General features: G+C 65.7%; 108 protein-coding genes (1 of these 108 cut by a window edge). 45 read left to right on the top strand and 63 right to left on the bottom strand.

What is annotated here, in order from left to right:
- Together AC13EK_RS19890 and AC13EK_RS19885 are read left to right on the top strand one after the other, a co-directional pair.
- A protein-coding gene (locus AC13EK_RS19890; protein ID WP_038293072.1) for a hypothetical protein crosses the window boundary here: on the top strand, positions 1–442 show its 3' portion. The gene continues 209 nt to the left of window position 1, outside the view; the window shows 442 of its 651 coding nt (coding positions 210–651); its start codon lies off the left edge, out of view; it ends in the stop codon at positions 440–442.
- A 75-nt stretch (positions 443–517) separates the two neighbouring features.
- The gene (locus tag AC13EK_RS19885) at positions 518–1,018 is read left to right on the top strand and encodes a GNAT family N-acetyltransferase (RefSeq protein WP_069336280.1); all 501 of its coding nucleotides are present in this window, start codon (positions 518–520) and stop codon (positions 1,016–1,018) included.
- Between the two features lies 1 nt (position 1,019).
- Here AC13EK_RS19885 and AC13EK_RS19880 read toward each other — a convergent pair whose 3' ends face one another.
- From AC13EK_RS19880 to ptsP, 10 genes are all read right to left on the bottom strand, one after another.
- Positions 1,020–1,538, bottom strand: coding sequence for a tetratricopeptide repeat protein (locus AC13EK_RS19880; protein ID WP_069336281.1), 519 nt, complete (start codon positions 1,536–1,538; stop codon positions 1,020–1,022).
- 92 nt (positions 1,539–1,630) lie between these two features.
- Complete coding sequence (locus AC13EK_RS19875; protein WP_069336282.1) at positions 1,631–2,806, bottom strand: RsmB/NOP family class I SAM-dependent RNA methyltransferase; 1,176 nt, start codon at positions 2,804–2,806, stop codon at positions 1,631–1,633.
- 165 nt (positions 2,807–2,971) lie between these two features.
- Positions 2,972–4,429 (bottom strand): IMP dehydrogenase, encoded by a 1,458-nt coding sequence (guaB, locus tag AC13EK_RS19870; protein WP_010336239.1) that lies wholly within the window; start codon positions 4,427–4,429, stop codon positions 2,972–2,974.
- A 159-nt stretch (positions 4,430–4,588) separates the two neighbouring features.
- Entirely contained in the window at positions 4,589–6,211 is a 1,623-nt protein-coding gene (locus AC13EK_RS19865; protein WP_081331636.1) for a family 43 glycosylhydrolase, read from the bottom strand.
- Between the two features lie 175 nt (positions 6,212–6,386).
- Complete coding sequence (gene ftsH / locus AC13EK_RS19860; protein ID WP_004208015.1) at positions 6,387–8,333, bottom strand: ATP-dependent zinc metalloprotease FtsH; 1,947 nt, start codon at positions 8,331–8,333, stop codon at positions 6,387–6,389.
- A gap of 100 nt (positions 8,334–8,433) precedes the next feature.
- Positions 8,434–8,625, bottom strand: a complete 192-nt coding sequence (locus AC13EK_RS19855) for a hypothetical protein (RefSeq protein ID WP_017502470.1) — start codon at positions 8,623–8,625, stop codon at positions 8,434–8,436.
- 130 nt (positions 8,626–8,755) lie between these two features.
- Positions 8,756–9,703, bottom strand: coding sequence for a tRNA lysidine(34) synthetase TilS (gene tilS, locus AC13EK_RS19850; RefSeq protein WP_277788088.1), 948 nt, complete (start codon positions 9,701–9,703; stop codon positions 8,756–8,758).
- A 10-nt stretch (positions 9,704–9,713) separates the two neighbouring features.
- On the bottom strand, positions 9,714–10,655 hold the full coding sequence (locus AC13EK_RS19845) for a tol-pal system YbgF family protein (RefSeq protein ID WP_004208018.1): 942 nt from the start codon (positions 10,653–10,655) through the stop codon (positions 9,714–9,716).
- Between the two features lie 96 nt (positions 10,656–10,751).
- Positions 10,752–11,690 carry a helix-turn-helix domain-containing protein gene (locus tag AC13EK_RS19840; RefSeq protein WP_069336158.1) on the bottom strand — a complete coding sequence of 313 codons (939 nt, stop codon included), beginning with the start codon at positions 11,688–11,690 and terminating at the stop codon, positions 10,752–10,754.
- A 74-nt stretch (positions 11,691–11,764) separates the two neighbouring features.
- Positions 11,765–14,038, bottom strand: coding sequence for a phosphoenolpyruvate--protein phosphotransferase (gene ptsP / locus AC13EK_RS19835; protein ID WP_004208020.1), 2,274 nt, complete (start codon positions 14,036–14,038; stop codon positions 11,765–11,767).
- A gap of 196 nt (positions 14,039–14,234) precedes the next feature.
- Here ptsP and AC13EK_RS19830 point away from each other — a divergent pair, with 196 nt between their 5' ends.
- Both AC13EK_RS19830 and AC13EK_RS19825 read left to right on the top strand, forming a co-directional pair.
- Positions 14,235–15,392: a pyridoxal phosphate-dependent aminotransferase gene (locus AC13EK_RS19830; RefSeq protein ID WP_004208021.1), complete on the top strand. Its 1,158-nt coding sequence runs from the start codon at positions 14,235–14,237 to the stop codon at positions 15,390–15,392.
- 144 nt (positions 15,393–15,536) lie between these two features.
- Entirely contained in the window at positions 15,537–16,703 is a 1,167-nt protein-coding gene (locus AC13EK_RS19825; protein ID WP_483022367.1) for a pyridoxal phosphate-dependent aminotransferase, read from the top strand.
- 68 nt (positions 16,704–16,771) lie between these two features.
- Here AC13EK_RS19825 and AC13EK_RS19820 read toward each other — a convergent pair whose 3' ends face one another.
- The 4 genes from AC13EK_RS19820 to AC13EK_RS19805 all read right to left on the bottom strand — a co-directional run bounded on the left by AC13EK_RS19820 (position 16,772) and on the right by AC13EK_RS19805 (position 21,263).
- The gene (locus AC13EK_RS19820; protein WP_069336159.1) at positions 16,772–17,308 is read right to left on the bottom strand and encodes a hypothetical protein; all 537 of its coding nucleotides are present in this window, start codon (positions 17,306–17,308) and stop codon (positions 16,772–16,774) included.
- Between the two features lie 78 nt (positions 17,309–17,386).
- Entirely contained in the window at positions 17,387–20,110 is a 2,724-nt protein-coding gene (locus AC13EK_RS19815; protein WP_069336178.1) for a TonB-dependent receptor, read from the bottom strand.
- Between the two features lie 14 nt (positions 20,111–20,124).
- Positions 20,125–20,880, bottom strand: a complete 756-nt coding sequence (locus AC13EK_RS19810) for an EF-hand domain-containing protein (protein WP_037517283.1) — start codon at positions 20,878–20,880, stop codon at positions 20,125–20,127.
- A gap of 74 nt (positions 20,881–20,954) precedes the next feature.
- Positions 20,955–21,263: a BA14K family protein gene (locus AC13EK_RS19805; protein ID WP_234792029.1), complete on the bottom strand. Its 309-nt coding sequence runs from the start codon at positions 21,261–21,263 to the stop codon at positions 20,955–20,957.
- A 284-nt stretch (positions 21,264–21,547) separates the two neighbouring features.
- Here AC13EK_RS19805 and AC13EK_RS19800 point away from each other — a divergent pair, with 284 nt between their 5' ends.
- Positions 21,548–22,774, top strand: a complete 1,227-nt coding sequence (locus AC13EK_RS19800; protein ID WP_483022366.1) for an oligogalacturonate lyase family protein — start codon at positions 21,548–21,550, stop codon at positions 22,772–22,774.
- Between the two features lie 282 nt (positions 22,775–23,056).
- On the opposite strand, the gene AC13EK_RS19795 is transcribed toward AC13EK_RS19800, so the two are convergent.
- Positions 23,057–23,818 (bottom strand): hypothetical protein, encoded by a 762-nt coding sequence (locus tag AC13EK_RS19795; RefSeq protein ID WP_483022365.1) that lies wholly within the window; start codon positions 23,816–23,818, stop codon positions 23,057–23,059.
- A gap of 426 nt (positions 23,819–24,244) precedes the next feature.
- Between AC13EK_RS19795 and AC13EK_RS19790 the strand changes: the two genes are divergently transcribed.
- Positions 24,245–25,204: a hypothetical protein gene (locus AC13EK_RS19790; protein ID WP_069336162.1), complete on the top strand. Its 960-nt coding sequence runs from the start codon at positions 24,245–24,247 to the stop codon at positions 25,202–25,204.
- Here AC13EK_RS19790 and AC13EK_RS19785 read toward each other — a convergent pair.
- From AC13EK_RS19785 to AC13EK_RS19765, 5 genes are all read right to left on the bottom strand, one after another.
- Complete coding sequence (locus tag AC13EK_RS19785; protein WP_069336163.1) at positions 25,167–25,634, bottom strand: SRPBCC domain-containing protein; 468 nt, start codon at positions 25,632–25,634, stop codon at positions 25,167–25,169. The two genes, AC13EK_RS19790 and AC13EK_RS19785, sit on opposite strands and share 38 nt — an antisense overlap.
- Positions 25,631–26,122 (bottom strand): VOC family protein, encoded by a 492-nt coding sequence (locus tag AC13EK_RS19780; protein WP_069336164.1) that lies wholly within the window; start codon positions 26,120–26,122, stop codon positions 25,631–25,633. Before AC13EK_RS19780 ends, AC13EK_RS19785 begins: the two co-directional genes overlap by 4 nt.
- Complete coding sequence (locus tag AC13EK_RS19775) at positions 26,122–26,913, bottom strand: VOC family protein (RefSeq protein WP_069336165.1); 792 nt, start codon at positions 26,911–26,913, stop codon at positions 26,122–26,124. Before AC13EK_RS19775 ends, AC13EK_RS19780 begins: the two co-directional genes overlap by 1 nt.
- A gap of 168 nt (positions 26,914–27,081) precedes the next feature.
- Complete coding sequence (locus AC13EK_RS19770) at positions 27,082–27,441, bottom strand: DUF1428 domain-containing protein (RefSeq protein ID WP_048937686.1); 360 nt, start codon at positions 27,439–27,441, stop codon at positions 27,082–27,084.
- A 30-nt stretch (positions 27,442–27,471) separates the two neighbouring features.
- The gene (locus AC13EK_RS19765; protein WP_004208034.1) at positions 27,472–27,918 is read right to left on the bottom strand and encodes a VOC family protein; all 447 of its coding nucleotides are present in this window, start codon (positions 27,916–27,918) and stop codon (positions 27,472–27,474) included.
- A gap of 124 nt (positions 27,919–28,042) precedes the next feature.
- On the opposite strand from AC13EK_RS19765, the gene AC13EK_RS19760 reads away from it, so the two are divergent.
- Positions 28,043–28,738, top strand: a complete 696-nt coding sequence (locus AC13EK_RS19760; RefSeq protein WP_069336166.1) for a winged helix-turn-helix transcriptional regulator — start codon at positions 28,043–28,045, stop codon at positions 28,736–28,738.
- Here the strand turns inward: AC13EK_RS19760 and AC13EK_RS19755 are convergent.
- Positions 28,710–29,030 carry a DMT family transporter gene (locus AC13EK_RS19755; protein WP_010337553.1) on the bottom strand — a complete coding sequence of 107 codons (321 nt, stop codon included), beginning with the start codon at positions 29,028–29,030 and terminating at the stop codon, positions 28,710–28,712. The genes AC13EK_RS19760 and AC13EK_RS19755 overlap by 29 nt on opposite strands.
- 128 nt (positions 29,031–29,158) lie before the next feature.
- A complete protein-coding gene (locus tag AC13EK_RS19750; protein WP_069336167.1) occupies positions 29,159–29,899 on the bottom strand; it encodes an SDR family oxidoreductase in 741 nt (246 codons plus the stop codon).
- Positions 29,900–29,999: 100 nt separating this feature from the next.
- Here AC13EK_RS19750 and AC13EK_RS19745 point away from each other — a divergent pair, with 100 nt between their 5' ends.
- The gene (locus AC13EK_RS19745) at positions 30,000–30,437 is read left to right on the top strand and encodes a winged helix-turn-helix transcriptional regulator (protein WP_010337551.1); all 438 of its coding nucleotides are present in this window, start codon (positions 30,000–30,002) and stop codon (positions 30,435–30,437) included.
- 7 nt (positions 30,438–30,444) lie between these two features.
- On the opposite strand, the gene AC13EK_RS19740 is transcribed toward AC13EK_RS19745, so the two are convergent.
- The 4 genes from AC13EK_RS19740 to AC13EK_RS19725 all read right to left on the bottom strand — a co-directional run bounded on the left by AC13EK_RS19740 (position 30,445) and on the right by AC13EK_RS19725 (position 34,948).
- A complete protein-coding gene (locus AC13EK_RS19740; RefSeq protein WP_069336168.1) occupies positions 30,445–31,365 on the bottom strand; it encodes a hypothetical protein in 921 nt (306 codons plus the stop codon).
- Positions 31,366–31,567: 202 nt separating this feature from the next.
- Complete coding sequence (locus AC13EK_RS19735) at positions 31,568–32,326, bottom strand: hypothetical protein (RefSeq protein ID WP_069336169.1); 759 nt, start codon at positions 32,324–32,326, stop codon at positions 31,568–31,570.
- Positions 32,327–32,411: 85 nt separating this feature from the next.
- Positions 32,412–33,425 (bottom strand): NAD(P)H-dependent flavin oxidoreductase, encoded by a 1,014-nt coding sequence (locus tag AC13EK_RS19730; RefSeq protein WP_017501365.1) that lies wholly within the window; start codon positions 33,423–33,425, stop codon positions 32,412–32,414.
- A 257-nt stretch (positions 33,426–33,682) separates the two neighbouring features.
- On the bottom strand, positions 33,683–34,948 hold the full coding sequence (locus AC13EK_RS19725) for an aspartate kinase (protein WP_004208043.1): 1,266 nt from the start codon (positions 34,946–34,948) through the stop codon (positions 33,683–33,685).
- A gap of 351 nt (positions 34,949–35,299) precedes the next feature.
- Here AC13EK_RS19725 and ubiG point away from each other — a divergent pair, with 351 nt between their 5' ends.
- The 3 genes from ubiG (at position 35,300) to AC13EK_RS19710 (ending at position 37,703) form a co-directional block, all read left to right on the top strand.
- A complete protein-coding gene (ubiG, locus tag AC13EK_RS19720; RefSeq protein ID WP_069336170.1) occupies positions 35,300–36,034 on the top strand; it encodes a bifunctional 2-polyprenyl-6-hydroxyphenol methylase/3-demethylubiquinol 3-O-methyltransferase UbiG in 735 nt (244 codons plus the stop codon).
- A 384-nt stretch (positions 36,035–36,418) separates the two neighbouring features.
- Complete coding sequence (locus AC13EK_RS19715) at positions 36,419–36,952, top strand: energy transducer TonB family protein (RefSeq protein WP_069336171.1); 534 nt, start codon at positions 36,419–36,421, stop codon at positions 36,950–36,952.
- A 157-nt stretch (positions 36,953–37,109) separates the two neighbouring features.
- Positions 37,110–37,703, top strand: a complete 594-nt coding sequence (locus tag AC13EK_RS19710; RefSeq protein ID WP_069336172.1) for a YdeI/OmpD-associated family protein — start codon at positions 37,110–37,112, stop codon at positions 37,701–37,703.
- Between the two features lie 4 nt (positions 37,704–37,707).
- On the opposite strand, the gene AC13EK_RS19705 is transcribed toward AC13EK_RS19710, so the two are convergent.
- Both AC13EK_RS19705 and AC13EK_RS19700 read right to left on the bottom strand, forming a co-directional pair.
- Positions 37,708–37,980, bottom strand: a complete 273-nt coding sequence (locus tag AC13EK_RS19705; protein ID WP_139149945.1) for a hypothetical protein — start codon at positions 37,978–37,980, stop codon at positions 37,708–37,710.
- A 50-nt stretch (positions 37,981–38,030) separates the two neighbouring features.
- Positions 38,031–40,658 (bottom strand): TonB-dependent receptor, encoded by a 2,628-nt coding sequence (locus tag AC13EK_RS19700; RefSeq protein WP_483022370.1) that lies wholly within the window; start codon positions 40,656–40,658, stop codon positions 38,031–38,033.
- A gap of 445 nt (positions 40,659–41,103) precedes the next feature.
- Here AC13EK_RS19700 and AC13EK_RS19695 point away from each other — a divergent pair, with 445 nt between their 5' ends.
- Positions 41,104–43,140: a tetratricopeptide repeat-containing sulfotransferase family protein gene (locus tag AC13EK_RS19695; protein ID WP_069336175.1), complete on the top strand. Its 2,037-nt coding sequence runs from the start codon at positions 41,104–41,106 to the stop codon at positions 43,138–43,140.
- 93 nt (positions 43,141–43,233) lie between these two features.
- Here the strand turns inward: AC13EK_RS19695 and AC13EK_RS19690 are convergent, their stop codons facing one another.
- Both AC13EK_RS19690 and AC13EK_RS19685 read right to left on the bottom strand, forming a co-directional pair.
- Positions 43,234–44,646 (bottom strand): sensor histidine kinase, encoded by a 1,413-nt coding sequence (locus AC13EK_RS19690; protein ID WP_483022364.1) that lies wholly within the window; start codon positions 44,644–44,646, stop codon positions 43,234–43,236.
- On the bottom strand, positions 44,636–45,289 hold the full coding sequence (locus tag AC13EK_RS19685; RefSeq protein ID WP_004208051.1) for a response regulator: 654 nt from the start codon (positions 45,287–45,289) through the stop codon (positions 44,636–44,638). Before AC13EK_RS19685 ends, AC13EK_RS19690 begins: the two co-directional genes overlap by 11 nt.
- A gap of 106 nt (positions 45,290–45,395) precedes the next feature.
- Here AC13EK_RS19685 and AC13EK_RS19680 point away from each other — a divergent pair, with 106 nt between their 5' ends.
- Genes AC13EK_RS19680 through AC13EK_RS19665 form a run of 4 tightly spaced genes read left to right on the top strand, consistent with a single transcriptional unit; the run spans position 45,396 to position 50,346 of the window.
- Positions 45,396–46,469, top strand: a complete 1,074-nt coding sequence (locus AC13EK_RS19680; protein ID WP_069336179.1) for an ABC transporter substrate-binding protein — start codon at positions 45,396–45,398, stop codon at positions 46,467–46,469.
- Between the two features lie 2 nt (positions 46,470–46,471).
- Complete coding sequence (locus AC13EK_RS19675; protein WP_069336180.1) at positions 46,472–47,962, top strand: OprO/OprP family phosphate-selective porin; 1,491 nt, start codon at positions 46,472–46,474, stop codon at positions 47,960–47,962.
- Positions 47,963–47,996: 34 nt separating this feature from the next.
- On the top strand, positions 47,997–49,298 hold the full coding sequence (locus tag AC13EK_RS19670) for a CitMHS family transporter (RefSeq protein ID WP_010335556.1): 1,302 nt from the start codon (positions 47,997–47,999) through the stop codon (positions 49,296–49,298).
- Between the two features lie 4 nt (positions 49,299–49,302).
- Positions 49,303–50,346: an AbrB family transcriptional regulator gene (locus tag AC13EK_RS19665; RefSeq protein WP_069336181.1), complete on the top strand. Its 1,044-nt coding sequence runs from the start codon at positions 49,303–49,305 to the stop codon at positions 50,344–50,346.
- Between the two features lie 21 nt (positions 50,347–50,367).
- Here the strand turns inward: AC13EK_RS19665 and AC13EK_RS19660 are convergent, their stop codons facing one another.
- Positions 50,368–51,021: a TerC family protein gene (locus tag AC13EK_RS19660; protein WP_017501376.1), complete on the bottom strand. Its 654-nt coding sequence runs from the start codon at positions 51,019–51,021 to the stop codon at positions 50,368–50,370.
- A 117-nt stretch (positions 51,022–51,138) separates the two neighbouring features.
- Positions 51,139–51,789 carry a DedA family protein gene (locus tag AC13EK_RS19655; protein WP_069336182.1) on the bottom strand — a complete coding sequence of 217 codons (651 nt, stop codon included), beginning with the start codon at positions 51,787–51,789 and terminating at the stop codon, positions 51,139–51,141.
- A gap of 201 nt (positions 51,790–51,990) precedes the next feature.
- Here AC13EK_RS19655 and AC13EK_RS19650 point away from each other — a divergent pair, with 201 nt between their 5' ends.
- Complete coding sequence (locus AC13EK_RS19650) at positions 51,991–53,037, top strand: NADP(H)-dependent aldo-keto reductase (protein ID WP_069336183.1); 1,047 nt, start codon at positions 51,991–51,993, stop codon at positions 53,035–53,037.
- Positions 53,038–53,055: 18 nt separating this feature from the next.
- Here AC13EK_RS19650 and AC13EK_RS19645 read toward each other — a convergent pair whose 3' ends face one another.
- Both AC13EK_RS19645 and AC13EK_RS19640 read right to left on the bottom strand, forming a co-directional pair.
- Positions 53,056–54,396 (bottom strand): sensor histidine kinase, encoded by a 1,341-nt coding sequence (locus AC13EK_RS19645; RefSeq protein WP_069336184.1) that lies wholly within the window; start codon positions 54,394–54,396, stop codon positions 53,056–53,058.
- Positions 54,386–55,810, bottom strand: coding sequence for a sigma-54-dependent transcriptional regulator (locus tag AC13EK_RS19640; RefSeq protein ID WP_483022363.1), 1,425 nt, complete (start codon positions 55,808–55,810; stop codon positions 54,386–54,388). The genes AC13EK_RS19645 and AC13EK_RS19640 overlap by 11 nt, the downstream gene beginning before the upstream one ends.
- A gap of 168 nt (positions 55,811–55,978) precedes the next feature.
- Here AC13EK_RS19640 and AC13EK_RS19635 point away from each other — a divergent pair, with 168 nt between their 5' ends.
- Genes AC13EK_RS19635 through AC13EK_RS19620 form a run of 4 tightly spaced genes read left to right on the top strand, consistent with a single transcriptional unit; the run spans position 55,979 to position 60,781 of the window.
- A complete protein-coding gene (locus AC13EK_RS19635; RefSeq protein ID WP_004208062.1) occupies positions 55,979–56,179 on the top strand; it encodes a hypothetical protein in 201 nt (66 codons plus the stop codon).
- A 52-nt stretch (positions 56,180–56,231) separates the two neighbouring features.
- A complete protein-coding gene (locus tag AC13EK_RS19630) occupies positions 56,232–57,548 on the top strand; it encodes an efflux RND transporter periplasmic adaptor subunit (RefSeq protein WP_069336186.1) in 1,317 nt (438 codons plus the stop codon).
- Between the two features lie 11 nt (positions 57,549–57,559).
- Positions 57,560–58,252, top strand: coding sequence for an ABC transporter ATP-binding protein (locus AC13EK_RS19625; protein WP_004208064.1), 693 nt, complete (start codon positions 57,560–57,562; stop codon positions 58,250–58,252).
- 24 nt (positions 58,253–58,276) lie between these two features.
- Complete coding sequence (locus tag AC13EK_RS19620) at positions 58,277–60,781, top strand: ABC transporter permease (RefSeq protein ID WP_069336187.1); 2,505 nt, start codon at positions 58,277–58,279, stop codon at positions 60,779–60,781.
- Between the two features lie 63 nt (positions 60,782–60,844).
- Here AC13EK_RS19620 and AC13EK_RS19615 read toward each other — a convergent pair whose 3' ends face one another.
- On the bottom strand, positions 60,845–61,288 hold the full coding sequence (locus AC13EK_RS19615) for a pseudoazurin (protein ID WP_037512780.1): 444 nt from the start codon (positions 61,286–61,288) through the stop codon (positions 60,845–60,847).
- An 88-nt stretch (positions 61,289–61,376) separates the two neighbouring features.
- Complete coding sequence (locus tag AC13EK_RS19610; RefSeq protein WP_268801829.1) at positions 61,377–61,913, bottom strand: rhodanese-like domain-containing protein; 537 nt, start codon at positions 61,911–61,913, stop codon at positions 61,377–61,379.
- A 104-nt stretch (positions 61,914–62,017) separates the two neighbouring features.
- Between AC13EK_RS19610 and AC13EK_RS19605 the strand changes: the two genes are divergently transcribed.
- Together AC13EK_RS19605 and AC13EK_RS19600 are read left to right on the top strand one after the other, a co-directional pair.
- Positions 62,018–62,842, top strand: a complete 825-nt coding sequence (locus AC13EK_RS19605) for a quinoprotein dehydrogenase-associated SoxYZ-like carrier (RefSeq protein ID WP_069336188.1) — start codon at positions 62,018–62,020, stop codon at positions 62,840–62,842.
- Positions 62,839–63,792, top strand: a complete 954-nt coding sequence (locus tag AC13EK_RS19600) for a quinoprotein relay system zinc metallohydrolase 1 (protein WP_069336189.1) — start codon at positions 62,839–62,841, stop codon at positions 63,790–63,792. Before AC13EK_RS19605 ends, AC13EK_RS19600 begins: the two co-directional genes overlap by 4 nt.
- A 13-nt stretch (positions 63,793–63,805) precedes the next feature.
- On the opposite strand, the gene AC13EK_RS19595 is transcribed toward AC13EK_RS19600, so the two are convergent.
- Positions 63,806–64,741, bottom strand: a complete 936-nt coding sequence (locus AC13EK_RS19595) for a lactate/malate family dehydrogenase (protein ID WP_277788090.1) — start codon at positions 64,739–64,741, stop codon at positions 63,806–63,808.
- 15 nt (positions 64,742–64,756) lie between these two features.
- Complete coding sequence (locus AC13EK_RS19590; RefSeq protein ID WP_069336191.1) at positions 64,757–65,572, bottom strand: HpcH/HpaI aldolase/citrate lyase family protein; 816 nt, start codon at positions 65,570–65,572, stop codon at positions 64,757–64,759.
- A 77-nt stretch (positions 65,573–65,649) separates the two neighbouring features.
- Here AC13EK_RS19590 and AC13EK_RS19585 point away from each other — a divergent pair, with 77 nt between their 5' ends.
- Positions 65,650–66,621 carry an SPFH domain-containing protein gene (locus AC13EK_RS19585; protein ID WP_037512791.1) on the top strand — a complete coding sequence of 324 codons (972 nt, stop codon included), beginning with the start codon at positions 65,650–65,652 and terminating at the stop codon, positions 66,619–66,621.
- Positions 66,622–67,049: 428 nt separating this feature from the next.
- Positions 67,050–67,496, top strand: a complete 447-nt coding sequence (locus AC13EK_RS19580) for an NfeD family protein (protein WP_069336406.1) — start codon at positions 67,050–67,052, stop codon at positions 67,494–67,496.
- Positions 67,497–67,680: 184 nt separating this feature from the next.
- Here the strand turns inward: AC13EK_RS19580 and AC13EK_RS19575 are convergent, their stop codons facing one another.
- From AC13EK_RS19575 to AC13EK_RS19565, 3 genes are all read right to left on the bottom strand, one after another.
- Positions 67,681–67,917 (bottom strand): type II toxin-antitoxin system ParD family antitoxin, encoded by a 237-nt coding sequence (locus AC13EK_RS19575; protein ID WP_069336407.1) that lies wholly within the window; start codon positions 67,915–67,917, stop codon positions 67,681–67,683.
- A gap of 70 nt (positions 67,918–67,987) precedes the next feature.
- Positions 67,988–68,203 (bottom strand): hypothetical protein, encoded by a 216-nt coding sequence (locus tag AC13EK_RS19570; protein ID WP_139149964.1) that lies wholly within the window; start codon positions 68,201–68,203, stop codon positions 67,988–67,990.
- 2 nt (positions 68,204–68,205) lie between these two features.
- Entirely contained in the window at positions 68,206–69,102 is an 897-nt protein-coding gene (locus AC13EK_RS19565) for an SDH family Clp fold serine proteinase (protein WP_202968915.1), read from the bottom strand.
- 219 nt (positions 69,103–69,321) lie between these two features.
- On the opposite strand from AC13EK_RS19565, the gene AC13EK_RS19560 reads away from it, so the two are divergent.
- Both AC13EK_RS19560 and AC13EK_RS19555 read left to right on the top strand, forming a co-directional pair.
- Positions 69,322–69,816, top strand: coding sequence for a hypothetical protein (locus AC13EK_RS19560; protein WP_069336409.1), 495 nt, complete (start codon positions 69,322–69,324; stop codon positions 69,814–69,816).
- 139 nt (positions 69,817–69,955) lie between these two features.
- On the top strand, positions 69,956–71,806 hold the full coding sequence (locus AC13EK_RS19555) for a DUF885 domain-containing protein (RefSeq protein WP_069336410.1): 1,851 nt from the start codon (positions 69,956–69,958) through the stop codon (positions 71,804–71,806).
- Between the two features lie 169 nt (positions 71,807–71,975).
- Here the strand turns inward: AC13EK_RS19555 and AC13EK_RS19550 are convergent, their stop codons facing one another.
- The 3 genes from AC13EK_RS19550 to AC13EK_RS19540 form a co-directional block, all read right to left on the bottom strand.
- Entirely contained in the window at positions 71,976–72,824 is an 849-nt protein-coding gene (locus AC13EK_RS19550; protein ID WP_069336411.1) for a ferredoxin--NADP reductase, read from the bottom strand.
- Positions 72,825–72,995: 171 nt separating this feature from the next.
- Positions 72,996–73,313 (bottom strand): hypothetical protein, encoded by a 318-nt coding sequence (locus AC13EK_RS19545; RefSeq protein WP_004208078.1) that lies wholly within the window; start codon positions 73,311–73,313, stop codon positions 72,996–72,998.
- Between the two features lie 113 nt (positions 73,314–73,426).
- Positions 73,427–75,028, bottom strand: a complete 1,602-nt coding sequence (locus AC13EK_RS19540) for a phosphoenolpyruvate carboxykinase (RefSeq protein ID WP_069336412.1) — start codon at positions 75,026–75,028, stop codon at positions 73,427–73,429.
- A 284-nt stretch (positions 75,029–75,312) separates the two neighbouring features.
- On the opposite strand from AC13EK_RS19540, the gene AC13EK_RS19535 reads away from it, so the two are divergent.
- From AC13EK_RS19535 to AC13EK_RS19495, 9 genes are all read left to right on the top strand, one after another.
- Entirely contained in the window at positions 75,313–76,017 is a 705-nt protein-coding gene (locus tag AC13EK_RS19535) for a response regulator transcription factor (RefSeq protein WP_017501611.1), read from the top strand.
- Entirely contained in the window at positions 75,986–77,581 is a 1,596-nt protein-coding gene (locus AC13EK_RS19530) for a sensor histidine kinase (RefSeq protein WP_037517344.1), read from the top strand. The genes AC13EK_RS19535 and AC13EK_RS19530 overlap by 32 nt, the downstream gene beginning before the upstream one ends.
- Before the next feature lie 117 nt (positions 77,582–77,698).
- Positions 77,699–78,133, top strand: coding sequence for an HPr kinase/phosphorylase (locus AC13EK_RS19525; protein WP_004208082.1), 435 nt, complete (start codon positions 77,699–77,701; stop codon positions 78,131–78,133).
- The gene (rapZ, locus tag AC13EK_RS19520; RefSeq protein WP_004208083.1) at positions 78,130–79,068 is read left to right on the top strand and encodes an RNase adapter RapZ; all 939 of its coding nucleotides are present in this window, start codon (positions 78,130–78,132) and stop codon (positions 79,066–79,068) included. Before AC13EK_RS19525 ends, rapZ begins: the two co-directional genes overlap by 4 nt.
- Before the next feature lie 22 nt (positions 79,069–79,090).
- Positions 79,091–79,495, top strand: a complete 405-nt coding sequence (locus AC13EK_RS19515) for a PTS sugar transporter subunit IIA (RefSeq protein WP_004208084.1) — start codon at positions 79,091–79,093, stop codon at positions 79,493–79,495.
- The gene (locus AC13EK_RS19510; protein ID WP_004208085.1) at positions 79,492–79,764 is read left to right on the top strand and encodes an HPr family phosphocarrier protein; all 273 of its coding nucleotides are present in this window, start codon (positions 79,492–79,494) and stop codon (positions 79,762–79,764) included. Before AC13EK_RS19515 ends, AC13EK_RS19510 begins: the two co-directional genes overlap by 4 nt.
- 137 nt (positions 79,765–79,901) lie before the next feature.
- Positions 79,902–80,897, top strand: coding sequence for a sensor domain-containing diguanylate cyclase (locus tag AC13EK_RS19505; RefSeq protein ID WP_069336413.1), 996 nt, complete (start codon positions 79,902–79,904; stop codon positions 80,895–80,897).
- Positions 80,898–80,985: 88 nt separating this feature from the next.
- A complete protein-coding gene (locus AC13EK_RS19500; RefSeq protein WP_069336414.1) occupies positions 80,986–81,786 on the top strand; it encodes a TrmH family RNA methyltransferase in 801 nt (266 codons plus the stop codon).
- Positions 81,787–81,904: 118 nt separating this feature from the next.
- Entirely contained in the window at positions 81,905–83,158 is a 1,254-nt protein-coding gene (locus AC13EK_RS19495) for an MFS transporter (RefSeq protein ID WP_069336415.1), read from the top strand.
- Position 83,159: 1 nt separating this feature from the next.
- Here the strand turns inward: AC13EK_RS19495 and AC13EK_RS19490 are convergent, their stop codons facing one another.
- From AC13EK_RS19490 to AC13EK_RS19435, 12 genes are all read right to left on the bottom strand, one after another.
- A complete protein-coding gene (locus AC13EK_RS19490; RefSeq protein WP_069336416.1) occupies positions 83,160–83,675 on the bottom strand; it encodes a GNAT family N-acetyltransferase in 516 nt (171 codons plus the stop codon).
- Between the two features lie 68 nt (positions 83,676–83,743).
- Positions 83,744–86,440, bottom strand: a complete 2,697-nt coding sequence (locus AC13EK_RS19485) for a TonB-dependent receptor plug domain-containing protein (RefSeq protein ID WP_017501873.1) — start codon at positions 86,438–86,440, stop codon at positions 83,744–83,746.
- A gap of 326 nt (positions 86,441–86,766) precedes the next feature.
- Positions 86,767–87,135, bottom strand: coding sequence for a 50S ribosomal protein L19 (gene rplS / locus AC13EK_RS19480; protein WP_004208091.1), 369 nt, complete (start codon positions 87,133–87,135; stop codon positions 86,767–86,769).
- Positions 87,136–87,140: 5 nt separating this feature from the next.
- Complete coding sequence (gene trmD / locus AC13EK_RS19475; protein WP_069336417.1) at positions 87,141–87,878, bottom strand: tRNA (guanosine(37)-N1)-methyltransferase TrmD; 738 nt, start codon at positions 87,876–87,878, stop codon at positions 87,141–87,143.
- On the bottom strand, positions 87,875–88,147 hold the full coding sequence (locus tag AC13EK_RS19470; protein WP_004208093.1) for a hypothetical protein: 273 nt from the start codon (positions 88,145–88,147) through the stop codon (positions 87,875–87,877). The genes trmD and AC13EK_RS19470 overlap by 4 nt, the downstream gene beginning before the upstream one ends.
- A gap of 54 nt (positions 88,148–88,201) precedes the next feature.
- Positions 88,202–89,713, bottom strand: a complete 1,512-nt coding sequence (locus AC13EK_RS19465) for a serine hydrolase domain-containing protein (protein WP_069336418.1) — start codon at positions 89,711–89,713, stop codon at positions 88,202–88,204.
- A complete protein-coding gene (locus AC13EK_RS19460; RefSeq protein WP_017501876.1) occupies positions 89,710–90,108 on the bottom strand; it encodes a type II toxin-antitoxin system VapC family toxin in 399 nt (132 codons plus the stop codon). Before AC13EK_RS19460 ends, AC13EK_RS19465 begins: the two co-directional genes overlap by 4 nt.
- A complete protein-coding gene (locus AC13EK_RS19455) occupies positions 90,105–90,371 on the bottom strand; it encodes an antitoxin (protein WP_004208096.1) in 267 nt (88 codons plus the stop codon). Before AC13EK_RS19455 ends, AC13EK_RS19460 begins: the two co-directional genes overlap by 4 nt.
- 31 nt (positions 90,372–90,402) lie before the next feature.
- Positions 90,403–90,897 (bottom strand): ribosome maturation factor RimM, encoded by a 495-nt coding sequence (gene rimM / locus AC13EK_RS19450; protein WP_017501877.1) that lies wholly within the window; start codon positions 90,895–90,897, stop codon positions 90,403–90,405.
- Between the two features lie 5 nt (positions 90,898–90,902).
- Entirely contained in the window at positions 90,903–91,343 is a 441-nt protein-coding gene (gene rpsP / locus AC13EK_RS19445; RefSeq protein WP_004208098.1) for a 30S ribosomal protein S16, read from the bottom strand.
- 41 nt (positions 91,344–91,384) lie between these two features.
- On the bottom strand, positions 91,385–92,875 hold the full coding sequence (gene ffh, locus AC13EK_RS19440) for a signal recognition particle protein (RefSeq protein WP_483022362.1): 1,491 nt from the start codon (positions 92,873–92,875) through the stop codon (positions 91,385–91,387).
- Between the two features lie 193 nt (positions 92,876–93,068).
- Positions 93,069–93,791 carry a hypothetical protein gene (locus AC13EK_RS19435; RefSeq protein ID WP_069336419.1) on the bottom strand — a complete coding sequence of 241 codons (723 nt, stop codon included), beginning with the start codon at positions 93,789–93,791 and terminating at the stop codon, positions 93,069–93,071.
- A gap of 149 nt (positions 93,792–93,940) precedes the next feature.
- Here AC13EK_RS19435 and AC13EK_RS19430 point away from each other — a divergent pair, with 149 nt between their 5' ends.
- Positions 93,941–95,338, top strand: coding sequence for an amino acid permease (locus AC13EK_RS19430; protein WP_277788092.1), 1,398 nt, complete (start codon positions 93,941–93,943; stop codon positions 95,336–95,338).
- An 80-nt stretch (positions 95,339–95,418) separates the two neighbouring features.
- Here the strand turns inward: AC13EK_RS19430 and AC13EK_RS19425 are convergent, their stop codons facing one another.
- Genes AC13EK_RS19425 through AC13EK_RS19415 form a run of 3 tightly spaced genes read right to left on the bottom strand, consistent with a single transcriptional unit; the run spans position 95,419 to position 99,601 of the window.
- Positions 95,419–96,945: a DHA2 family efflux MFS transporter permease subunit gene (locus AC13EK_RS19425; protein WP_004208105.1), complete on the bottom strand. Its 1,527-nt coding sequence runs from the start codon at positions 96,943–96,945 to the stop codon at positions 95,419–95,421.
- Between the two features lie 12 nt (positions 96,946–96,957).
- On the bottom strand, positions 96,958–98,094 hold the full coding sequence (locus tag AC13EK_RS19420) for an EmrA/EmrK family multidrug efflux transporter periplasmic adaptor subunit (protein ID WP_069336420.1): 1,137 nt from the start codon (positions 98,092–98,094) through the stop codon (positions 96,958–96,960).
- Positions 98,087–99,601 (bottom strand): efflux transporter outer membrane subunit, encoded by a 1,515-nt coding sequence (locus tag AC13EK_RS19415; protein ID WP_017501881.1) that lies wholly within the window; start codon positions 99,599–99,601, stop codon positions 98,087–98,089. The genes AC13EK_RS19420 and AC13EK_RS19415 overlap by 8 nt, the downstream gene beginning before the upstream one ends.
- A gap of 90 nt (positions 99,602–99,691) precedes the next feature.
- Here AC13EK_RS19415 and AC13EK_RS19410 point away from each other — a divergent pair, with 90 nt between their 5' ends.
- Together AC13EK_RS19410 and AC13EK_RS19405 are read left to right on the top strand one after the other, a co-directional pair.
- Positions 99,692–100,345, top strand: a complete 654-nt coding sequence (locus AC13EK_RS19410; protein WP_170828655.1) for a TetR/AcrR family transcriptional regulator — start codon at positions 99,692–99,694, stop codon at positions 100,343–100,345.
- Positions 100,346–100,397: 52 nt separating this feature from the next.
- The gene (locus tag AC13EK_RS19405; RefSeq protein ID WP_037507792.1) at positions 100,398–101,021 is read left to right on the top strand and encodes a response regulator transcription factor; all 624 of its coding nucleotides are present in this window, start codon (positions 100,398–100,400) and stop codon (positions 101,019–101,021) included.
- Here the strand turns inward: AC13EK_RS19405 and AC13EK_RS19400 are convergent.
- The 4 genes from AC13EK_RS19400 to argH are packed head-to-tail and all read right to left on the bottom strand — an operon-like array spanning position 101,002 to position 104,690.
- Entirely contained in the window at positions 101,002–101,760 is a 759-nt protein-coding gene (locus AC13EK_RS19400; RefSeq protein ID WP_069336421.1) for a siroheme synthase, read from the bottom strand. The two genes, AC13EK_RS19405 and AC13EK_RS19400, sit on opposite strands and share 20 nt — an antisense overlap.
- Positions 101,760–103,025: a diaminopimelate decarboxylase gene (gene lysA / locus AC13EK_RS19395; protein WP_069336422.1), complete on the bottom strand. Its 1,266-nt coding sequence runs from the start codon at positions 103,023–103,025 to the stop codon at positions 101,760–101,762. Before lysA ends, AC13EK_RS19400 begins: the two co-directional genes overlap by 1 nt.
- Before the next feature lie 25 nt (positions 103,026–103,050).
- Positions 103,051–103,317 (bottom strand): hypothetical protein, encoded by a 267-nt coding sequence (locus AC13EK_RS19390; RefSeq protein WP_004208112.1) that lies wholly within the window; start codon positions 103,315–103,317, stop codon positions 103,051–103,053.
- A 5-nt stretch (positions 103,318–103,322) separates the two neighbouring features.
- Positions 103,323–104,690, bottom strand: coding sequence for an argininosuccinate lyase (gene argH, locus AC13EK_RS19385; RefSeq protein ID WP_069336428.1), 1,368 nt, complete (start codon positions 104,688–104,690; stop codon positions 103,323–103,325).
- A 43-nt stretch (positions 104,691–104,733) separates the two neighbouring features.
- Here argH and AC13EK_RS19380 point away from each other — a divergent pair, with 43 nt between their 5' ends.
- The 6 genes from AC13EK_RS19380 to AC13EK_RS19355 all read left to right on the top strand — a co-directional run bounded on the left by AC13EK_RS19380 (position 104,734) and on the right by AC13EK_RS19355 (position 111,523).
- Positions 104,734–105,336 (top strand): TlpA family protein disulfide reductase, encoded by a 603-nt coding sequence (locus tag AC13EK_RS19380; protein ID WP_069336423.1) that lies wholly within the window; start codon positions 104,734–104,736, stop codon positions 105,334–105,336.
- Between the two features lie 252 nt (positions 105,337–105,588).
- Positions 105,589–108,156, top strand: coding sequence for a TonB-dependent receptor plug domain-containing protein (locus AC13EK_RS19375; RefSeq protein WP_029547592.1), 2,568 nt, complete (start codon positions 105,589–105,591; stop codon positions 108,154–108,156).
- A 157-nt stretch (positions 108,157–108,313) separates the two neighbouring features.
- Entirely contained in the window at positions 108,314–109,450 is a 1,137-nt protein-coding gene (locus tag AC13EK_RS19370) for an aminotransferase class I/II-fold pyridoxal phosphate-dependent enzyme (RefSeq protein ID WP_069336424.1), read from the top strand.
- The gene (locus AC13EK_RS19365; protein ID WP_069336425.1) at positions 109,447–110,706 is read left to right on the top strand and encodes an aminotransferase class V-fold PLP-dependent enzyme; all 1,260 of its coding nucleotides are present in this window, start codon (positions 109,447–109,449) and stop codon (positions 110,704–110,706) included. The genes AC13EK_RS19370 and AC13EK_RS19365 overlap by 4 nt, the downstream gene beginning before the upstream one ends.
- A gap of 19 nt (positions 110,707–110,725) precedes the next feature.
- Positions 110,726–111,151, top strand: a complete 426-nt coding sequence (locus tag AC13EK_RS19360; protein WP_004208119.1) for a RidA family protein — start codon at positions 110,726–110,728, stop codon at positions 111,149–111,151.
- 84 nt (positions 111,152–111,235) lie between these two features.
- A complete protein-coding gene (locus AC13EK_RS19355) occupies positions 111,236–111,523 on the top strand; it encodes a LysR family transcriptional regulator (protein ID WP_483022361.1) in 288 nt (95 codons plus the stop codon).
- Positions 111,524–111,700: the final 177 nt, after the last annotated feature.

Below are 111,700 nucleotides of genomic sequence, written 5' to 3'. Positions count from 1 at the left end.
GCCCGAAGGCTGGATGAAGGATGGCGAAGCCAGCAATGCCGATGGCGTCGTCTATCAGGATCCCGGCGCGGGGGCCGACGTCCGCGTCTTCTGGCAGAAGAATGACAATGACCAGACGCTGCAGCAGATCGTCGAGGCGCTGTCCGACGGCGCCGAGGGCGTGGATGGCGATTTCATCGGCGAGAATGAATATCGCGGCACCGCCAATGACGGCGAAGGCAATAATGTCGCGCTGCGCCTGCTGAAACAGCCTGACGGCGCGATCGTCACCGCCACCTTCGTTTATCCCGAGATGCTGAGCGAGCAATATCAGCCGATCGCGCAGGCCCTGCTCGACAGCCTGCGCATCTTCGCGCCCAAGGCCCAGACGCCGGAGGGCCAGACGCCGGAGGGGGCCAGCGCCACGGCCACGCCTGCACCGGCCGCCAACGCCAGCAACTGACCGGCGGCTTTCGGCGCGGTCGTTCGTTTCCGTCCGCGTCGATCATTCCGAACCGCTGCCAGGAAGCCCAGCCCCTTGCCCCTGATCCGCCCTTCCGCCCCCGCCGACCAGCCGGGCATTCTCGACCTGATCCTTGGCATCCAGCGCGACGAATATGGCATCGCCATCACCGCAGCGGACCAGCCGGACCTCACCGACATAGCCGGCTTCTACCTGCCCGGCGCCGGCGGCTTCTGGGTCGCGGAGGAGGACAGCCGGATCATCGGCACGATCGCGCTCAAGGATATCGGCCAAAATCAGGCCGCGCTGCGCAAGATGTTCGTGGCGTCCAGCCATCGCGGCCGCGCCGCCGGCGTCGCGCAGGCCCTACTCGACCATCTGCTCGACGCGGCGGCCGACCGCGGCCTCGCCCAAATCTATCTCGGCACCACTGCCCGTTTCCTGGCGGCGCACCGCTTCTACGAGAAGAATGGCTTCGCGCTGGTCGAAGCCCAGCACCTGCCGCCCGCCTTCCCCAGGATGGCGGTCGACACGCGCTTCTACGAAAAATCGATCGAACCGGCGGAAGCCGGATAGATTACGGATTATCGGTGCTGTTGGCCTTGGTGCCGGGCACCGCTTCCTTGCTGGTCATCGCCACTGCCGGCGGTCCCTTCTGGATCGCGGCGTTGAGCTGCGCGACCTCGGGGCAGCTGCCCTTGCACAGGCTCTGCGCCTGGGCGAGATTTTCCTTGGCCTTGGCGATCGCGCCCTTTGCGACCATCGCCTCGCCCTGCCCGGCGATCGCAGTCACGTCGGTCGGGTCGAGCAGCAACGCTTCCTTGTAAAGGCGGATAGCCTTGCCCTGCAGCCCCTGTGCACGCGCCACTTCGGCCAGTTCGATATAGGCTGCGCGGTTGCGCGGATCGACCGCCAGCGCGCTTTCCAGCGCATCGGTGGCGCCGGTCAGATTGCCCGCCTTGCGCGCCGCCTCGCCCGCCTTCTGCCATTCGATCGATCGCGGTTCGATCTGGGTATCGGGGCGCTGGCTCAGGCCCACGCTGGAAACGGTGGTCAGAAGGACGGCAAGGGCAATCGAGGCCGGGGTGAAACGCATCAAAATCTCCAGCCATGTTTCAGGCATTGACTCAGGCCCGCAGACCGAAGGGCAAGTGTCGCTATTTTGCGCGCGCTTGTCCATGGCCTGTTTCAGGCGGTCCTCCGCAGCCGGGCGAAGTAGAAGCCATCGGTGCCGTCATGGCCGGGCGTCAGCAGCAGCCCATGGCCATGGGCGCGGCCCATATCCGCTTCGATCGGCTCGGCACTCCAGCCGGCCTGACGCGCCAGAAACGCATCCACCTGATCCCGCCCCTCTCTGTCGGTCAATGCGCAGGTAGCATAGACCAGCAGACCGCCGGGCGCCAGCAAGGGCGCGGCGAAATCCAGGATCCGGGCCTGTTCCGACACCAGCCGGTCGAGCCGCGCCTGGGTCAGGCGCCAGCGCGCCTCGGGATTGCGGCGCCAAGTGCCCGTACCTGAACAGGGCGCGTCGACCAGCACAATGTCCGCCTGCCCCGCCAGCGGCGCCAGCGCGCGCGCCTCATGCCCCTGGTCCAGCAGCAGCCTCTCGATACAGGTCACGCCCGCCCGTTCGGCACGCGGCGCCAGCCGGTCGATCCGGTTGCGGATCGTGTCGGCGGCGATCAGCCGGCCCTTGCCGCCCATCGCCGCAGCCAGCGCCAGCGTCTTGCCGCCCGCCCCTGCGCACAGATCGATCACCGTCTGGCCGGCCTGCGCCCCGCATGCCGCGGAAATGAGCTGGCTGCCGGCATCCTGCACCTCGACCGCGCCGCGCTTCCACGCCTCGCTCTGCTCGACCGGATAGCCTTCGGGCAGGCGCAGCGCGTCCGGGATGCCGGCGATCGGCGTCGCGTCCGGCAATTCGGGCGCCACTTGCGCGGGCGTCGCCTTCAGTCGATTGACGCGCAGGTCCACCGGCGCGCGGCCCAGCAACGCATCCTGCTCCACCGGCGCGGCCAGCAAGGGCTGCAACCAGCCCGGCACCGCGCCAGCCGCCGCGCCTGCTTCGCCCGGCTCGATCGGCAGCGGCGCATGGGCCGATCCGTCGAACAGCGCGGCCAGCTCCGGCTGCGCCTCGACCAGGCCGATCATCGCCGCACGGCCGGTTTCGGGCCGATCGGCGACGCGACGGATCGCGTCATAGACATGGTCGCGCACCGCACGGCGATCGCGCGCCCCGGCATAGCGCCGTTCCTTGAAATAACGCGCGATCAGCGTGTCCGCCGCCGGCCCGCCATCACGGGCGGCGGCAATGATCGCGTCCAGCAGGTCGATCGCGGCTTGGATACGGGCGGATGGAGTCATTTATACCTTCCCCCCTCCCTGCCAGGGAGGGTTAACCGGAGACACGTGTCTCCGGTTAAGGGTGGGTGCCTCCGCAGGAGGCTCGCTCCGCTCGCTACCCACCCTCGATCAGAGTCACGTGCCTCTGATCGACCCATCCCTTCAAAGGGAGGGGAATGAAATGGGTTAGCGCGTCGGATAGTTGGGGGCCTCACGCGTGATGGTCACGTCGTGGACATGGCTTTCCGACAGGCCGGCATTGGTGATCTGGACGAAGCGGGCGCGCTCCTGCAGATCCTTGATCGTGCGGCTGCCGGTATAGCCCATCGCTGCCTTCACACCGCCGACCAGTTGGTGGATGACATCCTTGGCCGGCCCCTTGAACGGCACCTGGCCTTCGATGCCCTCGGGCACCAGCTTCATCTGGTCCTTGATGTCGGCCTGGAAATAGCGGTCGGCGCTGCCGCGCGCCATCGCGCCGACGCTGCCCATGCCGCGATAGCTCTTATAGGCGCGGCCCTGATACAGGAAGGTTTCGCCCGGCGCTTCGGCCGTGCCTGCCAGCAGCGACCCGACCATGACGCAGCCGGCGCCCGCCGCCAGGGCCTTGGCGACGTCACCCGACGTGCGCAGGCCGCCGTCGGCGATCACAGGCACGCCATGCTTGTGCGCTTCATTGGCCGAATCCATGACGGCGGTCAGCTGCGGCACGCCCACGCCGGCGACGACGCGGGTGGTGCAGATGGAGCCGGGGCCGATGCCGACCTTCACGCAGTCCGCGCCGGCGTCGATCAGCGCCTTGGTCGCTTCGGCGGTGGCGACATTGCCGGCCACGACCTGGACATGGTTGGACAGCTTCTTGACCGCTTCCACCGCGACCGCGACCTGCTTGCTGTGGCCATGGGCGGTGTCGATGACGATCAGGTCGCATTCCGCGTCGATCAGCGCCTTGCTGCGCTCCAGCCCCTTGTCGCCCACGGTCGATGCCGCGGCGACGCGCAGCCGGCCCGACGCATCCTTGGTCGCCTGCGGATAGGTCACGGCCTTCTCGATATCCTTGACGGTGATCAGGCCCACGCAGTGATAATTATCGTCCACCACCAGCAGCTTCTCGATCCGGCGGGCATGCAGCAGGCGCATCGCCTCATCCTGGCCGACGCCGGCCTTGACCGTCGCCAGATTGTCCTTGGTCATCAGTTCGCTGACCGGCTGGCCGGGGTTCTCGGCAAAGCGGGTATCGCGATGGGTCAGGATGCCGACCAGCTTGCCGTTCGCTTCGACGACCGGAATGCCGCTGATCCTGTGGCGCTGCATCAGCATCTGCGCGTCGGCCAGCGTCGCGGTCGGCAGGATGGTGATGGGATTGACGACCATGCCGCTTTCGAAGCGCTTGACCGCGCGGACCGCATCGGCCTGTTCCTCGACCGTCAGGTTACGGTGCAGCACGCCGATACCGCCCAGCTGCGCCATGACGATCGCCATGTCGGCCTCGGTCACCGTGTCCATCGCCGACGACAGGATCGGGATGTTCAGCTTGATCGCCTTGGTCACATGGGTGGACGTGTCCGCCTGGCTGGGCAGCACATCGGATTCGGCGGGCTGCAACAGCACGTCGTCAAAGGTGAGGCCAAGGCGGATGTCCATGTGAAAGCCACTTTCTGCTGCGCGGGTCGGGCGGAGGGGAACCGGACCGCTGGGGATTCGTGGCGGCCCATGTAACCATTAACCCGCAAAACGGCCAGACCCCTTGGGGATTTTCTTGCCGCCTTTCTTGCGATCCCGATCTTGGCGTTCGGCTGGTCGCTATGCCCCCTGGCTGCCCCGCCCGCGATAGACCAGATTGGAAAAGCGCGCCTGCCCGGCTCCCGATACGAACAGCGCCGGGCGCAGGCTCAGGAAGCCGTCCGCCAGATTATGATGATAGCTCGACACTTCATAGGAAATGATCTTGCGCCATGCCTTGCCTGCACCGCGAATATGGAAGCTCGCGACATTGTCGTCATTCATGACCCGCAGCGAAAAACGGCCGCCTTCCGCCGGTCCGGGCGGCGGATAGCCCTGCTCACGCCCGACCTTGTAATTGTGCAGCGCGCCCACGTCCGACCCCAGGCCGACAAAATATTGGGGATTGTAGAAGAGCAGCAGCCCCGCCTGAGCGCCGCCCTCCAGTTCGACATCGACGCTCACCTCATAGGAACGATCCCCGGCGATGAAGGCCAATGGCGATGACTCCGCCGGCCCCTTGCCCTGCGCCTTCAGCACCAGCGCACCATCCCTGAAAGCGGCACGATCGAGATAATCCTTCTGCGGCGCAAAGAAGGCCAGCCGGCTCCCCATGTCGCTCGACCTGAACGGGCCGGACAGCGCAAGCCCCGATCCGCCCGCACGCCTGGCCGCCGGCATGGGCAGCGCCGCTGACAGATCGCCGCCGGTCATGCGCGGCCAGCCATCCGTGTCCCAGACGAACGGCTCCAGCAGCATCTGCCGTCCCAGCGTGCGATAGCCATTTTCATAGCCATGATAGGCGAGCCACCAGTCGCCCGCCGGCCCTTCCACCGCGGTGCCATGGCCACGCGACCACCAGGGTTCGCCCGCCCGCGCCGTCCGCACGATCGGGTTATGTGGACAATTTTCCCACGGTCCGTTGATCGATCGGGACCGGGCGACGATCACCATATGGCTGGTCGGCGGCCCGGCCGTCCCGCCCTGCCCGGAAAACAGGTAGAACCAGCCATCCCGGCGCAGCACCTTGGGGCCTTCCAGCGCGAGCGCCTCGATGATCCAGTCGTCCGGGATCGGCCATCCCTCATAGACCTGCTCGATCGGCCCGTCCCGGCGCAGCCCGTCATCGCTGATCCGCACCCGCGCACCGCCATTCAGGAACAGATAGCGTTTACCGTCCTCGCCCACCGCATGGCCGGGGTCGATATAGCCCTTGATGTCCATGTCGACGGGGGCGCTCCATGGCCCTTCCATCCGGTCGGCATGGACGACGAAAATCTTGCAAGGAATGGCCGGCCCCGCCGAAAAGCTGGGATCGGTCGGATTGAACACCGGAATATAGATGAAATAGCGGCCTTCATGCTTGGCGATGTCCAGCGCCCAGACCGAACCCAGAGGCGCGGTCAGCGCCGGCCCCACCGGCCGCCAGTTCACCAGATCGCGCGAATGCCAGATCACGACCGCCGGGAAATAGTCGAAGGACGAAAAGGTCGCCCAATAGTCGTCGCCATCCTTCAATATGTTGGGATCGGGCCGATCCCCCGACAGCACCGGGTTCAGAAAGCGGCCATTGCCAAGGTCCGCCAGCCGCTCGCCCTCGGCGCCATGGCGCCAGGCCGGTGCAGAGGCACAGCTATCCGACGCCCTCGCCTCGCCCAGCCCCGGCATCGCCAGCCCCGCCGTCGAAGCCAGTCCCAGAAACATCGCGTCACGGCGGGAATGGGCCAAGATATTTCCCCAAAATTGATGGTGTCTGGCCCCGCTTCTGGTCCGCTCGCGCACGCAACGCAATGGTCCGAAACGCAAAAGTACCGGAAACGAAAAAGGGGCGCGACCATCATGGCCGCGCCCCTTTTTCATTCCACTGCCTGCTCGGCGCTTACGCGCCAGCGGGGGTCGGATCGCCGAACGGCCCCTTGCGCTTGCGCGTCTTGGGGATGGACGACCCCGCCGCCGGGATCACCGACGGCTTGATCGTGGTGCCGTCGTCGCGGGTGATCTCGCCCTTTTCCAGCAGCGCCTTGATCTCCTCGCCGGAGAGCGTCTCATATTCCAGCATGGCGTTGGCCAGCAGGTGCAACTGGTCCTCATGACCTTTCAGCAGTTCCTGCGCACGGGCATAGCCCTGCTCCACCAGCCCCCGGATTTCCTTGTCGATCAGCTTCGCCGTCTCGTCCGACATGTGGACGCGCTGGCTCTGCGAATAGCCGAGGAAGGTCTCGCCCTGCTGCTCTTCATATTGCAGCGGGCCCAGCTTGTCGGACATGCCCCACTGGGTGACCATGTCGCGCGCCAGCTTGGTGGCATATTGGATATCGCCCGACGCACCCGACGACACCTTGTCATAGCCGAAGATGATTTCCTCGGCGACGCGGCCACCCATGGCCACGGCCATGTTCGCGTGCATCTTGTCACGATGATAGCTGTAGCTGTCCCGTTCCGGCAGGCGCATCACCATGCCCAGCGCGCGGCCGCGCGGGATGATCGTCGCCTTGTGGATCGGGTCGGACGCCGGCTCATGGACCGCGACGATGGCATGGCCCGCCTCATGATAGGCGGTCATCTTCTTCTCGTCGTCGGTCATGACCATGGAGCGGCGCTCGCTGCCCATCATGACCTTGTCCTTGGCCGCCTCGAACTCGTCCATGGCGACCAGGCGCTTGCCGCGACGGGCCGCCATCAGGGCGGCTTCGTTGACCAGGTTGGCAAGGTCAGCGCCCGAGAAGCCCGGCGTGCCGCGCGCGATGGTGCGCGGGTTGACGTCCGGCGCCAGCGGCACCTTCTTCATGTGGACGGCCAGAATCTTCTCGCGCCCCTCGATGTCGGGACGGGGCACCACGACCTGGCGGTCGAAACGGCCCGGACGCAGCAGCGCGGGGTCCAGCACGTCGGGACGGTTGGTCGCCGCGACGATGATGATGCCCTCATTGGCCTCGAAGCCGTCCATTTCGACCAGCAGCTGGTTCAGCGTCTGCTCGCGCTCGTCATTGCCATTGCCTAGGCCCGCGCCGCGATGGCGACCGACCGCGTCGATTTCGTCGATGAAGACGATGCAGGGCGCGTTCTTCTTGGCCTGCTCGAACATGTCGCGCACGCGGCTCGCGCCGACGCCGACGAACATCTCGACAAAGTCCGAACCCGAAATGGTGAAGAATGGCACGCCCGCCTCACCCGCGATGGCGCGGGCCAGCAGCGTCTTGCCGGTGCCGGGCGAACCGACAAGCAGCGCGCCCTTGGGAATCTTGCCGCCCAGCCGCGCGAACTTGCTCGGGTCCTTCAGGAACTCGACGATTTCCTGCAGTTCCTCGCGCGCTTCGTCGATGCCGGCAACGTCATCGAAAGTCACCTTGCCATGCTTTTCGGTCAGCAGCTTGGCCTTGGACTTGCCAAAGCCCATCGCGCCACCGGCGCCGCCGCCCTTCTGCATCTGGCGCAGCACGAAGAAGGCGATGCCCAGGATCAGCAGGAACGGCAGCGACTGATAGAGCATGATCTGCCAGAAACTTGGCTGCTGTTCGGCCTGGCCCGAATATTTGACATTATAATCGTCCAGCAGGTCGGTCAGCTTGGGATCATTGACCGGGACCGTGCTGAAACCCTGGCCACTCGACAGGGTGCCGGTGATCCGGTCGGGCGCGATCGCCACATCCTTGACCTGGCCTTCCTGCACCTTGGCGCGGAATTCCGAATAGGCGATGGCGCTGCCGGCCTGGGTGGTCGGGCGCTCGAACAGCGAAACGAACAGGAGCAGGGCGATGATGACCCCTGCCCAAATCATCGCACTCTTGATCCAGGGATTACCCTGTGGGTCTTTTTCGTCGTTCATCATCACTCTCTTTCACCCCGCAAGATAGGGTGTGGCCGGCAAAGCGCAAGCTGGACGCGCTGTCCGCTGCGGATTTCCGGCCCTGTCGATATCCGGGCGATCAGTTACCGGTCAGCTGGAACAGCGCGACATAGGCCAGCACCAGCGCCAGGCCGGCGGACAGGCCGCACAGCAGATAGCCCATATAGAGAAGCAGCGGCGGATGCGCCTTGTTCAGCTTCCGGTTCCGCTTCACGGCCGAGAGGATCACGCTGACCAGCAAGCCATAGGTCAACGCCGCAAATTCCATCATTCCGAACAAATCCCGCTATTGGTCACGCCATGTGGTTAACGGCCCATGGGTTAAGAACCGGTCAGCATGCCGCCCAAAAGCGACCGGCCGTTGGCACCTTGCGTCGGACGGTGGAACTTTTCCGAAAATCTCAGCGCCGCGGCGGTGCCGGCGACAAGGTCCATACCGCCCCGCCCCGCAGCAGCCAGTCCCCCAGACTCGCCTGGCGCCCCGCCCGTGCCGCGGCAATCGCCCGATCCAGCGCCTCGCCGCGCGGCAGCACGATCTCCGGGTCGGCGGAGCAGAGCATCTCGATCAGCAGCCGGCGCAAAAGCTCGCGCGGCAGGTCGGTGCGGTCCAGCACCCAGGCGTCGGTCGATGGATGGATATGCGTGGCCGCCAGCCCCGCCACCGTCCATTGCAACGCCGCTTCCGCCTCCGCCAGCGCCGCCGCGCTGCGCGCCGCCGCCTCGGCATCGATCCAGTCGACGCCATCCAGCCGCTTGCGCAGCGCCGCCCGATCGAAGCGCGGATCGGCATTGGACGGGTCCAGCACATAGGGTAGCCCCGCCTGGTCGGCATGGGCCTGCAACTGCGCCTTGCGCACCGTCAGCAACGGCCGCAGCACCCGGCCGGCCCGCGCCCGCACCCCGGCAAGGCCGCCGACCCCCGATCCCCGGTTGAGCCGCATCAACAGGGTTTCCAGCTGGTCGTCGGCATGATGGGCGGTCAATATCCAGTCCAGCCCGGCGCCGGCCCGCCATGCCTCCAGCTGGGCATAACGCTGTCGCCGCGCCCAATCCTGGATATTGCCGGACACTTCCGTCTCCGGCGCCAGGGTCGCATGGGGGACGCGCCGCGCCGCGCACCAGCGCGCAACCATCGCCGCCTCGGCCGCGGATTCAGCCCGCAATCCATGATCCAGCGTCGCCGCGGCCACCCGGCCGGGCCAGGCCTGCACCGCCAGGTCCAGCAGCGCCATGCTGTCCGGCCCGCCCGACACCGCAATGCCGAACCGGGCCGTCTCCTCCCCGTCCACCAGCGCGCGCACGGCCAGCCGCAGCGCATCGGGGCGATGGGAAGGTGCCAGCTCCAGCACGTCTATCGGCTCACACGCTGCACTTGGCCTTGGTCCGGCCCTTGTCCATCATGCCGCGCAGGCCGCTCGACAGGGTCGAACCATAGACCTGTTCCAGCTCCGCATAGACCTTGCAGGCATCTGCAGGCTTCTTCAGCTGGATCAGCGCCTCGCCCAGATAGGCCAGGCTGTCGGGGGCGCGCTCGCCACGCGGGCGCTTCTGGTAATTTTCGTAAAAGGCGACCGACGCCAGCGCCGGCTTGCCATCGTCCAGATAGGCGCGGCCCAGCAGGTTGGCGGCGCGGCTGCCGACCGACCCGTCGCCATATTTGTCGACCGTCGCCTTGAGCTGCGCCTGCGCCTCGGGATAGAATTTCGCGTCCCACAGGCGGAAGCCATAGCTATAGGCATCGCCCGCCGCATCGCCGGTATCCGGCTTCTCGATCGCCGCCACCGCCGTCTTGCGCGCATCGCTGGCCACCGGCGCGGCGGCCGACTTTGCGGGCGGGGTCGTCGGCTTGGCGGCGGCCGGCTTGGGCGCGGGCGCATCGGTCGCGACCGTCGGACGCATCACCGGCGGGCCGGCTTCGACCGGCGTTGCCGCCCGCGCTTCGGCTTCCGCCTTGTAGCGGTTGAACGCCTCTTCCAGCTGCTTGAGCTTGTAGCTGTTTTCCTCGACCTGGCCGGTGATCGAGGCGAGCTGCGATTCCAGCGCCCCCACTCGCGCGGTCAGGTCGGCCACCGGGCTCGACGTCGGGCTGCCCGGCGCGATGGTCGGCGTCTGGGGACGGGTGATTTCCGCCTCTACCGGCGTGCCGGCCGGGAACACCTTGCGCTGCACGGCCCGCATTTCCTTTTCCAGCCGGTCGACCCGCAGTTCGACCGTGGGATTCTGCTGGGCAGCGGCCGGCACGGCCGACAGCAGCGGGGCCGCCAGCGCGATGGCGGTGGTGGCGAGAAAGGCGTAACGCATGATGATCCCCGACTAAATCTTTCCGCCTTTAACCATAGGCGGACGCGCCACGCAACAAAGCGCGGCCCGCTCGTACCTGTCCGGCTATGGGACGGATTAGTTGCCCGCGCTGGGCTGCGGCGCGGCGGTCGGCGGCGGTGGCGCAGCCGGCGTCGGCACGCTCCCCTGCCCGCCCGCGGGCGTCGTCGGTACGCGCGCCGGCTGGCCTGCCGGTGCCGGAGCACCCGCCGGAGCCCCTGCCGGTGCGGCGGCCCGTGCCAGCAGCGCCTCGGCACTGACCGGAACGTCGGCGATGGTGCGGTCGGCCGCGCCCAGCGGCGGGATCGCCTTGCCACCCACGGTCACGTCCAGCGCCTGCGGGCGACCGGTCAGGATCGTCGGATTGCGCGCGCCAGCCGGCAAAGTGAAGCTCTCACCCTTCTTCAGCAGTCCGTCCTTCAGCCGCTCGCCCGCCTCGTCGACGATGCGCATCCACACATCGTCATTGGCGGTGAACACCACCGGCCCGGTCACGGGCGCCGCAATCGGCGCCTGCACGCCGGCGTTGGGCGCGGCGGCGGGCTTTTCCGCCTGCTGCTCGGCGATTTCCTCGCCGGTCGGCGGGGTCAGCAACTGGGTGCGCCAGATGGTGAAGCCGGCAATCACGATGATGCCGATCACCGCCGCGGTCCAGGCCAGGGTGCGCGACGGCACCCGCGCCGGGTCGGCCGGCTCGAACGCTTCGTAGCGGGTCGCCCCCATGTCGGAATTATGCACGGCATTGCGCACGTCGGCGGCGATCGCCACCTCGTCCAGATCGATCGCGCGGGCATAGGCGCGGGCGAAACCCACCGCATAGGGAATGCCCGGCAAGGCGCCATAATCGTCCCGCTCGATCGCCTCCAGCTGGCGCTGGGCGATGCGGGTCCGGGTGGCGATATCCTGCACCGACAGCCCCTGCGCCTCGCGCGCGGCGCGCAATTTGGCGCCGGGGGTGCTGGGCTGCGCTGCCGTCGCGTCGTCCGCGACGGGTTCGAATTCGGGTTCGTCTGCCATGCTGCTCCGCGACCTTGATTGGCGGCCTTGTCTCATTGCGGGACGGCGCTTGTCAACGCCGGGGCGGTGTCTTTTCAGGCCAGCTCGATGTTCCGCTGCTCGGCCCAGCTGGTCAGTTGCGCGCGCAGATCACTCGCCCCGCTGTCCAGCAGATCGCGCATCAACGCCTGCAATTCGGCCGCGTCGATCGCGCGGATCATCGCCTTGACCGGCCCGACCGACGCCGGCGTGATCGACAGCCGCCGCACGCCCAGGCCAATCAGCGCCATCGCCTCCAGCGTGCGTCCGCCCATTTCGCCACAGACGCCGACCGGCACCTTGTAGATCTCGCAGATCCGCACCACCCGATCCAGGAAGCGCAGGATCGCCAGGCTCAGCCAGTCATAACGCTCCGCCAGCTTGGGATGGGCACGGTCGGCGGCGAACAGGAACTGGGTCAGGTCGTTGGTGCCGATCGACAGGAAATCGAGCTGCGGCAGCAGCAGGTCCAGCACCTCGGCCAGCGCCGGCACCTCCAGCATCGCGCCATAGCGCACCGCCACCGGCAGCTTCTTCTTCTGCCCGATCAGCCATTGTCGCTGATGCTCGACCAGCGTGCGCGCCTCCTCGAACTCCCAGGGTTCCGACACCATCGGGAACATGATGTTCAGTACCTTGCCCGCGCTCGCCTCCAGCAAGGCGCGCGCCTGCGCCTTCATCAGGCCGTCGCGGTCCAGCGCCAGCCGGATCGCGCGCCAGCCCATGGCCGGATTATCCTCATGCTCGTCATCCTCGCGCGTCATATAGGGCAGCGCCTTGTCACCGCCGATGTCGACGGTGCGGAAAATGACGGGCCGGTCGCCGGCCGCGTCCAGCACATCCTTGTAGAGCCGCTGCTGCTTCTCGCGCTGCGGCAGCGTCGCCGACACCAGGAACTGGAATTCGGTGCGGAACAGGCCGATGCCGTCGGCGCCGACCATGTCCAGCGCCTGCGCATCCTCGCGCAGGCCGGCATTGACCATCAACTCGATCCGCGCCCCATCCTGCGTCACCGACGGCAGGTCGCGCAGCGCGGCAAATTCCGCCCGCCGCTTCTGCGTGATGTGCAGCTTGGTCTCGAACGCCTCCTCCATGTCGGGCGTCGGCCGGATCAGCAGCGCATTTTCGGCGACATCCATCAGGATCAGGTCGCCTTCATTGACCCGGTGGCGAATGTCGCGCACCCGGCCCAGCACCGGCACGCCCATGGCGCGGGCGACGATGGTGACATGGGCGGTCAGCGACCCTTCCTCCAGGATCACGCCCTTCAGCCGCCGCCGGTCATATTCCAGCAGCTCCGCCGGCCCCAGGTTGCGCGCGATCAGGATCGCATCCTGCCGCAGCCCCAACTGGGCGGCGGTGCCCAATTGCCCGGACACGATGCGCAGCAACCGGTTGGCCATATCCTCCAGATCGTGCATCCGGTCCTGCAGCAGCGGATCGTCGATCTGGCGCATCCGCATCCGGGTGCGCTGCTGCACCCGCTCGATCGCCGCTTCGGCGGTCAGGCCGCTGTCGATCGCCTCGTTGATGCGGCGGATCCAGCCCTCGTCATAGGCGAACATCTTGTAGGTTTCGAGCACCTCCTGATGCTCGCCCTCGGTCCCGAAATCGGCCGTGCCGGTCATCCGGTCGATCTGTTCGCGCATCTTGGCAAAGGCGGAAATGACCCGCTGCCGCTCCGCTTCCGTATCCTCGGCGACGGTATGCTCGATATGGACGCGCGGCTGGTGGAAGACGACATGGCCCCGCGCCATGCCCATCACCAGCTGCAGGCCGGTCATGATGTTCGATCCGGTTTCCTGCACCCGCGCGTCGGTCGGGCCGTCATCGGCCAGTTCGGCATTGGCGATCAGCTCGGACAGCACCATGGCGACCGTCTGCAGCGCCTCGATCTCGACCTCTTCATATTTGCGCGGCTCGACATGCTGCACGCACAACACGCCCAGCGCGCGCTCGCGCCGCACGATCGGCACGCCGGCAAAGCTGTGGAACAGCTCCTCGCCGGTTTCCGGGCGATAGGAAAAGTCGGGATGGGCGGCGGCCTCGTCCAGGTTCAGCGGCTCGACATTGGTGGCGATCAGCCCGACCAGCCCCTCGCCCTTGGCCATGCGGGTGACATGCACCGCCTCCTGCTTCAGGCCGCGGGTCGCGAACAGTTCCAGCACGCCCTCGCGCACCAGATAGATGGAGCAGACCTCGCTCGACAGCGATTCGCCGATGATCTCCACCACCTTGTTCAGCTTGGCCTGCGCGCTGGTGCGCGCCGCCATCACCTCCTGCAGGCGGACGAGGATTTGGCGGGCGGCGGCGGCGGGCGTACTGGGCATGGCAAATCGCTAACAGATGGATGGCTTTCTTTCCAAGCGCTTTCCTCGCGATATGTTGATGAACCCCGCAGAAAAGCACGATTGTTGCGCATCGCTGATAAGCTAGGTCATCTTCCTCATTTGCGTGGCGGATACATGCTGTACATTCGTCTAACGCCGCAAAGGCAGCATCAAGCATGTCTGGGAGTCAGGGATCATGGAAACGACCACGCCAACGGAGTTTGAACAGGAGCTTCTGGACCGCGGCTATTCGCGCCGCCAGCTGGCCAAGGTGACCGCGCTGCTCGGCGCCGGTGCCGTCGCGATGCGCACCGTCGGTGCCGCCGCCCAGCAGGCCGCCAAGCCGGTCGAAGGCGCGGTCCGCATCGGCGCCAACGAATGCTGGACCGGCCCCTTCCCGGTCGCCGCCGAAGCCGCCTTCAAGCTGGTGACCGAAGGCAATCGCTACGAACCCGACAATGAGCATGAAAAGCTGTTCGCCGCCGTCGCGCAGGTCGAAGGCATTCCGGCCGACCGCATCGTTGCCTGGCCCGGCTCGTCCGATCCGCTGAGCCGCGTCGCCGTCGCCTTCGCCTCGCCGACCAAGGGCATCGTCACCGCCGACCCGACCTATGAAGCGATCTGGCGCACCGGCGCCTGGCTCGGCGCCAAGGTGACGAAGGTGCCGCTGACCAAGGACAATGCCCATGACGTAAAGGCGATGCTGGCGGCCGATCCCAATGCCGGCGTCTATTATATCTGCTCGCCCAACAACCCGACCGGCACGATCACGCCGATCGGCGATATCGAATGGCTGGCCGCCAACAAGCCCAAGGATTCGGTGCTGGTCGTCGACGAAGCCTATATCCACTGGACCGACACGCCGCGCGCCGCCAAGCTCGCCGCCACCCGCGACGACGTGCTGGTCCTGCGCACCTTCTCGAAGCTGTTCGGCATGGCCGGCATGCGCCTCGGCCTCACCTTCGCCGCGCCGTCGCTGATGGAAAAGATGATGCGCTATGACGGTGGCCAGGTCACCGCCATGCTGCCGATGACGGCCGTCGCCTGCGGCACCGTCTCGGTCGCCCAGGCCGATCTCATCAAGGCGCGCCAGGCCGAAATGGCGGCCAACCGTGACAAGGCGATCGCCCATCTGACCAAGAAGGGGATCAAGGTGCTGCCGGGCAGCATGGCGAACATGTTCATGGTCGACTGGGGCAAGCCCGCCAAGGACATGCAGGCCGCCCTGCTGACGCAGAAGGTGCAGATCGGCCGCAACTGGCCGATCTGGCCCAATGTCTCGCGCATCTCGGTCGGCTCGGCCAGCGAAATGGACGCCTTCTGCAAGGCCGTGGATGCGGTCTGGAAAGCCTGATCTGACCTGACCTTACGAAAAAGGGGCTGCGGCGCGCAAAATAAAGCGTGCCGCAGCCCCTTTTGCATTGCGGAAATTGTTTCCGCCTTCGTTTCTCCAGACGAAATCCAAGGCATTTCGCAGGAAAACAAGGGGACAATCGGCATGACCATGATGTTGGACAAGGAAGCGCGGGAAGACCTGATCGAGCGCGGCTATTCGCGCCGCCAGCTTGCCAAGGTTGCCGCCCTGATCGGCGCCGGCGCCGCGATGCACGAAATGCTGGCCGCGCCCGCCTTCGCGCAGCAGCAGGCCGCCCGCGGCATCAAGGGCGCGGTGCGCATCGGCTCGAACGAATGCTGGACCGGCCCCTTCCCCTCGGGCGTCGACGCCATCGCCAAGGCCGGCGCCGTCGGCAACTGGTATGATCCCGACAATTATCGCGGCGACCTGGTCTCGACCATCGCCAAGGTGGAGGGCATTCCCGAAGCCCAGGTGATGCTGTGGCCCGGCTCGGGTGGCCCGCTGGTCTCGACCGTCGCGGCCTATTGCTCGCCGACCAAGGGCCTGGTGACCGCCGATCCGACCTTCGAATCCGCCTGGCGCACCGCCGATTACCTCAAGGCGCCGATCGCCAAGGCACCCCAGGCCGTCGGCAAGGGCCATGACGTCAAGGCCATGCTGGCCGCCAACCCGAACGCCGGCCTCTATTATATCTGCACACCCAACAACCCGACCGGCACGATCACGCCGATCGCCGACATCAAGTGGCTGCTCGACAACAAGCCGGCCGATTCCATGCTGCTGGTAGACGAAGCCTATATCCACTTCTCGGACGCACCCAGCGCCGCTTCGCTGATCGGCAACCGCAAGGACATCATCGTCATGGGGACCTTCTCGAAGCTGTTCGGCATGGCCGGCATCCGCCTCGGCCTCACCTTCGCCGATCCCGAAGTGCAGAAGCGCCTGATGCTGTTCGGCCCGTCGGCCGGCGGCCTGTCGATCACCGCCATGGCCTGCGGCAACGCCGTCTATCCCGAAGCCGCGCTCATCAAGGCGCGCCGCGACGAGATGATCGCCGCCCGCGACCAGACCATCGCCTGGCTCACCAAGAAGGGCATCGAAGTCCAGCCGGGCAGCGAAGCCAACATGTTCATGGTCAACTGGAAGAAGCCGGCCAAGGAAATGCAGGCCGCCCTGCTCGCCTCACCGGAAAAGGTGCAGATCGGCCGCAACTGGCCGATCTGGCCCAATGTCTCGCGCGTCACCGTCGGTTCGGCCGAAGACATGACGAAATTCTGTGCGGCTGTGGACAAGGTCTACAAGGCCTGAGCCACGGCATCCCATAGCAAAGCCGTCACGAAGGAGGGGCGTCCGGACACCGGGCGCCCCTTTTCATATTAGGGCGCATCGCCTTCCTGACTGTCCAGCGCCTTGCGATCCTCATGCGACACGAACTCGCAGGTCAGCAATGTCCGCCCGGCCAGGGCAGGCCCCTGCCGCGCAACGACGGAAATCAGCCCCATCTCGCGCATGTCCTGCGCCCCATCGTCCAGTTGCCGCGCAAAGCCCAGGCTCGACGCGCCGAACAGGCGGCTCTTTTCCCTGGCAAGCCCATAACGGGCGGCCGCGGCCTCCGCGACCTCGCCATCCAGCAGCACACCGATCGACATGCCGGCGAAGACCACCGCCCGCGCCACAAAGCCGTCCCGCTCGATCGGCGCGGGCAGCGTATAGATCGCCGCCCCCAGCATCGATGTATCTGCTTTGGCGACCTTTTCGGCGGCTTCATACAGGGCGGTCGCGCTGTCGGTCGAATAAGGCGGCTGGCACAACGCTGCGCCGAAAAAGTCCGGCGTCTCCTGCGCAGCGGCGGGCGTCCCCAGCAGGACGCCGATCGGCACCCCGATCCGGGCAAGGAAAGAAAATTTGGTCATCCGCGCCAGATGCGCATTTTATGATGGGTTTTCAATCAGGTTGAAGGGGCAGCCGGTCGTCGGCCACCCCTTTCCCGTTCAGAATATCTTGCGCACCGACAGCATCAGCGTCCGCCCCTCGGGATCGAGATAGGCGGGCTGATAGGCGACGGGCGTCGCGCCCGTGCCATCGGTCACGCTCTGCCGCCGGTTCAGCAGATTGCCGACGGAGAAGCTCACCCGCATGCCCCGCGCCCAGTCCTGCCCGCGGAACCGGTTGGCCATGTTGGCGAACAGCCGCAGGTCGAACGTCACCTGCTGGCCAAAGCGCAGGTCGCCGCCCGACGCCGTCTGGTCGCCGGTCACATGCGACGCGCTCTGCCAGTTGCCGTCCAGCCGGATGCCGACGCCATTGTCGATCACGCCACTGCTCAGCTGCACCTTGTGGCGCGGCTGCGGACTGCCGCCCAGCGTGCCACCATTCAGCAAATCGACCCATGGCCCGCCCTCGCTCAGCAGCACCGCGTCGCGCAGCATGATGCTGTGATAGAGCGAGAGTTGCAGCCGCGCGCCATTATCGCTGCCACCGCCGAACGGACCGCCACCGGGCGGGCCGAAGCCGCCCCGTCCACCGGGACCGCCCGGACCACCAGGTCCACCGCCGGGCGGCGGACCATCGGGCGGCCCCATGCCATCGGGCGGAGGGCCAGGCGGCGGACCGAAGCCATCCGGCCCGCCAAAGCCGCCGGGCGGCCCCATCGGCATCGCATCATCGGGCCGGTGGCCGTCGACCAGGATCGCATCCTGCTCGGCATCGGGACCACCGTCGGGCGCGCCCTCTGCGGGCTGCCCATCGCCACCCTCTGCCTTTGGCGCCGCCATCTGCGCCTCATCGCCCTGCGCCGCCGTCCGCCGCCATGGCGGCACGAAGCCGGCCGGCGGCTCGGGCCGCTTGGGCTTGCGCAATAGCTGCGTGAAATTGAGGCCCCAGCGCAGCTGCTTCACCTCCTCGCGCGCGACATTGACGGACCGTGTGTCGATCCGCGTCAGCATCCCTTCCTCGTCGCGGCTGTAGCGATCGGGGAAGGCCGCCTCCAATGCGGAAGACACGCCGGTCAGGCTGATGATCGCGTCGCGCGTCTCGCTGCTCACATAATTGGCCGACAGGGTCAGGTTGACCTTGGTGAGCGGCTTCACCGTCGCGCCCAGCTTGAACTGGTGGCGATTGTCGGCGGTCAGCGCCGGATTGCCGCCGCTCACCTGCGTCACCGTCACGCTCTGCCCGCGCACATAGTCATAGACGCGCACATTGCTGGTGGTGATGGTCGGGCTGTTGCGCTGGTCCAGCGTCGGCGCGGTCCGGTCATTATTGACCGCCGCGATGATGGTGATGCCGGTGCGCGGCGTCCAGCTCAGGCCATAGCCCAGCGTGCCGAGCGTGCCATAGTCGGAAACCTGCGTCACCGACGCGTTCATATTGGCGGTCAGCGTCCCCAGCACCGGCAGGAAGCCATTGCGCCGGCTGGCGATCGGCAGGTCGAAACTGATCTGCGCGCCGCCATTGGTGCGGCTCGCGGTCCGCTGCGACATCACCCCATCCAGCGTGCTGGACGATCGCAGGCTGCTCGTGTCGCCGCTCAGCCGCAGGTTCATGCCGACATTGCCGGCCGGCAGCTTGAACAGCTTGCCATTGACCAGCAGGCTGGCGCTGCCCGTGTCCTGCAACGCGCGCGCCTTCTGCGTGCCCATGGCCCCCAGCAGGCTCGCGGGCAGCACGCCATCGGCCGCCACATCGCCCGCGTCCAGCGCCGCCTGCACATCGTCCAGATCATAGCCGCGATCGCTGTCGGTGCGGGTGTCGCTATGGCTGTAGCTGCCGATCACCGACATGCGCCAGGTCTTCGACAGGTCGATGTTCAGGCTGACACCGCTGCTCAGCGTCAGCGCGCGCGTATCCTGATGCAGCGGATCGAGCGACAGGATGCGGTCGACCGTCTCGTCGCCATCGGTCAGGCTGCCGGTGGGCAGGCCATTCAGCGCCTTGCTGGTCTTGTAGTCCGCCCGCCCATTCCAGGACAGGTTCGCCGTCTCGCTCAACTGATGCGCGACCGTGGCGTTCAGCATATAGCTGCGGGTGGCAGGCGACAGGGTGCGATAGGCGCGGTCGTCACTGACCCGCCCGGTCGGGTCGCCCGCCGCTTCCGGATCGACGATCACGTCGCGCTCGCTTTCCAGCAGCGAGGCGGAGGATTTCGCCCGCGCCGTCACACTCACCCGGTCATTGTCGCGAATGCGGGTATAGCCCACGTCGCCGGCCAGATTTTCGCCCTGCCCCGCCGTCGCGATCCCGCCGCCCGCATTGGCGACCTGCGATCGGAAGCGGCGGTGCAGGATGATGTTCACCACCTTGCGCTGCGCGTCATAGCCATATTTGAGCGCGACCTCCTCGGGCAGGATGTCGAGCCGCAAGATCGCTTCGGTCGGCAGGTCGCTGACCTCGTTGACGCCCGAAATCCGCTTGCCATTGACCAGCACCACCGGGCCGTCATCGCTGCGCCCCTGGTTGCTGCTGGTCTGCGACGCGATCTCGTCCAGCAATTCGCTGACCGTGCCGACGCCATAGGCATCGATGTCGGCACGGCCGAGCTGGTTCTGCGCGGGAATGTCGCCGATCACCGCCCCCGGCGGCGCCTGCCCGGTGACGACGATATCGTCGCTCGCCACGCTCTGCGCCGCAGCGGGCGTCGATAGGGCGAACAGGCTGCATCCGGCGCGCAGCAGGGCGCTGCCCGCCCGACGGCAGGACAAGGATAGGCAAGGCATCGACATCAATCCCGTCAGTTGCGCGGCGGCGGTCCGCCCGCGCCGCCCGGTCCACCGGGGCCACCCGGACCGCCGGGGCCTCCACCGGGACCACGCCGCGGCATCAGGCTGCGCATCTCCTCGGCCGACAGCACCCCGTCATGATCGGCGTCCGCCGCGTCGAAGCGGGCATGTTCGAACGCCAGCACTTCTTCCAGCGAGGCGCCGGCATCATAATTGCTGTTGGCCTGGGCGATCGCGCTCGCATTGAGCGGTTCGATCAGCCGGCCCAGTATCGCATCCTCGGGGTCGTCGCCCAGCTTGGGCATGATCGCCTCGGCCACCGGCCCGCCCTGATCGCCCATCGCGCCCGTTTCCGACAGCGCGACCGATCCCATGCTGCTCTGCCACGCCTGAAACTCGGCCAGGCTCAGCGCGCCATCATGATTGCTGTCGATCGCGTCGAAACGCGTGCGGATGATCGCTTCGCGCCGCGCCTGCACCACCAGCCGCAATTCGTCGATCGTCACCATGCCGTCGCGATTGCTGTCCGCTTCGGCAAACATGGCGGTCACGATCTTGTCGATCTGACTGCGCTTGATCGGCTTCATCTCGCGCGGCTTTTGCGGCCGGCCTTCGCCGCCACCGGGAGGGCCGCCGCCACCGCCGGGCGGGCCACCGCCCATGCCACCACCCATGCCGCCGCCGCCCATGCCGCCACCCATGCCCCCCTGGGCCAGCAACGGCGCCGAACAGAGCAGCAGCGCCGCCCCGATCATCATCTTGCGCATCGCGCCTCGTCCTTCTTCATGAAAACAGGAACGGGGCGGCGCCGTCCCCCGGCACCGCCCCGCGTCGATCGCGATCAGAGCGTGCAGCGCACCCGCTTGCCGCGATAGAGATAGCTGTCCAGCCTGGCGTCATAGCTCTTGTAGCGATTGCGGCAGGCCTTCTGGTGCGCCGCGCCGGTCGAACGGCCCTGGGCCTTGGCGGGTTGGGCCTTGGCCGGCTGGGCTTTGGCCGGTTGGGCCTTTACCGGGGCAGGCTTCTTGGCCGGCGCCTTGCTGCTCACCGGCTGGCTCGCGCCATGATGCGGCGCCTGCGCCATGGCCGGCGCGCCCAGCGTCGCCATCAGCGCGGCGGCGCCCAGGGTCAGGAGCGAGGAATAAGTCATGTCATGGCCTTTCATCTGGGTGGAAAATCTCCGCCCCGTCTTTGGCCACCCGATTTTGCCCCGTCATTTCACGAATATTTCAGAAGCCCGCGCCTTATTGCCCTCCTCTGTCAAAGACTTGGCCCGGCAAGCATACGGCGCGCCCGCATCACAGCCGCCTTGCCAAATTCCCGATATGCGGTATCCAATCCCGCAAATTGAACTTGAACTGGGAGGATGGGATGCGGTTGAGGCAGGCAATGATCGGGCTGGCCCTTCCCCTGCTCGTCGCAGCGCAAGCGCCCATGGCATCGCCCTCGCCCGCCAGTTGGACCGACCCGACCACCGGCCACCGCATCGTCCGCGTCGATGACCGGCCGGGCAATTACGGCCTCTATTTCAACTATAATCCCTTCACCCCCGACGGAAAGCGCATGGTCTATCTGACGCCGGAGGGGATCCGCGTCGCCGACACCAGCAACTGGCGAACCCAGCTGGTGCTGAAGGAAAAGGTCGACCGGCTGCTGTTTGTCGGCCACCGCGCCAATGTCGCTTATTATACCACCAACCCGACCGGCAGCAGCGAGGGCGAGCCGTCCTTCATCGTCTGGTCGGTCGATCTCGACAGCGGCAAGCGCCGCCGTATCGCGGAAATGCCGGGCGGCCGCATCGAATCCATCAATGCGGACGACACGCTGCTTGCCGGCCATCGCGAACTCGCCCCGCCGCCGCCTGCCATCGCCGCCCAGGGCAAGCGCGATCCCAAGACCGGTTCGCCCAGCTATAGCGGCACCGACGATCAGGGCCGCCCCCTCTCCTTCGCCGCCGCCAAGGAAAAATGGATGGAGGCCCGGCTCGCCGCCGGCGTGCCGATGGAAATCTTCGCGATCGACATCGCCACCGGCCAGCAACGCCGCATCACCGCGTCGAAGGACTGGCTCAACCATGTGCAATTCTCGCCGACCGATCCCGATCTGCTCATGTATTGCCATGAAGGCCCCTGGCAGCAGGTCGACCGCATCTGGACCATCCGCACCGACGGCAGCGCCAAAACCAAAGTGCATCAGCGCATCCTGCAGGGCGAGATTGCCGGCCATGAATATTGGGCGCCCGACGGCCGCACCATCTGGTATGACCTCATCATGCCGCAGGGGATGCGCTGGCTCGCCGGCCATGACGTCGCCAGTGGCGCGCGCCGCTGGTATGCGATCCGTCCGGGCCAGGGCTCCTATCATTTCGCCTCATCGCCCGACGGCCGCAGCTTCTCGGGCGACGGCGCCAATGACGGCAAATATATCAGCCTCTTCCACCCCCGCCCCGACGACAATCCCCGCGCCCGCAACACGCTCGGCGGCGACACGCTGATCGCCACCGGCACGCTGGAGACGGAACGGCTCGTCGATCTCGCAAGCCACGACTATACGCTCGAACCCAACCAGCATTTCACGCCCGACGGCAAATGGCTGGTCTATCGCAGCAATATCGCCGGCAGCCCCGCCATCTACGCCGTCGAAATCGCGAAACCCCGCTAGGCCGCGCGCGGACAAGCCCGGCGCCCGCCGAATGGCGAGGATGGGTAGGGTGCGCAATGCCCTTATCCCGTCATGCCAGCGAAGGCTGGCATCTCAGGCAGGCGAACGCGCCGGCAACGGATAGCGCAAGACGGCTGACCTTCTTCTGCCACCGCCTCAGACCCCAGCCTTCGCCGGGGTGACGGAGTTGGGCGGGGAGCGGACAGTCTGCTCGTGGCGATAGGATGCCGTTACCTGGCATTCAGAATGCGAGCCGAGCAAGTAAAACGACCTGCTATTTCTTTAATAGATTTCCTCAAATTCCCAACCGGTCAGTTTTAAGGTCAGCAGTCCAAAATCGCGCATTGCCCCCTTCTGAGGCGACCAACGGTCGGCATATTCGTAACTGCCCTTACGAGCGCGTTCGAGTATCCATCGACTACCATCCGTGCCGCCGCCGCAATTTTCGGGCGGTTCATTGAACGGGCTAGCCCTCGCCATCGCGCGCTCCACTTGGTGCGCTTCTAAGGAACTGAGTTTCCGATTGATTTGCCGAGAGATACTACCCGGTTCATAACCCCCGGCACCGGAAAGCTCCTTCGCTATAAAATTAGTGGTGCCTGCGGACGTTTCGAAACGGACAATCACCGGATGATGAAACGTCGGGAGCCATGTGAATCTGAGAACACTGTCTCCGGCATACTTTTGGGCGTTTGAAATTTCAAAAAGAGATGGCTCCGTTGCGGCTTCCCAATGGTTGGAATACCATTCACTCTCAAAATTACTGATCTTAGGAAAGCATTCCGGATAACCCTTGAATTTACAAATGTGCATAACCTTCCCAAACGAAGGCGGGAGATACTGGATACCTGATTTTGAAGATCTAATCGCTTCAGATTTTCCTGGGAGCATTCGGCAAAGCGCATTATTCTCTTCATTGCTCGTCGGCACCTGCTGAGCAGTGCATGCCGCGAGCATCAATGGAGGAATACTCGCTGCAAGCCAAAGGAGCGACCGACCCATCATATTTTCTGTCAACCCATGCCCGTAAGCCAGCTTCCTCAAAGTTGCTGGAAATGTCTGCAATTAGAAAGCGGAAAACACCATATCAAAGGCAACAAATGGTCGGTTTCAGACCATCCTCCCCTGCAAGGGGAGTTCAAGGGAGACCCGTGTCTCCCTTGAACTGGCCGAAGGCCAGACGGAGGGGTATTCCCCTCTCGATAGCGTAACACCCCTCCACCACTTCGTGGTCCCCCTCCCCTTGCAGGGGAGGAATTTGCAGCTGGATCTCGTCGCTTCCAGACCGTCCGAATTTGCCCCAGCGGCGCAGAACCAAAGAATAGCGCCTGATTCACGCCACGGTAAAATCGCGATAACACACGGAAGGGTAAACACCCCCTTCAGCCCGTTCCCTCATATTCCGGTAACAACTTCCCCGTCAGGCTGCCGCCGCGGCGCGCCCGCATTCCTTCCTGCCGGACCCTTGCCATGCGCCGCCTCACGACCAGCTTCATCGACAGCGCCTTTGGCCATGGCGCGGACGGCCGCCCGCTGTTCATGCCGTTCGGCCTGATCGGCGGCCAATATGCCATCCCCGACATGGCCACCGCGCAGCGCCTGCGTCGTGGCGTCGCGCGCCTGCTGCCGCTCGCCCTGCTGCCGATATTCTGCCTGCTCGCGCTGCTCCTGCCGCCGCTGCGCCACGCTCATGCGCTGCCGCTGCTCGGCGCGATGGCGGCCAGCTTCGCGCTGTTCAGCATCAGCTTCTTCCTCTGGGTCCGCCACGCCACGCGCGGCCTGCACCGCGTCGATCGCGCGCAACGGGGCATGCCCGCCCTGCTCGATCCGGACGAGGCGCTCGCCCGCCGCCTGCTCGACCGGGTCCGTCCGCCGCGCACCCGTTCGGCCGAAGAGACACTGGGTGCCCTGGCCGGCTTCGCCTGCCAGATGCTGCTGCGCCATCGCGCCGAGCAGGAAGGCACCGCCGCCCCGTTGATCGAGGTCGCGACCCATGACGGGCGGCTGCGCTATTTCGGCGATGCCTTGAATGGCCTGCTCGCCGAATATCCCGGCTCGCTCTGGGCGGGCGTGGGCGATGGCAAGCCGGCGCTGCTACTTGGCCCGATCTTCCGCGAGATGACCGATGCCTGTGTCGGCGACTCCCGCGACTATGCCGACATGATCGGCCTGCTCCAGCGCCACTGGAGCGCCACCGCGCTGATCCTGCGCGGCCAGGGCGTGGATATCGAACGCTGGCCCGACCTGTTCGTCCGCGCGCTGCGGGAACTGGTGCAGGAAAGCGGCGACACATCGCTGCGTCCCGCCCTCCTCTTCATGCGCGCCGCCATCGCCATGTCGAAAATGGACCCGGCCGAAATATTGGTGCCCGACCAGCCCGCCGGCGATCCGCTCAGGCGCTCGCGGCCGACGTCTCGCACAGCGCCTTGAACTGGGCCATCATCTCGTCCCAGCCGGGATGGAAGCCCATTTCCTCATGCCGCGCCTTCGCCTCCGCGTCCCAGTGGCGCGCAGTCGCGGTGAAGCGGGTGCCATCGCCCTCCGCTGCGAAGTCCCAGATCGCGGTCATGAACGGGCTCTGCGGTATCCAGCCGGCGGCATAGGCATCGGTCGTCACCACCCGCGCACCCGGCACCACCTCCAGGAAAATGCCCTCCATCGGCCCGGTTTCCTCGCCATTCGGCCCGAACATCTGCACCGCGCTGCGGCCGCCGGGGCGCATATCCTCCTCGATCACCTCGGCGCGCCAGGGCTTGGGACAGAACCATTCATCCTTCAGGTCGGTCCACACCTTCCAGCAAATCTCGCGCGGCGCCTCGATCAGGCAGGTGACCGACAATTCATGCGCCGCCCCGCTCATGCCGCCTCTCCCAGGAACGCCGCGTGCATCGCGCCGCTGTCTAGCTTCTGCATCGTCATCATCGCCTGCATCATGCGGGCAATGCCGACGCGGTCGCCGCTATGATAATTGTCCATGATCTGGCGCGTCACCAACTGCCAGGAGAGGCCATATTTGTCGGTCACCCAGCCGCACGGCCCGGCCGTGCCACCGTCGCCGGTCAGTCGATCGAAATAGCCGTCCAGCTCGGCCTGGTCCGCGCATGCCACCGACAGCGATATCGCCTCATCGAAGGTGAATTGCGGCCCGCCGTTCAGCGCCTGATAGCTTTGCCCGAACAGGCTGAACTCGACCAGCAGCACGCTCCCGCCCGGCAGCGGCGAAGGCGACGGATTGACCTCGGGATAATAGCTCACATGGTCGACCGACCCGCCGAACACCGACGCATAATAATGCGCCGCCTCCTCGGCCTGGCCGTCGAACCACAGGCAGGGGGAAATCTTGTCCATCACCCCTCTCCCTTGCTGCCGACCAGCGCGAACATCGCGCCCTGCGGATCGGTCGCCTGGATGATCCAGGCGCCACCCGGCACTTCCATCGGCCCCTGCATCACGCTGCCGCCGCCAGCCGTCACCCGCGCGACCGCCGCATCGATGTCGCCGACGGTGAAGTAGAACAGCCATAGCGGCATCGGCATCTGTTCGGGACGCGGCATGATGCCGCCGGTCATGCCGTCAAAGTCCGTCGAGCCGGTCTGCGAGACCAGCTGGTAGCTGCCCATCTCGCCCATATCCATGGCCTCGCCCTTCGACCAGCCGAACTGCCCGGTATAGAAGGCCAGATCCTTGTCGAAATCACCGGCATACAGCTCGTGCCAGCCGACATGGCCCGGCGCCATGGGCGGCGGCGTATCCATCCCCTCGGGACTTGATCCCTTGAGCAGCATGAACACCGCGCCGCCCGGATCGGCCATCACCGCAAAGCGGCCAACGCCCGGAATATCCTCGGGCGGACGCTTCACGCTGCCACCGGCCGCGCTCAGCCGTTCGGCATCGGCGTCGACATCGGCCGACCCGACATAGCCGCCCCACCAGGGCGTCATGCCGCAATCCTTCGCCTCCGCCGGGATCGCCATCACCCCGCCCAGCGCCCCGGCGCTGCCGCTGACGACATTATAGTCGCCATCGGGACCAAAGGGCTGCGACGTCCAGCCGACGACATCGCCATAAAAGGCCAGCGCCGCCTTGGGATCGCTGGTCATCAATTCGTACCAGAAGAATTTGCCATTGAAGTCGGTCATCGTCCGTCTCCCGAAAACACGAGTTCCAGGATTGATCGTCATTGCGGTCAGGTGGAGCCGAAAAGCGTGATTTTCGAGTAACGGAGCGCAGCGTACTTAAAGTACGTGAGCACCGGAACGCAGAAAAGCGCGCTTTGCAGGCCCGCCTGGGCGGAATGGCGGTCAATCTTACTTGTGGTCGACCAGCACCTCGAACCCGCCATAGATCAGCCGCGCGCCGATGAAGGGCATGTCCTCGCCCTCCTTGGGCTGCATGCGCTCATCCTTCATCACCTTCTCGGCGCCGGCATCGCGGGTCGCCTTGTCCGGCCATTCGATCCAGGAGAAGACGACTTCCTCGTCCTCTTCGGCAATCACAGCGGTACGGAAATCATTGACCTTGCCGGGCTTGATGTCGTTGGCCCAGCATTCAACCACGCGCAGCGCGCCATGTTCGATGAAGATCGGCGCGGCGAATGCCGCGACCTCCTTGTAGCGTTCCTTGTTGCCCTTGGGCACCGGGATCACGAACCCGTCCATATAGCTCATCGTCTCTCTCCTTCTGCAAGGTCGTCGACATCAGGCGTCGGCAGTTTCTCCCTGGTTCGCGGCCATTGCGGCGGCGACATCCATCCACATCACTTCCCAGATATGGCCGTCCAGATCGGCAAAGTTGCGGCCATACATGAAGCCATGATCCTGCTTGGGGTTCGGCTCGGTCCCGCCCGCCGCCAGCGCCCTGTCCACCGTCGCGTCCACCGCGTCCCGGCTCGTCTCGCTCAAACACAGCAGCACCTGCGCGGTTTCATGGGCATTGGGGATCTTGCGCGGGGTAAAGCCGGCGAACCGTTCATGGGTCAGCAGCATCGCGTGGATCGTCTCGGAAAAACTGATCATCTGCGCGCTGTCATCGGCGAAATCATTGTTCCGCACGGCGCCGACCGCTTCATAGAAGGCGATCGCGGCGGGCAGATCGGTGACGGGCAGGTTGACGAAGATCATCTTCGGCGCGGGCGCATCGGCCATCGTCTCTCTCCTCATGCTTTCATGGCGGCTCGCACCCCGAATAATTCCGGGCTTGAGTCGCCGACTTGAACTTTGTGCGCCCGAAGATTATATTATGCAACACACAAGTTAGAAAAGATAACTAATGAGTCCCAACCCGCGCAAACGCGCCTATCAGGATGGCTGTGCCACCGCCCATGCGCTCGATCTGATCGGCGATCGCTGGGCGATGCCGATCATGCGGGAATTGCTGCTCGGCCCCAAGCGCTTCACCGACCTGCGCGCCAGCCTGCCCGGAATCAGCGCCAATGTGCTGACCCAGCGGCTGGAGGAGCTGGAAGCGGCCAGCATCCTTGTCCGCCGCCGCCTGCCCCCGCCCGCCGCCAGCCAGATTTACGAGCTGACCGAATGGGGCCGCGAGTCGGAAATATTGTTCATGGTGCTGGGCCGCTGGGCCTGCCGATCGCCGACGATGCAGCCGGGCATGCCGATGAGCCAGGTGTCGGTGGTGATGTCGATGCGCACGATGATCGATCGCGCCGCGATCGGTGATCTCGAAGCGACCATCGGCTTCCGCTTCGGCGAGGAGGAATTTCGCGCCACGCTGCACGATGGCGATTTCCGCATCGACCGGGGCGACGCCGCTGGCGCCGATGCGATCTTCAGCGGCGACCAGAATGCCCTCGCCGCGATCGTCTATGGCGGCCAATCCTTTGCCGCGATGGCGCCAGCCCTGCAGGTAGAGGGCGACCGGGCGCTGGCGGAACGCTTCGTCCGCCTCTTCCCCCTGCCGCCCAAGGCACCCTCGACCGTCAGCCCGGCGATGCCAGCTTCATCATGACAAGACCGGAGAGTATCAGCGCCGCCGCCGCCAGCCGCGCCGGGCTGATCGCTTCGCCCAGGAAGGCGACACCAACGGCAAAGGCGCCCAGCGCGCCGATCCCGGTCCAGATCATATAGGCGGTGCCCAGCGGCAGGCTGCGCATCGCCAGCGACAACAGGCCGAAACTCGCGATCATCGCGCCCAAAGTGATGAGGCTCGGCACCAGCCGGGTGAAACCATGCGACTGCTTCATCGCAAAGGCCCAGACGATTTCGAGCAATCCGGCAAAAAACAGGGCAATCCAGGCCATGATGGCGCTCCTTCACAAGGGGCGCCGGGCCGTCCCGGACTTGAAACCCGCATGGCGGGGGAGGACGTGGCCTCGCTTGACGAAGCCCAGATAGTCCTCTCCCATGCGGGAGGCAAGCTTTGCGGGCCTCAATGCGCCCCGTTCAGCATCCCGAACACCTGGTCGAATTCGCCGCGCTTGGTCGCCTCGCTCAGGAACTTGACCCGCTCGACATGGATCTCGGCCGGGGTCGGCTCCTGCCGCAACAGGCCCATCGTCTCGCTGATGAAATCGGCCAGCGGCATCATCTGCGGATTTTCGGCATGGCCGGGCATCAGGTCGGTCTGCACGCCCGGCGGCACGATCTCCACCACATCGACGGCCGTGCCCTTGAGCTGCTCGCGCATCGCCAGCGACCAGCCATGGATCGCTGCCTTGGTCGCGCTGTAGGTCGGCGTCGCCGCCAGCGGGACAAAGGCCAGGCCCGACGACACGGTCAGGATCGTCGCGCTCTTCTGCGCCAGCAGATGCGGCAGCAGCGCATGGGTCAGGCGGATCGGGCCGAGCAGATTGGTGGCCACCGTCGCCTCGGCGATGGCGAGGTCGATCTGGTCCTCCGCCACCATGATGCCGGCATTCAGCAGCACCGCGTCGAGTGCCGGGAAGTCGGCGACCAGCTTTGCCGCGAAGGCGGCGATCGCCGCCGGATCTTCCATGTCGATCACCATCGACGCCATGCCGGGGTGGGCCGCGACCACCGCGTCGAGCGCCGCCTGCCGCCGTCCGGCGATGATGACCTGGTTGCCCGCCGCGTGAAATTCATGCGCCAGCGCCGCGCCGATGCCCGAACCGCCGCCGGTGATGAGGATGGTGTTGCCGGAATTTTTCATGGGAAAGCTCCTGTGACTGGTTGCTTGCCGACCAATTAATCCCACACTCTCTTTTGGAAAGAAGGCACCGTAAAGTGCCATAGGCACCCAAAGGTAAGAAATGGCAAATCCTCTGGAATCCCGCTTCGCCACCGCTGAAATAGCGGCCGCTGAGCAGTATCTCGACCATGATCCGCCAACCGATCTCGATCCGCGGGTCGAACGACTCGTCAACGAACTGATCGGCCGGGTGGCCGACAAATGGACGATGCTGATCCTGGAATTGCTGGAGGAGCGCGGCACGCTGCGCTTTACCGAGATCGGCCGCGCGGTCGAGGGGATCAGCCAGAAGATGCTGACCCAGACGCTGCGCCAGATGGAGCGCGATGGCCTGCTCACCCGCACCGTCCATCCGGTCGTGCCGCCGCGCGTCGACTATGCCCTCACCCCGCTCGGCAACAGCCTCAGCGCCGCCTTCTGCGGCGTATGGGTCTGGGCCGAACGCAATCTCGCCACGGTCGAGGACGCCCGCGCCCGCTTCGACGCGCGCGACGCCTGACCGGCGATCAGCTTTCGGGCGGCGCGGGAACCGGCTGCAACGGCAATTTGGGCCCCTGCACCTGCGGCTGGGTCGGCACCACCGGCGGCGGCGCGCTCGGCGTTCCCGGAACAGACGGGGCCGGAGCAGCAGGCGCGGGCGCGGAAGCCGGCGCATCGGGCAGGATCATGTCCGACGGCCGCTGCATCGGCGTGGCCGGCACCTGCCCCATTGGCGCGGGCGCGGTCGGCGCCGGCGGTTCATGGTCGTTCAGATCATCGCCGCCGACCGGGCCGACCAGCTTCACCGTCGCGCCGAAGCGCTTGCGCCATTCCTCCAGCCGCCGCAGATAATCCTCATATTCCGCCCAGAAATCGCGGAAGGGCTGTTCCAGTTCATCCAGCGCCTTGGGCGCATAGGCGGCCAGCGCCTCGGGCGTCAGCCCGTTGATGATCGTCATCGTCGCCACCGCCTTCTGGCAGAAGGCCTTCTGCGCCGGCGGCAGGGCGAAGAAATTATAGACCAGCGTGTTCAGCACTTCGCGCATGCGGATCGCGCTGCTGCCGTAACGCTGCTGATAGCTGACCTCCAGCGTGTCGTTGGCGCGCTTCAGCGACGCGCCATGCACGGTCAGCATCTGGTTGTACAATATGCGCGTCTGGCCATTGGTCTCGGGACAGCCCAGCGCCGCGACGTTCAGCCCCATGCGCACATGCCACAGCGCCTGGTCGCCCTGGGAATCGCGATTGGGGGTGATGAAACTCCCGGCCTCGTCCTTGTCCGGCGGCACCATGTCGGGCGCGGAATAGCGCGGCGGGGTAGGCATCACCGTCGGCACCACCGCCGGCGGCGGCGTGGGCGGCACTTGCTTCACCGGCGTCGCACAGGCCGCCAGCGCCGTCAGGGCAAGCAGCGACAGACGGGAAGACAGGGAACGTGGCAGGAACATCAACTACTCCGACGATCTGGCCCGGCAAACATGCCGGGCATTTCCACCGGAGGAAATATGCTTAACGCGCAGCCAAGGACGGCCCCGCCTGTGGTTCACCGCTGAACCCCCGCCCGGTTGCTGTTAAAAGCCCGCTATCCCAATTGGTTGCAATGCGGCAAGCCGAGCATCGCGAAAAAGGCCGGAAATAGCCGATTTTTTCTCAGTCGGCGCGCGCCAGCAGGCGCGGCATCGCCCCCTTCGGCACCGTCACGCCATCATCCGCGATCAGGTCCGCCCGGCTCAGCCGGACCTCCAGCACCACCGGCGCCATCGCCAGCGTCCGCCCCGAACGCCATGCCGCCAGGTCGGTCTGATAGCGGGCATAGGCGTCGAAGAAATCGGTGAAGGGCTTTTCCAGCGCGGCGAGGCCGGTCGGCGCATAGGCCAGCAACTGGTCCGCGGGCAGGCTGTTGACGGCCGCCCCCACCCGCACCGCCTCCGCGCAGAAACCCGCCTGCGCCGGCGGCAGCGCAAAGAAATTATAGACGATAGTATTCAGCCGCTCGCGCTGCGCGATCGCGCCGCCGCCGAACTGTGCCTTATATTCCCCCTCGACCTGCGCATTGGCCCGCGTCAGCGCCGCCCGGTGCCGGGCCAGCAGCGCATTATATTGCAGCCGCGCCGCGTCGCCGCTCCCCTGGCAGGACAGGGCCGCCACATTCAGCGCCATGCGCATATGCCACAGCGTCGCCGGCGCGCTCAGGTCGCGGTTGGGCGTGACGCGCAGGCCATCCGCGCCGATCGCCGGTATCTGCATATTGGCCGTCGCGCCCATCGGCGGCAGCGGCTGGGGCACGGGCTGCGTCCGCAAGGGCGCAGGCGGCGGCGCAACCGCCACCTCCCGCTGCCCCGCGCAGGCTGACAGCAGCGCAATCCCGCCCAGCGGGCACAAGAGCAGGTGACGGATCGAGGCACGCATGGACGGTCTCCGGCAAATCTGATGCCGGAAACCATGCCCGATATTGGTTAAAAGCCGATAAAGCCTGTTTTTCAGGCTGCGGGGATCAGGCCGCGCGGCGTTCCAGCGCCGTGGCGGCCTGCGCCATCAGCTCGGCGATGATGTCGGCAACCGGCTCTTCCTTGGTCACCATGCCGACCGACTGGCCCGCCATCAGCGATCCGCCCTCGACATCGCCGTCGATCACCGCCTTGCGCAGCGCGCCGGCCCAATAATGCTCGATCTGCAACTGCGCCTCGCCCATGTCGACCGCGCCGCTGTCCAGCAGGTTGGCGACTTCGCGCTGCTTGGCGGTGAAGGCTTCGGTGCCGGCATTCTTGAGCGCGCGCACCGGGATCACCGGCAGGCGCGGGTCAATCTGCACGCTGGCGATCGCATCACGCGCCGACGCGCGGAAAAACGCCTTCTTGAACGCAGGATGGGCGATGCTCTCGCTCGCGCAGGCGAAACGGGTGCCCAACTGCACGCCGGCGGCACCCATTTCCAGATAGGCGGCGATCGCCTCGCCCCGGCCGATGCCGCCGGCCACGAACACCGGAACCTGCTGCGCCATTTCGGGCAGGATTTCCTGCGCCAGCACGCTGGTCGCGACCGGACCGATATGCCCGCCCGCTTCCATGCCCTCGACCACCAGCGCGTCGACGCCCGACCGCACCAGCTTCTTCGCCAGCGCCAGCGCGGGCGCGAAACAGATCAGCTTGGCGCCATTGGCCTTGATCGCCTCGATGCTGCCCTTGGGCGGCAGGCCGCCGGCCAGCACCACATGGGACACCTCATGCTTGGCGCACACCGCGATCAGGTCGAACAGCTGCGGATGCATGGTGATCAGGTTCACGCCGAACGGCTTGTCGGTCAGCGCCCTGGTCGCCGCGATTTCCGCGTCCAGCAATTCGGGCGACATCGCGCCACAGGCGATCACGCCGAAACCGCCGGCGTTGGAAATGGCCGACACCAGATGCCGCTCGCTGACCCAGCTCATCGCTCCACACAGGATCGCGCTCTCGCAGCCGAGAAATTCGGTGCCGCGGGCCATCAGGGAAGCGAGTTTGGCAGTGGTCATAAGTTCAGCCTTCAAGAATCAAAAAGCATCCCCGAACGCGATGTCCGGGGATGGTAAAGAGAGTCGCCTGACTTTCTGTAATCCGCCTTTGCGGGGATAACGCCGAAAGTAAAGAGCAACTCGGCTTGATCGATATTTGGCTCAGGCCGAGCCGAAAATGGTGCCTTTCGAGACCCGGAGCGCAGCGTGCTTAAAGCACGTGAGCACCGGAAGCGCAGAAAGGTGCCATTTGCAGGCCGGCCTCAGCCAAATAGCGATTAAGCCGCCGGGGCGTCGAGGCCATAGGCGGTATGCAGCACGCGCACCGCCAGTTCGGTCTCGTCCTCGTCGATCAGCACCGAAACCTTGATCTCGCTGGTGGAGATCGCCTCGATGTTGATGCCGCGTTCGGCCAGCGTCTTGAACATGGTGGCGGCGACGCCGGCATGGCTGCGCATGCCCACGCCCACGACGCTGATCTTGGCGACTTCGGTGTCGGTGATGATCCGGCGGAAGCCGATCGCGTCCTTGTTGGCTTCCAGGATGTCGACGCTGCGGGCGAGGTCCGCGCGCGGGACGGTGAAGGTGACGTCGGTCTCCTCATTGTCCTTGCTGTCATTCTGGATGATCATGTCGACGTTGATCGCCGCATCGGCCAGCGGGGTGAAGATGCTGGCCACCGCGCCCGGCTTGTCGGGCACGCGGGTGACGATGATCTTCGCCTCATTCTTGTCATGGGCGATGCCGGTGATGAGCTGACGTTCCATCTTGGTTTCCTTGAGCTTGGCTTCCAGTTCCTCGTCGCTCACGATCAGCGTGCCGGGGAGGTCGTCCTGGGTGGGATCATCGAAGGAGGAAAGCACCTGCACGACCACGCCTTCCTTCATGGCGAGGCCGACCGAGCGGGTCTGGAGCACCTTGGCGCCGACCGAGGCCAGCTCCAGCATTTCCTCATAGGTGACGAGGTCCAGCTTGCGGGCACGCGCCACGATGCGCGGGTCGGTGGTGTAGACGCCGTCGACGTCGGTATAGATGTCGCAGCGATCGGCCTTGACCGCCGCGGCCACCGCGACCGCCGACGTGTCCGAACCGCCACGGCCCAGCGTCGACACCCGGCCATCGTCCATCATGCCCTGGAAACCGGGGATGACGGCGACCTGGCCCGACTGCATCGCCGCGATCAGCGCATCGGTCTCGATCGTGCTGATGCGCGCCTTGGCATGGGCCTCGATCGTGCGGATCGGCAATTGCCAGCCCAGCCAGCTGCGCGCGTCCACGCCGATCGCCTTCAGCGTCATCGCCAGCAGGCCACTGGTGACCTGTTCGCCTGCCGCCACGACGACATCATATTCGGCCGGGTCGTAAAGGGCGGAGGCTTCCTTGCAGAAGCCGACCAGGCGATCGGTCTCGCCGGCCATGGCCGACACCACGACCGCCACTTCATGGCCCTGGTCGACGACATGTTTGACGCGCGCGGCCACGTTGCGAATTCGCTCCATCCCCGCCATGGAGGTGCCGCCGAATTTCATCACGATGCGCGCCATTTGCTTGTCGAACCTGTCCTTTAAGCGTTTTCGAAGCAGGTGGAACACCTGCTGACTCGGAAAACGCGACCAACAAAAGATATGGAGCAGCCGAGCCGATGCAATCGGATCGGACACTGCTCCAATTGTGAAACAAAATGTCCCAAAGGGGCAAAACGGCTGCCCTATTAGCAGCCGCGACGGATATGGCAAGCAATCCCGCCATCCGCTCGCCCACCTTGCCGCTGCCCGCGCATCTACATGCCCCGCCTTCACAGACATAGCTATGACAGCATGGCACATTGGCCTTCCCGTCGCCCGCTGCTAGAACCGCCGCACGGGTGCTTCGCCACCCAGCAAGACCCAAGGTGCATGATGACTGAGACGACCGCGACGATCGACCCGAAGGAAGCCGCCCATTTCGGCACCATGGCCGCCGACTGGTGGGATCCCAAGGGGTCGAGCGCGATGCTGCACAAGCTGAACCCGGTCCGCCTCGCCTATATCCGCGCCGCGATCGACCGGCATTGGGACAGCGACGATCATGGCTTCCGTCCGCTCGGCGGCAAGCGCGCGCTCGATGTTGGCTGCGGCGCCGGCCTGCTGGCCGAACCGCTCGCCCGCCTCGGCGCCAGCGTCACCGGCCTCGACGCCGCGCCCGAAAATATCGCCGTCGCTGTCGCCCATGCACAGGGCCAGGGCCTCGCCATCGACTATCGCGCTACCCCGGTCGAACAGGTCAGCGACAGCGGCTATGACCTCGTCACCTCGATGGAAGTGATCGAACATGTCGCCGATCCCGCCGCCTTCGTCCGTGCTCTCGCGGCCAAGCTCGCGCCCGACGGGCTGATGATCCTCTCCACCCCCAACCGCACGCCGATGTCCCGCCTCGCCATGATCACCATCGGTGAAAGCATCGGCGGCATCCCCAAGGGCACACATGACTGGGCCAAGTTCATCACCCCCGAAGAACTGACCGCCCTGCTCGAAGACGCGGGCCTGGAAGTCACCGACAGCAGCGGCCTCGCCTTCGATCCGGCGCGCGGCTTCACCCTGTCGGCCAACACAGCGATCAACTATCTGCTGACGGCGCGCCACAAGGGCTGACGAAGACTCGGGCGCGCCAGCCTCAAGTCGACCGTCCCGCCATGGTCGACGCGCGCCCCCGCCATCCTGCGCATGCCGGCCCGCGCACCGGAATAGCGCGCGGTTTTCCGGGACTTCTTCCCTTCCCCTGTCATCCAGCGCCAGAGAGGCCGCTCAAGAAACGCTGTTCTCACGAAAAGCATTTGCAACTAAATTTTAATTTCCAAACATCTTAAGCATCTAAATGGCAAATTCATTTGCCAAATTGTCATTTCATCTTTCGCCTGATAAAAAATGCGGGTGCAGACATTGCCGGGTCGCCGTCTGCACCTTCGACCGCATGCGGGCCGACCAACGACGTCCTTCCCGCCCCCGGCCGATCATCCGCTCTCAGGAGATCGAAACATGAAACTGCTTTTCTGCCTCTGCCTTGCCGTGCCGCTGCTGCTGCCGGCCGCATCCCGCGCCCAATCATCCGCCCCCTCGATCGACGTGACGGCGCCCACCACCGCCCCGCCCACGCTCGACCGCTGGGTCGAACGCACCGGCAACATCCTCTCCAACCGGCTGCGCTATCCCACCATCCTGTCCGGGCCGGAGGAAGGCATCGTCCAGGTCAAGTTCGCCTGCAGCGACAGCGGTGCGCCGGCCGGCATCGCCCTGCTCAACTCGTCCGGCTCGCGCCAACTCGACAAGGCGGCGATGCGCGCCATCCAGAGCATCCCGACCCTGCATCCGCTGCCCGCCGGCATCGGCGCCAGGCAGAATTATGTCGCCACCATCCTCTTCGCCACGACCCAGGCCAGCTACAATCGGCAGATCCGCGATCTCCAGCGGCAGGCGCTCGACAATAATGCCCGCTTCGCCCGTCGCGCGGGTGGCCCCGCCATGGCCATCGCCCTGCTCGACACGCCGGACACCCCGCGCGCTGTCAACTGAGCCAGGCTCTGCGGGCGCGTGAAAGGGGCGCGCCCGCAGTCCCTCTCGCTGCGCCCCGTGCGATTGCCCCGTGCGTTGCACTGCCCGCCGGCTGATGGCATCACCAGCCGATCGGGACAGCCGCTTGAGCCCGCGGCACAGCGAGGGGGATCATCCTATGGCCATAGACCCGCGGATCGACGTCTATATCGCCGCCCAGGCGGACTTCGCCCGCCCCATCCTCGACCATATCCGGGCGCTGATGCATGCCGCATCGCCGGACATCGGCGAAGCGGTCAAATGGGGCATGCCCTTCTTCACCTACAGGGACCAGAATCTCGCGAACATGGCCGCCTTCAAGGGCCATGCCGCCTTCGGCTTCTGGCATGACAAGGTTGGGCGTGAAGGCGCCAGCGACGACGCCATGGGCCAGTTCGGCCGCCTCACCGCCCTCGCCGACCTCCCCTCCGACGCGGAGATCGCCGGGCTGATCGCGCAGGCCATGGCCCTGATCGACGCCGGCGATCGCCCACGCACCGGCCCCAAGGCACCAAAGCCGCCTCTGCCGGTCCATCCCGCCCTCGCGGCCGCCATCGCCGCCAACCCGGCAACGGAGGCGATCTGGGCCGCCTTCCCGCCCGGCAAGATCCGCGACTATTGCGAGTGGATCAATGAGGCGAAGACCGACGCCACCCGCGACAAGCGCATCGCCCAGGCCCTCGACTGGATTGGCGAGGGCAAGGGCCGCAACTGGAAATATGAGAAGAAATAGGGATCTACTTCCGTCCCTCCCGCGGCTCTGCGGGCCAGCAATTGGTGCAGCGCCGCCAGCAACTGACGCCCGGCATCGCGGCCGCCGGCTTCAGCCCCGGTTCGGGATGCAGCCCTGCCAAAATATCCGGTGAGACACCCTCTGGCGCGGCGCGGCTGTGGCACATCAGGCAGCGGGCGCGATAGGCCGCGCGGGTCAGACCGGAATGATCCTCCTGCGCGCGCGGCGCCACCGGCATGGCGAGCAGCATGCCCGCCACCCCGATGAAAATGGCCATGCCCCGCGCGCATATCGTGCGGGGCATGGCCATATTGTTCGGCGACCTGTTTAGAATTTTTGGCCGAACCTTATGCCGAAGAATTGCGGCTTGATCGTGAAGGTGCGCGAGCTGTTGGCGCAGAAGTCGATCGAGCAGAAGGTGTTGCGCGTCAGCTGCCCGCGCTTGTCGAAGGCGTTCTGCAGGAACAGGGTGACGCTCCAATTATCCTTCTTGATCCCGCCCGAAAAATCGAAGCTGACAAAGCCCTTGGTATTGCCCAGCAGCTCGTTACTCTCGACGTTCAGATCCTGCGTCGCGCCGGTCTGGTAGAGCGCCGCGCCCTGGATATAGGCGGCATAGTCGCCCAGGTCGGTGTCATAGCGGATCGATGTCGTCCCCTTGAAGCGCGGCTGGCGCGGCAGGCGGGTGCCGTTGGCGGCCGCAACCTGCGGCGTCGGCGGGCTTGATCCTTCGACGAATTCGCCCAGCGTACAGCTGCTCAGCTGCGCAATGGACTCGGTCTCGGTATTGAGCGCGAAGTTACAGAAATCGCCCTTCAGCTTGGCATCGTTGAACGCGCCGGAGGTGGAGATCGTCACCTTGCCCAGCCGCAGGTCGGCATCATATTCGATGCCCTTGACCTCGGCCTTGCCGGCATTGCCGGTCATGCCCGCGCCCTGTGCGCCCGACACGACCACGCCATATTGGATATTGTTCCACTTCTCATAATAGACGGCGGCGTTGAAGCAGAAGATATTGTTCCAGGTGGTCTTCACGCCGACCTCGAAATTGGTCAGCGTTTCCGACTTGAACGGCGCGACATTGACGATCTTGCCCAGGCTGCGGATGCGCAGCGGCCGGTTGAACCCGCCAGGGCGGAAGCCGGTCGAATAGTTGAAATAGACCATCTTGTCGGGCTGGAACTGCCAGTCGAGCGCGACCTTGTGGGTCTCGCCATCTTCCTTGTAGCGGCCGGTGCCGTCCGCCGCATTGGGGTTGGTGTTGACGCAGGTCAGCCGCTCGTCATCGGGCAGCGGCGTGGTGCAGCCCACGCCTGCGGCCGATCCGGCGACGCCGGCAAAGCCCCGAACCTTATAGTCGGTCCAGAAATAGCGGATGCCGCCGGTCAACTTCAGCGTCGGCGTGATGTTGTAATGGCCTTCGGCAAAGATCGCCTTGTCATGATAGAGCTGGTCCTGCTCGACATAATAGAAGGCGTCGCCCTTCACCGCCTGGGTGCCCAGGATCATCGTGCCCAGCGGATTGCCGTTCGGATTGATGACATCGCTGGTATCGAAGACGGGATTACCGTCGTCATCATAGGTGATGCCATACATGGCCGGCACGCCGATCAGCCCGCCCGCCACATCGCCGCCGCCGGTCGCGGTATAGCCGGTGATCGTGTCGAGCCCGCGGATCGCATAGCTGGTGTTCAGCTCATTCTTCTGCCGCTGGTAGAAGCCACCGACGGTCACGTCGAACGGCCAGTCCTTGGGCGTCGAGATCCGCAATTCCTGGGTGAATTTGTTGCGGTGCGTGTCGGCATGATAATATTGGGTCGGGTTGATCATCTGGCACTGCTGGCTGGCGCCGGAGCCGGTGCAATTGTCGAAAAATTGCAGGTAGCTTTCATAGCCCGGCCCGAAGCCGTCATAGGTGACCGTGTAATAGGTATAGTCGTTCAGCGTGCGGGTGCGGCGCTTGAAATAGCCGGTGGCCGAGACGATGTCCCAATCGCCGATATGGCCGTGGATCGACAGCGCCGCCTGATACCAGCGATCGTCATTCTTGGTCTGGTCATAGTCATGGACTTCCAGATCGCCGACCCGCGGATCATAGCCGAAATAACCGCGCGCCACCTGCTTCTGGGCCGTGATCTCGGGCGTGATGTCCCAGCCCTCGGTCGGCTGCCACAGCAGCTGGAAGCGGCCGCCAAATTCGCGGATGGTGTTGTAATCATCCTTGGCGATGTCGCTATTGTCGAGCGTGTAGGATGTGTTGGGGTTGTTGTCGCCCAGAGTCAGGGTCGACGAACTGCCATCGTTGAACGTGCCGTTGTTGGGCGTATTGTCGATATAGCCGCCGTCGCGCCGATAATAGCCCATGGCCCGCACCGCCAGCGTCGGCGCCAGCGGCACGTTGATGTAGGATTCCAGCTGGCCGCCGAAATCACCCTTGCCATATTTATTGGCTTCCACGTCATAGCCGAACTCGAACTTGTCGAGCTTGGGCTTGTTGGTGATCAGGCGGATGGTGCCGGCCAGCGAGCCGGCGCCATAGAGTGTGCCCTGCGGCCCGGACAGCGCCTCGACCCGTTCCAGGTCATAGGCATGGATATCAGGCACTTCGGTGCCGGTGATCGGCATGTCGTCGAGATAATAGCCGACCGAGGCATAGGCACCGCCGGCGGGCACGATACCGCGGAAGAAGGCGGTGTTGCGGCCGGGGCCAATGCCCTCGAACGAGACCGACGGCAGCAGTGCGGCGAAATCGCTCAGGCCCTTCACCTGTCGTTCCTGCAATTTCTCCGCACCCAGCGCCTGCATCGAAATCGGCACCTTCTGGATGCTCTGCGCGCTGCGCGTCGCGGTGACGACGATCTCGCCCAGCCCCTGTTCGGCCTCGGCGGCGGCCGCATCGGCGGCGGCGGCATCGGCCGCCGGGGCCTGCGCCAGTGCCGGCGCGGACAGGATCATCGGTGTGAGGAACGTGCTCGTGCCAAGCGCGCAGAACGTGCGCACTCTTCGCGAGCGGAGACGAATGGCCATACGAATACCCCCTGATACGCGTTGCGACTCGTCCTCTCCTGCGAAATTCGCCCGGTGCTCCGGGTCTCCTTCCCTGACGCGTTCGCATGGCCTCGCGCACCGGCGGCCGACAGGGCGAAGGATGCCCCGCCCGAAAGAGAGACTCTTTCAGGATCGCCGCCAGACGCTGGCCACGCTGTTTATCTGTTCCATAATCCCCGGACAGTTCGCTTTTGCAGCAATCAGAACAACTGTCCTAAATTCGATACTGCCGATCGGACACGCCCTGTCAAGCGGCTGTTCGGCGACTTTTTGAAACTTTTACGACAAGCTGACTCGACGCCTGCCTGCAGCCGACATAAGATTTTGAGCAGTCGCACAAATATGAGGGGCTATGGGGAACGCGTCCGCCGTACCGGCAACCGACAGCATCCAGACGGCGCTGGCAGACGCCGCCGCCCTGCTCGACGCCCGCCCCGATGCGGCATTGGCGCAGGCCGAGGCGATCCTGCGCCGGGCCGGGCGCCTGCCCCCCGCCGAACTGCTGATCGGCCAGGCGCTGCGCCGCCTCGGCAAGCCCAAGGCCGCACTGGCCCGGCTCGCCCCCCTCGCCCGCCAGCATCCCACCGTCCCCGCGATATTGTGGGAACTGGCCCAGGCCGCGCAGGACGCCGGCGACCAGCGCCAGGCGATCGGCGCGCTCGAAAGCCTGACCCGCCAGCAACCCGGCGTGCCCGGCGGCTGGTTCCTGCTGGCCGGGCTGCTACGCACGGTTGGGCGCGATGGCGATGCCTGGCGCGCCGACCTGTCGGGCGTTCATGCCGCCTCGCGCGATCGCGACCTGCTGGCAGCAGCAATGGCGATGAACGAGGGGCGGCTGGACGACGCGGCCACGCAGCTGTCGGCGCGCGCCGATCGCCTGGCCGACGATCCCGCCGGCATCCGCCTCATGGGTGAGGTGCAATGGCGGCGCGGCGACATGAATGCCGCCCTCGCTCATGTCGAGCGCGCCGTCGCGCTGGCACCCGGCTTCGACCTCGCCCGCGATTTCCTCATCCGCCTGCTATTGCAGAATAACCGCCTGAACGAAGCGCTGGCCCATGCCGAAATCCTCGCCCGCTCGCCGATCCATAATCCGGGCTATGACCTGATCCGCGCATCGGTGCTGGTGCGGCTGGGCGATCAGGACGCGGCACGCGCCATCTATGAGCGGCTGCTGGCCGATCGTCCCGACCAGCCGCAGGTCTGGCAGAATCTGGGTCATGCGCTCAAGACGCTGGGGCGACAGGCCGACGCGGTCCATGCCTATCGCCAGGCGGTGCATCATCGCCCGACCATGGGCGAAGCCTGGTGGAGCCTCGCCAACCTCAAGACCGTGAAGCTCGACGCCGCCGACATCGCCACGATGGAGCGCGCGCTCGAAACCCTGGCGAGCGATGGCCAGACCGATGGCGAGGATGTCTTCCACCTCCATTTCTCGCTCGGCAAGGCGCAGGAGGATCGCAAGGCGGACGAAGCCGCCTTCCGCCATTATGACGCCGGCAACCGGCTGCGCCGCGCGATGATCCGCCATGATGCCGGCGAATTTTCCACTGAAGTGGCGGCTACCGCCGCGACTTTCAGCGCGCCCTTCATCGCCGCCATGGGCGATGGCGGCTGCCCCGCGCCCGACCCGATCTTCATCGTCGGCCTGCCGCGCGCGGGATCGACATTGGTCGAACAGATTCTCGCCAGCCACAGCCAGGTCGAAGGCACGATGGAACTGCCCGAGATGATGATGATCGCCAGCCGCCTGCAATCGCGGGTGGATGACGGCGAATTTGCCGATTTCGCGGCCATGGCGGCATCGCTGACCCCGGCCGATCGCCGACGACTGGGCGAGGAATATGTCGAACAGACCCGCGTCCACCGACAGAGCGGCAAGCCGCGCTTCATCGACAAGATGCCCAACAACTGGCAGCATGTCGGCCTCATCAAGCTGATCCTGCCCAATGCCAGCATCATCGACGCGCGGCGCCATCCGATGGGCTGCTGCTTTTCCGGCTGGAAACAGCATTTCGCGCGCGGCCAGGCCTTCACCTATGACCTCACCGACATCGGCCTTTATTATCGCGACTATGTCGCGCTGATGGCGGCCTATGACGCGGCTGCGCCGGGCCGGGTCCATCGCGTTATCTATGAACAGATGGTCGCCGACACGCCCGGCGAGGTCGACCGGCTGCTCGCCTATCTCGGCCTCGATTTCGAGGAGGCCTGCCTGTCCTTCTGGCAGACCGACCGGGCAGTGCGCACCGCCAGTTCCGAACAGGTGCGCCAGCCCATCTATACCGGCGGCGTCGATCATTGGCGGCGATTCGAACCCTGGCTGACCCCGCTGGCCGACGCGCTCGGGCCGATCGCGCAAAGCTATCCCGACCTGCCGCCGCGCTGATCATGCGCGCCTTTCATCCCCTCCCTTCCAGGGAGGAGCCGGCGGTGGGTGCTCCGCGAAGCGGCGGCCTGCGCACAAGTGGGCAGAAGCGCGCTAAACCGCGCCATCCTCCCCCCGTCGCGGAAAGCGCACGCGGATATGCGTGCCCGCGCCGCCCTCGACAATCTCCACCTGCGCGCCCATGCGCGACGCGGCGGACTGGACGATGGCAAGGCCCAGCCCCGTCCCCTCCGGCGCGCTGGCGCCGCCCACGCGAAAGAAGCGTTCGAACACCTTGTCGCGATGCTCCACCGCAATGCCGGGGCCGTCGTCGCTGACCGTCATCAGGGTCGCGTCCTCGCCCTGCGCCAGCGCGATCGTCACCGTGCCGCCGGGCCGGTTATAGCGGACGCCATTGTCGACCAGATTGGCCAATATCTCGAACACCAGCGTGCGATGCGCCTCGACGCGATAGCTTTCCGCGTCCGACGCCTCCAGATTGAGTTCGACCTGCGCCTGGATCGCCTGGTTGATCAGTCGGTTGACCACCACCGCGCTCACTTCCTTCAGGTCCACCGTCTCCAGCGGCGGCGATGCCCCCGCCTCCTCGGCCCGCGCCAGCGCCAGCAACTGCGTCACCAGCCGCTCCAGCCGCTGCGCCGCATCGGCAATTTCGTCGAACGCCTCGCGCGATCCCCGGCGCGCCAGCTCGATCTGCACCTTCAGCACCGAAATCGGCGTGCGCATCTGGTGCGAGGCATCGGCGGTGAAGCGGCGCACGCCCCCCGTGGCCTGGTCCAGCTGGCGCAGCAGCCGGTTGAACGCCCGCGCCAATGGCCGCAATTCGCTCGGCAACGGCCCCGCTTCGAGTGCCGAGAAATCGGGCCGCGCGCCGCCATCGCGCACCTCAACCGCGCGCCGCAGCCGCAGCAACGGCCGCAGGCTCCAGCCCAGCGCCGGCCGCAGCAGCAGGATCGCCACCCCCACCAGCGTCAGTTCGCCGATCAGCAGCGCGATCATCAGCCGGTGCATCAGCGCCCGCCGGTTATCCAGCGTCTCGGCCACCTGCACGATCACCGGGTCGGCGATCCGCGGCAGGCTGCGCTTCACCTCGCCGATGCGGATGTCCTGCCCGCGATACCGGGCAAAGCGGAACCGCGGCTGGTCGACCGGCATGGTCCGCGGGTCGGGCGCGAGCAGATCGGCATAGCCGGTCAGCAACGTGCCGCCCACCGCGATCCGGTAATAGACATTGTCCCGCTCGCTATTCTCCAGCATGCCGAAGGCGGCGGGCGGCAGGTCCAGCGTCACCTCGCCCCGTTCCACCTGCACGGTTTCGGCGATCGCGCCCAGCGCGCCGCCCAGCACCCGGTCGTTGGTCCGGCGGACGACGTCGGAAATCAGCGTCGCGCCGCCCACGCCGATGATCGCCGCCGCGCCCAGCATCGGCCCCAGCATCGCCGCCAGCAGGCGGGTGCGCAGGGCAATGGCCCGCCCCTCGCCCGATGGCCGTCCCTCATTGGGCATCGAGCATATAGCCCACGCCGCGCACCGTGCGGATGCCCGGCCCGTCAGGCGCCAGCTTGCCGCGCAGCCGGGTCACATGCACCTCGATCGCATTGCTGCCGACCGGCTCGTCAAAGCCGAACACCTCGCCGATCAGCAATTCGCGCGGCACCACCTGCCCAGCCCTGGTCGCCAGCGACTCGAGCACCGCCAGTTCGCGCCGGCGCAGGTCCAGCGCCCGTCCGGCGACATCGGCGGCACCGGTCGATCGATTGATGGTCAGCGGCCCGACCGTGATTTCCGGGGTCGGATCGCCGCCCCGCCGCCGCCCCAGCGCCCGCACCCGCGCCTCCAGTTCCTGCGGCTCGAAGGGCTTTCGCAGATAATCGTCGGCGCCCAGGTCCAGCCCCCGCACCCGATCGTCCAGCGCATCGCGCGCGGTCAGCATCAGCACCGGCACTTTCTCGCCACGCCGGCGCAATTCCGCCAATACGGTGAAGCCGTCGATATCGGGCAGGCCCACATCCAGTATCACCAGCGCATAGGGTTCGCCGCCCACCACCGCCAGCGCATCCTCGCCGGTCGCGACATGGTCCACCGCATGGCCGCCCGCCCGCAGCAGGGCTGCAATGCTGCGCGCCAGTGCGGCGTCATCCTCGATCATCAAAATCCGAATAGGGCACCCGATGCTGAAAGGTTGATGACAGCTTGGCTTCGTAACTGCCTCTCCCAATCCGACAGAAGAACGGAACATGTGAGGAGCAGGGTCGATGCGAAGGGTTATTCAGATAGTGGCGGCGCTGGCAAGCCTGTCCGTCACCAGCGCGACAGCGTTAGCGCAAAGGCCAACCGGCTATCCGCGTTCCTATGACGATCTGATCGGCGATGCCCGTGCCGAACGGCAGGTCATCGTCTATGCCAATGCCGACACGTCGGAAATGGCACCGGTCATCCTGGCGTTCCAGCGCCGCTATCCCGGCGTCACCGTCAGCTATTCCGACCTCGGGTCGAACGAGATGTTCCGCCGCTTCTCGACCGAGGCGCGCAGCGGCCGGATGTCGGCCGACCTGGTCTGGTCGTCGGCGATGGACCAGCAGGTCAAGCTCATCAATGACGGCTTTGCCCAGGCCTATGCCAGCCCGGAAAAGCCCGCCCTGCCCGCCAATGCGGTGTGGAAGAATATGGGCTTTGGCGTCACCGCAGAACCGATCGCCTATGCCTACAACAAGAAGGCGATTGCCAATCCGCCGCGCAGCCATGCCGCGCTGGAGGCGATGCTGCGCAAGGATCGCAAGGCACTGATCGGCAAGGTCGCGACCTTCGATCCTGCCCGCTCGAACACCGGCTATCTCTATCTGACCCAGGATTATGCCATCACCCGCGACACCGGCTCGCTGGTCGAGGCGATGGCCGCGACCCGGCCGCAACTGCACATCACCACCGAACCGATGCTGCGCGGCGTGGCCGAAGGCAAATTCTCGATCGCCTATAATGTGATCGGCTCCTACGCGCAGGAACGCGCCCGCCGCGACCCGCGCATCGGCGTCGTCTTTCCCGAAGATTATACCATCGTGATGTCGCGCATCGCCTTCATCGCGCGCGAGGCGCGGCACCCTGCCGCCGCCAAGCTGTTCCTCGACTTCCTCCTCTCGCGCGAAGGGCAATCGCTGCTCGCGCAACATAGCCTCTGGCCGGTGCGGACCGACATCAACGGCCGCCGCCTGCCCGCTGCCCAGGCCCGCTCGATCCGCGTCGGCCCGCAGCTTCTCGTCAATCTCGACCGCCTCACGCGCCAGCGCTTCCTGCGCGAATGGCAGGCGGCCCTTATTTCCGGAGCCCGATAAGCATGTCCCATCTGATGTTGCGCGGCGGTTGCGCCGCGCTGGCACTGATCGTCGCCACGCCCGCCCTCGCCCAGACGCCCAGCGCCGATGATCTGGCCGCACTGGTGAAGGCCCAGGCGGCCGAGATCGCCGCGCTCAAGGCCCGGCTCGACAAGATCGAGGGGCAGCAGGCCGCCGCCCAGGCCGCGACGCCCCCCGCCGCTGCGCAGCCCGCGCCGCAAATGGCGCAGCAGGACGCGACCCAGCCGCTGGTCATCGCCCCCTTCGCGCCGCAGATCGTGCCCCCCGGCCCGGCCGATATCGACGTGGCCCAGGCCCGCGCGGTCGCCGCCAATCCGTCCGGCGTCACCACCGAATGGGGCGCGGGCCTGCCCGTCTTCCGCTCGGCCGACGGCGTCTTCACCTACAAGCCGCGCGGCCGCATCCTGGTCGACGTCAGCTCGACCATGGGGTCGAAATATGGCGGCCGCAACACCACGACGACCGGCATGCGCGCGCTGCGCCTGGGTCTGGAAGGCGGCGTCGGCCCGCATTTCTTCTACCAGTTCGAAAGCGATTTTTCGGAGAATGAGGTCGACATCGTCACCGCCTTCCTGGGCTATCGCAACAAGATCAGCAGCAAGGTCGATTATGACGTGCGCGCGGGGCACCTGTTCAACGACCGCGCCTTCGAAGGCAGCACCGGTTCGGACTCCACCCCCTTCCTGGAACGGGGCGTGGTGTCGACCGCCATCATCCCGCAGCGTGGCTTCTACGGCATCGGCATCATGGGCCGCATGTTCGGGCCCAACTGGCATGCCTCGCTCAGCGTGACCGGCGACCGCGTCGATGGCGAACAGGCGACCAATGACAGCCGTACCTTCAGCGGTCGTGCGCACTGGAACCCGATCAGGACCGATCGCTCGCTGCTCCATGTCGGCGGCTGGTTCTTCGACGAAGCCCTGTCGTCCGCCGCGACCACCCTGACCCGCAGCACCGTCATCGGCGGCCGCTTCAACGGCGCGGTCCGCGTCACCACCGGCGAACTGCTCGGCGGCCGCTCGACCACCGGCTATGGCGCGGAACTGGGCGGCTATGTCGGCGGCCTGTGGGTGATGGGTGAGGCCGGCCGCCGCATCGCACGGCTCGACGGCGGACGCCCCAGCTTCGAAAGCAAGGGCTGGAGCCTGTCGAGCGGCCTGTTCCTGACCGGCGAACTGCCGCCCTACAACCCGCGCCTCGGCAGCTTCGGCCAGCCCAATGTGCTCGACCCCGTGCTCGACGGCGGCCTCGGCGCGATCGAACTGACCGCCCGCTACGAAAATCTCGATTATACCGACCTAGTGCTGGGCGGCGACGGCTGGGCCGCGACGCTGGGCGTCAACTGGTATCTCAACAGCTTCACCCGGATCCAGCTCAACGGCATCCAGTGGCACACCAACAACCGCGCCGGCACCTACACGGGCGGCGATGACGGCCAGACCGTCAGCGCCCGTGTCGGCGTGACCTTCTGATCCTCCTTCCTCCAGCCCCCTCAAGGACGCAGCGATGAATCTTGCCCTGCTCGGCTTCCTGATGGTCGCCACCTTCATGACGCTGATCATGACCAAGCGGATGACCCCGCTGGTCGCGCTGATCGTCATCCCCTCGCTGTTCGGCGTGATCGCCGGTCAGGCCGCCGGCCTTGGCGACATGATGATCGACGGCATCAAGAATCTGGCGCCGACCGGCGTCATGCTGCTGTTCGCCATCCTCTTCTTCTCGACCATGACCGACACCGGCCTGTTCGACCCGCTGGTCGCCCGGCTGGTGAAGATCGTGCATGGCGATCCGCTGCTGATCCTGCTGGGCACGGTGGTGCTCTGCGCGATCGTCAGCCTCGACGGCGACGGGTCGACCACCTACATCATCACCATCGCTGCGCTGCTTCCTCTCTACAAAAGGTTCGACATGAACCGGCTCTACCTCGTCTGCCTGCTGATGGTGACGAGCGGGATCATGAACCTGACCCCGTGGGGCGGGCCGACCGCCCGCGCCGCAAGCGCGCTGAAACTGGACCCGGCCACCCTGTTCCTGCCGCTCATCCCCGGCATGATCGCCGGCCTTGCCTTCCTGCTCGGCCTCGCCTTCTGGTTCGGGATCAAGGAACGCCGCCGCCTCGGCAAGGTGCAGGCGCGCCAGTCGGTCGCCCCGTCGGACCTGGGCGTCTCGCAATATCCCGAAGCGCGCCGGCCGCATCTGCGCTGGTTCAACGGCCTGCTGGTGGTGGCGCTGCTCGTCCTGCTGGTCTGGGGCGTGCTGCCGCTCTCGGTGCTGATGATGATCGCCTTCGCCATCGCCATGATCGTCAACTATCCCGGCGTCGCCCAGCAGAAGGAACGGATCGCCGCCCATGCCGGCAATGTCCTGTCGGTTGTGTCGCTGATCTTCGCCGCCGGCATCTTCACCGGCATCCTCGGCGGCACCGGCATGGTGGAGGCGATGAGCAAGGAAGTCGTCGGCGTCATCCCGCCCGCGCTCGGCCCCTATATGGCGCCGATCACCGCCCTGCTCTCCATGCCCTTCACCTTCTTCATCTCCAACGATGCCTTCTATTTCGGCATGCTGCCGATCCTCGCCGAAGCCGGCGCCCATTATGGCGTCGAACCGATGGCGATCGCCCGCGCCTCGCTGATGGGCCAGCCGGTCCATCTGCTCAGCCCGCTGGTCCCCTCCACCTATCTGCTGGTCAGCCTGGCAGGCGTGGACCTGGCCGATCATCAGCGCTTCACCCTGCTGCCCGCCGCCGCGGTCGGCATCGTCATGACCCTGGTCGGCATGATCGCCCTGGCTTTCCCCTTTGTCGCCTAGGGGGGTGGACACACTCCTCCGCTTCCTGGCGGCGCTTGCCGTCGGGGCGGCCGGCGGCGCGCTTTTCTGGTCGATCCATGCGCCACTGCCCTGGGTGCTCGGATCGATGGCGGCCTGCGCGGTCGCCAGCGTCGCCGGTTTGCCGATTCAGGCCTCCGCCGCCACCCGCCGCCCTATGGCGGCGGTGATCGGCGTGGTGCTGGGCAGCAGCTTTGGCCCCCATCTTCTGCCACAGGCGCGCGACTGGATCATCCCGCTCGCCGCCCTGCCCTTCTTCCTCGCCACCGCCGCGCTGCTGTGCGTCACCTATTTCCGCAAGGTCGCGAAGTTCGACCCTGCCACCGCCTATTTCGCCGGCATGCCCGGCGGCATTGCCGAAATGGTGGTGATGGGCGCCGAGCGCGGCGCCGACGAACGCGCCATCGGCCTGATCCATGGCGCGCGCATCTTCCTCGTCGTCTTCATCCTGCCCTTCCTGATCCGGCTCGACCATGCGCCGGTCGCGGCCAGCGCCATCACCCCGGTGACCGGCGATGTCGCCAGTTGGTCGCTGCTCTTCTGGGGGCTGGGCTGCGCGCTGCTGGGCCTGCTGATCGGCCGGCTGCTGCGCCTGCCCGCCTGGCATCTGGTCGGGCCGCTGGCAGTCAGCGCCGCCGTGCATATGAGCGGCCTGGCCGATTTCCGTATTCCAGGCTGGGCGCTGGCCGCGGCACAGGTCGGCCTTGGCGCCACCATGGGCTGCCGCTTCGTCGGCCTGACGTTGAAGGAATTGCTGCGCATCCTGGCGCTGGCGGCGGGGTCGACGGCGATCCTGCTGGCCGTCACCTTTGCCTGGGCGGCGGGGATCGGCACGCTCGCCGGGGTCGATCCGGTGCTGTTGACGCTCGCTTATTCGCCAGGCGGTCTCGCCGAAATGAGCATGGTCGCGCTCAGCCTGGCGCTGGAGCCGGGCGTCGTCGTCATCCACCATCTGACCCGCGTCATCCTGGTGCTGATCGGCGCGCCGCTCGGCTTTGCCTCCATGGGAAGGAAGAGCGGGGCCGACTGACCGGCCCCGCCATTCTTTTTATCAGAACAAGGTGATGAGGCCCGTGGCCGGGTCGATCGCGCCTTCATAGATCATCTTGCCGGCGACATAGAGGATCACGACCAGGCCGAAATAGGCGATCGCGCGATAGCGTTCGATCACGCGGGCCAGCAGGTTCGCCGCCACGCCCATCAGCGCCACCGACAGGACAAGGCCGATCACCAGGATGCCGGGATGCTCCCGCGCCGCGCCGGCCACCGCCAGCACATTGTCCAGGCTCATGCTGACGTCGGCGATCGCGACCGCCCAGGCGGCCTGGGCAAAGCCTTTGGGCGCGGCCTTGCCGGCCATATGCTCGGCATCTTCCGGTTCGCCATGCGCGCGCAGTTCGCGCCACATCTTCCAGCCGACCCAGACCAGCAACAGGCCGCCGGCAAAGACCAGGCCGACAAGCTGCATCAGTTGCGTCACCAGCAGGGCAAAGGCGATGCGCAGCACCAGCGCGGCGATCACGCCGATCGCGATCACCTTGCGCCGCGACGCAGGCGGCAGGCCGGCCGCCAGCGCGCCGACGACGATCGCATTGTCCGCCGCCAGCATGATGTCGATCAGCACCACCTGGCCAAAGGCGGCCAGCGCGGATGGAGAGCCGAGATTGGAAAAATCGGCGACTATGTGAGTCCAGATGTCGTTCATAAATCCTCTCGCCGTCCCGCAAGGCAACGACGTGAAGATCATCACCGCCGCAGCGAACAGCCTATTGGGTGTGAATTGGGCCGCCGCCGATTAGCGAAGCAGCCTGTCATCAACCTTTCAGCCGCGCTGTGCGGACATGGTGCGATGCCGCTGGCGCGGCTTGTTGAAGAAACGGATCGCCAGCCACCCCAGCAGCAGCGGCACCAGGCACAGGCCCAGCGCCATCATGGCGAAATGCTCGGCCTCGAAATCGAAATGGGTCAGCCGGCCGCCGGCCAGATAGCCAGGCAGCAGCAGCGCCGGCACCCACAGCAGGGCGGACAGGATATTGGCGATCTGGAACGGGCCATGCGGCATCTTCACCACACCCGCGACCACCGGCACGGTCGAGCGGACCGGTCCCAGGAAGCGGCCGAGCAGCACCGAGATGAAGCCATAGCGGCGAAAGAAGAGCCGCGCCCGCGCAAAGGCCAGCCGATGCCCGCGCAGCCAGCGATGGCGATAGATGGCCGGCCCGACCGACCGCCCCAGCGTATAGGATACCCAATCGCCCAGGATCGCGCCGAACACGGCGCAGACGAACACCGGCGCCGGATCGACCAGCCCCGCCCCGATCAGCCCGCCGACCGCGATCATCGTGGCGATCGCCGGCACGAACAGCCCGATCACCACCAGCGATTCGAAAAAGGCCAGCACGCCGATGATCGGCCCGCTCCACCAGCCATAGCGGGTAATCATGTCCAGGATGAGATCAGACAGGTCAGACATGCTCGATCAACGCACCAACAGGGAAGGAGTCGCAACCTAGGGCGATCCGATGAGCCTTTGGTTAACCGATGGACGAGCTGTTTCCTGTCTGCGGCCGGACGGATGCTGTCAATGATAGTTTCTCAACCGATCCCGCCATGGCTTTGCATTTCCCGACAAACGGCTAGAAACCAGTCGCTTGCCACGAAAGGGCCATGACATATGGAATATCGCACGCTGGGTCGCACCGACCTCTGGGTCAGCCTGATCTGCCTTGGCACCATGACCTGGGGATCGCAGAACAGCGAAGCCGAAGCGCACGCCCAGCTCGACTATGCGATCGGCCAGGGCGTCAATTTCATCGACACCGCCGAAATGTACCCGGTCACCCCGGTCAGCCGTGAGACCCAGGGCCTGACCGAAGCCTATATCGGCAGCTGGATCGCCGGGCGTAAGAAGCGCGACGACATCATCCTCGCGACCAAGGTGGCCGGCCCCGCGCGCGATCCCTCGCGCGGCATCCGCACGGCGGACCGGCTCGATCGCAGGAACATCGAACAGGCGATCGACGACAGCCTGCGCCGGTTGCAGACCGACTATATCGATCTCTACCAGGTCCATTGGCCCGACCGGCCGGTCCCCTCCTTCGGCGTGCGCGGCCTGTCCGCCCTGGCCGACCGGCCCGACACGGTGCCGATCGAGGAAACGCTCGATGCCCTTGCCGATCTGGTGAAGGCGGGCAAGATCCGCCATGTCGGCGTGTCGAACGAAACGCCCTGGGGCGTCAGCGAATATCTGCGCCTGGCGCGGGACCAGGGCCTGCCCCGCATCGCGTCGATCCAGAACGCCTATAATCTGCTCAACCGCGTGTTCGAAATCGGCCTGTCCGAATTTTCCCTGCGGGAAGATGTCGGCCTGCTCGCCTATTCGCCGCTCGCCGGCGGCAATCTTACCGGCAAATATCTGGGCGGGGTGATCGCGCCCGGCACCCGCCGCGACGTCGCGCGCCAGTTCGTCCGCTACGACCTGCCCGGCCAGGCACCGGCCGCCGCCCGCTATGTCGCGATCGCCCATGCCCATGGCCTTGATCCCGCGCAGCTTGCGCTCGCCTATGTCAACAGCCGCCCGTTCGTCACTGCGACGATCATCGGCGCGACCTCGTTGGACCAGCTCAGGGCCGACATCGACGCCGTCAACCTGACGCTCAGCGCCGACGCCATCGCCGCGATCGAGGCGGTCCATCGCGACCTGCCCGATCCCTGCCCCTGACCGGGGCCGGCCGCCGCGCTACAGCGTCAGCCGGAACAGCGCGCCGCCCGACGGCGCGCTGTCGATCTCGATCGTGCCGTCATGCGCCAGCAGCACCTGCCGGCCAAGGCTCAGGCCGATCCCGCTGCCGGTCTTCTTGGTGGTGAAGAAGGGCAGGAAGATGTCGTGGCGCAGCGCCTCGGGCACGCCGGGGCCATTGTCCGCCACCTCGATCCGGGTGCGCCCGGCGCTGATCGCGGCGATGCTCAGCGACACTTCCGGCCGGTCGCGATGGCATTCGGCCGCATCCGCCGCATTGCGCAGCAGGTTGATGACCACCTGCGCCAACAGGTCGGGATCGGCATCGATGCGATGGTCGGCCGGGGTGACCCGCACATCCAGATGCACGCTCGCGCGATCGGCATCGGCCGCAAACAGCTTGGCCAGTTCATCGGCAAAGGGCCGCGCCGCGAACAACCGGCGATCGACCAGCGGCGGGCGGGTGATGGTGCGATAGGTTTCGACGAAATGCATCACCCCGTCGGCGCGCCGGGCCAGCGTATCGACGGCAGCACGGGCATCGGCGATCAGCGGATCGCCGCCATCGTCCGCCTGCGCCATCAGGTCCGACGCGGTGCGGGCGAGCGAGGTCACCGGCGTCATCGAATTCATGATCTCATGCGTCAGCACACGGATGAGGTCGCTCTGCGCCGCCACCTCGACCGCATTCAGCGCCTGTTGGATCACCTGCACCGCAATCACCCGCGTCGCCCCGCCCAGCCGGGTCAGGCTGGCGCAGCGGATCAGCACGCGCTGCGGCCCGATATCGGTCTCGATCAACATGGTCTGGCTGCGCCCCGGCTCCAGCGCGGTCAGCGTCGCGGCGAAATGGCCGCCATAGGGGGCATAATCGTCCGGCCGCACCCCGGCATGGCGGTTGAACAGCTTGCGCGCCGCCTTGTTCACCGGCTCGATGCGGCCATCGGGCGCGATCGTCAGCAGCGCGGCGGGCGCATCATCGGCCAGCGCCTCGTAGAAGCGCGACGCCTCCTGCAACCTTACCCGATCGTCGCGCAGCTTGCGGATGCCGCGATCGAGCGCCGCGCCCAGCTGGTCGAAGCCGCTGTCCGATCCCGGCCGGGCAAAGCGCGCCTGCAGGTCGCCAAACTCGATCGCCTCGACAAAGCGGGCCAGTTCGAAATTGGCGCGGCGCACATGATGCCATAGCGCCATCGCGCTGACCGCCGCGCCGATCGCGCACAGGATGCGCACGGCGCCAAGGTCCGGCGTCATCAGCGCCCAGGCGAGCGCCGCCAGGCAGGCCATGGCCATGACCAGCCGCAGCGCCAGGCCGATCGAGAAGCGTCGATCAAAGCCCATGTTTTTCCATGCGGCGATAGAGGGAGGCGCGGGTCAGGCCCAGTTCGGCGGCGGCGCTGGAGATATTATAGCCATGCTTCATCAGCGCGGTCTCGACCAGCCGCCGCTCGACCCGCTCCAGATTCATGTCGTCGGGCGGTGGCGGCGCCTCCACCACGGCGGCGCGGTCGATCCGGACCGGCTCCGAACTGCCATGGCTGCGCAGCGGGATATCCTCAATGCCAAAGGGCGCGTCCCCGGCCAGGATCACCGCCCGTTCGATCGCATGGCGCAGCGCGCGGACATTGCCCGGCCAGTCATAGGCGACCAGCGCCGCCATCAGCTCGGGCGCGATCGGATGCACCGGCCGGGCATATTTACGGGCATAGAGCGCATGATAATGGGCGACCAGCGCGGGAATATCCTCGCGCCGTTCGCGCAGCGGCGGCAGCACTATCTCGACCGTATTCAGGCGGAACAGCAGATCCTGGCGGAACCGCCCCTCGTCCGCGATCTGCCCGGCGCTCAGGTTCGTCGCGGCGATCACCCTGATGTCCACCCGCACCGGCTTGTTGGCGCCCACCGGCGTCACCTTGCGCTGCTCCAGTGCGGTCAGCAGCTTGGGCTGCAGGTGCAGCGGCAGATTGCCGATCTCGTCCAGAAACAGGGTGCCGCCATCGGCCGCCTGCAACCGCCCGATCCGGTCGGCCCGCGCATCGGTGAAGGCGCCCTTCACATGCCCAAACAATTCTGAATCGATCACGCTTTCGGCCACCGCGCCCAGGTCGACCGGCAGCATGATCCGCTCGGCCCGGCGCGATCGGCGATGCAGTTCGCGCGCGACCAGTTCCTTGCCCGTGCCATTCTCGCCTAGGATCAGCACATTGGCGTCGGTCGGCGCGGCACGGTCGATCAGTTGCTGCACCCGCGCCATCGCCGGCGATGTGCCGAGCAGCGGCGTCTCCCCCGCCGGCGCGGCCGCGATCATCGCCACCTTGTCCTTCTGCGCCACCGCCTTGCGCGATGCGCGCAGCGCTGCGGCCGTGCGCACCGTCGCCAGCAGCCGCTCGTTCGACCAGGGCTTGGTCACGAAGTCGGTGGCCCCGCGCTTCATCGCCTCGATCGCGACCTGCACCCCGGCATGGGCGGTAATCATCACGATCACCGCCTGCGGATCGCGCGCCAGGAAACGGCCCAGCCATTCGAACCCTTCCGCCGCATTGGTCGCCCCGCGCGAGAAATTAGCGTCGAGCAGGAACGCTTCGGGGGTCAGACCGGCGGTCGCGGCAAAGGCGGATTCGGGGTCGCGGAAGGTCAGCACTTCGCCAAAGATCGCGCGCAGCAACAGGCGCGCGGCCAGCAATATGTCGTCATCATCATCGATGACGACGCACAGCTCGAATGGCTTCTCCTGTGTCATCCGCCCCTCTGTCATCCGTTCGCTCCCGTACAGCGCCTGTCCGGAACCGTGCAATCAATATCCGTGCCAGACCCGTCACGGCCCGCATCCCGTCCCGCACATGCTCGCAAAAAGGCAACTGGCACGCCGCTTGCGAAGCATCCGGCAAAGGGCATGTGCCCCAAGTCCAGATGGAGACTGACAATGTATCGCCGGCCCGGCTCCTCGCTGTCAAAACCGCTTTCGATCCTGCTCGGCATCGCCGCCACCCTGCTGGTGATGGCCGCGCCGCAGGCCGCTTCCCGGCCGTTCGGCTGCGAAGCGCCGCGCCAGATGGCGGCCGAGGCCGGGCATCTCCGCTGCCCCGCGCGCGCCGGCACCGGCTGCAAGCCCTTCCTCGCCTGATGTTCGCTATCGGACAAGCAATGTTCGAAATCGGACAGTGGAGCCGCCGCCCATGAGCGTCGTCAGCATGCCGAGCGAAACGCCGCGGGCCGCCGCGCCTACCAGCGGCGGCGCGATGGACCGGGTGGTGGCGCGCAAGACCCTGCCGCTGCGCGCCAAAGTCGCGCTGGGCGCCGCCGTCGCGATCGCGCTGATCGGCACCGCCTGGTATTATATGCCCAGCAGCAACAGCCAGACCCTGCCGGCCGACCGCATCGTCGTCTCCACCGTCAGCCAGGGCCGGTTCGACGATTTCCTGCCGCTGCGCGCCCGCGTCACCCCGCTCATCACCGTCTATCTCGACGCGATCGAGGGCGGCCGGGTCGAAGAGGTGCTGGTCGAGGATGGCGCCACCGTCCAGAAGGGCCAGCTGCTCGCCCGCCTGTCCAACGCCGAACTGCAACTGTCGGTCCTCGCCCGCCAGACCGAAGTGACGCAGCAGCTCAATTCGATGCGCAGCCAGGAACTGGCGCTGTCACAGAACCGGCTCACCAACAACCGCGCCATGCTGGAGGCCGATCTCGACCTCAAGAAGGCGCAGCGCCAATATGAGCGGGAAGCGCCGCTGGCCGCGCGCGGTTTCGTCGCCGGCCGGACCTTTGCCGACACGCGCGACGACCTTGCCTATCAGCGCGATCGCCGGGCCGTCCTTGCCCGCACCCAGCAGACCGACGAGCGGCTCCAGACCAGCCAGCTCGCCCAGTTGCGCGCCTCGGCCGAAACCCTCCAGTCCAGCCTCGGCGTCGCCCGCGCCAGCCTGGAGGCGCTCAATCTGCGCGCCCCGGTCGCCGGCACCGTCTCCGCCTTCTCGATCCAGGTCGGCCAGTCGATGGCGCGCGGCGAGCGGCTGGGCCAGATCGACAGCCCCGGCCGCAACAAGCTGGTCGCCGGGATCGACGAATTCTATCTGCCCCGCGTCCAGCTCGGCCAGACCGCGATGGTCGACTGGAACGGCAAGAGCTATCGGATGAAGGTCGCGAAAATCTATCCGACCGTGCGCAACGGCCAGTTCGAGATCGACCTGCAATTCCTCGACGGCGAACCGCCCCAGATCCAGCGCGGCCAGACGCTCCAGGCCAAGCTGACGCTGGGCGATCCGGTGCGCGCGCGCCTCATCCCCAATGGCAGCTTCTACAATGACACCGGCGGTGCCTGGGTGTTCGTGGTGACACCCGACGGCGGCGAGGCGGTGAAGCGCGCCGTGCGCCTCGGCCGGCGCAACGCCGACTATATCGAGATTCTCGACGGGCTGGAGCCCGGCGAGCAGGTGCTCACATCCCCCTATACCGGGTTTGCCGACAAGGATCGGCTGGTCCTCGAAAAGAAGTGAAAGGCAAAGACATGACCCAAGCGTTGCTCAGCCTGCGTGAACTCAGCCGCGTCTATCGCACCGACATGGTCGAAACCACCGCGCTCGATGCGATCGACCTCGACATCTTCCAGGGCGAATTTGTCGCGATCATGGGCCCGTCGGGCTGCGGCAAGTCGACCCTGCTGAACATGATCGGCATGCTCGACAGCCCGTCGAGCGGCTCCTACCGCTTTGGCGATACCGAGATTGCCGGCCTGCCCGAACCCAGGCTGGCGGGCATCCGCAAGACGCATCTGGGCTTCATCTTCCAGAGCTTCAACCTGATCGACGAGTTGAGCGTGGCCGAGAATATCGAGCTCGCCCTGCTCTATCACGCCATGCCCGCGGCCGAGCGCAAGGCGAAGGTCGAGGCGGTGATGGACCGGGTCGGCATCGCCCATCGCGCCCGCCACCGCCCCAGCCAGCTGTCGGGCGGCCAGCAGCAGCGCGTCGCCGTCGCCCGCGCGCTGGTGTCCGAACCGCGCCTGATCCTGGCCGACGAACCGACCGGCAATCTCGACACCAGCCATGGCGAGGAGGTGATGAAGATGCTCCAGACTCTCAACGCCGAAGGATCGACCATCGTCATGGTCACCCATTCGCCCGCCCATGCCGATTATGCCAGCCGCGTCGTCCACATGCTGGACGGCCGCATCCTGCAGGAACGGCGCCGCGCCGCCTGATAGCCCAAGACGGAGAGACTTCCCATGTGGCGCAATTATCTGACGGTCGGCCTGCGGTCGCTGCTCAAGAGCCGCACCTATGCGGCGATCAACATATTGGGGCTGGCGACCGGCATGGCGGCCTGCCTCATCATCCTGCTGTTCGTCCGCAATGAACTGACCTTCGACGCCTGGATGCCGCAGGCGGATCGGACCTTCCAGTTCCAGACCTATTATACCGACCCGCATGGCGGCCGCGAAAACAACCTGCAGATGGCGCCCTATGTCGCGCAGGCGGCGCTGCGGAAGGATTTCCCGCAGATCGCGGCGGCCGTTCATCTGCTTTCGGCCGGGCCAGTCGTTCTGCGCAATGGCGTCGCGACCGAAGTGGACGACATGAAATTCGTCGACGGCCCGGTGTTCGACGTGCTCGACCTGCCGCTGGTGAAGGGCGATCCGCGTACCGCGTTGGCCAAGCCCGGCGACATGGTGCTGACCGACAGCGAGGCGAAGCGCCGCTTCGGCAGCGAAGACCCGATGGGCCAGACGCTGACGCTCATCTCGCGCGGCATCTCGACCGACTATCGCGTCAATGGCGTGCTCAAGGATCTGCCCAAGGCCTCGCACCTCAAGCTCACCATGCTCGCCCGCTATGATCCGCCCAGCTACTGGGCGCAGACACCCGATTTCCTCAGCCAATATGGCTGGCAATCGGGCTGGATCTATGTCCGGCTGAAGCCCGGCGCCGACGTCAAGGCGATCAATGCCCAGCTGCCGCAATGGGAAAAGCGCAACATCCCCGACCAGTTTTTCGGCGGCCGCCGCTTCAACCAGGGCGACGACATGAACTTCGCCCTGGTCAATGTCCGCGACGTCCATCTCGGCCGCGCCCAGAACGGCTCGATGACGCCGGGCAATGATCGCGGCTCGATCATCACCTTCGCCATCGTCGCCCTGCTGATCCTGGGCATGGCCTGCGTCAATTTCGTCAATCTCGCCACCGCCCGCGCCAGCCAGCGCGCGCGGGAAGTTGCCCTGCGCAAGGTGCTGGGCGCCAATCGCCGCCAGCTGGTGCTGCAATTCATCGGCGAATCCATCCTGGTCTCGGCGGTGGCGATGCTGGTCGCGCTGGCGCTGACCGAATTGCTGCTGCCACTGGTCAGCCGCTTCCTCGACGCGGACCTCAGCCTCCATTATTTCGGCAGCGGCGGCCTCATCCTGCCGATCATCGGCCTGGTGCTGCTGGTCGGCGTGGCCGGCGGCGCCTATCCCGCCTTCTATTTGTCCCGCTTCCAGCCCGCCCGCGTGCTCAAGGCCAACAAGTCGGCGGCCGATGCGGAAGGATCGGGCCAGCTGCGCAGCGCGCTGGTGGTCGCCCAGTTCGCGGTGTCGATCGGCCTCATCATCTGCACCGCGGTGGTCTATGCCCAGACCCTCTACGCCCGCAATTCCGATCCCGGCTACAAGCGCGAGGGGCTGATCCAGATTTCGGGCATCAGCCGCCGCCAGCTGGATCCGGTGCTCGACACGATGGTGCGGGAAATCGAGAAGGTCGATGGCGTGACCTCGGTCGGCCGCACCAATATCGGCATCAGCACCACCAACAACACCAATAGCGGTATCCTCGTGCCCGGCCGTGAAGAGCCGATCAGCATGGGCATCTATCAGGTCGACACCAAATTCTTCGACACGATGGGCATCAAGCTGCTCGCCGGGCGGAGCTTCGACATCAACCGGCCGATCGACGACATCACCCGTCCCTTCCCGGAGGTTCCGGAGGCCGAGCGGGCCTTTGCCGCGCGCGGCGCCAATACCGTGGTCAACGAACTGGCGGTCAAGCGCTTGGGCTTTGCCTCACCGCAGGACGCGATCGGCAAGCAGGTGCGCGGCGGCCTGGTGCGCGACGAATTTGGCGGCAGCGTGCCCATCACCATCATCGGCGTCGTCCAGGATTCGCGCTTCCGCTCGATCCGCGATCCGATGGACCCGATCTTCTTCCTCTTCGATCGCGACAATCATAACGAAATGCTGATCCGCTATCATGGCAATCCGGCGACGGTGCTGGCGCGGATCGAAAGCGTGTGGAAGCGGCTCGCTCCCGAAGTGCCCTTCACCGCCCGCTTCAGCGACGACATCGTGCGCGAAGTCTATCATGCCGAGGAAGCACGGGCCCAGGCCTTCGCCGCCTTCGCCCTGCTGGCGGTGATCGTCGGCTGCCTCGGCCTGTTCGGCCTGTCCGCCTTCACCGCGCAGCGCCGGACCAAGGAGATCGGCATCCGCAAGGTGCTGGGCGCCAGCACGGGCAAGATCGTGCAGCTGCTGGTCTGGCAGTTCACCCGCCCGGTGCTGATCGCCAACCTCATCGCCTGGCCGGTCGCCTGGTGGGTGATGCGCGACTGGCTCAACAGCTTCGACTCCCGCATCGCGCTGACGCCCCTGCCCTTCCTGCTGGCAGGCGGGCTGGCGCTGCTGATCGCGATCCTCACGATCGGCGCACACAGCTTCCGCGTTGCGCGCACCAACCCGATCCACGCGCTGCGCTACGAATGACAGAAAACAGTCCGGCCATCCTGGTGGATGACCGGCCTGCCTGTTTGCGGGACTGGCCCGCGCTTATTTCACCTGAGCGAGCGCCGCATTCATCCGCTTGGCGGCGAAGGGCGGCAGCTTGACCGCCTTGGCCGCCGTCACATCGGCCGCCGTCGGCTTGCCCACCTGCACCAGCGCCACCATGCCCATCGAATAATGGGGCATGCACTTGATGCCATAGAGGCCCGGCTTGCTGACAGTCAGCACCGCCTCCTTGTTCATCGCCCCCTTCATCGGCGTCGCGCCGGCCGGCAGCATGGTAGAGATGGTCTCGGCATTATGGCTGGGATCGGTCGGCTGGAAATGGATCACGTCGCCCGGCGCCGCCTTCACGAAGGACGGTTCGAACACCATCGCGCCATCGGCGCCCTTGTTCTTCATATGGACGGTGATGTCCTTGGCCGCGGCCGGCATCGCACTGGCCATGGCCAGGCCGCCGATGATCGCCAGCACCGAACGATGAAGCATTTACTCTCTCCCGAAAATCAATGGTTTGAACTACCCCGTTAGCGTGCAACATGCCCAAAAACGGGGGCCAGACAATTGACCTTTGGTCCTATCGGCGCGCGGGTTGTACGGGCTTCAGCTCGCGGCCCAGATCTCGCCAGCCGTCGGTCCCCTCGGCCAGCCACCAGATATTGCGATAGCCCATCACCCGCAGCCGTCGCGCCGCATTCCAGCCCATCCAGCAATCCGCGCGGCAAAAGGTGACGATCATCCGGTCGCGCTTCCCGCCGGTCAGCCGCGCAACCCCGCGCGCGAACCAGTCGGTAATATCCGGCGTCGGCGCACCCCGCCCGCTTTCGGGAAACCAGTGGGCGCCGGGGATGCTCTCATGCGGCTGCGCCAGTTGCCAGCGTCCGTCCGCCGCGCGATGGCCACCCTCGGCCGGCAGCACATCGATCAGGATCATGTCGATATCCGGCCGCAGCCCGGCGATCGCGGCCGGCGCGATCCTGCCCACCCCCTCGGGCGGGCGATGCACGGGTCCGCGATAATAAGCGATGCGATAGCCCGCCGCATCGAACAACTCCGCCTCCTGCGCCTGCATCTGCGCCTGCACTGGGCCCGGCACCAGCAGCAGCGCCGCCATCAGCCTCATCCTCGCCCGCATGCCACTCTCTCCAGACATCATGACCCAAGGTGCAATGGTAGCGTCTTTCGTCCGGCGCTAGGCATGGACTTTGGGAGAAGAGGATGAACAGGCGCAAGACCCTGACAGCCATGGCCATGTCCTGCCTGCTGGCGATCGGCAGCATCGCGCCTGCCCGCGCGCCCTATCCCGCCGATCCGCTGCGCTCGCCCATGTGGACCGCCCATGCGCAGACCATCTTCGGCGACGATCCGGTCCGCTTCGATCCGCGCGTGAAGGTCAGCTATCCCGAAATCGCGGAAAACCAGCGCAGCTTCCCGGTCGCGCTCGACGCGCGCAGCCTCGGTCCAGTCAGGCGCATGCTGATCCTCGCCGACCTCAATCCCATCCCGATCGCCATCGACTATCGGCCCGACGGCGCCGAACCTTATGTCGCCACCCGCATCAAGCTCGACCAGCGCACCCCGGTGCGCGGCGCGGTGCAACTGGCGGACGGCCAATGGCTGGTCAGCGGCGGCTGGGTCGATGCGGCGGGCGGCGGCTGTTCGGCCCCACCGGTTAGCCGGGTGAAGGGCGACTGGGCCCAGCATCTGGGCGAAATGCGAGGCGAAGCCTGGCCGATGGCCGATGGCGCCAGCCGGCTGCGCGTCACCTTCCGCCATCCCATGGACACCGGCTTCGTCGCCAATATCCCGACCTATCATATCGAACAGATGCGCGTGACCGGCGCCGACGGCGGGCTGCTCGGCGAGATGGAGATATGGGCCGCCGTGGCGGAAGACCCCGCCATCACCCTGATGCCCCGCGCCCATCCCGGCGACACGCTCTCCATCGCCGCGCGCGACACCAATGGCCGCGCCTATCTCGCCAAGGTGACGGTCGCCCGCCAGTCGCCCCTCCCCGCTGCCACCGGCGCGACCGGCCGATGATGCTCAGCCGCCGACAGGCGCTGGCCGGCATGACCGGCGCCCTCCCCCTGCTGACCGGGGCCGCAACCGACGATTATCGCATCGATCCGCAGCCGGTCGCCGATGGCCTCTGGATGATCCATGGCGCCGACGAACCGATGCTCTTCGCCAATGGCGGCGCGATCGCCAATATCGCGATCATCGCCACCCCGGCCGGCACGCTGCTGGTCGATGCCGGCCCGTCGATCCGCTATGGCCACATGCTCAGGAAAGTGGCGGAGACATTGACCGGCCAGCCGGTCGTGCGGGTCTATGTCACGCATCTCCATCCCGACCATGGCATGGGCATCGCCGCCTTCAATCCCGCCACCGTCGCCGCCCTGCCCGGCACGATCGCCGACATGGAACGGGACGGGCGCGGTTTTTCCGATGCGCTCTATCGCCTGCTGAGCGACTGGATGCGCGGCACCGACCTCGCCCTGCCGGGGCGGCGGATCGACCAGCCGGCGGAGGATTTCGGCGGCCGCCGCCTGCAACTGCTGCCGCTCGCCGGCCACAGCAATGCCGATCTCGCCTTGTTGGACGAACGCACCGGCACGCTGATCGCGGGCGACCTGCTCTTCCTCGACCGCGCGCCCAGCACCCCGACCGCGAACCTCGCCCGCTGGCGCGAAAGCCTGGATGCGCTCGCAAAGCTGCCGCACAAGGCGGCGATCCCCGGCCATGGCCCGTTCGATCCCGCCGGCACCCGCGCCATCGCGCAGACCCGCGACTGGCTCGACTGGCTCGACATGACGCTGCGCGCCGCCGTGCGGTCCGGCCTCGACATGGTGGAGGCCGGCACTCTCCCCATCCCCGACCGCTTCGCCACCATGGCCGCCGCCCGCTACGAACTGCAACGCAGCGTCGCCCACCTCTATCCCGCGCTGGAGGCGGAACTTCTGCCTAGGGTGGATCTGCCGGAGGGATGATCGCCGGGGATTTTCAATGGGATTCCAGCCCGTCCATGATGCCCTGCAACACCGCTGCCGACACCCGCAGCGCCGCCCGTTCCTCCGCATCCAGGTCCGGCGCCAGCACGCGGCTCACCCCCAGCGCCCCGATCACGCAGGGCAGGCTCAGATAGACGCCCGCCACGCCGCATTCGCCATGGGCCAGCGTCGACACCGGCAGCACCACCTGCTCGTCGCGCCGCACCGCCTCGCACAGCCGCACGATCGCCGTCGCCACGCCATAGCTTGTATGGCCCTTGCCATAGTTGATCGCATAGCCCGCCCGCATCGTCTCATGCGCCAGTTCGGCCCGGTCCAGCACCGCGCCGCCGCGAAACTGGTCCAGCGTCACCCCGCCGATCCGCACGCCCGAAAAGACCGCCACCTCGCTGTCGCCATGCTCGCCCAGCACCTGCCCCTCGACCGACACCGGCGCCACCCCCAGCCGATCGGCCAGCCGCCGGCGAAAGCGCGCACTGTCGAGCAACGTCCCCGTGCCGATCACCTGCCCCACCGGCAGGCCCGACGCGCGCTGCGCCACCTGCGCCATCGCGTCGACCGGGTTGGACGCGACGATCATCACCCCGGCAAAGCCCGCTTCCACCACCCGCCGCGCACAGTCCGCCACGATCGCGGCGCTGCGTCCGGCAACCGACAGCCGGCTTTCCTCGCCATGGGTGGTCGCGCCGGCCGTGATGACGACGATCGCCGCGTCGCCCGCATCCCGATAGTCGCCGCGCAGGACATGGGCCGGCCGCGCCAGCGCATTGGCGTCGGCAATGTCCAGCGCCTCGGCCTGCGCGCGCGGCCCGTCCGCATCGATCAGCAGGATCTGCGTGAACAGCCCGCGCAGCATCATCGCATAGGCGGCGGTGGCGCCGACATGGCCGGTCCCGATGATCGCAACCTTGTCGAACCGCACCGCCATGCGCCTTGCCTTTCGCTATTGCCCGACCGCCTCCGCCCGCGCCACCAGCGCCCGCGCCTCGTCGACATGCATCGCCTCGATCATTCGCCCCTCGAAGCGCTCGGCCCCGCCGGTCGCCGCCTCGATCAGCCGGCGCGCATCCGCCACCGCCTGCGCGTCCGGGCCGAACGCCTGGTTCGCCACCGGCACCTGCCCCGGATGTATCAGCGTCTTGCCGTCAAAGCCGAAGCCATGCCCCTCGGCGCATTCCGCCTCCAGCCCCGCCTCATCATCCAGCCGGTTGAACACGCCGTCGAACACCGCGATGCCCGCCGCCCGCGCCGCCAGCACCACGCTCTGCAGCACATGGACCAGCCCCGCCCGCCCGGCCGAGGGCGGAATGGCCAGATCCTTGCGCAAATCATTGGTGCCCACGAACAGCGCCGCGCAGCCCTCGCCCGCCGCGATTCCCGGCGCCGCCAGCACGCCCTTCGCGCTCTCGATCATCGCGATCACCGGCTTCTGCGCGACGGAATAGACATCCTTCACCTGCTTGGCATTCTCGACCTTGGGCAGCACCACATAGTCGACCGCGGTGCGCTTCAGCGCCACCATCTCTGGCCCATGCGAGGGCATCCCCTCGACATTGATCCGCACCGCCATCAGCCGCCCGCCAAAGCCCTCGCCCACGGCCTCGACCGCCGCGTCCAGCGCCGCCGCCTTGTCCGCGTCGGGCACCGCATCCTCCAGGTCCAGGATCACCATGTCGCATGCCAGGGTGCGCGCCTTGGCCACCGCGCGCGGATTGGACGCGGGCAGGAACAGCAGGGATCGGGCGTGGCGCAACTGCATCTTATGTCTCTCCATCACTTTGCCTTTTCCCGTTAACGAATAGCCGCCATAGTGATCCCCTTCTCTGGGGAGGACATATGGTGACGACCTTCGCACTCACGGTCACGTTTCTGGTGCTCTTCTACCTGGCGGTCAGCGTCAAGGTGGTGCGGCAGGGCTATCAATATACCATCGAGCGTTTCGGCCGCTTTACCGAGGTGGCGAAGCCCGGCCTCAATTTCTACCCCGCCTTCTTCTACGCCGTCGGTCGCAAGATCAACATGATGGAGCAGGTCGTCGACATTCCGGGGCAGGAAATCATCACCAAGGACAATGCCATGGTGTCGGTCGACGGCGTGGTCTTCTTCCAGGTGCTCGACGCCGCCAAGGCCGCCTATGAAGTGTCCGAACTCTATGTCGCCATCATGCAGCTCGCCACCACCAATTTGCGCACCGTGATGGGCTCGATGGACCTCGACGAAACCCTCTCGAAGCGCGACGAGATCAACGCCCGCCTCCTCTCCGTGGTCGATCATGCCACCAACGCCTGGGGCATCAAGATCACCCGCGTGGAGCTCAAGGACATCCGCCCGCCCGCCGACATCGTCAACGCCATGGGGCGCCAGATGAAGGCGGAGCGCGAGAAGCGCGCCAACATCCTGGAGGCTGAGGGCCTGAAAAGCAGCGAGATCCTGCGCGCCGAGGGCCAGAAACAGTCGCAGATCCTGGAAGCCGAAGGCCGCCGCGAAGCCGCCTTCCGCGATGCCGAGGCACGCGAGCGCGAGGCGGAAGCCGAAGCCAAGGCGACGCAGATGGTGTCGGACGCGATCGCGGCCGGCAATCCGCAGGCGCTCAATTACTTCATCGCCCAGAAATATACCGACGCGGTGCAACAATTCGCCACCTCGCCCAATGCCAAGACCATCCTCTTCCCGGTCGAGGCGACCCAACTCATCGGCACGCTCGGCGGCATCGGCCAGCTCGCCAAGGAAGCGCTAGGCGACACCCCCACCCCACCAGCGCCACCCGCCGCGCCACGCCGGGGCCCGTTCGGCCAGAGCCAGGGCTGAGGGGGGATGGCGATGGCGCCGCTGCGCAACCGGTCCGCCCTGTCAGGCAAAGCCGGCTGGCCCGCCACACACCCCATCGCCATCCCGCGCGCCCAAAACATCCCCACCATCCCGAAGCGCCCACCACATCCGTTCGCTTCGAGCCAAGTCGAGAAGCCAGCAGCGCAACGCTCGCCCCAAACACCGTTCGCCCTGAGCCTGTCGAAGGGCTCAGCCGAACGAAGTGAGGCCTTCGCTCCGCTCAGGCGAGGGCTTCGACAAGCTCAGCCCGAACGGACGAAAGCTGGCCCCACCCACCCCCGTCATTCCCGCGAAAGCGGGAACCCATCTCCCGCACTTTCCGCTATCCGCGACGCCAGAGCGATAGCGCCCCGCCGCCACCGAAACGACGCAAAAACACTCCACCCCACCAACCACAGGACCACCCCATGAACGACTGGCTCACCCTGCTCCAGGATCATTGGGCCTGGCTGGTCTTCGCCGCGCTGCTGGCCATTGCGGAGGTGCTGATCCCCGGCGTCTTCCTGATCTGGATCGCGATCGCCGCCGCTATCACCGGCCTCGCCGCGCTGGCGCTGCCGATCGGCATTCCGCTCCAACTGCTGATCTTCGCCGCGCTCTGCGTCGTCTCGGTCTGGGCCGGGCGGCGCTGGTATGTGGACAATCCGGTGCCCTCGACCGATCCCAATCTCAACGACCGCACCGCCCGCCTGATCGGCGAACTGGTGACCGTCGTAGAGCCGATCCGCGGCGGCGAAGGCCGGGTCAAGGTCGGCGACAGCGTCTGGACCGCCCGCGGCCCGGACAGCGAAGCGGGCACAAGGGTGCGCGTGACGGGCGCAGAAGGCGCGGTGCTGTGGGTGGAGGGAACCTGACCCCACCCCAACAAACCACCGTCATCCCGGACTTGATCCGGGATCCATTCGGCACGCGTCCAATTCTGTAGCAGGACACCTCCCCCACCCCGTTCACTTCGAGCGAAGTCGAGAAGCGGGTAGCGCTGAGCCAAGGTTTCTCGAAACGAACGGAATTTTCTGGATCGCCCTACCGCCAGCCGACCTATTCGCCGCGCTTGGCCGCCTTGAAAGCCTCGAAATCGAGCGGCGTCGCTGCGCCCGACTCCTCCCCGGCGATCAGCGCCGCCTGCAACGCCGGCACCTGCGCCTCACGCTCTTCCAGCAAGCGCAGCCCCGCCCGCACGACATCGCTCGCCGATCCATAGCGACCGGTCTGCACCTGATCGCTGATGAAGCGGGTAAAATGGTCGCCGATCGTCACCGATGTGTTGCGCGCCATCGCCGCACATTCCTGTTGCAGAGCGAGGTGAGACTATACCAAAAAATATTACAGCTCGATCCGGTGTCATTCAGCCAGCGCGACGATAATATCCTGTCACTTCCTCAACGGCGAATGGAAAAGAGATCGGCGTATCGGTAGCGCGAACGATCACGTGGCCGCGCATTAGGGATGCAAGCGCATCCGGAGCCGCAGCCGTCTGATAAAAAGGATTCTCAGCAGCAGCGGTGCAATGACGGATATAACTAACGTCGGTAGCATTAAAGCTGCTCGTCTGGTGCGCCATGGTCATGCCTCCTTACGCCATCCCTCGAAGCTCCTCATGTCCTGGATACCCACTTGAGGTACTCCCATCGAATTGGGAACTTCAATCCGCGACACGATGCCTTCCGATAAAAACTGGTGACTGCCGAATGCACTGCTTTCGATCAATGCACGGGGCGCCGCATAGTTCGCCTGCTGCTGACCTGCAAGCAATGTATCAGGGTTGAAAGGGGTCCGCAGCGATAAAAACTCCACATAATCCTGCTGCAAAGCCTTTAATATCTCGTAAAGCTCCTGGCTGGGATTTTCGACCGCCAGCCCCAACCCTCGCGCTTCGCGCCGATTGATGGTGTGATCGTGGCTGCCTGACTCGCTACAGAGAAAAGATACGATCCGATCGATGACATCGGAATCAGTCTTTTGGAATTCAAGCAATCTCCGAGCAAGTGTCCTAATCTGCTGCCGTGTCCGGAATATTTGCCCCAAAACCAAAGGATGAATTTTCTCGGATAAATTAGTCCAAATGCCAGCCAGAGCAGAATCGTCTGTTATTTTTAACTCATTGATCGCAACGTCCAAATACCCCTGAATCGCCTCAACGCTAACGGGGGCTCTATGATTTGGGTTGCCGCCAGGCACCAATGGACCAAGAGGGCTATTTAAACTGGGATCGATAGGACCAAGGGTCGCCTGCTTCGTCATCACGATATTATTGGCACCGAGACAGATCAGAGTACCTGCACTCAAAGCCTTCGCTGGAACGATCACTTCCAACTCATCACAAAACGTTCGGATAAGATTTATAAGACGCCACGCAGCGGCGGTGTCACCACCGTTAGTGTATAATATCAGGGAAATGCGTCCTGCCGGCCAAATTGCGTCCAAATGATCCACAAAAAGATCTACGATCTCCGGGGACACCTGGGTCTCCGCTCCCGGTCGATCTCCAGTAACGTAAGCAAGAACTCGACTTCCGCGTGACTTTTCAATCTGTTCGTAAATCGCCTTACGCTCTTCGTATCCAGCCAAGCGCCTACCCCCCAATGTTTATTGCGCAGACATATAACGGGATCTTTATGTAGGAAAGCCTAAATCTCTTCCCCTGTCCTACACCTCCCGCCCCATGATAGCCTCGCCGGCATGACCGACATGCCCCTTCTCCACTTCACCTCCGTCCCGATGTTGCGCCGGCGCGCGTCGGGATGGTCGCCGGCCGCGCAGCGGGCCTTCATCGACATGCTGGCGCGCTGCGGCGTGGTGGCGCAGGCGGCGCGCAGCGTCGGCTGTTCGCCGCGCTCGGCCTATCAGCTGCGGCAGAAACAGGGGGCAGAGAGTTTTGCCGCCGCCTGGGACTGGGCGCTGGAAATGGGGCTGGACGCCGCCCGTGCCCAGGCGATCGCCCTGACCCGCTGTGCGCAGGTCCGCCCCATCGTCCGGCGCGGCGTGGTGGTCGGCCATCGCCGCGCGCCCGACAATCGGGTGATGCTGGCGGCGATGCGCACCATCTGTGCCGAGCGCAGCGGCGCCCGCGCCGCCATGCCCCATCGCCAGCGCATCGCCCTGCGCGAACTGGTCGCGGAACTCACGATCAGCGCGCCTGAGATCAACCTGGGCAGCATCGCCCGATTATTATGATCTGTCGCGGGTAGGAAATAAGATGTCGAAATGTGCGGGAAATATGCGAAGTTAAGAGAGCGATTTCCAATCCGGCGCCCCGCCGGATGACTCGGAAATCGCGCCAGCCGCGTGAATTCCTACGGAGACCCTTTTCGCCATGACGACCTCCCGCCGCGATTTCCTCGTCGCCGGCTCCTCCGCCCTCGCCCTGCCCACCCTCGCCCTGTCCGCGCTCCCCGCCCGCACCCTGGCGCAGGCGACCACCGCAGACGCCCGCGCCGAAGCGCTGCTCGCCGGCATGGCCGAGGCGATGCTGGCCGATGCGCCCGAAACCGCGAGCGGCCTTGGCCTCGATACCGGCGCCCGCGCCCCGCTCAAAGCGCGCCTGGGCGACAAGAGCCCGGCCGGCCAGGCCCGGATCGCCGCCCATGTGAAGGATCGCCTGACCCAGCTGCGCGCCATCGATCTCGACGCCCTGTCGCCCGCCACCCGCACCGATGTGGAGGTGGTGCGCGCCGCCCATGAACTGGCCGATGCCGGCTTCGCCTTCCCCTTCGGCGACATGGCGATGATGAACAGCAACTGGTCCTATCGCAACGCGCCCTATGCCGTCGCCCAGAATACCGGCGCCTTCATCGAGACGCCCGACTTCCTCGACGCCAATCACGCCATCGCCACCCCGGCCGACGCCGACGCCTATCTAGAACGCCTGACCCAATATGCCGCCAATCTCGACGGCGAGACCGAGCGGTTGAAGCATGACGCCGGCATCGGCGTCGTCGCCCCCGCCTTCCTGCTCGACAAGACGCTGGGCCAGATGAAGGCGGTGCAGGGCCAGCCGCTCGACCAGTGGGTGCCGGTCGCCTCGATCGCGCGCCGCACCCGCGACATGCAGGGCGATTATGCCGCCAAGGCGCAGCAGATCACCCGCACCACCATCGCCCCCGCCCTTGCCCGCCAGGCCGCCGAACTCACCCGCCAGCGTGGCCTTGCCACCATGGATGCGGGCGTGTGGAAACTGCCGCAGGGCGATGCCTATTATGGCTGGGCGCTGCAGGCCGGCACCACCACCACCATGTCGCCCGACGAAGTCCATGCGCTGGGCCAGGAACAGCTCAAGGCCCTCCAGTCGGAAATGGACCGGCTCTTGAAATCCCTCGGCATGACGAAGGGGACCGTGGGCGAGCGGATGACGGCGATGGGCAAGGATCCGCGCTATCTCTTCCCCAATGACGACAAGGGGCGCCAGCAGATCCTCTCCTATATCGACGGGCGCCTCGCCGATATCCGCACCCGCCTGCCCCGCGCCTTCGCGACCCTGGTGCCGGCCAAGCTGGTGGTGAAACGGGTGCCGGTGGAGATCGAGGCCGGGGCGCCGGGCGCCTATGCCGGCGCCGGCACGATCGACGGCAGCGTGCCGGGCAATTATTATATCAACCTGCGCGATACCAGCATCTGGCCGCGCTATTCGCTGCCGACGCTTTGCTATCATGAGGGGATTCCGGGCCACATCTGGCAGGGCGAATATACCTACAAGCTCCCCCTGATCCGCTCCATGCTCGCCTTCAACGCCTATTCGGAGGGCTGGGCGCTCTATGCCGAGCAACTGGGCGACGAGCTGGGCGCCTATGACGGCGATGTCGCCGGGCGGCTGGGCTATCTCCAGTCGATCGCCTATCGCTGCTGCCGTCTGGTGGTCGACACCGGCCTTCATGCCAAGCGCTGGACCCGCGACCAGGCGATCCACTGGTTCGCCACCACCAACGGCTCCACGGTCGAGGATGTGCAGGGTGAGGTCGACCGTTATTGCGCCTGGCCGGGCCAGGCCTGTGGCTACAAGGTCGGCCATGGCGAAATCGTCCGCCTGCGCGCGCAAGCGCAACAGGCGCTGGGCGACAAGTTCGACTTCCGCCTGTTCAACGACGCCGTGGTCAAGGGCGGCGGCGTGCCGATGACCGTCCTGGCGAAAAATGTCGACGCCTATGTCGCCCAGAGGAAGGGGGCGTAAAAGAACCGTTCGGGCTGAGCGAAGTCGAAGCCTTCTGCCGAACGCAGTGAGGCACCTCGCTCCGCTCGGCGCGTCCTTCGACTTCGCTCAGGACGAACGGACCTGACGCAACAAAAAAGGGCTGGAGGATCGCTCCCCCGGCCCTTCCCTATCTTTTTGCGTCCGGGCCTTAGCCTACAAAGGCCCGCTCGATCACGAACTGACCTGGCGCCGCGTTGGAGCCTTCGGTGAAGCCCTGCTCCTCGAAATAGGCCGCGAACTGCTTGATCATCTCCATGCTGCCGCACATCATGATCCGGTCGGTTTCGGGGTCGAATTTCGCCGCGCCCGGAATCCCCTCGAACAGCTTGCCGCTCTCGACCAGCTTGTCGATGCGCTCATTGTTGGGGAATTCTTCGCGCGTCACGGTCGGCACATAATGGAACTGGCCCGCCGCCTGCTCCGATACCAGCGGATCTTCGGCCCACTTGCCTTCCATCTCGTCGCGGAAGGCCAGGTCGCTCACCCGGCGCACCGAATGCACCACCACGACCTGCTCGTAGAATTCATAGACATCCGGGTCACGCGGCAGGCTCAGGAACGGCGCCAGGCCGGTGCCGGTCGACAGCATGAACAACCGCTTGCCCGGCAGCAGCGCGTCGGTCACCAGCGTGCCGGTCGGCTTGCGGCCAAGATAGATCTGGTCGCCCGGCTCGATCTTCTGCAGCTTGCTGGTCAGCGGACCATCCTGCACCTTGATCGACAGGAACTCGATTTCCTCGTCCCAAGCGGGGCTGGCGATCGAGTAAGCGCGCAGCAACGGCTTGCCGTTATCGCCCTTCAGGCCGATCATGATGAACTCGCCCGAGCGGAAGCGGAAGCTTGCCGGGCGGGTGATGCGGAAGCTGAACAGATGCTCGTTCCAGTGCTTCACCGACAGCACGGTTTCCACGGAAAGCGCGCCGGTGGGTTCCAGAACCGGCTTTTCGATCGTCACGTCGGTCAAGACCTTATCCTTGCATTTCGTCGGCACCGCCATGATCGGGCGGCGCTAGTTGCGGATCATTCGCAATAATGGTGTAGTCCGCAAATGGCCCCACCGCATCGCGAAGGCAAGGCCAAAAAAACTTGGGGGCGGCCAAGGGCCGGCTTTTGCCGGCCCGTTCCCATTGCTCTTGTGCCGGCTTTGCCGGCCCACCCCTCGCCACTCTTAGCCGAACAGGCCCTTGGCCAGGCCGCTGAGCTCATTGAGCGGATTGCCGTCGCCGTCCCGGTCCAGGAAGCCGCCCAACTGGCCCAAAATCGCCTCCGGCCCGCCAAACTGGCCCAGCAGCTGCTGCAGCGCGTCGGCCGACACGCCATGCTCGGCCGCCGTCTCGGCCAGTGCCGACACGCTGGTCTCGCCGCTGCCGATCTTGGCGCCGATCTCGTTCAGCAGGCCCTGCATCTGTTCCGGCTCCAGCCCGACCTTCTGCGCGATCGCTTCCAGCCCGCCCAGATTGCCCATCAGATTGTCGAACATGCCCATGCTAATCTCCGCTGCCATGATAGGCAGGCAGCATAGCACCGCCGCGCCCCTGCCAAAAGCAAAAGAGCCGGAGCGTTTCCGCCCCGGCTCCTGCAATCCGCTATGAACGCCGATCAGGCAGCCGTCAGCGCCGCGCTGCGCACGCCGTCGTCGACATGCTCCTCGAACTGGGCGAAATTGTCGACAAAGGCCTTCACCAGCGTCGCCGCGGTGGCGTCATAAGCCTCCTTGTCCGCCCACATAGCGCGCGGATCGAGGATCTGGCTGTCGACGCCATTGACCGCAACCGGCACCTCGAACCCGAAATTGGGATCGGTGCGGAATTCGGCGCTGTTCAGGCTGCCATCGAGCGCGGCGTTGAGCAGCGCGCGCGTCACCTTGATCGGCATGCGCTTGATCCCCGGCATGGTCGCCTTGCCGCCGGCCCAGCCGGTGTTGACCAGCCAGCAGGTGACGCCGCCCTTGTTGATCCGCTCTTTCAGCAGATTGCCATAGACGCTGGGGTGGCGCGGCATGAAGGGTGCGCCGAAGCAGGTCGAGAAGGTGGCGGTCGGCTCGGTCACGCCTATCTCGGTGCCCGCGACGCGCGCAGTATAGCCGGACAGGAAGTGATACATCGCCTGTTCCGGGGTCAGCCGCGCGATCGGCGGCAGAACGCCATAGGCGTCGGCGGTCAGGAAGATGATGTTCTTGGGCACCGGCCCCAGATTCTTCTCCGACGTGTTCGGGATGAAGTCGATCGGGTAGGAACCGCGGCTATTCTCGGCCAGCGAGTTGTCGTCCAGGTCGATCTCGCGGCTTTCCTCGTCGATCACGACATTTTCCAGCACCGTGCCGAACCGCTTGGTGGTGGCGAAGATTTCCGGCTCGGCCTCGGCCGACAGGTTGATCATCTTGGCATAGCAGCCGCCCTCGAAATTGAAGACCGCCTGGTCCGACCAGCCATGCTCGTCATCGCCGATCAGGGTGCGGCTGGCATCGGCCGACAGCGTCGTCTTGCCAGTGCCGCTCAGGCCGAAGAAGACGGCGGTGTCGCCATTCGGGCCGATATTGGCCGAACAGTGCATCGGCATCACGCCCTTGGTCGGCAGCAGATAATTGAGGATGCCGAACACCGACTTCTTCATCTCGCCGGCATAGCGGGTGCCGCCGATCAGGATCAGCTTCTCGGTGAAGTTGACCGCGATCACCGTCTCGCTGCGGCAGCCATGGCGAGCCGGATCGGCGACGAAGGTCGGCAGGTCGATGATGGTATATTCGGGCGCGAAGTCGGCCAGCGCCTGCGCCTCGGGCCGCACCAGCAGGGTGCGGATGAACAGGTTATGCCAGGCGAACTCGTTGATGACGCGCACATTGACCCGATATTCGGGCTGCGACCCGCCATAGAGGTCGGCGACATAGAGCTTGTCCTTCTCGCCCAGTGCCTTGAAGAAATCCTCCTTCAGCGCGGCGAAATGCGCCGGCGTCATCGGCACATTGGTCTTGCCCCACCAGACGGTGTCCTGCGTCTCGGCATCCTGGACGATGAACTTGTCGCTGGCGCTGCGGCCGGTATGCTTGCCGGTCTTGACGACCAGCGGGCCGTCCTTGGCCAAAATGCCCTCGCCATTGGCAAGCGCGGCCTCGACCAGCGGCGCAGTGCCGAGGTTCCAAAACTGGGTGGCATGGGTGGAGATGCCCTGGTCGACCAGGGTGATTGAGGATTTGGCCTGCACGCCTTAGCTCCTGATGTAAAAAGTCCCTTAGTCGCTTGTCTTTTTATGCGACCGGCCCGTCCGGGAGCGCCGCGATCCTTGTCGCGCGGACATCCTCCCCTTCAAGCCATACCGGCATAGGGCTTTGCGCTACGGCCGTCAAATAGGGGCGAACCACAGCCCGTCCCGAAAAACGACGCACGGGTCGCAGCAACAATTGCAACGCCCCTTCCTTGCAGGCCCGGCAGCCATCGTCTAACGCTGGATGCCTTCACCCATTTTATCATGACGTTCCGGGACGCAGCATGACCGCAACCATCGCGCTGGTGGATGATGACAAGAATATCCTGACGTCGGTGTCGATCGCGCTGCAGACCGAAGGGTTCGTCACGCGCATCTATACCGACCCGGAAGCTGCGCTGAAGGCGCTGACCGAAAATCCGGCCGATCTTGGCGTGTTCGACATCAAGATGCCGCAGATGGACGGTCTGGAACTGCTGCGCCGCCTGCGCGAAAAGAGCCAGATGCCGGTCATCTTCCTGACCTCCAAGGCGGACGAGCTGGATGAGGCGCTGGGCCTGGCCATGGGCGCGGATGATTATATCTCCAAGCCCTTCTCGCAGCGGCTGCTGATCGCGCGCATCCGCGCCATCCTGCGCCGCGCGGAGATCAGCCGCACACCCGAAGCCGCCGACGAACCGCCGTCCGATCCGATCGTGCGCGGTCGGCTGGAGATGGACCCGCCCCGCCACCGGGTGAAATGGGACGGCAAGGATGTGACGCTGACCGTCACCGAATTCCTGATCCTGGAAACCCTTGCTGCACGGCCCGGCGTGGTGAAGAACCGCAACCAGCTCATGGACGCCGCCTATCAGGACGACGTCTATGTCGACGACCGCACGATCGACAGCCATATCAAGCGGCTGCGTCGCAAATTCCGAGAGGTAGACCCTGACTTCAACGCAATCGACACGCTCTATGGCGCCGGATACCGCTTCTCCGAAGAATGAGGACGCGCCGCTCGCGGTGCGCTGGTCGGGGCGATTGAGCCTCACCCCGCGCATCCTGGCGGTCAATGTCTTCGCGCTCGCCCTGCTGGCGGGCGGCTTCTTCTATCTGGACAGCTATCGCACGCGGATCGTCGACGATCGGCTGGAACAGTCGGCGCGCGAACTGAAGCTGCTCGCCATTGGCCTGGAAAATGCGCCTGCCGACCGGCAGAATGCGCTGATCGCCGCCTATGCGCGCCAGACCGGCGACCGGGTGCGCCGCTATGACGCGGCCGGCAATCTGATGGCCGACAGCTTCGCCATGGATGCGCCGCGCTATCGGCTGCGCCTGCCCTCGGAAGAGGAATGGCAGCGCCATGTCGCCCGCTTCCTCGACAAGGCGGTCGACCGCGTCGTCTCCGCCGATCGCCCGCCCAATTTCGAGGAGCCCGCCGTCGATCGCGCCAGCGCCTGGCCCGAACTGGTGCTGGCCGCCAAGACGCGCCAGCCCCAGGCGATGAACCGCTACGCGCCCGACCGCACCTTCATGATCTCGGCCGCCGTTGCCGTGCGCGACGGTTCGGGCCTGCTCGCGACCGAAAATGCGCGCGACATCACCCGCATCGTCCGCGCCGAACGGCTGCGCCTGGGCATCGTGCTGGCCGCAGCCGTCCTCGCCTCGGTGCTGCTGTCGCTGTTTCTCGCCCGCACCATCGTCCAGCCGCTCCAGCGCCTGGCCCGTGCCGCCGTGCGCGTTCGCCTCGGCCGCGCGCGGGAGGTCACCGTGCCCCGCCTGCCCGAGCGGCGCGACGAGATCGGCATGCTCGCCCGCGCCCTGTCGGACATGAGCCATGCACTGCGCCAGCGGATCGACGCGACCGACGCCTTCGCCGCCGACGTCAGCCATGAACTCAAGAACCCGATCGCCTCGCTCCGATCCGCGCTCGATTCGCTCGAACGGGTGGACCGGCCAGACCTGCGCGATCAGTTGATGGCGATCGCACAGGATGATGTCCGCCGGCTCGACCGGCTCGTCACCGACATCGCCGAAGCCTCCCGCATCGACGCCCAATTGTCCCGCACCCGGTTCGAGCCGATCGACCTTGGCCTGCTAATCGAACGCATGGTGCTGGCGCGCGAAGCACGCGGCGTGCCACGCGGCATCCGCCTGGCCTTCGCCCGCCCGCGCAAGGAAGTCGCGGTCGTCCTGGGCGAGGAGCAGCGGATCGTGCGCGTGCTCGACAATCTGATCGACAACGCGATCTCCTTCTCGCCCGACGAAGGGCTGGTGCAGATCATCGCCACCGTCGCCGACAATGAAGTGCTGGTCAGCGTCGAGGATGAAGGCCCCGGCGTGCCCGAGGGCGAGCGCGAGCATGTCTTCCGCCGCTTCCACAGCGTCCGCCCGGAAGGTGAGGCGTTCGGCAAGCATTCGGGTCTCGGCCTCGCCATCGCCCGCTCGATCGTCGAGGGGCATCAGGGCAAGATCAGCATCGCCGACCGCGAGGACAGGCTGAGCGGCGCCCGCTTCATCGTTCGCCTGCCCATGGCCGTGGAACGCGACCCCGGCATAATGTCCGAATGAAAGCAATAAGCTGTTCATTCCTGCTGGCCACAATGTGCCGCTGCGATGTCGCGTGAATCGACGCAATTCGATTTCCAACGCGGCCAACTGGGGCTAGAAGCAGGAAGGCAGGGGAACATGGTGCGGGCACTTTCATCAGAGACGCTTCACGCAACGACCGTCGCGATCGAGGGACGCTCGGTGCTGCTCTATGGCGCCAGCGGCATGGGCAAGTCCGACCTTGCCCTGCGCCTGATCGATCGCGGTGCGACGCTGGTTTCCGACGATTACACCCTGCTCAAGCGGGTCGACGGCCGGCTGATCGCCACCGCCCCCGAAACCATCAGCGGCAAGATGGAAGTGCGCGGCATCGGCATCGTGCCCGTCCCCCATGTCGGCGATTCGCCGGTCGCGCTGATCGTCGATCTGGCCGAAACGGTCGAACGCATGCCGATGCACGCTGCCACCCGTACCATCGCCGGGGTCGAAATTCCGCTGGTCGCCGTCGTCGCGCATGAGGCGTCCGCCCCGATCAAGGTCGAACTCGCGCTCAAGGCCCTGGGCAAGACATGAGCGATAGCGCGCCCAAGACCATCCTGCTCGTCTCCGGCCTGTCGGGCGCCGGCAAGACCACGGCGCTCAAGACGCTGGAGGATATGGGCTGGGAAGTGGTGGACAATCTGCCGCTGGTGCTGCTCGACCGCCTGCTCGACACGCCCCTGCCCGCCGGTCATGGCGGGGAGGATGACCGGCCGCTGGCGCTCGGCATCGACGCACGCACCCGCGGCTTCGACGCCAATGCCATCGTCCAGCGGATCAAGGCGCTGCGCGAACGCCATGGCCATGATATCGAGACATTGTTCCTCGACTGCTCGGGCGCCGAGCTGGAGCGCCGCTATGCCGAAACCCGTCGCCGCCACCCGCTGGCGCAGGATCGCCCGGCCGCCGACGGCATCGCCCGCGAACGCGAACTGACCGAACCGCTGCGCCGCTGGTCGGCCCAGCTGATCGACACAACCAGCCTGTCGACCAATGCGCTGCAGCAGGAAATGCGCGCCCGCTTCGCCCGCGAACAGCTCTCCGACCCGGTGCTGACCATCCTCTCCTTCGGCTATTCGCGCGGCGTGCCGCGCAATGTCGACCTGATGTTCGACATGCGCTTCCTGCGTAACCCCTTCTGGGACGAGGATTTGCGTCCCAAGACTGGCCTAGACGCAGATGTCGCCGCCTATATCCAGGCCGACCCTGCCTATCAGGAGGCGCTGGGCAAGATCCAGGATCTGCTGACGACCCTGCTGCCGCGCTACGCCGAAGCCGGCAAAACCTATATTACCGTGGCTTTCGGCTGCACCGGCGGGCGCCATCGCTCGGTCCATGTCGCCGAACATGTCGCTAGATACTTGCAAGATGCGGGCTTTTCGCCCACCGTCTCGCACCGCAATATGGAATCAGCGCCCCAGGACAGTCTGGAGAAGCGCAGACCGGGAGGCCCGAAAGCAATATCATGACAAAGGTGGGCCGCGGAAGCAGATGATCGGACTCGTACTCGTCACCCATGGGTCGCTTGCGACGGAATTCGTCGTGGCCATGGAACATGTCGTGGGACCGCAACAGCAGATCGAAACGATCTGCATCGGGCCGGAGGATGACATGGAATTGCGCCGCGCGGACATCGCGGCAGCGGTCGCGCGCGTCAATGACGGCGCCGGCGTCATCCTGCTGACCGACCTGTTCGGCGGCACCCCGTCCAACCTCGCCATCTCGCTGCTCAAGGCCGGCGAGATCGAGGTGATCGCGGGCATCAACCTGCCCATGCTCATCCGCCTGGAAAGCGCCCGCAAGGTGATGGACGTGCGCGCCGCCGTCGCCGCCGCCCGCGAAGCAGGCCAGAAATATATCAGCGTCGCATCGGAATTGCTGGGCAGCACCTCATGAATGATATCAGCCGGGAAGTCAGGATCAGCAACAAGCGCGGCCTCCACGCCCGCGCCAGCGCGAAATTCGTGACCCTGGCCAGCGGCCTGCCCGCACAGATCACCGTCAGCAAGGATGGCAGCGAAGTCACCGGCACATCGATCATGGGCCTGATGATGCTCGGCGCCGCCATGGGCGACAGCATCACCATCAGCGCTGCCGGCCCCGACGCGCATGACAGCCTGCACCAGCTCGTCGCCCTGGTCGAAGACAAGTTCGGCGAGGAATAGGCGCGACCAGCGGCCGCGTTGCCGCGACGGGTTCCCATCCCGACATTGACGTCACGGCCCCGCCGCCCCATCTTGCGACATAGGGCGACCGCTGATCGGGAGGCAGCATTCGCCACCGGTTCAAGTGGATAGGCGCCATGCTCGACACGAAATTGAACGACGAAGCCGCCCGCCTGGCCGCGCTCGGCCGCTACGAAATTCTCGACACGCCGCCCGAGCCCGCCTTTGATCGCATCACCCAGCTTGTCCGGTCGATCCTGGGTGTGCCGATGTCGGTCGTGTCGCTGATCGACGGCGATCGCCAATGGTTCAAGTCGCGCACCGGCATCGACGCGACCGAAACCCCGCGCGACATCGCCTTCTGCAACCACACCATCCGTGACCGTGTGCCGATGGTCGTGCCCGATGCCTGTTCCGACCAGCGCTTCAGCAGCAATCCGCTGGTCACCGGCGATCCCAATATCCGCAGCTATGCCGGTGTCCCGCTGGCGACGCCCGACGGCTATAATGTCGGCACCCTCTGCGCGATCGATACCGTGCCGCGCGAATTTGATCCCGGCCAGATCGCCATCCTCGAAAATCTCGGCGCGCTGGTGGTGGAGCAACTGGAATTGCGCCGCATCGCCGAGCGCGACCATCTGAGCGGCGCCCTCACCCGCCGCGCCTTCGTGGCGGAGATGGACAAGCATATCGCCCTCTTCCGCCGCTATGCGCGTCCGGCCAGCCTGCTGCTGTTCGACATCGACCATTTCAAGCGGGTCAATGACAGCCACGGCCACCCGGCCGGCGATGTCGTGATCCGCGAGGTCGCTGCCTGCTGCGACCGGACCAAGCGCCCGAACGACATATTGGGCCGGCTTGGCGGGGAAGAGTTCGGCGTGCTGCTCCCCGAAAGCAATGCAGCGCAGGCCGGGGCGGCCGCCCAGCGTTTCTGCGATGCCATCGCCGCGCTGGAAATCGCCCATATGCCGCCGCTGCGCGTCACCGCCAGCTTCGGCATTGCCGAGATCGGGCCTGACCGGATCAGCAGCGACGCCTGGATCGCCGCCGCCGATGTCGCCCTCTATGCGGCCAAGCATGGCGGTCGCAACCGCGTGGTCATCGCGAAAACGGACGCCGCCCAGCCCGACTGACACCGAAAGGCTGTCCTTTTCCCCATTCCCTCGATAGAGAGGCCGCTTCGTCCGCACTGGTCGCGGACCAGAAGGCAGGACGCAGAACGTGGCACGCGAAATCACCGGTTTTTCCAACCCGCTGGTCAAGCGCGTGCGCTCGCTGCGGGAAAAGAAATATCGCAAGGCCGAAGGGCTGTTCCTGGCCGAAGGGCTGCGCATCCTGACCGAAGCGCGCGAGGAAGGCGTGCTGCCCGAAATGCTCTTCCATGCTGGCTCCACCCACCCGCTCGCGCTCGACCTGATCGACGCGATCGAGGCGGACGGCGGCGACGTGATCGAAACCACGCCCGACATCCTGTCCAAGATCAGCGGCAAGGATAATGCCCAGGCCGTGGTCGGCGTCTATCGCGACCGGCTGACCCCGCTGGAAAAGCTCGATCGCAACACCGCCGACATCTGGATCGTCGCCCAGTCGCTGCGCGACCCCGGCAATCTCGGCACCATATTGCGCACCGGCGACGCGGTCGGTGCCGGCGGCCTCATCCTGATCGACGATTGCGTCGACCCCTTCTCGGTCGAATCGGTGCGCGCCAGCATGGGCGCCCTGTTCACCCAGTCGATCACCCAGGCCCGCTGGGGCGAATTCATGCACTGGCTGCGCCAGGGGCCGGGCGAACTGATCGGCACCAGCCTGAAAGCGACCCAGGATTATCAGGAGCCGAGCTATCAGAGCCCCAGCTTCCTGCTGGTCGGCAATGAGGCGCAGGGCCTGCCAGAAAGCTATGAAGCCGAATGCGACCAGCTGGTGAAGATGCCGATGCTGGGCAAGGCCGACAGCCTGAACGCCGCGGTCGCGACGGCGGTCATGGCCTATGAGTTGCTGAACCAGAAACGAAAGACATCATAACGTCATCCCAGCGAAGGCTGGGATCTCATTTTTCTTCAGACGTGTTGAAGAAGAGAGATGCCAGCCTTCGCTGGCATGACGCCAAAGGGGGCGAGAAGACGTGACACAGACGAGCGGCATGGGCGCAATGTGGCTGCACAAGCGGGTGCTCGCGGCCAGCCTGATCGGCACGGCGGTCGAATTTTACGACTTCTATATCTATGCCACCGCCGCCAGCCTGATCTTCCCCTCCCTCTTCTTCCCGGCCTCCTCGCCCTCGGCGCAGCTGATGGCCTCCTATGGCAGCCTCGCCCTCGCCTTCCTCGCCCGGCCGCTCGGTGCTGCCGTATTCGGCCATTATGGCGACCGGATCGGGCGCAAGGCGACGCTCGTCACCTCGCTGATGCTGATGGGCGGCTGCACATTGCTGATAGGCTTCCTACCGACCTATCTCATGATCGGCTTCTGGGCGCCGCTGATCCTGTGCGTGCTGCGTTTCGGCCAGGGCTTTGGCCTGGGCGGCGAATGGGGTGGCGCGGCGCTGCTGGCGGTCGAGAATGCACCCGAAGGCTGGCGCGCCCGTTTCGGCATGTTCCCGCAGCTGGGCGCCCCGGTCGGCTTCATCGCCGCCAACGGCCTGTTCCTGCTGCTCGGCGCCTTCCTGACCGATGCGGAATTCTTCGCCTGGGGCTGGCGCCTGCCGTTCCTGGGCAGTTCGGTCCTGGTGATCCTCGGCCTCTGGGTTCGCCTCAAGCTCACCGAGACGCCCGAATTCGCCGCGGCGCAGCAGGAAGCACCGCCGCCCGCCGTGCCGCTTGCGACCCTGCTCTCGACCCATCTGGGCGCGGCCATCGCCGGCACCTTCGCCTGCGCCGCCTGCTTCGCCGTCTATTATATCGCGACCGCATTCGCGCTGGGCTATGGCGCCACCGCGCTCAAGATCGACCGGGAAATCTTCCTCGCGATCCAGCTTGGCGCCATCATGTTCATGGCGCTCAGCATCGTGATCGCCGGCTGGTGGTCGGACAGGAGCAGCCCGACCCGCGTCCTCGCCTGGGGCTGTGCCGGCACGCTGGTCATGGGCATCGTCTTCGGCCCGCTGATCGGCACCGCGGCGCTGTTGCCGATCTTCGTCGCGCTCAGCCTCGCTCTGTTCGTGATGGGCTTCATCTACGGCCCGCTCGGCGCCTATCTGCCCGCCCTCTTCCCGACCCAGCTGCGCTACACCGGGGCGTCCTTCGCCTTCAATCTGGGCGGCATCCTGGGCGGTGCGCTGGCGCCGATCGTCGCGACCTGGCTGATCGGGATGCAGGGTGTGGCGCTGGTCGGCCTCTATATGTCGGCGGCCGCGCTCATCAGCCTGGCGGGCCTGTGGTGGACCAGCCGCACCTGAATCAGATTGCCTTGCGCATCAGGATCATCGGCACGCCGCTATCCTCGAACGGGCGGACGTCGATGAACCCGAAGCTGCGATAGAGCGGCACGCCGGCCATCGTCGCCGACAATTCCAGCGCGGCAAAGCCCTCCTGCCGGGCGGCGGCCTCACACAGCGCCAGGATGGTCGTGCCGACCCCTTTGCGGATATGGTCGGGATGGGTGTACATAGCCCGCACCTTCGCCGCCTCGGTCGCGGGGTCTAGCATGCGGTCGTCGCGCCCGGCCGTGTGGTCGCCGCCATAGGCGGTGGCACGCCGGCTCCATCCGCCACATCCGGCGATCGCACCATCCGCCTCCACCACGAAATAGGTCCGGTCACCGATCAGCCGCCGGTCCAGCCCCATGAAGCCATGGCTGGCCTGCACCTGCGCAGCGGTCAGATAGGCCGACTGCAATTGCTCGATGGCCAGCGTCATCAGGGCGGACAAAGCGGGTTCGTCGGCGGCGGTCGCCAGGCGGTTGGTCAAGGACATGGCCCCTCCTGCAACGAAATCGGCCGGCCCCGCAAGGGACCGGCCGACCGGATCATGATGATGCGGGATCAGAACTTGAATCCGACCTTCGCATACCAGAAGCCGCCGTTGAAGCCGAAGGGCGATACGTCGGGATAGATGTCACCGGTGAAGCGACCACCCGTCGACGCATAGACCGGCCCCAGCCCGCCAGCGCGATTGTCATATTTGTCGGGATAGTTGCTGAACAGGTTCTGCGCGCCGGCACTCAGCGTGAAATTGTCATTGAGCTGATAGCTGACTTCCAGATCGAACACGAACTCGCTGCCAAAGCTCTGATTGACATAGCTTTCGCCGTTCGCACCGGTGCCGTCGTCATAGACCTTGTACTTGCCATACCAGTTCGCCCGACCGAGCACCGACAGCGCGCCGCTGGTCCAGTTCTCGGTCAGGATCACGCGCGTCTTGGGCAGCGTATTCTGCAACTGCATGATGCGCGTGTCGCTGATGATCGGCGCCCCGGTATCGGGGTCCAGCCCGACACGGATGACCTTCGTCTTGTTGTAGTTGAAGGCCAGCGTGGTGTTGAACGTCCCCATGCTGTCGGTCGAGAAGCGATAGCTGCCGACCACGTCGACACCCTGGGTCCGGGTATCGAAAGCATTGGTCAGGAACTGCACTTCGTTGACCGTGGCATAGTTGGCCAGGCCCAGCGCCTGAAGTTCGGGCCGCTGATCGTCGGTGATCACCCGCGATCCGGTGGTGCCGATGCGGTCCTTCACCTTGATGTTGTAATAGTCGATCGTCAGCGACGCGCCGGGGGCTGGCGTGAACACCGTACCAGCCGAGAAGCTGACCGACTCTTCCGGCTTCAGCGGCACCGCGCCCAGATATTGGGCGACCGGGCTGGCGACCGGCAGCGTCATGAACTCGATCGCGTTGGGATTACCCGGATTGAAGGTGGTCGCGATGCTGCTGGTGTTGGTCTGGCCCGGCGTCGGCGCACGGAAGCCGGTCGACAGCGTGCCACGAACCGCGAACACATCCGGCACGATGGCGTAGCGTGCCGACACCTTGCCCGTGGTCGAATTGCCGAAATCGGACAGATGCTCGTAGCGGCCGGCAAAACCCAGCGAGAAGGCTTCGGTGATGTCGCCTTCCACGTCGATGTAGAGGCCCTTGGAATTGCGGCTGCTCTCACCCGCGATCGCCGGACCATAGCCGGGGAAACCATTGGCGCCGACCGGCAGCGCGACCGAAAGCTGGCTGCCGTCCGCGTTCAGCACCGGCGTGCCATCCTGATGGAAGACCAGGTTCCCGGTATAGGGCCCGATCGCATAGGAAGCGGCGTCGCCCAGACCCAGTTCATAGGATTCCCGGAAATACTGCCCACCAAACGCAATCGTGATCGGGCTCGCCAGCCCGACTTCCCAGGGATAGCTGAAGTCCGCATTGAACAGCGTTTCGCGCTGTTCCAGCTTGCCGAGGTAGAATTCGGTCGGCGACGTGATGCCCAGCGACGGGTTCATCGTGCCGTTCATCGTATATTTCAGCGTGGACTGGCCATAGCTGCCCGACAGGTCATAGTTCAGGCCAAAGCCGAGCGTGCCCTTGTAGCCGACGGTGCCCGAAATATCGTCGATCTTGCCGAAGAAGATCGGCGTGAAGCCGCCCGAATAGACGCAGCTCCAGTTCTGGACCAGCGGATCGGAGCAATCCGACACCTGCGTATAATCCCGCGTCGTGGGGTCATAATCGTTGGGCGCATAGACATTGCCGCCCGCCGCGCCGGTCTGGATGCCCGGCGTCGTGTTGTCGAAATCGGTGAAATAGTCGTTGAAGATGCCGTTCAGGCCGAAATTGGCGGAATTGACCGACTGGCGATAGTTGAAGCTCTCTTCCTGGAAGCTGTGGCCATAATTGCCAAAGAAGTAGATGCTGCTTTCGTCGCCCAGGTCGAACCCGCCATTCACGAAGAAGCGATAGGATTCCATCTTCGGATTGCCATAGCGCTGCGCCAGCTTGGGCACGCCGATGTCGGGCTGCTCCTGCGACAGTTCCAGCGCGCCAGGTCGGGTGACGCCGCGGCTGGTCTTGCCGGCGTTCACATATTCGCCGCTGATGTTGATGAAGCCATTGTCGCCCAGCTTGAAACCGCCGTTCAGCGCGACCTGATAATCCTCGCCATCGCCGCGATAATATTGGCCATAACGGGCATAGCCCGAAATGCCGTCGGTATCGTCGCGCAGCGCCATGTTGATGACGCCCGCGATCGCGTCGGAACCATATTGGGCCGAAGCGCCGTCGCGCAGCACTTCGACGCTGCGCACCGCAATCGCCGGAATCTGCGCAAGGTCGGCCGAATGGGCGCCAGCGGACTGGGCGTTCGCACCGATCTGGACCAGCGCGGAACGGTGCATGCGCTTGCCGTTCACCATCACCAGCGTCTGGTCGGGCGCCAGCCCGCGCAGGTTGGGCGGCCGGACGAAGGAGGAGCCGTCACCAATGGCATAGCGCGCCACCGAAAAGGACGGGACCAGGTTCTGGATCACCTGGTTCATGTCGGCGACGCCCTGCTTCTGCAGTTCCTCGCCGGAATAGACATCGATCGGCGTCGGCGATTCGGCGACGGTACGGTCGGTACGCCGCGTGCCGGTGACGATGATCGTCTGGCCGGGCGTTTCCGCTGCGGCCGCCTGGGGCGCAACATCCTGCGCAAGAACAGGCATGGAATAGGACAGTGCAATGGCAATCGCACTGCATGAAAACAGACCCTGATACTTCATCAAAAAGCCCCCTATTTCTTTTTTTAGAGACCTTTCGACACCCCCCTCTTCTTGTTGCCGGATGAGATCGGAATGGACGCAACTATCCGTTCCTGAAATCGGAAATTTCAGTGCGTTTCACTCAGTAACATCTGGAAATATCAGGCTGGCATAATTGCATCGACTGCGAAATGGCCCTTTGGGCGGCCGCAAAAATTTGTTCGCAAGCGCAATAATTCATGCCGTAAAACAGCGTGTCAAATCATTGTAACACAAAGAAAAAGGCGGCGGCCCCGGGGGCCACCGCCTGTTTCATTTTTACAACTGTCAAGGACAGTTTTGAAGGATCAACCTTCGGTGCGGGTATCGCGGCGCTCGGCGATACGAGCGCGCTTGCCGGTGCGGCCACGCAGATAATAGAGCTTGGCACGACGCACGACACCGCGACGAACGACGGTGATCGAATCGAGGTTGGGCGAGTAGAGCGGGAACACGCGCTCCACGCCTTCGCCGAACGAAATCTTGCGAACGGTGAAGTTGCTGCCCATGCCCTTGTTGGAACGGGCAATGCAGACGCCTTCATAGTTCTGGACGCGGCTGCGCTCGCCTTCGACAACCTTCACGCCGACGCGCAGGGTGTCACCGGGACGGAAATCGGGGATTTCCTTCGCCAGGGCGGCAATGTTTTCGGCCTCGATCTGCTGGATCAAGTTCATGTAACTCAGTCCTTATTTTCGCGTTGCGCACCAGAGGGCGACTGGTCCCGAACACCGATATGGCGTTCCCAAAGGTCCGGCCGCCTTAGCCGTGTATCTGCCTCCGCCTGTTGTTTCCGCCAGGCGGCGATCTTCGCATGATCCCCCGATCGCAACACTTCGGGAATCCTGCGCCCCTCCCATTCGACTGGTCGGGTATAATGCGGATATTCAAGAAGCCCCGTTTCAAAGGATTCCTCGACACCGCTGGAAGCGGCGCCCATTACACCGGGAAGCAGGCGGATGCAAGCATCCAGCAGCATCAGCGCGCCCATTTCCCCGCCGGACAGGATGATGTCGCCCATCGATATCTGCTCGATCGGTCGGGCCTCGAAAATCCGCTCGTCAAAGCCCTCGAATCGCCCGCACAGCAGCGTCACGCCGGGACCATCCGCCAGCGCCCGGATCCGCGCCTGCGTGATCGGCGTGCCACGCGGCGTCATCGCCAGGATCGGCAGGTCGGGCCGCTGCGCCAGCGCGTGATCGATGCCGCGCGCCAATATATCGGGCTTCAGCACCATGCCCGCCCCGCCCCCGGCCGGCGTATCGTCGACGGTGCGATGCTTGTCGGTCGCAAAGCCGCGTATCTGGATCGGATCGCACGACCATTTCCCCTCGGCCAGCGCACGCCCCGCGAGCGATACGCCCAAGGGGCCTGGAAACATCTCGGGATAGAGGGTCAGGATCTGGGCCGCAAAGCTCATCGCCGGCGCGCCCGCAGCCGGGCGGCAGACAGGCCGCCAACCAGGCAGAGCGCACCGCAGCCCATCATCACGAAGCCGATCATCCGCAGCATGTCGGCAAAGGGCCGTTCGGGATGCAGCATGCCCGGCAGCAGCACCAGCAGCGGCAGGGGACAGACCAGCCCGATCGCCACCAGCCCCTTCACCCAGAGCGGCCAGCCAAGGCCGAACAGCCGCCAGCCGCCAGCCAGCATCATCAGCAGATAGATTGCGGTCAAAATTTGCGCCATGGCTGCGCGCCTAGAGCATTTTCGCCGCAGGGGGAACTGTCGATCGCCCGCGCCTCAGGGCGCCTTGACCTCCAGTTTCAGTTCCTGGATTTCCGCGTCGGCGGTCGGCGCCAGCAACAGGCTGCCCGCCACCCGCCCCTTCTCGCAGGCCCAGGTGAACTTGCCCGACAGATTGCCGGTCGCGCTCAGCGGTGCATCGACCGCGCAGCTACCGACCTCTCCCTTCAACGCCGCCAGACGCTTGCCCCAATGCACCGCATCGGCATCCATCAGGAAATTCATCGCCAGATTGTCGCGGGCGGCCAGCACATCGCCCGACGCATAGATGCGCCCCGCCGCGGCATAGCCCTGCGCCAGCAGCGGACTGACCGGCACGTCCCGCGCGATCAGCGCGCCCGCCTTCTGCAACAGCATCGCCGCATCCCAGGCGGCGCCCGCCCCGCCATTATAGGTGCGATTGGTGAAGACGAAGATACCGACACCATAATCCGGCATCAGCATCACATGGCTGCCATAGCCGGGATAGCCGCCGCCATGGGACAGGGTCAGCCCCAGGTCGCAATCCTGCGCGATCCGCATGGCAAAGCCATAGGCCGCCGCCTGGCGGCAGGCGGTCGCCCCGCTCTTGCCGTTGCGCTGGCCGACGCTCATGAAATTGCTGCCCTCCGCCAGCATCCGCACCGACGCCCGGCTGACCGGGCCGCTCTCCGCATCGTCGCGCGGCGGCCAGGCCGACAGCAGGAAGGCCACCCAGCGGGCATAGTCATTGACACTGGTCTGCAGCCCGCCCATCGCGCCAAAGGCGCCGTCGGCCATGTCGGGCTCGCGCTTCCAGCGCCCATCTTCCCAGCGATAGCCGAGCGACCGCCGCGCAACCGGCCATTCGCTCAGCTGATAGCCGCTCGACGTCATGCCCAGCGGCGTCAACAGGCTCTGCTCGACATAGCGGCGATAGGGCATGCCCGAGACATTGGCGATGATCCGCCCCAGCAGCGCATAGCCGAAGTTGGAATATTCATAATGGGTCGCCGGCGCGCTGCTCATCGGCACGCCCTGCTCCAGCATCCGGGTGAAGTCCGCGTCGGGCAGCGGCGTCTGCCGGTCGCCCCACGGATTATCGTCGACAAAGCCCGCGCTGTGGGTCAGCAGGTCGCGGATGCGGATGCGCGGACTATCCTTGGTCGCATAGGTCCAGCCACGCATTTCCGGCACATAAGTCTCGGCCAGATCATCGAGCGAGAGCTTGCCCTCCTCCCGCAGCTTCAGGATCGACAGCGCCGTGAACGCCTTGGTCATGGATGCGATGCGGAACAGGCTGTCGGCCGTTACCGGCCGCTTCTGCACCAAATCCTGCGCACCAAAGCCCTTCACATGGACCAGCCTGCCATCGGCGACGATGCCATAGACCAGGCCCGGCGCATGGCTATCGACCTGGAAATCGGCAAAGAGACGGTCAATCTCGGGGATGGCAGCGTCGATCTTCCTGGCATCGGCAGCCATGGCCGGCGCGGACAGGATCGACAGAAACCCCGACAGGGTCACCATGCGCACAGCCATGGTCATCATGCGCTCCAATCCTCCACTGTCAGGCCGGGAATATCCGCGAAATCCTTTTCGTTGCGCGTCACCAGCACCATGGCCGACGCCATCGCCTGCGCTCCGATCAACCGGTCGAAACCCCGACGGCGCACCCCCACCAGGCGTACCATCTCGGCATAGGTGCGCGCGGCGGCATCATCGAAGGGCAAGATATTCAGCAGCGCCAGAAATGTATCGACACGCCGCAGGTCGCCGACCGGATCGCTCGAGCCGCGATTGCCGACCCGCAATTCGGCAGCGGTGACAGCGGAAACCGACAGGCGATCGAACTCGGCCGCCATCCGCTCGGCCAGACGGGCGCTCCGTCCGAGCAGGAAATCGATGCAAACATTGGTGTCGAGCAGATAAGCGACCTGCGTCATGCCGCAGACGACGCCGGCCCGGTCCAATCGCGATCACCCTGATCGATATCGCCGCGCCCTTCCGCCATGAAGCCGGCCGACATGCTGCCGAACAGGGACAAAAGGATGTCGCGCTGCTGGCCCTGCTTCCAGAAGGAAAAACTGCCATCGGCATGCGGTATCATGACGACTTCCTCGCCGTCATTCAGGCCCAGACTCTTTGGCAGCCGCAACGCCAGGCTGTTGCCCGACTTAAAGACCTTGGCCCGATATTCTTCGCCCATGGAGAAGCTCCGTATATACGGAGCGTATATACTATTCGGTAAAAGCCGCGTCAATCACGGCGCCGTCCTCGCTCAGCAGTACCACATGCATCGGCGCCATGAAGCGCTTGCCGGGCTTGCCCTCGATCGACGGACGCTGCACCTCGATGATGTCGCCGGCGCCGAAATTCTCGACCGCGATGATCTCCCCCAGCGTCTCGCCGGTGCTGCTGGTGCAGGGAAGGCCGACCAGGTCGGCATGATAATATTCGCCCTCGGGCAAGGCCGGCAGGGCGGAACGCGGGACGGTCAGCGCCGTGCCGCGCAGGGCTTCGGCCGCGCCGCGATCGCCGATCTCGGCAAAGCGGGCCACCGCGCCATTGGGGCCGGGGCGCACCGACTTCAACGTCAATGTGCGCCCCGCCGCATCGAAGCTCTTGTAGCTTTTCAGGGCCTCGGCCCCTTCGCCAAACAGCTTCAGACGGACTTCGCCCGCCACGCCATGGGCACCGATGATCGCGGCCAGGGTGACGGGCTTGTCGGTCAAGAGGATCAGCCCTCGGCCTGCTCGGCAGCAGCTTCCTCAGCGGGAGCGGCTTCTTCAGCGGCCGGAGCAGCGGCAGCGGCAGCGGCTTCGCGCGCAGCTTCTTCAGCCTCGGCAGCCTTGGCGGCGCGGTCTTCAGCGCGGTCCTTGGCCTTCTGGCCCGGCTCTGCCTTCTTCGGGTTGTTGCGAGCAGCGCGCTCCTTCACGCCAGCGGCGTCCAGGAAGCGGGCAACGCGGTCGGTCGCCTGGGCGCCGGCGGCAACCCAGTGCTTCGCACGCTCGACGTCGATGATGACGCGCTTTTCGTCGCCCTTGGGCAGGACGGGGTTGTAGCTGCCGATGCGCTCGATGAACTTGCCGTCACGCGGGGCGCGGCTGTCGGCCACGACGATGCGGTAATAGGGACGCTTCTTGGAGCCGCCGCGCGACAGACGAATGGAGGTTGCCATGGAACTAGACCTTTCTAATCAAACCAAATTACGGAAATTGCTTATTTCTTCATGAAATTCTGAAAGCCGGGCGGAAGCTTGGGCATGTTGCCGCCCAGACCACCAAGGCCACCCAGACCCGACAGGTCGGGCGGACCGCCCTGCCCATCCGCGCCGCCCGGTCCACCCAGGCCGCCCAATCCACCCATGCCACCGCCGGTGAACATCTTGGCCAGCCCCTTGAGGCCGCCCATCTTGCGGATCTTCTTCATCGCCGATTCCATTTCCTGATGCATTTTCAGGAGACGGTTAACGTCCTGCACGGTGCGGCCGGCGCCCTTGGCGATACGGATCTTGCGCTTGGCGTTGATCAGCGCGGGCTTCTCGCGCTCCTTGGGGGTCATCGACCCGATCATCGCGTCCAGATGCAGCAGCGTCTTATCGTTGGCGCCGCTATTGGCCATCGCCGCCTGCGCCTTCTTGAGGCCCGGCAGCATGCCGGCCAGCGCGCCCAGACCGCCCATGCGGCGCATCTGATTGAGCTGGCTGCGCAGGTCGTTCATGTCGAACTGACCCTTGGCCATCTTCTTGGCCAGCTTGTCGGCTTCCTCGGCGTCGATCGTCTCGGCGGCCTTCTCGACCAGGCTGACGACGTCGCCCATGCCCAGGATGCGCTGGGCAACGCGGGCCGGATGGAAGGGTTCAAGGGCATCCAGCTTTTCACCGGTGCCGGCAAACTTGATCGGACGGCCGGTGACCGCGCGCATCGACAGCGCCGCGCCGCCACGGGCGTCGCCGTCCATACGGGTCAGCACGACACCGGTCAGCGGCACCTGCGCGGTGAAGCTGGTCGCCACGTTCACGGCATCCTGGCCGGTCAGCGAGTCGACCACCAGCAGGATTTCCGCCGGATTGGCGACGTCGGCGACCGCCTTCATCTCGTCCATCAGCGCCTGGTCGACATGCAGTCGGCCGGCGGTGTCGAGCATGACCACGTCGAAGCCCTGCAGCTTAGCCGACTGCAGCGCGCGCTTGGCGATCTCCACCGGCTGCTGGCCGGCGACGATCGGCAGGGTCGCGACATCGATCTGGGTGCCAAGGACGGCCAGCTGCTCCTGCGCGGCCGGGCGCTGGACGTCGAGCGACGCCATCAGCACCTTCTTGCGCTTCTTGTCCTTCAGGCGCTTGGCGATCTTCGCGGTCGAGGTCGTCTTGCCCGACCCCTGCAGGCCGACCATCATGATGACGGCCGGCGGGGTGACGTCGATCAGCAGATCGCTGGTTTCGGCGCCCAGCGTCTCGGTCAGCGTGTCGGAGACGATCTTGACGACCATCTGGCCGGGCGTGATCGACCGCAGCACATCGCTGCCGACAGCCTTTTCGGTCGCCTGGTCGACGAACTGGCGGACGACGGGCAGCGCCACGTCGGCTTCCAGCAGTGCGACTCGCACTTCGCGCATCGCGGCACGGACATCGTCCTCCGTAAGCGCACCGCGCCCACGCAGCTTGTCGAATACCCCACCGAGACGATCGCTTAGCGAATCGAACATCATCACCTCAATTCGGGCCAAGGCCCGGAAAATCCATGCACCACCCCAAAACGACAAAATCGCCGGCGGGCGAAAACTCGCCGGCCAGCGTCCATTCGATATCCCTCTTGGATATCCTGGAGTCGTCAGGGTTCCAGGACCAGAGTCCCGGATGCAGGGCGCCCATTAAGCCAAAGCGGCCGCAAGCGCAAGTGCGCTATCCCGCAGCCAGCGCGGCCGCCGCCCCAACGACGATCGCCGTGCGCCCCAGCAACTCGACCAGCAGCAATCGCCCGGCGATCACCGCCAGCCCCCAGCGATAGGCCGGATGCACCGCGCCGCGCAGCCCGGCATCGGCGCGCATCGCGATCCTGACATAGAGCAACTGCATCAGTGTCGCACAAGTGCCCGCCCATGGCCCCAGCAGCGGCATCGGCAATATCCGGCCGAATGCCGGCTCCATCATCGCGATGGTCCCGCACAATATCAGCCGCTTGTGCCAGTCGCTCCGCCGCCGCAGCAGGATTGCCGCCAGGGTCAGCGTCCCAAAGGCCAGCATGTCGAGCGGCCCCAGCACCAGGAATATGCCCGGCGGAAAGAAGGGCGGCACCCGCCCCATCTGCACCGCCAGGATCGACGTCGCGATACCCCAGGGGATCAGGAAGCAGGCAAGCCCGGCCGCAACCCAGCCCAACTGGCGATGGAGATCGGTCCGCCGTTGCGCCACCAGCAGTGCCTGCGCCAGGAACAGTAGCGTCCATGCCAGCAGCGACAGCGCATGGACATGCACCCACCAGGGCACGGTCGCCACGTCGACATAGCCGCGCAGGGCAAAGCTGCCGAAGCCGCCAACCACGGTGACGGCGACCAGCGCCGCCATGCCGGTAAAGATGCGCCGTTCCCGCGCCTGTCGTTCCACTGCACCGATTGCCGTCGCCATTGCGTCGACCTCCCGCTCTTTGGCAACAATAGCGCAGCAACCACACCCAATATTGTAAGAAGTCGCCACGTTCCGGCTCGGCGCTTGCGCCCGCCCGTCGTTTGCGCCAGCAAACCCGCCACAGACCGCATAACAGGGGGAGCTTTTCTATGAGTTGGACACGTCGCAAGCCGATGGAGGCGATGACGCCCCAGGGAGGCGGCCACAGCATGGCGCGCACCCTGTCCTGGCCGCATCTGCTGGCGCTGGGCGTCGGCGCGATCGTCGGCACCGGCATCCTCACCCTGATCGGCGTCGGCGCCGATCGCGCCGGCCCCGCCGTCCTCATCTCCTTCGCCATTGCCGGCGCGATCTGCGCCTGCGCCGCGCTTGCCTATGCCGAACTGTCGACCATGATGCCGGCAGCGGGCAGCGCCTACAGCTACTCCTATGTGGTGCTGGGCGAAGGCATTGCCTGGATCGTGGGCTGGAGCCTGATCCTCGAATATTCGCTGGTCGTCTCGACCGTGGCGGTCGGCTGGTCGGGTTATGCCGCCCCGCTCCTCACCCCGCTCGGCTTTCCCGAGGCACTGACCAAGGGACCGGAGCTTGGCGGCTTCATCAACATCCCCGCCATCTTCATCATCGGCGTCGTCGCTGCCCTGCTGATGTTCGGCACGCGCGAAAGCGCCCGGCTCAACACCCTGCTGGTGCTGATCAAGATCGCGACCCTGAGCCTCTTCGTCTGGGTCGCCCTGCCCGCCTTCGACGCCCAGCATCTCGAACCCTTCATGCCCTTCGGCTTTGCCAAGCATATGGGGCCTGACGGTATCGAGCGCGGCGTGATGGCCGCCGCCGCGATCATCTTCTTCGCCTTCTACGGCTTCGACGCCATCTCGACCGCGGCCGAGGAAGCCAAGAATCCGGACCGGGACCTCGCCATCGGCATCGTCGGCTCGCTGATCGTCTGCACCCTCATCTATGTGCTGGTCGCCGCCGCCGCGGTGGGCGCCATGCCCTTCACCCGCTTCGCCGACAGCCCGGAGCCGCTCGCCCTCATCCTGCGTGAAATGGGCCAGGGGTCGATCGCCCGGATCGTCGCGATCGCCGCCGTCATCGCCCTGCCCACCGTGCTGCTGGGCTTTCTCTACGGCCAGAGCCGCATCTTCCTGGTGATGGCGCGCGACGGCTTCCTGCCGCAATCGCTCGCCCGCATCTCGAAGCGCGGCACCCCGGCCCGTATCACCGCCGTCACGGCCGTGCTGGTCGCGATCATCGCCGGCGTGCTGCCGATCGACCAGATCGCCGCACTCGCCAATGCCGGCACGCTGATCGCCTTCACCGCAGTAGGCGCCTGCCTGCTGTTCCTGCGCCGCCGCGCGCCGGACCTCAAGCGCCCCTTCCGCACCCCGGCGGCGACGCTGGTGGGCCTGGGCGCCGTGCTCGGCTGCGCCTATCTGTTCCTCAGCCTGCCGATGAAGACCATCTACGCCTGCCTGATCTGGAACGCGATCGGCCTCGTCGTCTATTTCCTCTATGGACAGAAGCGCGCCTCGGCCGCCCGCTAGGGCCGAGGCCCGCACAAAGAAAAAGCCTCCCGTCGCGACAGCAACGGGAGGCTTTTTCTTTGCCTCGAACAGGGCAGCGCTCAGTGCGCCGCCGACGTATCCACCGGCCCGCTGGGCTTGGGCGCCAGCCAGACGATCACCGCCGCCGCAAACAGCACCAGCGCGGAGATGAAGAAGACATAGTCGACCGAAATGGCGATCGCCTCCTGCTCCACCAGATTGGATATGGTCTGGCGGATCTGCTCGGTCGTCATCCCCATGCCGGAAAGCGCGCGCTGCGCATCGTCGGGCTGCAAGGCGCCGGCCAGTTCGTTGCGCGACACGCGCTGACTGTCGCTCCACCCGGTCAGCACCAGCGACGTCGCGATCGCGATCGCCATGGTCCGCAGGAAATTCTGCAGGCCGGCCGCCGACGCCGTCTCGCTCGGCGGCACCGACCCCAGGGTCAGCGTCGTCAGCGGGATCATGAAGAAGGGCATGGCAAAGCCCTGCACGAACTGCGGCAGCGCCAGTCCGAAAAAGTCGATGCCGCTGGTCCAGTGCGCCCGCCACAGGGTCATGCAGCCCAGCCAGAAGACCGCGCCCGAAATCATGATGCGCGGATCGACCTTGCCGGTGAAACGCGCAGCAAAGGGCGCACTCATCACCGCCGCCATCGCCGTGAAGGCGGTGACGATGCCCGACCAGGTCGCGGTATAGCCCATCGACATCTGCAGCCATTGCGGGATGACCACGATGCTGGAGAAATAGGCGCCGAAGGCCAAAGCCAGTGTGAAGACGCCCGATGAGAAGCCGATATGTCGGAACACCCGCAGGTCGACGATCGGATGCTCCTCGGTCAGCTCCCAGATGATGAAGACGATGAAGCCGATGCCGGCCAGGATGGCGAGCGTCAGGATCAGCGGGTCGGAGAACCAGTCATGGTCGCGACCGATGTCCAGCATCACCTGCAGGCAGCCGATCCAGAAGATCAGCAGGCACAGGCCGATCTTGTCGATCGGCTGGTGCGCCGTATCGGTCTCCACCGGCCGCAGCATCGCCATCGCCGCGAACACGCACAGCGCCGCGATCGGCAGGTTGATGAAGAAGATCCAGTGCCAGCTCCAATTGTCGCTGATATAGCCGCCGACGATCGGCCCCATGGCCGGCCCCAGCAGCGTCGTCATCGCCCACAGGCCCATGGCGCGCGGTCGCATTTCCGGCGGGAAGATGCGCAGCAGCAGCGTCTGCGACATCGGCATGATCGGCCCGCCACAAATGCCCTGCCCCAGGCGCGCCGCCACGATCATGCCCAGCGTGGTCGACAGACCGCACATCATCGAGAAGAAGCCGAAGCCGATCATCGCCCAGATGAAGGTCCGCACCACGCCGAAACGCAGCGCCAGCCAGCCGGTCAGCGGCACGCAGATCGCCTCCGCCACCGCATAGGATGTGATGATCCAGGTGCCCTGGTCGCCGGAGATGCCCAGATTGCCGGCGATATGCGGCACCGAGACATTGGCGATGGTCAGGTCGAGCACGACCATGAAGTTGCTCAGCGCCAGCACCAGCCCGGCAAGCGTGCGGGTGCGCGGCGAGAGCAGATTGAAGGTTTCGGGACCGCTCACGCGCTCGCTCCCTTACTTGCCGGCCAGATCGATCTCGACTTCGGTGGACAAGCCCACGCGCAGCGGATGCTCTGCCAGTTCCTTGGGGTCGAGCGCGATGCGCACCGGCAGGCGCTGGACCACCTTGATCCAGTTGCCGGTCGCGTTCTGCGCCGGGATCAGCGACAGCGACGAACCGGTGCCGCCGGAGAAGCCCACGACCTTGCCATGATAGACGACGTCGCCGCCATAGATGTCGGCCACCACCGTGGCGGGCATGCCCACCTTCACATGGCGCAGCTGGCGTTCCTTGAAATTGGCGTCGACATAGACCTGCGACAGCGGGACGATGCTCATGATCGGGCTGCCCTGCGCGACACGCTGGCCGATCTGCACCGCACGCTTGGTCACCACGCCGTCGATCGGCGCACGGATGATCGTGCGTTCCAGGTCCAGCTTGGCGTCTTCCAGCTTCGCCTTGGCAACCATCACCGCGGGATCACTTTCCTCGGTCGAACCGCGGATCAGCGCGTCATTGGCGGCCAGCTGGCCGGTGGCGGCATTGCGGGTCGCCTGTGCGGTCTCGACACCGGCACGGGCCAGGTCCAGCGCCGCCTTGGCAGCGGCATAGGATTTGCGCGCCGCGGTGACTTCGTCACCCGAAACCGCGCCACCCGCGACCAGCGCCTCGCGGCGCTGCAGGTCGATGCGGGCCTTGTCGAAATCGGCCTGCGCGGTCGCCAGCTGGGCACGGGCCTGGACGATGTCGGCGCCACGCGCCTCGACCTGCGCCGACAGCGAACCGCTGGTCGCGCTCGTCTGGCGGAAGCGGCGACGGGCATCGGCCAGATCGGCCTCGGCCTGCTGCAGCGCGATCTGCGCATCGGTCGGGTCCAGCTTCACCAGGATGTCACCACGCTTCACCGTCTGGGTGTCGGTGACGTTGACCTCGATCGCCTGCGCCGACAGCAAGGGCGTCACCTGGGCGACCTCCGCATTCACATAGGCATTGTCGGTGCTGACATGGTTGCGGCCGATCAGGAAATACCAGGCCGCCCACAGGACACCGACCACCAGCACGGCGATCGCCAGACGGGTCAGCCAGGTCTTGCGGGCATTGCCGCGCTGCTCGGCCAGTTCGGAGGAAGTTTCGGTGGCGGCATCAGCCATTGGGTCGATCCTTGGACTGAGCGTCGCTCGCGGCAAAGCCGCCGCCGAGCGCGCGAATGAGGGCAATATCGAGAGAGAAGGCGCTCGCTTCCAGCTGCGCGACGGACTGACGCGCCGCGAGCAGCTGGTCCTCGACGTTCAGCACGTCGAGATAGGTGGAAAGCCCGCCCTTGTAGCGTTGCTGGGCGACGCCATAGGCATCCTGCGACGCGGTCAGCGCCGCCTTAGCATCGGTCAGCCGCTGGTCCAGCGTCCGGCGGCTGGTCACGGCGTCGGCGACGTCCTGATAGGCGCCCAGCACCGTCTTGTCATAGCTGGCGACCGCCTCATCATAGGTCGCGCGCGCGCCGCGATACTGGCCGCGCAATTGCCCGCCATGGAAGATCGGCAGGCTGATCGCCGGGCCGGCGCTGCCGAACAGCGAATCCTTCTTGAACAGATTGTCCGCAAAGGACGTCGACCCGCCCGAAGCACCGGTGCCGGTGAACAGCGTTTCATATCCCAGCGACTGGACGCCGATCAGGGCGCTCAGGCTCACCGCCGGATAGAAGGATGCCCGCGCCACCTTGATCCGGCTGGCGGCGGCCTGCGTCCGGGCCAGCGCGGCGGCGACGTCGGGACGACGCGCCACCAGATTGGTGGTGACGTCCGCCGGCAGGCCCAGCGGCGCCAACTGGCCGATCTGCGGCCGGGTCATTGCCAGGCCGCGGTCCGGCCCGGCGCCGATCAGCGCGGCGATCTGATGCTGGCGCAGCTCGATCGCCACGCGGGCGGCCGCCAGTTGCGCCTTGGCCGAGGACACGGTGGCGTCGGCCTGGCGCACGCTGCCGCGCGTTTCCAGGCCATTCTGCCGCCGATCGGCGACCAGCTTCTGGCTGGCCGTGCGGATTTCCAGCGTGCGCTCCTGGATTTCCGCCTCGTCATAGAGGCGGGCCAGGTCGGCATAGGCATCGGCGATCGCGGTGGTCAGCGCCAGGCGTGCCTGCTGCGCGTCGATCTCGGCCGCGCGGGCCTCCGACGTGGCTGCCGCCAGCGACGCCCGGTTCTTGCCCCACAGGTCGATGTCCAGACCAAAGTCCAGCCCGACCTTGCCGGTGCCCAGCCAGCCCTGCGGCACGAAATCCTTGGGCATGCCCATATTATAGCTCTGCTTGGTCACGCCGGCATTGGCCGTGGCGTCGACCGTGGGCAGCAGCGCCGCGCCCGATTGCTGGGCCATCGCCGTCGCCTGGCGGAAACGCGCCAGCGCCACCGCCATGTCAGGCGAATTGCGCAGCCCCTCCTCGATCAGCGATGTCAGTTGCGGATCGCCATAGGCACTCCACCAATTCTCGCTGGGCCAGGCAACCGTGTCGGCGCTCAGGCTGCGCCCCGCCTCCACGCTCTGCGGCGCACGAATCTCGGGCTTGTCGCCCAGATCGGGTATTGAAGCACAGCCGGCCAGAAGCAGCGCTGTCACTGCAATACCGCCGGTGCGAATGGAAAAACTGATGCGACTCACGGACATATCCAAACCGTACCATCCAGTATGAAAATCGCCTTTGCCCCGCCGTACCACCCTTGTCAATATAAATAGCGTACTCTATGGTACGCTTATATGACATGCCCGGAAAAAGCTTTAGCCCCCAGTCGTCGGGAGGCCCGCCGCCTCGACCGGCGCCAGACGATATTGGAGGTGGCTGCCCGGCATTTTCTGGAAAATGGCTATGCCGCGACCAGCATGTCGGCCATCGCCGCCATATTGGGCGGGTCGAAGGGCACGTTGTGGAATCATTTCCCTTCCAAGGAGGAATTGTTTCGCGCGGTTCTCGAAAATGCGACTAGCACCTATCGCGCGCGGCTTTCGGAAATATTGGACCCCGGCGGCGACCTCCCCTCGACGCTGCACCGCACCGCGCTCAGCCTGCTCGAAAAGGTGACATCGCCCGAAGCGATCGCCCTGCACCGGCTGATCGCGTCGGAAGGTGGCCGTTTCCCGGAAATGAGCCGCATCTTCTATGAAATGGCGCCCAGCCATACGCGGATGCTGCTCGCCCGCTTCCTCGAAGGCGCGATGGACCGCGGCCAGTTGCGCCGCGACGATCCCGACAAGGCCGCCCGCGTGCTGATGCGCCTGACGACATCGGGCTGCCATGAATTGCTGCTGCTCAGCCAGATCGAACGGGTCACGCCGCAACAGATGGAAAGCGACGCCGCCTTCGCCGTCGACATCTTCCTGCGCGCCTATGGCGCCGAAGGCATGACGCGTTAACCATTTCTTTGCCGCCAGCTTCTATCCTGCCGATCGCAGGAGTTGCTATCCAATGCCGTTTTTCAAGCGCAAGCCCCTTCACCAGATCGTCGCGCAGCAGCCGGAAAGCGGGGCCACGGCCTCGCGTCGGCTGCGCGTGCTGCTGATCGACGAGAATGCGACCGCCCGCGCCGTCATCGCCCGCCGCCTGTCGCGGCTTAACTATGACGTGGTGCTGGCCGAAAATGGCTTCATCGCCCTTAACCTGCTGGTCACGCGTCCGGTCGACCTGATCCTGATCGACATGGACCTGCTGATGCTGCCCGCCGTGGCGACGATGAAGCGCATACGTGCCACCGCGCTCGCCCCCCATGCCTGCATCGTCATGCTGACCGGTCGCATCGACAGCCAGTCCGCCGTCGAAGTGCTGGAAGCCGGCGCCGACGACCATATCGTCAAGCCATTCGATTTCGACCTACTCGATGCGCGGCTGCGCCATCTGTGCGCCCGCGCCGAACGGCTCGGCATGCTCAGCCGCCACAATGCCGAACTCGACGCCCGCATCGCCCGCCGCGCCGTGGAACTGGGCGAAACCCGTGACGCGCTGCAGGAAATGCAGCTCGACCGCGCCCGTCTCGTCTCCTCGATCCAGGCCTTGCAGGATGAAGTCGCCCGCCTCAGCGCGCGGCAGAACTGACCCATAGACTGAGGCCGGTTTCAAGCCGTTCGGGCGGGCCATCCGCCGCGATCCGCTCGGCATCCGCCCGCGCCCGGTCCAATATCGCCGGCGCCACCGACCCATCATGATAGACCCGGTCGGCCAGCGCCAGCATCCGCGCATCGCGCACGGTCAGGTCGTCGGGATCGGCCGACGACAGCTGGACAAGATATAGCGCGCTATTGTCCGCCTCCGGATTTTCCGCCAGCCAGACATCGACATTCGGATCAAGCCCCATCGGATCGATCGCCCCGCCCGGCGCCAGCGCCTTGCCGATCGCCTGCCGCCGCGCGCCCGCATCGGGCCACAGGTCGCGCAAGCGCCCCCGCGCCGCAAACAGTGCCCGCGCCAGATCGCCCAGCCCGCTCGGCAACAAGGCCTCGATCCGCTGCCGCAGCGCCGCCGCCAGCCCCGCCGACGCGCCACCCGTGCCGATCGCGATCAGCACCGGGTCGCGATCGACGATCGCGGGCAGGGTGAAATCGCACAGGTCCGGCTTGTCGGTCGCATTGACCAGCACGCCGCGCGCGCGCAGTCGCGCCACCACTGCCGCATCGCCATCCGACACGATCGCGATCCGCGCATCCGCATCATCCTCGCCGACGATGCGCGCGCCAGCGCGCTCCAGCAGCCGGCGCTTGGCATCGGCCGCCTCGCCTTCTCCGGTCAGGATGACCGCCCGCCCCTCCAGCCGCAGAAAGACGGGCAGGCTGTGCATCAGCCAGCCACCCAGTCGGGGATATGGTCGCCCGCGATCAGCGCCTCGATCGGCGGACGCGCGCGGACCACCGCCCATTTACCGCCCGACACCAGCACCTCGGGGGTCAGCGATCGGCTGTTATAGGTGCCCGCCATGGTCGCGCCATAGGCGCCGGCGGTCATGAAGGTCAGCAGGTCGCCGGCCGCCACCACATCCATGTCGCGGCCCATGGCAAAGGTATCGCCGGTCTCGCACACCGGCCCGACCACGTTCGACGCGATCCGGTTGCCGTCCGGCGCCACCGCGCGGATATCGTGCCATGCGTCATAGAGGCTGGGCCGCATCAGGTCGTTCATCGCCGCATCGACGATCACGAACGGCGCCTGCGCGCCCTGCTTGACGCGGATCACCTTCGACAGCAGCACGCCGGCATTGCCCACGATCACCCGGCCCGGCTCGAACATCAGCCGCGCATCCCAGCCCTGCGTCACCCGCGTCACCATCGCGCCATAGTCGGCCGGGCTCGGCGGCAGCGGCTGCGACGGGTCGTAGGGCACGCCCAGGCCGCCGCCCAGATCGGCGGTGCGGATGTCATGGCCGGCCACGCGCAACTGCGCGATCAGCGCGCCGACCTTGACGAAGGCCGCCTCCAGCGGCGCCAGGTCGGTCAGCTGGCTGCCGATATGCACGGCGACGCCCTGGACATCGAGGCCCGGCAGGTCGCGCGCGGCGGCATAGCTTTCCAGCGCCCGGTCATAGGGGATGCCGAACTTGTTTTCCGACTTGCCGGTCGAAATCTTGGCATGGGTGCCGGCGTCGACATCGGGGTTGATGCGATAGGCGACCGGCGCCTTCTTCCCCATCGACAGCGCGACCTCCGACAGCATTTCCGCTTCCGGTTCGCTTTCCAGGTTGAACTGGAAAATGCCCAGCTCCAGCGCCAGCTTCATTTCCTCGGCCGTCTTGCCGACACCGGAAAAGACGATGCGATCGGCCGGAATGCCCGCAGCCACGGCGCGCTGCAACTCGCCGCCCGACACCACGTCCGCGCCCAGCCCCAGCTTCGCCAGCGTCGCCAGCACGGCGGCGTTGGGATTGGCCTTCACGGCAAAGGCGATCAGCGGATTGTCGAGCTGGGACAGCCCTTCGCGGAACACGCCGACATGGCGTTCCAGCGTCGCGGTCGAATAGACATAGACCGGGGTGCCGACCTGCTGCGCAATTTCCGTCATCGGCACCTGCTCCACATGCATGGTGCCGTCTACATAATCGAAATGGTCCAAGGTCTGATCCTTGCGGGAATAGGGACTATTGTTGCGGCCGGCTTTCCGGCGGCAGGTCGAACTCGTCATTGCCGCGCTGGCGAGACTGGGTCAGCAGTTCGACGTTACGTTCCGGGCGGGCCTGGGTGCCCGGATCCATCATGTCGGCGGCAGTCGGCGCGGTCGCCGCCCCCACCGGCACGGCAGGCAATTTCTGGCCCGCCACGGGTTTGAGCGATTCACGGCCACCACAGGAGGCCAGCGCCAGCGCCATTGCCCCGATCATCAGCCCGTTGCGGACATGCCGTGCCATCTGCCTCACTCCTGTGTCGCGCGCGCCGCGGCGATCCGCGCGCGCACCTGATCGGGCGCCGTGCCGCCATGGCTCTTGCGGCTGGCGACCGACGCATCGACCGTCAATACCGCATAGATGCGATCGTCGATACGCGCATCAATGGCCTTGAGCGTGTCGAGCGGCAGGTCGGCCAGCTGCACGCCGGCTTCCTCCGCCGCCGCCACCGCGCGCCCGGTGATATGATGCGCCTCGCGGAAGGGAATGTCGCCCTCGCGCACCAGCCAGTCGGCCAGGTCCGTCGCGGTGGCAAAACCGCTTTCGGCCAGCCCGCGCATCCGGTCGGCGCGGAACGTCACCGTCTCGACCATGCCGGTCATCGCCGCGATCGACAGGCCCAGCAGGTCATGCGCCTCGAACACCGGCGGCTTGTCGTCCTGCATGTCCTTGGAATAGGCGAGCGGCAGGCCCTTCATCGTCACGCACAGCGCATTCATGCAGCCCATGATGCGGCCGGCATGGCCGCGCACCAGTTCGGCCGCGTCCGGATTGCGCTTCTGCGGCATGATCGAGCTGCCGGTCGAATAGGCGTCGGGCAGCTTGACGAAGCCGAAGGGCTGGCTCGCCCAGATGATGAATTCCTCGGCCAGGCGCGACAGATGCAGCGACGCCTGCGTCGCCGCCATCAGATAGTCGAGCGCGAAGTCGCGGTCCGACACGCTGTCCAGGCTGTTGTCGGTCGGCTTGGCAAAGCCCAGTGCCGCCGCCGTGGCATGGCGATCGATCGGGAAGCCGGTGCCGGCCAGCGCGGCGGCACCCAGCGGGCATTCGTCCAGCCGCACGCGCGCATCGGCAAAGCGGCTGCGGTCGCGGCGGACCATTTCATAATAGGCCATCAGATGATGGCCCAGCGTCACCGGCTGCGCCGACTGGAGATGGGTGAAGCCCGGCATCACCGCATCGGCATGCTCCTCGGCGCGGGCGAGCAGCGCCTGCTGCAAGCCGGCCAGGCCCGCCATCACCTCATCCATGGCGTCGCGGACCCACAGGCGGAAATCGGTCGCCACCTGGTCGTTGCGGCTGCGCGCGGTGTGCAGGCGTCCGGCGGCCGGGCCGATCAGTTCGGCCAGCCGCGACTCCGTGACCATGTGGATATCTTCCAGGTCCAGATTGACCGGAACGCCATTGGCTTCATATTCCGCCGCGATCCGGTTCAGCCCCTCGGTGATCGCCTGCGCATCCTCGCCATCGACGATGCCCTGCTTGGCCAGCATCGCGACATGCGCCTTGGACCCGGCGATATCCTGTTTCCACAAGCGCTTGTCGAAGGGGATGGAGGCATTTATCTCACGCATGATCGATGCCGGGCCGGCCGCGAACCGGCCACCCCACATGCTGTTGGAGCCTGCTTCCATGATATCGTCCTTGCGCTCGGTAATGACACTGCTCCTGCTGGCTGGGCTGGCGGCATGCGATAGGCAATCCCCGCCCGCGGGGCAAGCCAATGCGAGCGCCAGCGGCAAGGTGACGGGCGACGAAGTGCAGCCCGCTGCCGGCGACAGTGCGAAGGGCGAATTCAACTACACGATCGACCGCAGCAAGGCGGGCACGCCTGCGCCGACCTTCGCGTTCGAAAATCCGCAGGGCGGCACGGCGACCCTGCAGGACTTTGCCGGCCGCCCGCTGCTGGTCAATCTCTGGGCGACCTGGTGCGCGCCCTGCGTGGCGGAGATGCCGACGCTCGACGCCCTCGCCGCGCAAAGTGACAGCGAAGGTGACAGGAGCCTGGCGGTACTGACGATCTCGCAGGACGTGCAGGGCCAGGCCGCGATCAAGCCGTTCTTCGCCAAGCACAAGCTACCCCACCTCAAGGGCTGGACCGATCCGGAGAACAAGCTCGGCCTGGGCTATGCCACCGGCGTCCTGCCGACCACCGTCCTCTATGATGCCAAGGGCAAGGAGGTTGCGCGCGTGGTCGGAGCCATGGACTGGACCGGCGCAGAGGCCCGCAAGCTCATCGCCGCCGCAAAAGGCGGATAAGGCATAAGTAAATCAACAACGAACTAGGATCAAAAACCCGCCATGCCAGTTGATTGCAAAATGCATCAATGTCGATGCATTGCATATAATTGCACAGCCCGGCAGTATCATAATAAGCTCACGAATCCTGGCACGGAAAAATTGCAGAAACATTTCATTTTTACTTAAATTTTGTGCGGCGCAATAGAGGATATTCCGCAGATCATTCGTCACCCCCTATGTCGATATAATGACAAAATCAGGGGGCATCGAATGAATAGACTATCTGCTCTAAAAATTTCTCTGATCGCCGCATCATCCTGGTCGGCCTGCGCCATGGCGCAGGAAGCACCGCAGGAACCGCAGGCCGATGAAGGTGCAGCCATCATCGTTACCGGCACCCGCGCAACCGGCATGCAGGCCGCGGAAAGCGCCGCGCCGGTTCAGGTCTTCGGCGAGGAAGCGCTGAGCCATGTCGGCCAGCCGAACCTCAACCAGGCCCTGACCCAGATGGTGCCAAGCTTCACCGCCCAGACCCAGGGCACCGACATGTCGAACTTCTCGCTGTCGGCCCGTCTGCGTGGCCTGAGCCCCAACCACACGCTGGTGATGGTGAACGGCAAGCGTCGCCATGGCTCGGCCATTCTTCAGGTCATCGCCGGTCCGTTCCAGGGTTCGGCCGCGCCCAGCATCGACCTCATTCCGCCAGATGCCGTATCCCGCATCGAAGTGCTGCAGGATGGCGCCGCCGCCGTCTACGGCACCGACGCGATCGCCGGCGCCATCAACATGATCCTCAAGGATGACAGCGAAGGCGGCAGCTTCAAGGTCACTGGCGGCCAATATTACAACAGCGAGGGCGAACTGTTCTCGGCGTCGGGCAATGTCGGCTTCAAGCTGGGCGAAGACGGTTTCTTCAACCTGACCGGCTTCCATCGTCGCCAGAACTACACCTCGACCGGCACCGGCCAGGTGACCATGTCGGACATTGACGGCAATCCCTATGTGCCGACGGCCGGCACCTATCCGGGCTCGTTCGGATCGACCAACAATTATTATGACCCCGCCTGGGCTGGCCTCGACCTCAACGGCATCAACGGCGGCCAGGCCAAGTCGCAGCTCAACCTGCTCTTCTACAATATGGGCTATGATTTCGGCGGCGTCGAACTCTACAGCTTCGGCGACGTGTCGCGTCGCGTCGGCTATGCCAAGCAGGGCTATCGTCCGCCCAACCGCATCTGCGCCAGCACCACCGACACCAGCACCTGCTTTGGTGACACCGGCACGTTCGGCATGGTCCCCCAGCAGAAGGTGGAGCAGAAGGAATATAGCTTCACGGTTGGCGCCAAGGGCGAATTTGGCGGCGGCTGGAACTATGACGTCAGCACCACCTATGGCTATGACCAGAACAAGATCTGGACGATCGAATCCGCGCATCGCGCCATGTGGATCGAAAGCTATACGGCTGCACAGAATGACTCCAGCATCACGCCCTACACGCCGACCGACGCCTATGACGGCGGCTTCAAGCTTAGCCAGCTGACCAACACCCTCGACATCCGCAAGGAGTTCGACGTTGGCATGGCCGAACCGCTGACCCTGGCCTTCGGTGGCGAATATCGTCGCGACACCTATGAAATCGTCGCCGGCGACTTCGCATCGACCTACAAGGAAGGCGTCCAGTCCTTCCCCGGCTACAAGGATGTCGATGCCGGCAAGCACAGCCGCAGTTCGAAGGCTGGTTACATCAACCTGATCGCCAGCCCGGTCGAAGGCTGGACCATCGACCTTGCCGGCCGCTATGAAGATTATAGCGACTTCGGCGACACCACGATCGGCAAGATCACCACCCGCTACGACTTCTCGGATGCCTTCGCGATCCGTGGCACGGCCAGCACCGGCTTCCGTGCGCCCACGCTTGCGGAATCCTTCTACTCGACCGTCAATGTCGGCCCGACCAGCGCGGTGCTCCAGTTGCCGGCCGGTTCGCCAGCCGCCATGCTGCTGGGCTTCAATGCTCTGCGTCCGGAAAAGTCGACCAACTTCTCGGCAGGCATCGTCCTGCGTCCGGCTCCCAAGCTCGCGATCACGATCGATGGCTATTATATCAAGATCAAGGATCGTATCTCGGCAACGGCTTCGCTGCCGGCCATTCAGGGCGGTCTGCCCGTCGCCGGTGCGGAAGACATTCTCGCGGCGATCGCGTCCACCGGCCTGGTGCTCGACACCGGTCTGCAGACGCTGGGCGTGGCGAGCTTCACCAACCTGATCGACACGGAAACCTATGGTGTCGACTTCTCGGCCAACTATGTCGTGCCGCTCGACTTCGGCAAGCTCAACCTGTCGCTGAACGCGAACTACAACAAGACCAAGATCACCGACAACAAGAACACCAGCCTGTTCAGCGCGCAGTCGGAAAGCTACATCGAAGACGCTTCGCCCGACTACAAGATTGTCGCCGGCATCAACTTCGCCAGCGGCCCCTTCTCGGCCAACCTGCGCCAGACCTTCTACGGCAAGACCAGCATCCTCGTCCGCTCGGCCCTTTCGGCAGCGGCGATGAACGGCCAGCCGCTTGAACGTGACGGCGTGGTCAAGGCGACCGGCATCACCGATCTGGAGCTGGGCTATGACTTCACCGATTATGTGAAGTTCTCGATCGGCGCGAACAACCTGTTCGACAAGCGCCCCGAAAAGCCCAAGCTGCTCAGCGGCGTGACCGTCCTCCCCGGCCAGTCGCCCTATGAGAACGGCTCCACCAGCTGGAACTCCTATTATGGTCACGGTGCCTATGGCTCGGCCGGTGGCTATTACTACGCCCGCGTAGACTTCAAGTTCTGATAGGCTAGAACACAAGGGCCGGTCTCCCAGGAGACCGGCCCTTTTGCTTTGTCAGCGTCCTGAAGCCGGTCGGCACGACCGGCGGCTCGCAGGACGCGGCAACAATGATAGGGATGTGGATCGATGCCTCGATCCCCATCAGGGGGAAGCGAAAACCATGACCGACCGTCCGGATACTCTCAGCCGCCGCATGCTGATGCGCGGTGCCATGGGCGCGGCGGCAATAGCCGGTGCGGCGCCCGCCCTCGCCCAGCGCGACCGCAAGGTGGCGATGAGCGATGATCCCAAGGCGATGGTCGCGACCCTCACCGACGGCATCTTCATCAACAGCAACGAAAATCCGCTCGGCCCCGCCCCCGCCGCGCTGCAGGCGCTGTCCGGGCTCGATCCGCTCGCCGGCCGCTATGGCATGGCCTTCGCCTCGAAGCTGGAAAGCCTGTTCGCCCGCCAGAACGGCCTGACGCCCGACCAGGTTCAGGTTCATCCCGGCTCCTTCATGCCGCTGCGCTCGGTCGCGCTGACCTATTCATCGAAAAGCCGCCCGATCGCCTATTTCGAGCCGACCTTCGACCAGGGCTTCCTGGGCAAGGACAACCAGCCGGTCACCCGCGCCGTCGCCCTGCCGCTGGCCGGCGATTTCACCGCCGACGTCCGCAAGCTGCTGGCCGCCGCGCCGGACGCCGGCGTCTATTATCTCTGCAATCCCAACAACCCGACCGGCCTGCCCATCCCGCGCGCCGACATCGAATGGCTGCTCGCCAACAAGCCGGCCAGCTCCGTACTGCTCGTCGACGAGGCCTATATCCATTATAGCGACGCGCAGAGCTGCCTCGACCTGGTCGCGAAGGGCGCGGACGTGCTGGTCACCCGCACCTTCTCGAAGATCTACGGCCTGGCCGGCCTGCGCTGCGGCCTGATCGCCGGGCGCAAGGATCTGCTCGACGGCATGGCCGACTATGGCGTCAACATCACGCCGATGCCGGCCGTGGTCGCAGCCGAAGCCAGCCTGCTCGATCCCACGCTGCTGCCCCAGCGCAAGGCCTATAACAAGGCGGTGCGCGACGATCTCTTCGCCTGGCTCGACGCGCGCGGCCTCAATTATCTGCCGTCGCAGACCAGCTTCGCGATGATCCATGTCGGTCGCCCAGGCGCCGATGTCACCGCCGCCCTCGCCAAAGAGAAGATCTTCATCGGCGGCCCGCGCAAGCATATGGACGACTGGGTCCGCGTCTCCTTCGGCACGCCGGCCGAGATGCAGGCGTTCAAGACCGCGCTCGCCCGGATCATGGCATGAGCCTCAGCCGGCGCCAGGCACTCGGTGCAGCGCTTGCCGTGCCACTGGCGGCACAGGCCGCCCGCGCCGTCGCCGCACCGCCATCGCTCCCCGACAAGGCCAGCTTCGCCGCCACCCCGCTCGCCTATTTCGACAGCGCCTCCACCCATCCGGTGAGCCTGGGCGCCAGGGCCGCCGCCGACGCCTATCTCGCCGGCCGCACGCTCGATCCCGTCGCCGCCGCGCGCAAACCGGTCGACCGCGCCGCGCTGATCGCGAAATTCGCCGCGCTGATGGGCGCCGATGCGGACGAGATCACCTGGGTCCAGTCCACCACCATGGGCGAGCAGGCGGTGCTGCGCGCACTGGGCTTCCCGCATGATGGCGGCCGCGTCGTCACCGACACGCTCCATTTCTACGCCGCCTTCCCCATGTATCAGGAAATGGCAAAACAGGGCGTCGATGTCGCCTGGGTGCAGGCGCGCGAGGGCCGCATCGCGCCCGAGGACATGGCCCGCGCCATCACGCCGGGGACGAAGCTGGTCAGCGTCTCGGCCGTCTCCACCTATAATGGCTTTCAGCATGACCTGAAGGCGATCAGCGCGATGGCGCACAAGGTCGGCGCGCTGGTTTATGCCGACATCATCCATGCCGCCGGCGCGGTGCCGATCGACCTGCATGACAGCGGCGTCGATTTTGCCGCCTGCGCCACCTACAAATGGCTGATGGGCGATTTTGGCCTCGGCTTCCTCTATGTCCGGCGCGGCGTGGCGGATCGGCTGCCCCGGGCCGAATATGGCTATTATGGCTTTGCCGCGCCCGATGCGCCGCCGGGCATCGGCCTCTCCCCGCCACAAACCCATGTCTTCCCGCTCGATCCGCCCGGCGATGCGCCGACCAGCTATGTCGCTCGCCCCGGCGCGCTCGGCCATTTCGGCACTGGCACCTATGCCCAGGCGATCAGCGCCATGCTCGATCATTCGATCAGCTACATCTGCGCCCTCACCGTCCCGGCGATCCAGGCCCATGCCCAGCAATTGATCGGCCAGTTGCGCGACGAACTGCCGCGCAAGGGCTATCGCCTCATCACCCCGCCGGGCACGACCAGCCCGCTGCTGAGCTGCGTCCTGCCCAATGCGAAGGGCCTGCTCACCGATCCGCTGGCGCGGGCACAGGTCCGCCTGTCCGTCCACGACAATTATTTCCGCATCTCGCCATCGCTGTTCAACGATGACAGGGATGTCGAACGGCTGATCGCCGCCCTGCCCCGCGTCTGATCCTTTTCGGAGCCTTATGATGAAAAAGCTGCTCGCCCCCGCCCTTCTCGCCAGCCTCATGATCGCCGCCCCCGCCGCCGCGCAGAAGCCGCTGCCGGCCAAGCTGCCCTTCTCGCCCGCGATCCGGGTCGGCGACATGCTCTATATGTCGGGCCAGATCGGCCAGGTGCCCGACGGCATGGACCCGCACAAGGAAGGGTTCGACGCCGCCGTCCGCAACGCGATGGATTCGATCGGCAAGATATTGAAGGACAATGGCCTCGACTTCGGCCATGTCGTCAAATGCACGGTGATGCTGGACGACATGGCCGACTGGCCGCGTTTCAACACCACCTATGTCAGCTATTTCGAGGGCAAGCGCCTGCCCACCCGCAGCGCCTTCGGCGCCGACGGCCTGGCACTCGGCGCCCCGCTCGAAGTGGAATGCCTGGCCTCGTTCAAATAGGCCAGCCGGGCCTCGCCTGGACCGTCATGGACAGGCGAACCTCCCGTCTTTCCTACACGCGCTTTTCCTGATCTATCCTGATGGATGGACCAGCCCCTCCCCAATCCACCCGTCCCCGAAACCCGGCGTCCCCGCCGTCAATGGACGCCCGAACGCCAGCGCCGCTTCCTCGCCGCGCTGCTCGAAACCAGCAATATCAGCCATGCCGCGCAGATGGTGGGCATGTCCCGCTCCAGCGCGCACCGGCTGCGCGATCGTCTGGCTGGGACCGGCTTCGACCGCAGCTGGGCCAGCGCGCTGGCGCTCCACGCCGCCCGTCTAGCCGATCCGCTCGCGCCGATCCGCCCGCGCAGGGGGCCGATCGGCCGGTAAATGTCGCCTCACTGTCGTTTCGCTGTCGCCTGACTGTCGCTTCGGCGTGACTTTAGTGTCGCGTCGGTGTCGCGTCGGTGTCGCGTCACCGGCGCGTTACAGGCGCGTTTCCGCCGAAATCGCCCGGAAATCGCGACGCAGAACACTGTGAACTTTCAACTGTCGCGTCGTTTCAGC

This window comes from Sphingobium sp. L-44 (assembly GCF_056859495.1).
The sequence above is the reverse complement of the archived record's forward strand: the minus strand, read 5'-3'. Positions and strand labels throughout refer to the sequence as shown.

Excerpts from the sequence above, each read along its gene's own strand:
- AC13EK_RS19880 (WP_069336281.1), bottom strand. The coding sequence starts at position 1,538 with ATGCGTTTCACCCCGGCCTCGATTGCCCTTGCCGTCCTTCTGACCACC.
- AC13EK_RS19875 (WP_069336282.1), bottom strand. The coding sequence starts at position 2,806 with ATGACTCCATCCGCCCGTATCCAAGCCGCGATCGACCTGCTGGACGCG.
- guaB (WP_010336239.1), bottom strand. The coding sequence starts at position 4,429 with ATGGACATCCGCCTTGGCCTCACCTTTGACGACGTGCTGTTGCAGCCC.
- AC13EK_RS19865 (WP_081331636.1), bottom strand. The coding sequence starts at position 6,211 with ATGTTTCTGGGACTGGCTTCGACGGCGGGGCTGGCGATGCCGGGGCTG.
- ftsH (WP_004208015.1), bottom strand. The coding sequence starts at position 8,333 with ATGAACGACGAAAAAGACCCACAGGGTAATCCCTGGATCAAGAGTGCG.
- AC13EK_RS19855 (WP_017502470.1), bottom strand. The coding sequence starts at position 8,625 with ATGATGGAATTTGCGGCGTTGACCTATGGCTTGCTGGTCAGCGTGATC.
- AC13EK_RS19845 (WP_004208018.1), bottom strand. The coding sequence starts at position 10,655 with ATGCGTTACGCCTTTCTCGCCACCACCGCCATCGCGCTGGCGGCCCCG.
- AC13EK_RS19840 (WP_069336158.1), bottom strand. The coding sequence starts at position 11,690 with ATGGCAGACGAACCCGAATTCGAACCCGTCGCGGACGACGCGACGGCA.
- ptsP (WP_004208020.1), bottom strand. The coding sequence starts at position 14,038 with ATGCCCAGTACGCCCGCCGCCGCCGCCCGCCAAATCCTCGTCCGCCTG.
- AC13EK_RS19830 (WP_004208021.1), top strand. The coding sequence starts at position 14,235 with ATGGAAACGACCACGCCAACGGAGTTTGAACAGGAGCTTCTGGACCGC.
- AC13EK_RS19825 (WP_483022367.1), top strand. The coding sequence starts at position 15,537 with ATGACCATGATGTTGGACAAGGAAGCGCGGGAAGACCTGATCGAGCGC.
- AC13EK_RS19820 (WP_069336159.1), bottom strand. The coding sequence starts at position 17,308 with ATGACCAAATTTTCTTTCCTTGCCCGGATCGGGGTGCCGATCGGCGTC.
- AC13EK_RS19815 (WP_069336178.1), bottom strand. The coding sequence starts at position 20,110 with ATGCCTTGCCTATCCTTGTCCTGCCGTCGGGCGGGCAGCGCCCTGCTG.
- AC13EK_RS19810 (WP_037517283.1), bottom strand. The coding sequence starts at position 20,880 with ATGCGCAAGATGATGATCGGGGCGGCGCTGCTGCTCTGTTCGGCGCCG.
- AC13EK_RS19805 (WP_234792029.1), bottom strand. The coding sequence starts at position 21,263 with ATGACTTATTCCTCGCTCCTGACCCTGGGCGCCGCCGCGCTGATGGCG.
- AC13EK_RS19800 (WP_483022366.1), top strand. The coding sequence starts at position 21,548 with ATGGCATCGCCCTCGCCCGCCAGTTGGACCGACCCGACCACCGGCCAC.
- AC13EK_RS19790 (WP_069336162.1), top strand. The coding sequence starts at position 24,245 with ATGCGCCGCCTCACGACCAGCTTCATCGACAGCGCCTTTGGCCATGGC.
- AC13EK_RS19785 (WP_069336163.1), bottom strand. The coding sequence starts at position 25,634 with ATGAGCGGGGCGGCGCATGAATTGTCGGTCACCTGCCTGATCGAGGCG.
- AC13EK_RS19780 (WP_069336164.1), bottom strand. The coding sequence starts at position 26,122 with ATGGACAAGATTTCCCCCTGCCTGTGGTTCGACGGCCAGGCCGAGGAG.
- AC13EK_RS19775 (WP_069336165.1), bottom strand. The coding sequence starts at position 26,913 with ATGACCGACTTCAATGGCAAATTCTTCTGGTACGAATTGATGACCAGC.
- AC13EK_RS19770 (WP_048937686.1), bottom strand. The coding sequence starts at position 27,441 with ATGAGCTATATGGACGGGTTCGTGATCCCGGTGCCCAAGGGCAACAAG.
- AC13EK_RS19765 (WP_004208034.1), bottom strand. The coding sequence starts at position 27,918 with ATGGCCGATGCGCCCGCGCCGAAGATGATCTTCGTCAACCTGCCCGTC.
- AC13EK_RS19760 (WP_069336166.1), top strand. The coding sequence starts at position 28,043 with ATGAGTCCCAACCCGCGCAAACGCGCCTATCAGGATGGCTGTGCCACC.
- AC13EK_RS19755 (WP_010337553.1), bottom strand. The coding sequence starts at position 29,030 with ATGGCCTGGATTGCCCTGTTTTTTGCCGGATTGCTCGAAATCGTCTGG.
- AC13EK_RS19750 (WP_069336167.1), bottom strand. The coding sequence starts at position 29,899 with ATGAAAAATTCCGGCAACACCATCCTCATCACCGGCGGCGGTTCGGGC.
- AC13EK_RS19745 (WP_010337551.1), top strand. The coding sequence starts at position 30,000 with ATGGCAAATCCTCTGGAATCCCGCTTCGCCACCGCTGAAATAGCGGCC.
- AC13EK_RS19740 (WP_069336168.1), bottom strand. The coding sequence starts at position 31,365 with ATGTTCCTGCCACGTTCCCTGTCTTCCCGTCTGTCGCTGCTTGCCCTG.
- AC13EK_RS19735 (WP_069336169.1), bottom strand. The coding sequence starts at position 32,326 with ATGCGTGCCTCGATCCGTCACCTGCTCTTGTGCCCGCTGGGCGGGATT.
- AC13EK_RS19730 (WP_017501365.1), bottom strand. The coding sequence starts at position 33,425 with ATGACCACTGCCAAACTCGCTTCCCTGATGGCCCGCGGCACCGAATTT.
- AC13EK_RS19725 (WP_004208043.1), bottom strand. The coding sequence starts at position 34,948 with ATGGCGCGCATCGTGATGAAATTCGGCGGCACCTCCATGGCGGGGATG.
- ubiG (WP_069336170.1), top strand. The coding sequence starts at position 35,300 with ATGATGACTGAGACGACCGCGACGATCGACCCGAAGGAAGCCGCCCAT.
- AC13EK_RS19715 (WP_069336171.1), top strand. The coding sequence starts at position 36,419 with ATGAAACTGCTTTTCTGCCTCTGCCTTGCCGTGCCGCTGCTGCTGCCG.
- AC13EK_RS19710 (WP_069336172.1), top strand. The coding sequence starts at position 37,110 with ATGGCCATAGACCCGCGGATCGACGTCTATATCGCCGCCCAGGCGGAC.
- AC13EK_RS19705 (WP_139149945.1), bottom strand. The coding sequence starts at position 37,980 with ATGGCCATTTTCATCGGGGTGGCGGGCATGCTGCTCGCCATGCCGGTG.
- AC13EK_RS19700 (WP_483022370.1), bottom strand. The coding sequence starts at position 40,658 with ATGATCCTGTCCGCGCCGGCACTGGCGCAGGCCCCGGCGGCCGATGCC.
- AC13EK_RS19695 (WP_069336175.1), top strand. The coding sequence starts at position 41,104 with ATGGGGAACGCGTCCGCCGTACCGGCAACCGACAGCATCCAGACGGCG.
- AC13EK_RS19690 (WP_483022364.1), bottom strand. The coding sequence starts at position 44,646 with ATGCCCAATGAGGGACGGCCATCGGGCGAGGGGCGGGCCATTGCCCTG.
- AC13EK_RS19685 (WP_004208051.1), bottom strand. The coding sequence starts at position 45,289 with ATGATCGAGGATGACGCCGCACTGGCGCGCAGCATTGCAGCCCTGCTG.
- AC13EK_RS19680 (WP_069336179.1), top strand. The coding sequence starts at position 45,396 with ATGCGAAGGGTTATTCAGATAGTGGCGGCGCTGGCAAGCCTGTCCGTC.
- AC13EK_RS19675 (WP_069336180.1), top strand. The coding sequence starts at position 46,472 with ATGTCCCATCTGATGTTGCGCGGCGGTTGCGCCGCGCTGGCACTGATC.
- AC13EK_RS19670 (WP_010335556.1), top strand. The coding sequence starts at position 47,997 with ATGAATCTTGCCCTGCTCGGCTTCCTGATGGTCGCCACCTTCATGACG.
- AC13EK_RS19660 (WP_017501376.1), bottom strand. The coding sequence starts at position 51,021 with ATGAACGACATCTGGACTCACATAGTCGCCGATTTTTCCAATCTCGGC.
- AC13EK_RS19655 (WP_069336182.1), bottom strand. The coding sequence starts at position 51,789 with ATGTCTGACCTGTCTGATCTCATCCTGGACATGATTACCCGCTATGGC.
- AC13EK_RS19650 (WP_069336183.1), top strand. The coding sequence starts at position 51,991 with ATGGAATATCGCACGCTGGGTCGCACCGACCTCTGGGTCAGCCTGATC.
- AC13EK_RS19645 (WP_069336184.1), bottom strand. The coding sequence starts at position 54,396 with ATGGGCTTTGATCGACGCTTCTCGATCGGCCTGGCGCTGCGGCTGGTC.
- AC13EK_RS19640 (WP_483022363.1), bottom strand. The coding sequence starts at position 55,810 with ATGACAGAGGGGCGGATGACACAGGAGAAGCCATTCGAGCTGTGCGTC.
- AC13EK_RS19635 (WP_004208062.1), top strand. The coding sequence starts at position 55,979 with ATGTATCGCCGGCCCGGCTCCTCGCTGTCAAAACCGCTTTCGATCCTG.
- AC13EK_RS19630 (WP_069336186.1), top strand. The coding sequence starts at position 56,232 with ATGAGCGTCGTCAGCATGCCGAGCGAAACGCCGCGGGCCGCCGCGCCT.
- AC13EK_RS19625 (WP_004208064.1), top strand. The coding sequence starts at position 57,560 with ATGACCCAAGCGTTGCTCAGCCTGCGTGAACTCAGCCGCGTCTATCGC.
- AC13EK_RS19620 (WP_069336187.1), top strand. The coding sequence starts at position 58,277 with ATGTGGCGCAATTATCTGACGGTCGGCCTGCGGTCGCTGCTCAAGAGC.
- AC13EK_RS19615 (WP_037512780.1), bottom strand. The coding sequence starts at position 61,288 with ATGCTTCATCGTTCGGTGCTGGCGATCATCGGCGGCCTGGCCATGGCC.
- AC13EK_RS19610 (WP_268801829.1), bottom strand. The coding sequence starts at position 61,913 with ATGGCGGCGCTGCTGCTGGTGCCGGGCCCAGTGCAGGCGCAGATGCAG.
- AC13EK_RS19605 (WP_069336188.1), top strand. The coding sequence starts at position 62,018 with ATGAACAGGCGCAAGACCCTGACAGCCATGGCCATGTCCTGCCTGCTG.
- AC13EK_RS19600 (WP_069336189.1), top strand. The coding sequence starts at position 62,839 with ATGATGCTCAGCCGCCGACAGGCGCTGGCCGGCATGACCGGCGCCCTC.
- AC13EK_RS19595 (WP_277788090.1), bottom strand. The coding sequence starts at position 64,741 with ATGGCGGTGCGGTTCGACAAGGTTGCGATCATCGGGACCGGCCATGTC.
- AC13EK_RS19590 (WP_069336191.1), bottom strand. The coding sequence starts at position 65,572 with ATGCAGTTGCGCCACGCCCGATCCCTGCTGTTCCTGCCCGCGTCCAAT.
- AC13EK_RS19585 (WP_037512791.1), top strand. The coding sequence starts at position 65,650 with ATGGTGACGACCTTCGCACTCACGGTCACGTTTCTGGTGCTCTTCTAC.
- AC13EK_RS19580 (WP_069336406.1), top strand. The coding sequence starts at position 67,050 with ATGAACGACTGGCTCACCCTGCTCCAGGATCATTGGGCCTGGCTGGTC.
- AC13EK_RS19575 (WP_069336407.1), bottom strand. The coding sequence starts at position 67,917 with ATGGCGCGCAACACATCGGTGACGATCGGCGACCATTTTACCCGCTTC.
- AC13EK_RS19570 (WP_139149964.1), bottom strand. The coding sequence starts at position 68,203 with ATGGCGCACCAGACGAGCAGCTTTAATGCTACCGACGTTAGTTATATC.
- AC13EK_RS19560 (WP_069336409.1), top strand. The coding sequence starts at position 69,322 with ATGACCGACATGCCCCTTCTCCACTTCACCTCCGTCCCGATGTTGCGC.
- AC13EK_RS19555 (WP_069336410.1), top strand. The coding sequence starts at position 69,956 with ATGACGACCTCCCGCCGCGATTTCCTCGTCGCCGGCTCCTCCGCCCTC.
- AC13EK_RS19550 (WP_069336411.1), bottom strand. The coding sequence starts at position 72,824 with ATGGCGGTGCCGACGAAATGCAAGGATAAGGTCTTGACCGACGTGACG.
- AC13EK_RS19545 (WP_004208078.1), bottom strand. The coding sequence starts at position 73,313 with ATGGGCATGTTCGACAATCTGATGGGCAATCTGGGCGGGCTGGAAGCG.
- AC13EK_RS19535 (WP_017501611.1), top strand. The coding sequence starts at position 75,313 with ATGACCGCAACCATCGCGCTGGTGGATGATGACAAGAATATCCTGACG.
- AC13EK_RS19530 (WP_037517344.1), top strand. The coding sequence starts at position 75,986 with ATGGCGCCGGATACCGCTTCTCCGAAGAATGAGGACGCGCCGCTCGCG.
- AC13EK_RS19525 (WP_004208082.1), top strand. The coding sequence starts at position 77,699 with ATGGTGCGGGCACTTTCATCAGAGACGCTTCACGCAACGACCGTCGCG.
- rapZ (WP_004208083.1), top strand. The coding sequence starts at position 78,130 with ATGAGCGATAGCGCGCCCAAGACCATCCTGCTCGTCTCCGGCCTGTCG.
- AC13EK_RS19515 (WP_004208084.1), top strand. The coding sequence starts at position 79,091 with ATGATCGGACTCGTACTCGTCACCCATGGGTCGCTTGCGACGGAATTC.
- AC13EK_RS19510 (WP_004208085.1), top strand. The coding sequence starts at position 79,492 with ATGAATGATATCAGCCGGGAAGTCAGGATCAGCAACAAGCGCGGCCTC.
- AC13EK_RS19505 (WP_069336413.1), top strand. The coding sequence starts at position 79,902 with ATGCTCGACACGAAATTGAACGACGAAGCCGCCCGCCTGGCCGCGCTC.
- AC13EK_RS19495 (WP_069336415.1), top strand. The coding sequence starts at position 81,905 with ATGGGCGCAATGTGGCTGCACAAGCGGGTGCTCGCGGCCAGCCTGATC.
- AC13EK_RS19490 (WP_069336416.1), bottom strand. The coding sequence starts at position 83,675 with ATGTCCTTGACCAACCGCCTGGCGACCGCCGCCGACGAACCCGCTTTG.
- AC13EK_RS19485 (WP_017501873.1), bottom strand. The coding sequence starts at position 86,440 with ATGAAGTATCAGGGTCTGTTTTCATGCAGTGCGATTGCCATTGCACTG.
- rplS (WP_004208091.1), bottom strand. The coding sequence starts at position 87,135 with ATGAACTTGATCCAGCAGATCGAGGCCGAAAACATTGCCGCCCTGGCG.
- trmD (WP_069336417.1), bottom strand. The coding sequence starts at position 87,878 with ATGAGCTTTGCGGCCCAGATCCTGACCCTCTATCCCGAGATGTTTCCA.
- AC13EK_RS19470 (WP_004208093.1), bottom strand. The coding sequence starts at position 88,147 with ATGGCGCAAATTTTGACCGCAATCTATCTGCTGATGATGCTGGCTGGC.
- AC13EK_RS19465 (WP_069336418.1), bottom strand. The coding sequence starts at position 89,713 with ATGATGACCATGGCTGTGCGCATGGTGACCCTGTCGGGGTTTCTGTCG.
- AC13EK_RS19460 (WP_017501876.1), bottom strand. The coding sequence starts at position 90,108 with ATGACGCAGGTCGCTTATCTGCTCGACACCAATGTTTGCATCGATTTC.
- AC13EK_RS19455 (WP_004208096.1), bottom strand. The coding sequence starts at position 90,371 with ATGGGCGAAGAATATCGGGCCAAGGTCTTTAAGTCGGGCAACAGCCTG.
- rpsP (WP_004208098.1), bottom strand. The coding sequence starts at position 91,343 with ATGGCAACCTCCATTCGTCTGTCGCGCGGCGGCTCCAAGAAGCGTCCC.
- ffh (WP_483022362.1), bottom strand. The coding sequence starts at position 92,875 with ATGATGTTCGATTCGCTAAGCGATCGTCTCGGTGGGGTATTCGACAAG.
- AC13EK_RS19435 (WP_069336419.1), bottom strand. The coding sequence starts at position 93,791 with ATGGCGACGGCAATCGGTGCAGTGGAACGACAGGCGCGGGAACGGCGC.
- AC13EK_RS19430 (WP_277788092.1), top strand. The coding sequence starts at position 93,941 with ATGAGTTGGACACGTCGCAAGCCGATGGAGGCGATGACGCCCCAGGGA.
- AC13EK_RS19420 (WP_069336420.1), bottom strand. The coding sequence starts at position 98,094 with ATGGCTGATGCCGCCACCGAAACTTCCTCCGAACTGGCCGAGCAGCGC.
- AC13EK_RS19415 (WP_017501881.1), bottom strand. The coding sequence starts at position 99,601 with ATGTCCGTGAGTCGCATCAGTTTTTCCATTCGCACCGGCGGTATTGCA.
- AC13EK_RS19410 (WP_170828655.1), top strand. The coding sequence starts at position 99,692 with ATGACATGCCCGGAAAAAGCTTTAGCCCCCAGTCGTCGGGAGGCCCGC.
- AC13EK_RS19405 (WP_037507792.1), top strand. The coding sequence starts at position 100,398 with ATGCCGTTTTTCAAGCGCAAGCCCCTTCACCAGATCGTCGCGCAGCAG.
- AC13EK_RS19400 (WP_069336421.1), bottom strand. The coding sequence starts at position 101,760 with ATGCACAGCCTGCCCGTCTTTCTGCGGCTGGAGGGGCGGGCGGTCATC.
- AC13EK_RS19390 (WP_004208112.1), bottom strand. The coding sequence starts at position 103,317 with ATGGCACGGCATGTCCGCAACGGGCTGATGATCGGGGCAATGGCGCTG.
- argH (WP_069336428.1), bottom strand. The coding sequence starts at position 104,690 with ATGTGGGGTGGCCGGTTCGCGGCCGGCCCGGCATCGATCATGCGTGAG.
- AC13EK_RS19380 (WP_069336423.1), top strand. The coding sequence starts at position 104,734 with ATGACACTGCTCCTGCTGGCTGGGCTGGCGGCATGCGATAGGCAATCC.
- AC13EK_RS19375 (WP_029547592.1), top strand. The coding sequence starts at position 105,589 with ATGAATAGACTATCTGCTCTAAAAATTTCTCTGATCGCCGCATCATCC.
- AC13EK_RS19370 (WP_069336424.1), top strand. The coding sequence starts at position 108,314 with ATGACCGACCGTCCGGATACTCTCAGCCGCCGCATGCTGATGCGCGGT.
- AC13EK_RS19365 (WP_069336425.1), top strand. The coding sequence starts at position 109,447 with ATGAGCCTCAGCCGGCGCCAGGCACTCGGTGCAGCGCTTGCCGTGCCA.
- AC13EK_RS19360 (WP_004208119.1), top strand. The coding sequence starts at position 110,726 with ATGAAAAAGCTGCTCGCCCCCGCCCTTCTCGCCAGCCTCATGATCGCC.
- AC13EK_RS19355 (WP_483022361.1), top strand. The coding sequence starts at position 111,236 with ATGGACCAGCCCCTCCCCAATCCACCCGTCCCCGAAACCCGGCGTCCC.